Source organism: Paranoxybacillus vitaminiphilus (genome assembly GCF_003259935.1).
Taxonomy (GTDB): domain Bacteria; phylum Bacillota; class Bacilli; order Bacillales; family Anoxybacillaceae; genus Paranoxybacillus; species Paranoxybacillus vitaminiphilus.
Genome location: NZ_QLMH01000003.1, coordinates 1 through 114266 on the forward strand (window position 1 = coordinate 1; position 114266 = coordinate 114266).

125 protein-coding genes, 14 tRNA genes, 6 pseudogenes, 1 riboswitch and 1 other annotated feature (1 of these 147 running past the window's edge) are annotated in these 114266 nt (G+C 41.1%); of the genes and pseudogenes, 115 read left to right on the plus strand and 30 right to left on the minus strand.

Annotation, left to right across the window (positions count from 1 at the left end; translation table 11 throughout):
- The first annotated feature begins 17 nt into the window (after positions 1 to 17).
- The 14 genes from B0I26_RS04750 to B0I26_RS04815 all read left to right on the plus strand — a co-directional run bounded on the left by B0I26_RS04750 (position 18) and on the right by B0I26_RS04815 (position 1603).
- A tRNA-Ala gene (locus B0I26_RS04750) sits at positions 18 to 93 on the plus strand.
- A gap of 14 nt (positions 94 to 107) precedes the next feature.
- Positions 108 to 181, plus strand: a tRNA-Met gene (locus tag B0I26_RS04755).
- A gap of 8 nt (positions 182 to 189) precedes the next feature.
- Positions 190 to 266: transfer RNA gene (locus tag B0I26_RS04760), tRNA-Ile, on the plus strand.
- A 17-nt stretch (positions 267 to 283) separates the two neighbouring features.
- Positions 284 to 376, plus strand: a tRNA-Ser gene (locus tag B0I26_RS04765).
- A gap of 39 nt (positions 377 to 415) precedes the next feature.
- Positions 416 to 492, plus strand: a tRNA-Met gene (locus B0I26_RS04770).
- A gap of 15 nt (positions 493 to 507) precedes the next feature.
- Positions 508 to 583 (plus strand) — tRNA-Asp (locus B0I26_RS04775).
- 12 nt (positions 584 to 595) lie between these two features.
- A tRNA-Phe gene (locus B0I26_RS04780) sits at positions 596 to 671 on the plus strand.
- A 157-nt stretch (positions 672 to 828) separates the two neighbouring features.
- Positions 829 to 904: transfer RNA gene (locus tag B0I26_RS04785), tRNA-Thr, on the plus strand.
- Between the two features lie 6 nt (positions 905 to 910).
- A tRNA-His gene (locus B0I26_RS04790) sits at positions 911 to 986 on the plus strand.
- A gap of 9 nt (positions 987 to 995) precedes the next feature.
- Positions 996 to 1069 (plus strand) — tRNA-Gly (locus B0I26_RS04795).
- Positions 1070 to 1080: 11 nt separating this feature from the next.
- Positions 1081 to 1157 (plus strand) — tRNA-Ile (locus B0I26_RS04800).
- Between the two features lie 181 nt (positions 1158 to 1338).
- Positions 1339 to 1410 (plus strand) — tRNA-Asn (locus tag B0I26_RS04805).
- Positions 1411 to 1416: 6 nt separating this feature from the next.
- Positions 1417 to 1509, plus strand: a tRNA-Ser gene (locus B0I26_RS04810).
- 22 nt (positions 1510 to 1531) lie between these two features.
- Positions 1532 to 1603 (plus strand) — tRNA-Glu (locus tag B0I26_RS04815).
- Between the two features lie 125 nt (positions 1604 to 1728).
- On the opposite strand, the pseudogene B0I26_RS18965 reads toward B0I26_RS04815, so the two are convergent.
- Together B0I26_RS18965 and B0I26_RS04825 are read right to left on the minus strand one after the other, a co-directional pair.
- Positions 1729 to 2007, minus strand: a pseudogene (locus tag B0I26_RS18965) (transposase); the annotation flags it as partial.
- A 509-nt stretch (positions 2008 to 2516) separates the two neighbouring features.
- Entirely contained in the window at positions 2517 to 3518 is a 1002-nt protein-coding gene (locus tag B0I26_RS04825; protein ID WP_111644336.1) for a cation diffusion facilitator family transporter, read from the minus strand.
- Positions 3519 to 3749: 231 nt separating this feature from the next.
- Here B0I26_RS04825 and glgB point away from each other — a divergent pair, with 231 nt between their 5' ends.
- Genes glgB through B0I26_RS04850 form a run of 5 tightly spaced genes read left to right on the plus strand, consistent with a single transcriptional unit; the run spans position 3750 to position 11674 of the window.
- Complete coding sequence (gene glgB / locus B0I26_RS04830) at positions 3750 to 5693, plus strand: 1,4-alpha-glucan branching enzyme (protein WP_111644337.1); 1944 nt, start codon at positions 3750 to 3752, stop codon at positions 5691 to 5693.
- Entirely contained in the window at positions 5644 to 6810 is a 1167-nt protein-coding gene (locus tag B0I26_RS04835) for a glucose-1-phosphate adenylyltransferase (protein WP_111644338.1), read from the plus strand. The genes glgB and B0I26_RS04835 overlap by 50 nt, the downstream gene beginning before the upstream one ends.
- The gene (locus B0I26_RS04840; RefSeq protein WP_111644339.1) at positions 6803 to 7831 is read left to right on the plus strand and encodes a GlgC family sugar phosphate nucleotidyltransferase; all 1029 of its coding nucleotides are present in this window, start codon (positions 6803 to 6805) and stop codon (positions 7829 to 7831) included. The genes B0I26_RS04835 and B0I26_RS04840 overlap by 8 nt, the downstream gene beginning before the upstream one ends.
- Complete coding sequence (gene glgA, locus B0I26_RS04845; RefSeq protein ID WP_111644340.1) at positions 7828 to 9279, plus strand: glycogen synthase GlgA; 1452 nt, start codon at positions 7828 to 7830, stop codon at positions 9277 to 9279. Before B0I26_RS04840 ends, glgA begins: the two co-directional genes overlap by 4 nt.
- Positions 9269 to 11674: a glycogen/starch/alpha-glucan phosphorylase gene (locus B0I26_RS04850; RefSeq protein WP_111644341.1), complete on the plus strand. Its 2406-nt coding sequence runs from the start codon at positions 9269 to 9271 to the stop codon at positions 11672 to 11674. The genes glgA and B0I26_RS04850 overlap by 11 nt, the downstream gene beginning before the upstream one ends.
- A gap of 102 nt (positions 11675 to 11776) precedes the next feature.
- Here the strand turns inward: B0I26_RS04850 and B0I26_RS04855 are convergent, their stop codons facing one another.
- From B0I26_RS04855 to B0I26_RS04865, 3 genes are all read right to left on the minus strand, one after another.
- The gene (locus tag B0I26_RS04855; RefSeq protein ID WP_111644342.1) at positions 11777 to 12571 is read right to left on the minus strand and encodes a TIGR00266 family protein; all 795 of its coding nucleotides are present in this window, start codon (positions 12569 to 12571) and stop codon (positions 11777 to 11779) included.
- Between the two features lie 129 nt (positions 12572 to 12700).
- Positions 12701 to 13462: a yteA family sporulation protein gene (locus B0I26_RS04860; RefSeq protein ID WP_111644343.1), complete on the minus strand. Its 762-nt coding sequence runs from the start codon at positions 13460 to 13462 to the stop codon at positions 12701 to 12703.
- A gap of 204 nt (positions 13463 to 13666) precedes the next feature.
- On the minus strand, positions 13667 to 14605 hold the full coding sequence (locus B0I26_RS04865) for a 1,4-dihydroxy-2-naphthoate polyprenyltransferase (protein ID WP_111644344.1): 939 nt from the start codon (positions 14603 to 14605) through the stop codon (positions 13667 to 13669).
- A 269-nt stretch (positions 14606 to 14874) separates the two neighbouring features.
- Here B0I26_RS04865 and B0I26_RS04870 point away from each other — a divergent pair, with 269 nt between their 5' ends.
- The 5 genes from B0I26_RS04870 (at position 14875) to B0I26_RS04890 (ending at position 21349) form a co-directional block, all read left to right on the plus strand.
- Positions 14875 to 16254: an isochorismate synthase gene (locus B0I26_RS04870; protein ID WP_111644345.1), complete on the plus strand. Its 1380-nt coding sequence runs from the start codon at positions 14875 to 14877 to the stop codon at positions 16252 to 16254.
- Positions 16251 to 18008 (plus strand): 2-succinyl-5-enolpyruvyl-6-hydroxy-3-cyclohexene-1-carboxylic-acid synthase, encoded by a 1758-nt coding sequence (gene menD / locus B0I26_RS04875; protein ID WP_111644346.1) that lies wholly within the window; start codon positions 16251 to 16253, stop codon positions 18006 to 18008. Before B0I26_RS04870 ends, menD begins: the two co-directional genes overlap by 4 nt.
- Positions 18005 to 18805 (plus strand): 2-succinyl-6-hydroxy-2,4-cyclohexadiene-1-carboxylate synthase, encoded by an 801-nt coding sequence (menH, locus tag B0I26_RS04880; RefSeq protein WP_111644347.1) that lies wholly within the window; start codon positions 18005 to 18007, stop codon positions 18803 to 18805. Before menD ends, menH begins: the two co-directional genes overlap by 4 nt.
- A gap of 14 nt (positions 18806 to 18819) precedes the next feature.
- The gene (gene menB / locus B0I26_RS04885) at positions 18820 to 19638 is read left to right on the plus strand and encodes a 1,4-dihydroxy-2-naphthoyl-CoA synthase (RefSeq protein ID WP_111644348.1); all 819 of its coding nucleotides are present in this window, start codon (positions 18820 to 18822) and stop codon (positions 19636 to 19638) included.
- A gap of 229 nt (positions 19639 to 19867) precedes the next feature.
- Positions 19868 to 21349, plus strand: a complete 1482-nt coding sequence (locus B0I26_RS04890) for an o-succinylbenzoate--CoA ligase (RefSeq protein WP_111644349.1) — start codon at positions 19868 to 19870, stop codon at positions 21347 to 21349.
- Between the two features lie 137 nt (positions 21350 to 21486).
- Here the strand turns inward: B0I26_RS04890 and B0I26_RS04895 are convergent, their stop codons facing one another.
- Together B0I26_RS04895 and B0I26_RS04900 are read right to left on the minus strand one after the other, a co-directional pair.
- Positions 21487 to 21678, minus strand: coding sequence for a hypothetical protein (locus B0I26_RS04895; RefSeq protein ID WP_111644350.1), 192 nt, complete (start codon positions 21676 to 21678; stop codon positions 21487 to 21489).
- Positions 21679 to 21761: 83 nt separating this feature from the next.
- Entirely contained in the window at positions 21762 to 21923 is a 162-nt protein-coding gene (locus tag B0I26_RS04900; RefSeq protein WP_111644351.1) for a DUF1540 domain-containing protein, read from the minus strand.
- Positions 21924 to 22097: 174 nt separating this feature from the next.
- Between B0I26_RS04900 and B0I26_RS04905 the strand changes: the two genes are divergently transcribed.
- From B0I26_RS04905 to B0I26_RS04925, 5 genes are all read left to right on the plus strand, one after another.
- Positions 22098 to 22397 carry a DUF2325 domain-containing protein gene (locus tag B0I26_RS04905; RefSeq protein ID WP_111644352.1) on the plus strand — a complete coding sequence of 100 codons (300 nt, stop codon included), beginning with the start codon at positions 22098 to 22100 and terminating at the stop codon, positions 22395 to 22397.
- A 24-nt stretch (positions 22398 to 22421) separates the two neighbouring features.
- Entirely contained in the window at positions 22422 to 22607 is a 186-nt protein-coding gene (locus B0I26_RS04910) for a hypothetical protein (RefSeq protein WP_111644353.1), read from the plus strand.
- Entirely contained in the window at positions 22567 to 23031 is a 465-nt protein-coding gene (locus tag B0I26_RS04915) for a hypothetical protein (protein ID WP_146612795.1), read from the plus strand. The genes B0I26_RS04910 and B0I26_RS04915 overlap by 41 nt, the downstream gene beginning before the upstream one ends.
- 81 nt (positions 23032 to 23112) lie before the next feature.
- Entirely contained in the window at positions 23113 to 25194 is a 2082-nt protein-coding gene (locus B0I26_RS04920) for a hypothetical protein (RefSeq protein ID WP_111644355.1), read from the plus strand.
- A 67-nt stretch (positions 25195 to 25261) separates the two neighbouring features.
- Entirely contained in the window at positions 25262 to 27226 is a 1965-nt protein-coding gene (locus B0I26_RS04925; protein ID WP_111644356.1) for a beta-propeller fold lactonase family protein, read from the plus strand.
- Between the two features lie 49 nt (positions 27227 to 27275).
- Here the strand turns inward: B0I26_RS04925 and B0I26_RS04930 are convergent, their stop codons facing one another.
- Positions 27276 to 28316 carry a cytochrome d ubiquinol oxidase subunit II gene (locus B0I26_RS04930; protein WP_111644357.1) on the minus strand — a complete coding sequence of 347 codons (1041 nt, stop codon included), beginning with the start codon at positions 28314 to 28316 and terminating at the stop codon, positions 27276 to 27278.
- Positions 28317 to 28330: 14 nt separating this feature from the next.
- The gene (locus B0I26_RS04935; RefSeq protein WP_111644358.1) at positions 28331 to 29686 is read right to left on the minus strand and encodes a cytochrome ubiquinol oxidase subunit I; all 1356 of its coding nucleotides are present in this window, start codon (positions 29684 to 29686) and stop codon (positions 28331 to 28333) included.
- Positions 29687 to 29936: 250 nt separating this feature from the next.
- Here B0I26_RS04935 and B0I26_RS04940 point away from each other — a divergent pair, with 250 nt between their 5' ends.
- Positions 29937 to 30188, plus strand: a complete 252-nt coding sequence (locus B0I26_RS04940) for a type B 50S ribosomal protein L31 (RefSeq protein WP_111644359.1) — start codon at positions 29937 to 29939, stop codon at positions 30186 to 30188.
- A 310-nt stretch (positions 30189 to 30498) separates the two neighbouring features.
- Here B0I26_RS04940 and B0I26_RS04945 read toward each other — a convergent pair whose 3' ends face one another.
- Entirely contained in the window at positions 30499 to 31494 is a 996-nt protein-coding gene (locus B0I26_RS04945; protein ID WP_111644360.1) for a metal ABC transporter substrate-binding protein, read from the minus strand.
- Positions 31495 to 31583: 89 nt separating this feature from the next.
- A complete protein-coding gene (locus B0I26_RS04950; protein ID WP_111644361.1) occupies positions 31584 to 32768 on the minus strand; it encodes a GTP-binding protein in 1185 nt (394 codons plus the stop codon).
- 133 nt (positions 32769 to 32901) lie between these two features.
- On the opposite strand from B0I26_RS04950, the pseudogene B0I26_RS04955 reads away from it, so the two are divergent.
- A pseudogene (locus B0I26_RS04955) lies at positions 32902 to 33479 on the plus strand (beta-class carbonic anhydrase).
- A 1-nt stretch (position 33480) separates the two neighbouring features.
- Here the strand turns inward: B0I26_RS04955 and yidD are convergent.
- The gene (yidD, locus tag B0I26_RS04960) at positions 33481 to 33714 is read right to left on the minus strand and encodes a membrane protein insertion efficiency factor YidD (RefSeq protein WP_111644362.1); all 234 of its coding nucleotides are present in this window, start codon (positions 33712 to 33714) and stop codon (positions 33481 to 33483) included.
- A gap of 145 nt (positions 33715 to 33859) precedes the next feature.
- On the opposite strand from yidD, the gene B0I26_RS04965 reads away from it, so the two are divergent.
- Positions 33860 to 34333, plus strand: a complete 474-nt coding sequence (locus B0I26_RS04965; RefSeq protein ID WP_111644363.1) for an S-ribosylhomocysteine lyase — start codon at positions 33860 to 33862, stop codon at positions 34331 to 34333.
- A 58-nt stretch (positions 34334 to 34391) separates the two neighbouring features.
- On the opposite strand, the gene B0I26_RS04970 is transcribed toward B0I26_RS04965, so the two are convergent.
- Positions 34392 to 35561, minus strand: a complete 1170-nt coding sequence (locus B0I26_RS04970) for an FAD/NAD(P)-binding protein (RefSeq protein ID WP_111644364.1) — start codon at positions 35559 to 35561, stop codon at positions 34392 to 34394.
- A gap of 146 nt (positions 35562 to 35707) precedes the next feature.
- Here B0I26_RS04970 and B0I26_RS04975 point away from each other — a divergent pair, with 146 nt between their 5' ends.
- Positions 35708 to 36685: a permease gene (locus B0I26_RS04975; protein ID WP_111644365.1), complete on the plus strand. Its 978-nt coding sequence runs from the start codon at positions 35708 to 35710 to the stop codon at positions 36683 to 36685.
- Positions 36686 to 36701: 16 nt separating this feature from the next.
- Positions 36702 to 37550, plus strand: a complete 849-nt coding sequence (locus B0I26_RS04980) for a TIGR03943 family putative permease subunit (RefSeq protein ID WP_111644366.1) — start codon at positions 36702 to 36704, stop codon at positions 37548 to 37550.
- Between the two features lie 40 nt (positions 37551 to 37590).
- On the opposite strand, the gene ytzI is transcribed toward B0I26_RS04980, so the two are convergent.
- Positions 37591 to 37770, minus strand: coding sequence for a YtzI protein (gene ytzI / locus B0I26_RS04985; protein ID WP_111644367.1), 180 nt, complete (start codon positions 37768 to 37770; stop codon positions 37591 to 37593).
- Positions 37771 to 38025: 255 nt separating this feature from the next.
- Between ytzI and B0I26_RS04990 the strand changes: the two genes are divergently transcribed.
- The 6 genes from B0I26_RS04990 to ytkD all read left to right on the plus strand — a co-directional run bounded on the left by B0I26_RS04990 (position 38026) and on the right by ytkD (position 41156).
- On the plus strand, positions 38026 to 38466 hold the full coding sequence (locus B0I26_RS04990) for a Dps family protein (protein WP_111644368.1): 441 nt from the start codon (positions 38026 to 38028) through the stop codon (positions 38464 to 38466).
- A gap of 99 nt (positions 38467 to 38565) precedes the next feature.
- Positions 38566 to 38757: a polyribonucleotide nucleotidyltransferase gene (locus tag B0I26_RS04995; protein WP_111644369.1), complete on the plus strand. Its 192-nt coding sequence runs from the start codon at positions 38566 to 38568 to the stop codon at positions 38755 to 38757.
- Positions 38758 to 39123: 366 nt separating this feature from the next.
- Positions 39124 to 39591 carry an NUDIX hydrolase gene (locus tag B0I26_RS05000; protein WP_111644370.1) on the plus strand — a complete coding sequence of 156 codons (468 nt, stop codon included), beginning with the start codon at positions 39124 to 39126 and terminating at the stop codon, positions 39589 to 39591.
- Positions 39592 to 39682: 91 nt separating this feature from the next.
- Positions 39683 to 40078 (plus strand): phage holin family protein, encoded by a 396-nt coding sequence (locus B0I26_RS05005; protein ID WP_111644371.1) that lies wholly within the window; start codon positions 39683 to 39685, stop codon positions 40076 to 40078.
- Positions 40079 to 40140: 62 nt separating this feature from the next.
- On the plus strand, positions 40141 to 40482 hold the full coding sequence (locus B0I26_RS05010) for a hydrolase (RefSeq protein ID WP_181502722.1): 342 nt from the start codon (positions 40141 to 40143) through the stop codon (positions 40480 to 40482).
- A gap of 191 nt (positions 40483 to 40673) precedes the next feature.
- Positions 40674 to 41156: an RNA deprotection pyrophosphohydrolase gene (gene ytkD, locus B0I26_RS05015; protein WP_111644373.1), complete on the plus strand. Its 483-nt coding sequence runs from the start codon at positions 40674 to 40676 to the stop codon at positions 41154 to 41156.
- 84 nt (positions 41157 to 41240) lie between these two features.
- On the opposite strand, the gene B0I26_RS05020 is transcribed toward ytkD, so the two are convergent.
- The 4 genes and pseudogenes from B0I26_RS05020 to B0I26_RS05035 form a co-directional block, all read right to left on the minus strand.
- Entirely contained in the window at positions 41241 to 42056 is an 816-nt protein-coding gene (locus tag B0I26_RS05020; RefSeq protein ID WP_409991412.1) for an ABC transporter permease, read from the minus strand.
- On the minus strand, positions 42037 to 42807 hold the full coding sequence (locus tag B0I26_RS05025; protein WP_111644375.1) for an ABC transporter ATP-binding protein: 771 nt from the start codon (positions 42805 to 42807) through the stop codon (positions 42037 to 42039). Before B0I26_RS05025 ends, B0I26_RS05020 begins: the two co-directional genes overlap by 20 nt.
- Before the next feature lie 16 nt (positions 42808 to 42823).
- Positions 42824 to 43510: pseudogene (locus tag B0I26_RS05030) on the minus strand (ABC transporter substrate-binding protein); the annotation flags it as partial.
- A 17-nt stretch (positions 43511 to 43527) separates the two neighbouring features.
- Positions 43528 to 44919: a recombinase family protein gene (locus B0I26_RS05035; RefSeq protein WP_111644376.1), complete on the minus strand. Its 1392-nt coding sequence runs from the start codon at positions 44917 to 44919 to the stop codon at positions 43528 to 43530.
- An 89-nt stretch (positions 44920 to 45008) separates the two neighbouring features.
- On the opposite strand from B0I26_RS05035, the gene B0I26_RS05040 reads away from it, so the two are divergent.
- Positions 45009 to 45638, plus strand: a complete 630-nt coding sequence (locus B0I26_RS05040; protein ID WP_111644377.1) for a hypothetical protein — start codon at positions 45009 to 45011, stop codon at positions 45636 to 45638.
- Between the two features lie 51 nt (positions 45639 to 45689).
- On the opposite strand, the gene lexA is transcribed toward B0I26_RS05040, so the two are convergent.
- A complete protein-coding gene (gene lexA / locus B0I26_RS05045; protein ID WP_111644378.1) occupies positions 45690 to 46346 on the minus strand; it encodes a transcriptional repressor LexA in 657 nt (218 codons plus the stop codon).
- Between the two features lie 178 nt (positions 46347 to 46524).
- Here lexA and B0I26_RS05050 point away from each other — a divergent pair, with 178 nt between their 5' ends.
- From B0I26_RS05050 to B0I26_RS05290, 53 genes are all read left to right on the plus strand, one after another.
- Positions 46525 to 46767, plus strand: a complete 243-nt coding sequence (locus B0I26_RS05050) for a helix-turn-helix domain-containing protein (RefSeq protein WP_245934712.1) — start codon at positions 46525 to 46527, stop codon at positions 46765 to 46767.
- Positions 46768 to 46867: 100 nt separating this feature from the next.
- Positions 46868 to 47014 carry a hypothetical protein gene (locus B0I26_RS05055; protein WP_181502756.1) on the plus strand — a complete coding sequence of 49 codons (147 nt, stop codon included), beginning with the start codon at positions 46868 to 46870 and terminating at the stop codon, positions 47012 to 47014.
- Positions 47008 to 47280, plus strand: coding sequence for a hypothetical protein (locus B0I26_RS05060; protein WP_111644380.1), 273 nt, complete (start codon positions 47008 to 47010; stop codon positions 47278 to 47280). Before B0I26_RS05055 ends, B0I26_RS05060 begins: the two co-directional genes overlap by 7 nt.
- Positions 47280 to 47492 (plus strand): hypothetical protein, encoded by a 213-nt coding sequence (locus B0I26_RS05065; protein ID WP_245934721.1) that lies wholly within the window; start codon positions 47280 to 47282, stop codon positions 47490 to 47492. The genes B0I26_RS05060 and B0I26_RS05065 overlap by 1 nt, the downstream gene beginning before the upstream one ends.
- A 52-nt stretch (positions 47493 to 47544) precedes the next feature.
- The gene (locus B0I26_RS05070) at positions 47545 to 48060 is read left to right on the plus strand and encodes a hypothetical protein (RefSeq protein WP_111644382.1); all 516 of its coding nucleotides are present in this window, start codon (positions 47545 to 47547) and stop codon (positions 48058 to 48060) included.
- Complete coding sequence (locus B0I26_RS05075) at positions 48060 to 49232, plus strand: DUF2800 domain-containing protein (RefSeq protein WP_111644383.1); 1173 nt, start codon at positions 48060 to 48062, stop codon at positions 49230 to 49232. Before B0I26_RS05070 ends, B0I26_RS05075 begins: the two co-directional genes overlap by 1 nt.
- Positions 49233 to 49262: 30 nt before the next feature.
- A complete protein-coding gene (locus tag B0I26_RS05080; RefSeq protein ID WP_111644384.1) occupies positions 49263 to 49979 on the plus strand; it encodes a DUF2815 family protein in 717 nt (238 codons plus the stop codon).
- Positions 49979 to 51946 (plus strand): DNA polymerase, encoded by a 1968-nt coding sequence (locus tag B0I26_RS05085; protein WP_220084970.1) that lies wholly within the window; start codon positions 49979 to 49981, stop codon positions 51944 to 51946. Before B0I26_RS05080 ends, B0I26_RS05085 begins: the two co-directional genes overlap by 1 nt.
- On the plus strand, positions 51946 to 52542 hold the full coding sequence (locus B0I26_RS05090; RefSeq protein WP_111644386.1) for a hypothetical protein: 597 nt from the start codon (positions 51946 to 51948) through the stop codon (positions 52540 to 52542). Before B0I26_RS05085 ends, B0I26_RS05090 begins: the two co-directional genes overlap by 1 nt.
- A 14-nt stretch (positions 52543 to 52556) precedes the next feature.
- A complete protein-coding gene (locus B0I26_RS05095) occupies positions 52557 to 52979 on the plus strand; it encodes a hypothetical protein (protein ID WP_111644387.1) in 423 nt (140 codons plus the stop codon).
- The gene (locus B0I26_RS05100) at positions 52979 to 53584 is read left to right on the plus strand and encodes a sigma-70 family RNA polymerase sigma factor (protein ID WP_111644388.1); all 606 of its coding nucleotides are present in this window, start codon (positions 52979 to 52981) and stop codon (positions 53582 to 53584) included. The genes B0I26_RS05095 and B0I26_RS05100 overlap by 1 nt, the downstream gene beginning before the upstream one ends.
- Positions 53581 to 54177, plus strand: coding sequence for a sigma factor-like helix-turn-helix DNA-binding protein (locus B0I26_RS05105; RefSeq protein ID WP_111644389.1), 597 nt, complete (start codon positions 53581 to 53583; stop codon positions 54175 to 54177). Before B0I26_RS05100 ends, B0I26_RS05105 begins: the two co-directional genes overlap by 4 nt.
- A 42-nt stretch (positions 54178 to 54219) precedes the next feature.
- Positions 54220 to 54696 (plus strand): dUTP diphosphatase, encoded by a 477-nt coding sequence (locus tag B0I26_RS05110; protein ID WP_111644390.1) that lies wholly within the window; start codon positions 54220 to 54222, stop codon positions 54694 to 54696.
- Positions 54696 to 54938 (plus strand): hypothetical protein, encoded by a 243-nt coding sequence (locus B0I26_RS05115; protein ID WP_111644391.1) that lies wholly within the window; start codon positions 54696 to 54698, stop codon positions 54936 to 54938. The genes B0I26_RS05110 and B0I26_RS05115 overlap by 1 nt, the downstream gene beginning before the upstream one ends.
- A gap of 72 nt (positions 54939 to 55010) precedes the next feature.
- A complete protein-coding gene (locus tag B0I26_RS18200) occupies positions 55011 to 55175 on the plus strand; it encodes a hypothetical protein (RefSeq protein WP_181502726.1) in 165 nt (54 codons plus the stop codon).
- Positions 55176 to 55185: 10 nt separating this feature from the next.
- Entirely contained in the window at positions 55186 to 57606 is a 2421-nt protein-coding gene (locus tag B0I26_RS05120) for a virulence-associated E family protein (RefSeq protein WP_111644392.1), read from the plus strand.
- Positions 57607 to 57917: 311 nt separating this feature from the next.
- On the plus strand, positions 57918 to 58193 hold the full coding sequence (locus B0I26_RS05125) for a PDDEXK family nuclease (RefSeq protein ID WP_111644393.1): 276 nt from the start codon (positions 57918 to 57920) through the stop codon (positions 58191 to 58193).
- A gap of 12 nt (positions 58194 to 58205) precedes the next feature.
- Positions 58206 to 59582, plus strand: a complete 1377-nt coding sequence (locus B0I26_RS05130; RefSeq protein WP_111644394.1) for an SNF2-related protein — start codon at positions 58206 to 58208, stop codon at positions 59580 to 59582.
- 1 nt (position 59583) lies between these two features.
- The gene (locus B0I26_RS05135; protein WP_111644395.1) at positions 59584 to 60114 is read left to right on the plus strand and encodes a hypothetical protein; all 531 of its coding nucleotides are present in this window, start codon (positions 59584 to 59586) and stop codon (positions 60112 to 60114) included.
- A 192-nt stretch (positions 60115 to 60306) separates the two neighbouring features.
- On the plus strand, positions 60307 to 60471 hold the full coding sequence (locus tag B0I26_RS18205) for a hypothetical protein (RefSeq protein ID WP_181502728.1): 165 nt from the start codon (positions 60307 to 60309) through the stop codon (positions 60469 to 60471).
- Positions 60472 to 60619: 148 nt separating this feature from the next.
- Complete coding sequence (locus B0I26_RS18210; RefSeq protein WP_181502730.1) at positions 60620 to 60769, plus strand: hypothetical protein; 150 nt, start codon at positions 60620 to 60622, stop codon at positions 60767 to 60769.
- Positions 60770 to 60818: 49 nt separating this feature from the next.
- Entirely contained in the window at positions 60819 to 61328 is a 510-nt protein-coding gene (locus B0I26_RS05140) for a terminase small subunit (protein ID WP_111644396.1), read from the plus strand.
- Positions 61315 to 62577, plus strand: coding sequence for a PBSX family phage terminase large subunit (locus B0I26_RS05145; protein ID WP_111644397.1), 1263 nt, complete (start codon positions 61315 to 61317; stop codon positions 62575 to 62577). The genes B0I26_RS05140 and B0I26_RS05145 overlap by 14 nt, the downstream gene beginning before the upstream one ends.
- Before the next feature lie 13 nt (positions 62578 to 62590).
- Positions 62591 to 64015, plus strand: coding sequence for a phage portal protein (locus B0I26_RS05150; protein ID WP_111644398.1), 1425 nt, complete (start codon positions 62591 to 62593; stop codon positions 64013 to 64015).
- Positions 64008 to 65363: a minor capsid protein gene (locus tag B0I26_RS05155; protein ID WP_245934713.1), complete on the plus strand. Its 1356-nt coding sequence runs from the start codon at positions 64008 to 64010 to the stop codon at positions 65361 to 65363. Before B0I26_RS05150 ends, B0I26_RS05155 begins: the two co-directional genes overlap by 8 nt.
- Positions 65356 to 65640: a hypothetical protein gene (locus B0I26_RS05160; protein ID WP_055358623.1), complete on the plus strand. Its 285-nt coding sequence runs from the start codon at positions 65356 to 65358 to the stop codon at positions 65638 to 65640. The genes B0I26_RS05155 and B0I26_RS05160 overlap by 8 nt, the downstream gene beginning before the upstream one ends.
- Before the next feature lie 121 nt (positions 65641 to 65761).
- A complete protein-coding gene (locus B0I26_RS05165; RefSeq protein ID WP_111644399.1) occupies positions 65762 to 66322 on the plus strand; it encodes a phage scaffolding protein in 561 nt (186 codons plus the stop codon).
- A gap of 22 nt (positions 66323 to 66344) precedes the next feature.
- Positions 66345 to 67169, plus strand: a complete 825-nt coding sequence (locus B0I26_RS05170; RefSeq protein WP_111644400.1) for a N4-gp56 family major capsid protein — start codon at positions 66345 to 66347, stop codon at positions 67167 to 67169.
- Positions 67170 to 67182: 13 nt separating this feature from the next.
- Entirely contained in the window at positions 67183 to 67326 is a 144-nt protein-coding gene (locus tag B0I26_RS18215; protein WP_181502732.1) for a hypothetical protein, read from the plus strand.
- A gap of 2 nt (positions 67327 to 67328) precedes the next feature.
- The gene (locus tag B0I26_RS05175; protein WP_111644401.1) at positions 67329 to 67670 is read left to right on the plus strand and encodes a head-tail connector protein; all 342 of its coding nucleotides are present in this window, start codon (positions 67329 to 67331) and stop codon (positions 67668 to 67670) included.
- Position 67671: 1 nt separating this feature from the next.
- Positions 67672 to 68037, plus strand: coding sequence for a hypothetical protein (locus B0I26_RS05180; protein ID WP_111644402.1), 366 nt, complete (start codon positions 67672 to 67674; stop codon positions 68035 to 68037).
- Positions 68037 to 68435, plus strand: coding sequence for an HK97 gp10 family phage protein (locus tag B0I26_RS05185; protein WP_111644403.1), 399 nt, complete (start codon positions 68037 to 68039; stop codon positions 68433 to 68435). The genes B0I26_RS05180 and B0I26_RS05185 overlap by 1 nt, the downstream gene beginning before the upstream one ends.
- Entirely contained in the window at positions 68425 to 68832 is a 408-nt protein-coding gene (locus B0I26_RS05190) for a phage tail terminator family protein (protein ID WP_111644404.1), read from the plus strand. The genes B0I26_RS05185 and B0I26_RS05190 overlap by 11 nt, the downstream gene beginning before the upstream one ends.
- Positions 68807 to 68989: a hypothetical protein gene (locus tag B0I26_RS18220; RefSeq protein WP_245934714.1), complete on the plus strand. Its 183-nt coding sequence runs from the start codon at positions 68807 to 68809 to the stop codon at positions 68987 to 68989. Before B0I26_RS05190 ends, B0I26_RS18220 begins: the two co-directional genes overlap by 26 nt.
- Positions 68990 to 68991: 2 nt before the next feature.
- Positions 68992 to 70290, plus strand: a complete 1299-nt coding sequence (locus B0I26_RS05195; protein WP_111644405.1) for a phage tail sheath subtilisin-like domain-containing protein — start codon at positions 68992 to 68994, stop codon at positions 70288 to 70290.
- Positions 70291 to 70311: 21 nt separating this feature from the next.
- A complete protein-coding gene (locus B0I26_RS05200) occupies positions 70312 to 70776 on the plus strand; it encodes a phage tail tube protein (protein WP_111644406.1) in 465 nt (154 codons plus the stop codon).
- A 15-nt stretch (positions 70777 to 70791) separates the two neighbouring features.
- Positions 70792 to 71193, plus strand: a complete 402-nt coding sequence (locus tag B0I26_RS05205) for a phage tail assembly chaperone (RefSeq protein WP_111644407.1) — start codon at positions 70792 to 70794, stop codon at positions 71191 to 71193.
- 183 nt (positions 71194 to 71376) lie between these two features.
- A complete protein-coding gene (locus B0I26_RS05215; RefSeq protein WP_111644409.1) occupies positions 71377 to 73626 on the plus strand; it encodes a tape measure protein in 2250 nt (749 codons plus the stop codon).
- Positions 73626 to 74300: a LysM peptidoglycan-binding domain-containing protein gene (locus B0I26_RS05220; protein ID WP_111644410.1), complete on the plus strand. Its 675-nt coding sequence runs from the start codon at positions 73626 to 73628 to the stop codon at positions 74298 to 74300. Before B0I26_RS05215 ends, B0I26_RS05220 begins: the two co-directional genes overlap by 1 nt.
- A gap of 3 nt (positions 74301 to 74303) precedes the next feature.
- Positions 74304 to 75263: an XkdQ/YqbQ family protein gene (locus B0I26_RS05225; RefSeq protein ID WP_111644411.1), complete on the plus strand. Its 960-nt coding sequence runs from the start codon at positions 74304 to 74306 to the stop codon at positions 75261 to 75263.
- Positions 75263 to 75520: a DUF2577 domain-containing protein gene (locus tag B0I26_RS05230; RefSeq protein WP_111644412.1), complete on the plus strand. Its 258-nt coding sequence runs from the start codon at positions 75263 to 75265 to the stop codon at positions 75518 to 75520. Before B0I26_RS05225 ends, B0I26_RS05230 begins: the two co-directional genes overlap by 1 nt.
- Positions 75520 to 75930, plus strand: coding sequence for a DUF2634 domain-containing protein (locus B0I26_RS05235; protein WP_111644413.1), 411 nt, complete (start codon positions 75520 to 75522; stop codon positions 75928 to 75930). The genes B0I26_RS05230 and B0I26_RS05235 overlap by 1 nt, the downstream gene beginning before the upstream one ends.
- Positions 75923 to 76960 carry a baseplate J/gp47 family protein gene (locus B0I26_RS05240; RefSeq protein WP_111644414.1) on the plus strand — a complete coding sequence of 346 codons (1038 nt, stop codon included), beginning with the start codon at positions 75923 to 75925 and terminating at the stop codon, positions 76958 to 76960. The genes B0I26_RS05235 and B0I26_RS05240 overlap by 8 nt, the downstream gene beginning before the upstream one ends.
- Before the next feature lie 3 nt (positions 76961 to 76963).
- Positions 76964 to 77374, plus strand: coding sequence for a phosphoglucomutase (locus B0I26_RS05245; RefSeq protein ID WP_111644415.1), 411 nt, complete (start codon positions 76964 to 76966; stop codon positions 77372 to 77374).
- A 6-nt stretch (positions 77375 to 77380) separates the two neighbouring features.
- A complete protein-coding gene (locus B0I26_RS05250) occupies positions 77381 to 78394 on the plus strand; it encodes a DUF2793 domain-containing protein (protein WP_111644416.1) in 1014 nt (337 codons plus the stop codon).
- An 18-nt stretch (positions 78395 to 78412) separates the two neighbouring features.
- On the plus strand, positions 78413 to 78709 hold the full coding sequence (locus B0I26_RS05255; protein WP_111644417.1) for a hyaluronate lyase N-terminal domain-containing protein: 297 nt from the start codon (positions 78413 to 78415) through the stop codon (positions 78707 to 78709).
- A 3-nt stretch (positions 78710 to 78712) separates the two neighbouring features.
- On the plus strand, positions 78713 to 79327 hold the full coding sequence (locus B0I26_RS05260) for a YmfQ family protein (RefSeq protein ID WP_111644418.1): 615 nt from the start codon (positions 78713 to 78715) through the stop codon (positions 79325 to 79327).
- 5 nt (positions 79328 to 79332) lie between these two features.
- Positions 79333 to 81099, plus strand: a complete 1767-nt coding sequence (locus B0I26_RS18505; protein ID WP_245934715.1) for a tail fiber protein — start codon at positions 79333 to 79335, stop codon at positions 81097 to 81099.
- Positions 81100 to 81116: 17 nt separating this feature from the next.
- Complete coding sequence (locus B0I26_RS05270; RefSeq protein WP_111644419.1) at positions 81117 to 81446, plus strand: hypothetical protein; 330 nt, start codon at positions 81117 to 81119, stop codon at positions 81444 to 81446.
- On the plus strand, positions 81446 to 81586 hold the full coding sequence (locus tag B0I26_RS05275) for an XkdX family protein (protein WP_181502736.1): 141 nt from the start codon (positions 81446 to 81448) through the stop codon (positions 81584 to 81586). The genes B0I26_RS05270 and B0I26_RS05275 overlap by 1 nt, the downstream gene beginning before the upstream one ends.
- A 100-nt stretch (positions 81587 to 81686) precedes the next feature.
- Positions 81687 to 82091: a phage holin family protein gene (locus B0I26_RS05280; protein ID WP_111644421.1), complete on the plus strand. Its 405-nt coding sequence runs from the start codon at positions 81687 to 81689 to the stop codon at positions 82089 to 82091.
- On the plus strand, positions 82088 to 82807 hold the full coding sequence (locus B0I26_RS05285; protein WP_111644422.1) for an N-acetylmuramoyl-L-alanine amidase: 720 nt from the start codon (positions 82088 to 82090) through the stop codon (positions 82805 to 82807). Before B0I26_RS05280 ends, B0I26_RS05285 begins: the two co-directional genes overlap by 4 nt.
- Before the next feature lie 88 nt (positions 82808 to 82895).
- Positions 82896 to 83186: an AbrB/MazE/SpoVT family DNA-binding domain-containing protein gene (locus B0I26_RS05290; RefSeq protein WP_181502748.1), complete on the plus strand. Its 291-nt coding sequence runs from the start codon at positions 82896 to 82898 to the stop codon at positions 83184 to 83186.
- Positions 83187 to 83321: 135 nt separating this feature from the next.
- Here the strand turns inward: B0I26_RS05290 and B0I26_RS05295 are convergent.
- Positions 83322 to 83707 (minus strand): annotated as a pseudogene (locus tag B0I26_RS05295) (ABC transporter substrate-binding protein); the annotation flags it as partial.
- A gap of 50 nt (positions 83708 to 83757) precedes the next feature.
- Here B0I26_RS05295 and B0I26_RS05300 point away from each other — a divergent pair.
- Together B0I26_RS05300 and B0I26_RS05305 are read left to right on the plus strand one after the other, a co-directional pair.
- On the plus strand, positions 83758 to 84537 hold the full coding sequence (locus tag B0I26_RS05300; RefSeq protein ID WP_111644424.1) for an alpha/beta hydrolase family protein: 780 nt from the start codon (positions 83758 to 83760) through the stop codon (positions 84535 to 84537).
- Positions 84538 to 84586: 49 nt separating this feature from the next.
- Positions 84587 to 84829: a DUF2584 domain-containing protein gene (locus tag B0I26_RS05305; protein ID WP_111644425.1), complete on the plus strand. Its 243-nt coding sequence runs from the start codon at positions 84587 to 84589 to the stop codon at positions 84827 to 84829.
- 499 nt (positions 84830 to 85328) lie between these two features.
- On the opposite strand, the gene pckA is transcribed toward B0I26_RS05305, so the two are convergent.
- The gene (pckA, locus tag B0I26_RS05315; protein ID WP_111644427.1) at positions 85329 to 86915 is read right to left on the minus strand and encodes a phosphoenolpyruvate carboxykinase (ATP); all 1587 of its coding nucleotides are present in this window, start codon (positions 86913 to 86915) and stop codon (positions 85329 to 85331) included.
- A gap of 258 nt (positions 86916 to 87173) precedes the next feature.
- A riboswitch (SAM riboswitch) is annotated at positions 87174 to 87288 on the plus strand.
- A 188-nt stretch (positions 87289 to 87476) separates the two neighbouring features.
- Here pckA and metK point away from each other — a divergent pair.
- The gene (metK, locus tag B0I26_RS05320; protein WP_111644428.1) at positions 87477 to 88688 is read left to right on the plus strand and encodes a methionine adenosyltransferase; all 1212 of its coding nucleotides are present in this window, start codon (positions 87477 to 87479) and stop codon (positions 88686 to 88688) included.
- A gap of 137 nt (positions 88689 to 88825) precedes the next feature.
- On the opposite strand, the gene B0I26_RS05325 is transcribed toward metK, so the two are convergent.
- Together B0I26_RS05325 and B0I26_RS05330 are read right to left on the minus strand one after the other, a co-directional pair.
- A complete protein-coding gene (locus tag B0I26_RS05325) occupies positions 88826 to 89365 on the minus strand; it encodes a phosphatase PAP2 family protein (RefSeq protein ID WP_111644429.1) in 540 nt (179 codons plus the stop codon).
- A gap of 140 nt (positions 89366 to 89505) precedes the next feature.
- Positions 89506 to 90021 carry a gamma carbonic anhydrase gene (locus tag B0I26_RS05330; RefSeq protein ID WP_111644430.1) on the minus strand — a complete coding sequence of 172 codons (516 nt, stop codon included), beginning with the start codon at positions 90019 to 90021 and terminating at the stop codon, positions 89506 to 89508.
- 111 nt (positions 90022 to 90132) lie between these two features.
- Between B0I26_RS05330 and B0I26_RS05335 the strand changes: the two genes are divergently transcribed.
- Positions 90133 to 90924, plus strand: a complete 792-nt coding sequence (locus tag B0I26_RS05335; protein ID WP_111644431.1) for an alpha/beta hydrolase — start codon at positions 90133 to 90135, stop codon at positions 90922 to 90924.
- Between the two features lie 81 nt (positions 90925 to 91005).
- Positions 91006 to 92085 carry a tetraprenyl-beta-curcumene synthase family protein gene (locus B0I26_RS05340; RefSeq protein WP_111644432.1) on the plus strand — a complete coding sequence of 360 codons (1080 nt, stop codon included), beginning with the start codon at positions 91006 to 91008 and terminating at the stop codon, positions 92083 to 92085.
- Between the two features lie 320 nt (positions 92086 to 92405).
- On the opposite strand, the gene B0I26_RS05345 is transcribed toward B0I26_RS05340, so the two are convergent.
- Positions 92406 to 92624 carry a DUF1657 domain-containing protein gene (locus B0I26_RS05345; RefSeq protein ID WP_111644433.1) on the minus strand — a complete coding sequence of 73 codons (219 nt, stop codon included), beginning with the start codon at positions 92622 to 92624 and terminating at the stop codon, positions 92406 to 92408.
- A gap of 321 nt (positions 92625 to 92945) precedes the next feature.
- On the opposite strand from B0I26_RS05345, the gene B0I26_RS05350 reads away from it, so the two are divergent.
- A complete protein-coding gene (locus B0I26_RS05350) occupies positions 92946 to 93569 on the plus strand; it encodes an SGNH/GDSL hydrolase family protein (protein ID WP_111644434.1) in 624 nt (207 codons plus the stop codon).
- Positions 93570 to 93875: 306 nt separating this feature from the next.
- Complete coding sequence (locus B0I26_RS05355; RefSeq protein WP_111644435.1) at positions 93876 to 94991, plus strand: MGDG synthase family glycosyltransferase; 1116 nt, start codon at positions 93876 to 93878, stop codon at positions 94989 to 94991.
- A 92-nt stretch (positions 94992 to 95083) separates the two neighbouring features.
- Here the strand turns inward: B0I26_RS05355 and B0I26_RS05360 are convergent, their stop codons facing one another.
- A complete protein-coding gene (locus B0I26_RS05360; protein ID WP_111644436.1) occupies positions 95084 to 95968 on the minus strand; it encodes a diacylglycerol/lipid kinase family protein in 885 nt (294 codons plus the stop codon).
- A 380-nt stretch (positions 95969 to 96348) separates the two neighbouring features.
- Between B0I26_RS05360 and B0I26_RS18510 the strand changes: the two are divergent.
- Together B0I26_RS18510 and B0I26_RS05370 are read left to right on the plus strand one after the other, a co-directional pair.
- Positions 96349 to 96609, plus strand: a pseudogene (locus B0I26_RS18510) (zinc-dependent alcohol dehydrogenase); the annotation flags it as partial.
- A 38-nt stretch (positions 96610 to 96647) separates the two neighbouring features.
- Positions 96648 to 97739 (plus strand): annotated as a pseudogene (locus tag B0I26_RS05370) (class II aldolase/adducin family protein).
- A gap of 81 nt (positions 97740 to 97820) precedes the next feature.
- On the opposite strand, the gene B0I26_RS05375 reads toward B0I26_RS05370, so the two are convergent.
- Together B0I26_RS05375 and B0I26_RS05380 are read right to left on the minus strand one after the other, a co-directional pair.
- On the minus strand, positions 97821 to 98393 hold the full coding sequence (locus B0I26_RS05375) for a class I SAM-dependent methyltransferase (RefSeq protein ID WP_111644437.1): 573 nt from the start codon (positions 98391 to 98393) through the stop codon (positions 97821 to 97823).
- The gene (locus tag B0I26_RS05380) at positions 98390 to 99352 is read right to left on the minus strand and encodes a TIGR01212 family radical SAM protein (protein ID WP_111644438.1); all 963 of its coding nucleotides are present in this window, start codon (positions 99350 to 99352) and stop codon (positions 98390 to 98392) included. Before B0I26_RS05380 ends, B0I26_RS05375 begins: the two co-directional genes overlap by 4 nt.
- A 157-nt stretch (positions 99353 to 99509) precedes the next feature.
- On the opposite strand from B0I26_RS05380, the gene B0I26_RS05385 reads away from it, so the two are divergent.
- From B0I26_RS05385 to B0I26_RS05405, 5 genes are all read left to right on the plus strand, one after another.
- Positions 99510 to 99773, plus strand: a complete 264-nt coding sequence (locus B0I26_RS05385) for a YtzC family protein (protein WP_111644439.1) — start codon at positions 99510 to 99512, stop codon at positions 99771 to 99773.
- Positions 99774 to 99788: 15 nt separating this feature from the next.
- Complete coding sequence (locus B0I26_RS05390) at positions 99789 to 99953, plus strand: glycogen biosynthesis protein GlgD (RefSeq protein ID WP_111644440.1); 165 nt, start codon at positions 99789 to 99791, stop codon at positions 99951 to 99953.
- Positions 99954 to 100601: 648 nt separating this feature from the next.
- Positions 100602 to 100829, plus strand: a binding site (T-box leader).
- Positions 100830 to 100905: 76 nt separating this feature from the next.
- Entirely contained in the window at positions 100906 to 103323 is a 2418-nt protein-coding gene (gene leuS / locus B0I26_RS05395; protein ID WP_111644441.1) for a leucine--tRNA ligase, read from the plus strand.
- A gap of 63 nt (positions 103324 to 103386) precedes the next feature.
- The gene (locus tag B0I26_RS05400; protein ID WP_111644442.1) at positions 103387 to 103695 is read left to right on the plus strand and encodes a rhodanese-like domain-containing protein; all 309 of its coding nucleotides are present in this window, start codon (positions 103387 to 103389) and stop codon (positions 103693 to 103695) included.
- Positions 103696 to 103805: 110 nt separating this feature from the next.
- On the plus strand, positions 103806 to 103985 hold the full coding sequence (locus B0I26_RS05405) for a sporulation protein Cse60 (protein ID WP_111644443.1): 180 nt from the start codon (positions 103806 to 103808) through the stop codon (positions 103983 to 103985).
- A gap of 64 nt (positions 103986 to 104049) precedes the next feature.
- Here B0I26_RS05405 and B0I26_RS05410 read toward each other — a convergent pair whose 3' ends face one another.
- Positions 104050 to 105324 (minus strand): BaiN/RdsA family NAD(P)/FAD-dependent oxidoreductase, encoded by a 1275-nt coding sequence (locus tag B0I26_RS05410; RefSeq protein ID WP_111644444.1) that lies wholly within the window; start codon positions 105322 to 105324, stop codon positions 104050 to 104052.
- Positions 105325 to 105453: 129 nt separating this feature from the next.
- Between B0I26_RS05410 and B0I26_RS05415 the strand changes: the two genes are divergently transcribed.
- Positions 105454 to 107076, plus strand: coding sequence for a putative polysaccharide biosynthesis protein (locus B0I26_RS05415; RefSeq protein WP_111644445.1), 1623 nt, complete (start codon positions 105454 to 105456; stop codon positions 107074 to 107076).
- A 103-nt stretch (positions 107077 to 107179) separates the two neighbouring features.
- On the opposite strand, the gene B0I26_RS05420 is transcribed toward B0I26_RS05415, so the two are convergent.
- The gene (locus B0I26_RS05420) at positions 107180 to 107425 is read right to left on the minus strand and encodes a prefoldin domain-containing protein (RefSeq protein ID WP_111644446.1); all 246 of its coding nucleotides are present in this window, start codon (positions 107423 to 107425) and stop codon (positions 107180 to 107182) included.
- Positions 107426 to 107571: 146 nt separating this feature from the next.
- Here B0I26_RS05420 and B0I26_RS05425 point away from each other — a divergent pair, with 146 nt between their 5' ends.
- Entirely contained in the window at positions 107572 to 108264 is a 693-nt protein-coding gene (locus tag B0I26_RS05425) for a 16S rRNA pseudouridine(516) synthase (protein ID WP_409991413.1), read from the plus strand.
- A 128-nt stretch (positions 108265 to 108392) separates the two neighbouring features.
- Here B0I26_RS05425 and B0I26_RS05430 read toward each other — a convergent pair whose 3' ends face one another.
- Positions 108393 to 108614 carry a DeoR family transcriptional regulator gene (locus tag B0I26_RS05430; protein ID WP_111644448.1) on the minus strand — a complete coding sequence of 74 codons (222 nt, stop codon included), beginning with the start codon at positions 108612 to 108614 and terminating at the stop codon, positions 108393 to 108395.
- Between the two features lie 378 nt (positions 108615 to 108992).
- On the opposite strand from B0I26_RS05430, the gene pepV reads away from it, so the two are divergent.
- The 5 genes from pepV to pulA form a co-directional block, all read left to right on the plus strand.
- The gene (gene pepV, locus B0I26_RS05435; protein WP_111644449.1) at positions 108993 to 110405 is read left to right on the plus strand and encodes a dipeptidase PepV; all 1413 of its coding nucleotides are present in this window, start codon (positions 108993 to 108995) and stop codon (positions 110403 to 110405) included.
- A 192-nt stretch (positions 110406 to 110597) separates the two neighbouring features.
- Positions 110598 to 111788 (plus strand): MFS transporter, encoded by a 1191-nt coding sequence (locus B0I26_RS05440; protein WP_111644450.1) that lies wholly within the window; start codon positions 110598 to 110600, stop codon positions 111786 to 111788.
- Between the two features lie 154 nt (positions 111789 to 111942).
- The gene (thpR, locus tag B0I26_RS05445; RefSeq protein ID WP_111644649.1) at positions 111943 to 112509 is read left to right on the plus strand and encodes an RNA 2',3'-cyclic phosphodiesterase; all 567 of its coding nucleotides are present in this window, start codon (positions 111943 to 111945) and stop codon (positions 112507 to 112509) included.
- A 68-nt stretch (positions 112510 to 112577) separates the two neighbouring features.
- Positions 112578 to 113555, plus strand: coding sequence for an NERD domain-containing protein (locus B0I26_RS05450; RefSeq protein ID WP_111644451.1), 978 nt, complete (start codon positions 112578 to 112580; stop codon positions 113553 to 113555).
- A 54-nt stretch (positions 113556 to 113609) separates the two neighbouring features.
- Positions 113610 to 114266 carry the start of a type I pullulanase gene (pulA, locus tag B0I26_RS05455; RefSeq protein ID WP_111644452.1) on the plus strand. It continues 1497 nt past the right edge of the window, so 657 of the gene's 2154 nt are visible here — the first part of the coding sequence; the start codon lies at positions 113610 to 113612; the stop codon falls past the right edge of the window.

Sequence of the window (114266 nt, forward strand, 5' to 3'; positions counted from 1 at the left end):
GACCATTATAAAAATGTGGGGCCTTAGCTCAGCTGGGAGAGCGCCTGCTTTGCACGCAGGAGGTCAGCGGTTCGATCCCGCTAGGCTCCACCAAGAATAAATATTGTGGCGGCGTAGCTCAGCTGGCTAGAGCGTACGGTTCATACCCGTGAGGTCGGGGGTTCGATTCCCTCCGCCGCTACTAGATTCGGACCTTTAGCTCAGCTGGTCAGAGCAGACGGCTCATAACCGTCCGGTCGTAGGTTCGAGTCCTACAAGGTCCACCATGTTAACTATATTATGTGGAGGAGTACCCAAGTCTGGCTGAAGGGGTCGGTCTTGAAAACCGAGAGGCGTCGAAAGGCGCGCGGGGGTTCGAATCCCTCCTCCTCCGCCATGTTAATATGTATTGTAAATTGTTATAATTTTTTATTACCGCGGGGTGGAGCAGCCTGGTAGCTCGTCGGGCTCATAACCCGAAGGTCGCAGGTTCAAATCCTGCCCCCGCAACCAAATACATAATATGTTGGTCCCGTAGTGTAGTGGTTAACATGCCTGCCTGTCACGCAGGAGATCGCGGGTTCGAGTCCCGTCGGGACCGCCATTTGTTATAGCTGGCTCGGTAGCTCAGTCGGTAGAGCAAAGGACTGAAAATCCTTGTGTCGGCGGTTCGATTCCGTCCCGAGCCACCATTTATGCCGGCTTAGCTCAATTGGTAGAGCACGTCCGAATAAGCTTCTTTGAAATAGCTACAGCGCACCACTCGAGCTGCTTCTTGAATAAGCATTCTGAGAGTGGGGCGGAAAATTGTAAGTTTTATAATTAAGTTGTAGAGTAGGTTATAAATACGCCGGCTTAGCTCAATTGGTAGAGCAACTGACTTGTAATCAGTAGGTTGCGGGTTCAAGTCCTGCAGCCGGCACCATTGATGGCGGCTATGGCGAAGTGGTTAACGCACCAGATTGTGGCTCTGGCATGCGTGGGTTCGATTCCCACTAGTCGCCCCATAAAAGCGAGCGGGTGTAGTTTAGTGGTAAAACCTCAGCCTTCCAAGCTGATGTCGTGGGTTCGATTCCCATCACCCGCTCCATATAAGGCTTTGGGCCTATAGCTCAGCTGGTTAGAGCGCACGCCTGATAAGCGTGAGGTCGGTGGTTCAAGTCCACTTAGGCCCACCATATAGATATTCCGCAATAGCTCAGCGACGAGCATTGCTTCAGCGAATTTGCTACGAGTTGCCTCGACGCATCGAACTTCTTCGAGATAGCTAGTAGAGGAAGAGGCAGTGGCGATACTGAAAAATACTGAAAAATAAATTATTATACTTTTTAAAATACGAGTTTTTGTTTTGGTTATTATTCCGCAATAGCTCAGCGGTAGAGCAACCGGCTGTTAACCGGTAGGTCGTAGGTTCGAATCCTACTTGCGGAGTTATCGGGAGAAGTACCCAAGTGGCTGAAGGGGACGGTTTGCTAAACCGTTAGGTCGTGGTTTCGCGGCGCGCGGGTTCAAATCCCGCCTTCTCCGCCAGTGCGTCAGGAAATTCATATATGGCCCGTTGGTCAAGTGGTTAAGACACCGCCCTTTCACGGCGGTAACACGGGTTCGAATCCCGTACGGGTCATTTAAAAGAGGCTGTCTGATAAGTCCCAAAAAATGAGGCAAGTGGAGAAAAACTGATCGTTTTTCTCCACTTGCCTTTGTGCTTTTTCGTGTTTTCTCTGAAAGTAGCAGGCATCCGCCAGCTACTTTCAGTATGTTGTGGGCTAAAGCCACAATTCCAAACTCGACGTGTACCTTGTCGAGTCCCCGCAATGAAAATCCGTGGAACGACCGGTTGCCCTTGATGTGACCGAACACGCTTTCGACTTCTACTTTACGTCGAGAATAGATTGTGGCTCCGTTGTCACATTCAAGGGCTGCTTTTGCCTTTGCTTTCATTTCTTCATATACAGAATTGATATGTACCTGACGATTTCCTTTGGCTTTTGTACATTGAGGTTTTAGTGGGCACCCCGTACAATCTTCACATACATCATTTTGGGGTGAAACGGATTTCGACCACCACCCGGATAATATTGAAATAATTGTTCATCCGGTATCGCTTCTATCATTTCATCGATGACACGTGCGACATGGTGTTCAGGAATGAGTGCTTCTAAATCGAAGATGACTTGAACTTGACAGTGATTGTAAGGTTTGAATTTAGGGGTTACTTGTTTTTTTGAAGGAATGTTTTCTTTTTTTACCTCTAGAGGAAGGGTTAATTGCGTGTTATAATTTTCATTAGTAGTCGTATGATTACTTATAAAAAAATCGTCCTTTCTGTAGTGTTGGTAGGGGTACTTTCATTTTACAGGATAGGACGATTTTTTTGTTTGTTTTTTGATAAAAAATTCAAAAGGGGCTCCAGAAAGTCAGTTTTTATTCACTTTCTGGACAGCCCCTTTTTTGTTGGGTTTTTTCGGATTTTTTATTCTCAATTATTCACTACAAGAGCGTAAGAACCCATTTTACTTGTCGGTTACACTATTTCTTTATTTTTGCTTACTGTTCGCTGCAGCAGCGTTTCTTGTTTTTAGTGCCTCTTCTCCTTCATATGACTTGTTTTTGTACAGAAGAAACTGTTTCCCATATTCGCCGTGATTGTGAAGGGAGGCATGTTCTATTTGAATCGTCGTATGTTTAATGCCATACTTTTTTTCCAACATCTCGTTGATGGCTAAGATGATGCAGAGAGGCTGCATGTTTTCGTTAATGAAAACATGGGCAGTTAACGAATAATGATCCGATGAAATAGCCCATAGGTGCATGTCGTGTACATCCTCTACCCCTTCTACATTGCTGATATCAGCGCGGATTTCATCAAGATTGAACTGTTCTGGAACAGAATCCATTAAAATGAGATACGATTCACGAATGATTTTTGCTCCGCCTGTAAAGATGATTGTACCGATGACCATGCTAATTAACGGATCAAAGAAATAGAAATCAGTGAAATAGATGATAACAGCTGAAATAATGACGCCAATTGAGCTGAGAAGATCACCGATGAAATGCCATAATGCACTTTTTATGTTCAAGTTTTCTTCTTCTTTTGTACTTCGACTAAGGACGATTGTTAACACAAGGTTGACTACTAATCCGATCGAAGCAACGATGATCATCAGTTGAAAATCAATGTTTTCGGGATGAATGAAGCGCCGAATTCCTTCTATAAAAATTCCAATTGCAATGACGGCTAGAGCCAGACCATTTAAAAACGAGGCAATGATTTCAAAGCGTAAATACCCAAAGGTAAATGTTTTATTTGGCGGCCGTGTAGCTAGGTGGAGTGCAATCATGCTGAGACTAAGTGCCAAAACATCTGATGCCATATGGGCTGAATCAGAGAGTAAGGCAAGAGAGTTAGAAATGAGGCCGCCTATAATCTCAATAAGTGTAAAAAACAAAGTTAATATAAGTGTAATCCAAAGCGTTCTTTTTGATTTATTTTGTACTTTCACATGGGGAAGATGATGGTAATCGTAATGAATCATAATGCACCTCTTTATTTATAATAATTATAATTAAATATTTATTATAAATATATGCTAATTTTATCTAAAATGCAAATGACAATTTTATAGATATTAGAAATGATTTTCTTTCCCAATATATAAGTTATGGAATTTGTGTTGAAAAGTGTCAAAAAATATACAAATTTTTATCAAGGAATTTAACTTTGTTTGTTGAATACATATATCAATCGTGAAAAATTTTAGGAAAGGATGCGATGCTTTTTGATAGCAGCCAATCCTGCTGATTTCGAAATTCATTTGTTTCATGAAGGAACTTTTTATAAAAGTTATCAGCTGTTTGGAGCGCATATGATTCATGAGAACGGAGTGATGGGAACACGATTTTGTGTGTGGGCTCCACACGCCCAGGAAGTTCGTGTAGTTGGAAGTTTTAATGATTGGAATGGTGCCAATCATAAACTTACTAAAATAAGTGATCAAGGTGTTTGGATGCTTTTTGTGCCGGAAAATCTTGAGGGGCATCTATACAAATATGAAATCGTTACAAGAAATGGACAAGTATTATTAAAAGCGGATCCGTATGCTTTTTACTCAGAAGTTCGGCCCAATACGGCGTCGATCATATACAATCTCGCCGGATATGAATGGAATGATCGGGCGTGGCAGCGGAAAAAAAAGCAAAAAAGCGTATATCATCAGCCTTTGTTTATTTATGAAGTTCATTTAGGTTCATGGAAAAAGAAAGAAGATGGCCGTTTTTATACGTATGAAGAGTTAGCGGATGAACTGATTCCATATGTATTAGAGCACGGTTTCACTCATATTGAATTGCTGCCTGTCGTTGAACATCCGTATGACCGTTCATGGGGGTATCAAGGAACGGGATATTATTCAGCAACGAGCCGCTATGGCACACCGCATGACTTTATGGCATTTATCGACCGCTGCCATCAGGCAGGAATTGGTGTGATTTTCGATTGGGTTCCCGGACATTTTTGTAAAGATGAACACGGTTTATATATGTTTGACGGTGAGCCGACATATGAATATACCAATATGCAAGATAGAGAAAATCCTGTATGGGGAACGGCTAATTTTGATTTAGGGAAGCCCGAAGTGCGCAGTTTCCTTATTTCAAACGCGTTATTTTGGATGGAGTATTTTCATATTGATGGCTTTCGTGTTGATGCGGTAGCCAATATGTTATATTGGCCTAACAGCGATGCATTGCATAAAAATCCGTATGCTATCTCATTTTTGCAAAAGCTGAATGAAACTGTATTTGCTCATGATCCTACAATTTTGATGATTGCAGAAGACTCAACGGATTGGCCAAAAGTAACGGCTCCAACGTATGAAGGTGGAATAGGATTTAATTATAAATGGAACATGGGATGGATGAACGATATTCTTACGTATATGAAGGCCAATCCAAATGAGCGTAAATCTCTTCATCATAAAGTAACATTTTCCCTTCTATATGCTTACTCCGAGAATTTTATTTTACCATTCTCCCACGATGAAGTTGTTCATGGAAAAAAATCGCTTCTAAATAAAATGCCGGGTGATTATTGGCAAAAGTTTGCCCAACTCCGCTTGTTATATGGGTATTTAGCAACGCATCCAGGGAAAAAGTTATTGTTTATGGGCGGAGAGTTTGGGCAGTTTGATGAATGGAAAGATTTAGAGCAATTAGATTGGATGTTGTTTGATTTTGACATGCATCAAAAAATGAATGCATATGTTAAAGCGTTATTGAAATTTTATAAGCGTCAAAAATCTCTATACGAACTTGATCATTCTCGAGATGGATTTGAATGGATTGACGTCAATAATGCGGAACAAAGTATTTTCTCTTTTGTTCGCAAAGGAAAAACAGATAGTGATTTGCTTGTGGTCATTTGTAATTTTACAGATGCAGTCTATCACAACTATAAAGTTGGCGTTCCGTTGCTTACGAAGTATAAAGAAGCGTTAAACAGCGATGATGAACGTTTTGGCGGTTCCGGTCAAGTAAATAAAAAGGAGATTGCTGCTGTTGCAGAGCCGTTCCATGGAAAGCCGTATCATATCAGTCTCACGATTCCGCCGTTTGGCATAACGATTTTACGCCCAATGAGAAAACGAGGGGAGAGAAGCAAACATGCTGAAAAAGAAGTGCGTCGCCATGCTGCTCGCCGGGGGAAAAGGTAGCCGGTTAAGCTCATTAACAAAAAATCTCGCTAAACCGGCGGTACCTTTTGGAGGAAAATATCGAATTATTGATTTTACATTAAGCAACTGCACAAACTCAGGAATTGATACGGTTGGTGTGTTAACGCAGTATCAGCCGCTCGTTTTAAATTCTTATATTGGGATCGGCAGCGCATGGGATTTAGACAGAAGAAATGGGGGAGTTACTGTTCTGCCGCCTTATGCCGAGTCTTCGGAAGTAAAATGGTATACAGGAACAGCAAGCGCTATTTATCAAAATCTTAATTATATTGAGCAATATGCTCCTGAATATGTGCTCATCCTTTCCGGCGACCATATTTATAAAATGAATTATTCGAAAATGCTTGATTATCATATTGAAAAAAATGCGGACGTAACGATTTCCGTCATCGAAGTGCCGTGGTCTGAAGCAAGCCGATTTGGCATTATGAATACAAATGAAAATATGGAAATTTTACAGTTTGAAGAAAAGCCGGCAAATCCAAAAAACAACCTTGCTTCAATGGGGATTTATATTTTCAATTGGTCGATTTTAAAAGAATATTTAGAAATGGACAGCCGCAATCCGGAATCAAGCCATGATTTTGGCAAAGATGTCATTCCGCTTTTATTGGAAGAGAAAAAAAGATTAGTCGCTTATCCTTTCAGAGGATATTGGAAAGATGTCGGAACAGTCAAAAGTTTGTGGGAAGCAAATATGGATTTGTTAAAGGAAGATTGTGAACTTAATTTATTTGATCATTCATGGCGTATTTATTCCGTCAATCCAAATCAGCCGCCACAATATATTGCACATGATGCAATTGTCACGGAATCGCTGATTAACGAGGGGTGTGTCATTGAAGGAACCGTTGAACATTCCGTACTATTCCAAGGCGTCCATATCGGTAAAGGGTCTATTGTCAAAGATTCTGTAGTTATGCCAGACGCTGTCGTTGGTGAAAATGTTTATATTGAAAAAGCAATTGTTCCATCAAATATTGAGATTCCTAATGGTACCATTATTCGTCCGGAGCAGTCATTTGATGAAATTATTCTCGTTACGAAAGAGTTATTGGAAAAGCAGGAACCGGAAAGGATGAGCAGCGGTGAATAAAACGATGCTTGGTGTCATTGATGCGACCAAATATATTGATGCGCTTGAACCATTAACGATCAATCGTTGTATTGCGGCGATTCCATTTGCAGGACGTTATCGGTTAATTGATTTTGTATTATCGAATATGGTTAACTCAGGAATTGAAAGTGTGGCCATTTTTCCTAAATATCAATATCGTTCGCTAATGGACCATTTAGGTTCGGGAAAGAACTGGGATTTAAACCGGAAAAGAGACGGCCTTTTTTTCTTTCCGTCTCCAGATTTAAATATGCCTTATGACCATATTGGAGCATTTGAGCATTTTGAACAACATGTTGATTATTTTTTAAGAAGCAAGCAAAAATATGCCTTAATTTGCAACAGTTATACCGTTTGCAATATCGACTATCAAATGGTGCTCAAGCGTCATATTGAAAATGAGTGTGATATTACAGAAATACGCCATCAAGGCAAATCGCTTGAAATGTTTATTTTGGAAACTTCTCTTCTTCTTGATTTAATTATTAATCGCAATGAAACAAGGTATATGAGCATTGTTGATGTAGTTCGTGATCATCGCCATCAATTAAAAATTTGTGATTATGAATATTGTGGATATGTTGCAGTTATTGATTCGATTGACAACTATTTTGCCCATAGTATGGAATTGCTGCATCCAATGATTTGGAAACAGCTATTCGATAAGCTACGTCCTATTTATACGAAAGTAAAAGATGAACCGCCGACGAAGTATACGGGTGAAGCAGTTGTAAAAAATTCAATGATTGCGAACGGATGCATGATTGAAGGACATGTTGAAAACAGCATTATTTTCCGGGCAGTGAAAGTAGGAAAAGGAACAGTCATTAAAAACAGCATTATTATGCAAAAAAGTCAAATTGGTGAAAACTGTGAGTTAGACTGTGTCATTATTGATAAAGATGTAAAAGTGGAAAACGGTGTGACATTGCGAGGTACAGCGCGGCAGCCGTTTGTCATTCGCAAAGGAACCGTACAAGGAGCGTTGATGAATCTGTGAAAGTATTATTTGTTGTGTCAGAATGTGTTCCATTTGTCAAGTCGGGCGGATTAGCTGATGTTGCCGGGGCATTGCCGAAAGAGTTAAAGCGGCTGGGCACGGATATTCGTGTCATGCTGCCGAAGTATGGCTTTATTTCTGAACATTATCGGAAACAAATGAAAAAGATTGCCCAGCTTATTGTGAGAGTTGGCTGGCGGCGGCAATATTGCGGAATCGAAATATTAGAGCATGAAGGGGTTACCTATTATTTCGTCGACAATGAATATTATTTTAAGAGAGATTCATTATATGGACATTACGATGATGGGGAGCGTTTTGCGTATTTTTGCCGGGCGGTGTTAGATTCTCTTCCTGCCATTTCGTTTAAACCGGATCTTATTCATTGCCATGATTGGCATACGGGGATGATTCCGTTTTTATTACGAGAAGAATATAAGCAAAACTCTTTTTATGAAAGTATGAAGACCGTATTTACAATCCATAATCTCCAGTTTCAAGGAATTTTCCCAAGAGAAATTTTAGGGGACTTATTAAACTTAAGCGATCGTTATTTTACCATTGATCATCTAGAATTTTACGGGAATGTAAACTTTATGAAAGCAGCACTCGTTTCCGCTGATATGATTACGACCGTTAGTCCGACATACAAGGAAGAAATTCAAACTGAATATTATGGAGAGAGGCTTGACGGGTTATTAAGAGCAAGAAAAAACCATTTAATTGGCATTTTAAATGGCATTGATGATGAAATTTATAATCCGAAAAAAGACCCTTATATTGCTGTACCGTATGACCAGCATACGATTGTGCGCAAAGGAATTAACAAAAATGCGCTGCAACAGTATTTTGACTTTTCCAGTGAGGACGATGTGCCGGTTATAGCAATGGTTTCCCGATTAACGAAGCAAAAAGGATTGGACTTAGTGAAGTGTGTATTTCATGAAATTGTTGCAGAGAATGTACAGTTTATTGTGCTTGGCACAGGGGATTGGGAGTTCGAAAATTTCTTTCATGAAATGGCCGCTACATATCCTGACAAGGTAAAGGTGTATATCGGCTTTAATGAGGAATTAGCTCATCAAATTTATGCAGGTGCTGATCTTTTTTTAATGCCGTCACAATTTGAACCGTGCGGGTTAGGGCAGTTAATTGCCTTGCGATACGGGGCTATTCCGATTGTGCGGGAAACGGGCGGTTTAAATGATACCGTTCAAGCATTTAATGAATTCACTGGAGAAGGGAACGGATTCAGCTTTACGAATTTTAATGCCCATGACATGTTGTATACGATTCGGCGGGCGCTTGAGTTTTATCAGCAAAAAGAAGTGTGGGAGAAACTTGTCAAAGCGGCAATGAGCCGCGATTACAGCTGGGCGCAGTCCGCTTTTAAATACAATCAGCTTTATGCTGAATTAACAACTGGGAGTGGAAGTCATGTTCTCTAACAAAGAGAAATTTAAGGAGGTTTTTTCAAAAAAGCTGGAAATGATGTGTGGAAAACGGTTTGAAGAATCAACCGTGCGCGACCAATATCATACGTTAGGGAATATGATTCGAGAGTATATAAGCAATAATTGGATTCAAACAAACGAAAAGTATCGCGCTGAAAACAATAAGCAAGTGTATTATTTGTCGATTGAATTTTTGCTTGGCCGCCTTCTCGGCAGCAACCTTATTAATCTTGGGATTCGCGATGTTGTTGAAGAAGGTCTGAAAGATCTAGGGATTGATTTACGGGAAATTGAAGAGAGCGAGGCGGACGCTGGACTTGGCAATGGCGGTCTTGGCCGCCTTGCCGCTTGTTTTTTAGATTCGCTTGCCTCGTTAAATTTACCTGGGCACGGATGCGGGATACGTTACAAGCATGGATTGTTTGAGCAAAAAATTGTCGATGGTTATCAAGTGGAACTGCCGGAGCAGTGGCTGCGCAATGGAAACGTATGGGAAGTGAGAAAAGCAGATTTAGCGGTTGAGGTAAATTTTTGGGGGAAAGTCGAAGTTTCGCAGGAAAAGGGGCGTCTTACTTTCCGCCATATCGATGCGGAAAAAGTGATGGCCGTGCCTTATGATATGCCGGTGATTGGCTATGATACGAAGACAGTAAATACATTGCGGCTTTGGAGTGCAGAGCCGGCAAAGATGTTCCCAATTCATAAAAATATTATGCAGTACAAACGTGAGACTGAATCCATCTCTGAGTTTTTATATCCAGATGATACGCATGATGAAGGAAAAATATTGCGCTTAAAACAGCAATATTTTCTTGTTGCGGCCAGTCTTGGCAGCATTGTACGGACTTATCGCCATAAGTACGGACATTTATATGATTTCCATAAACATGTCGCCATTCATGTCAATGATACACATCCGGTATTAGCGATTCCAGAATTGATGCGGATTTTGCTCGATGAAGAGGGAATGAGCTGGGAAGATGCTTGGCATATTACGACGAACACGATTTCCTACACGAATCACACCACTTTATCGGAGGCGCTTGAAAAGTGGCCGGTTTATATTTTCCAGCCGTTATTGCCGCGCATTTACATGATTGTCGAAGAAATTAATGAACGTTTTTGCAGGGATTTATGGGAGCGGTATCCCGGGGATTGGAAAAGAATTGAGGAGATGGCGATTATCGCCCACGGACTCGTAAAGATGGCACACTTAGCAATTGCCGGCAGCTACAGTGTGAATGGAGTGGCAAAAATTCATACCGATATTTTAAAGCATCGAGAAATGAAATTATTTTACGAGTTTTTTCCGGAAAAATTTAATAATAAAACGAATGGGATTACCCATCGGCGTTGGCTGTTGAAGGCGAATCCAGAGCTTTCTCGGCTTATTACAAATGCGATTGGTGATGAATGGATAAAGCAGCCGGAAAAGTTGCTTGATTTAAAGCCATATGCATACGATGTTTCATTTAAGCAAAATCTCGCCGCGATTAAACAAAAAAGAAAAAAAATGCTCGCACAGCGCATTTATGAACAGACAGGCGTTGTTGTTGATGAGTCATCGATTTTTGATGTGCAAGTAAAACGACTTCATGCTTATAAGCGGCAACTATTAAACGTTTTGCATATTATGTACTTATATAACCGATTAAAAGAGGAATCAAGCTTTTCGATTTATCCGCGAACATTTATTTTTGGGGCAAAAGCATCGCCAGGCTATTATTATGCAAAGAAGATTATCAAACTCATTAATTCGCTGGCAGAAAAAGTGAATAATGATCGGCAGACAAATGAGCAGTTGAAAGTGATTTTTCTAGAAAATTATCGTGTTTCATTAGCAGAAGAAATTTTTCCGGCCGCTGATGTAAGTGAACAAATTTCTACCGCAAGCAAGGAAGCATCAGGTACAGGAAACATGAAGTTTATGATGAACGGAGCCGTTACGCTTGGAACACTTGACGGGGCGAATATTGAAATCTTGGAGCTGGTCGGAGAAGAAAATATATTTATCTTTGGGATGACTGCTGATGAAGTAATAAGTTATTACCAAAATGGCGGTTATCATGCTTATGAATACTATCATCACGATAAACGGATTAAACAAGTTGTCGACCAGTTAGTAAACGGTTTTTTTCCGAATGTATATGATCATTTTGAGCCGATTTATGATTCGCTGTTAACGCAAAATGATCAATATTTTGTATTAAGAGACTTTGCGGCTTATGTAGAGGCGCAGGAGAAGGTCGAGAAAGCTTATCAACAACGCGATAAATGGTTAGAAATGAGCGCGATTAATATTGCTCATTCTGGACATTTCTCAAGCGACCGAACGATTCGGGAATATGCAAACGATATATGGAATATAAAACCTATTTCTTGGGAATAAAGGAGCTGCCCTATAAGTGTCTAACTCCACATGTAATCCACAATATATACATTATGTTGTGGGGCTCTGACACTTTGCTTTTTAGGGCAGCTCTTTTTATCATTAATCATCGCCGTTTAGAAAATCACCAATCGTTCCAAGTATGCTTCCTTCGCCAACCGAACGGTTTCCGGTAGATGGTGCTGCCGCAATAATCCGATCAGCGAGACGGCTGAATGGGAGCGACTGCACCCAGACCGTTCCAGGTCCTGTTAATGTCGCAAAGAATAAACCCTCTCCGCCGAAAAAGGCCGTCTTAATTTTTCCGACATATTCGATGTCGTAGTTTACTTCTTTTGTCATCGCCACTAAGCAGCCTGTATCGATTCGCAGCTTTTCACCCGGCTGAAGCTCCCGTTTGTAAATTGTTCCGCCGGCATGTAAAAAGGCGAGCCCGTCTCCTTCGAGCTTTTGCATAATAAAGCCTTCCCCTCCAAAGAAACCAGTGCCGAGCTTTCGCTGAAAATCAATTCCGACAGAAACTCCTTTTGCCGCGCAAAGGAACGAGTCTTTTTGACAAATGACTTTTCCGCCAAGTTCGCTTAAATCCATCGGAATAATTTTTCCGGGATAAGGAGCCGCAAAAGAAACACGCCGTTTTCCTGACCCGTTATTCGTAAAAACAGTCATAAATAAGCTTTCGCCTGTCAAAAGACGTTTGCCGGCACCAACGAGCTTGCCAAAAAAGCCTTTACCGGAATCAGTTCCATCTCCAAAAATCGTTTCCATTTCGATGCCGTCTTCCATCATCATCATGCCGCCAGCTTCTGCAATGACGCTTTCTTGCGGATCTAATTCGATTTCAACAAACTGCATATCATCTCCATACAGTTGATAATCGATTTCATGTGCGTTCATTTATTTCACCTCTATTTAGCTTTCTGCAATGTATATATTCTCTATACGGATCGTAATCCCTTTTCGTTTCAAAAAAATTAAGAAAGACCATGGCCGCCGGTTTATGCAGCTTGATGGCCTTTGCATCAATTAATATCTTCTTTCGGCTTCTTCTGTATAAGTGTCTTTTTCATATGCAGGTAAATCGCCGATGTTGGACATGATTCCTTCTTCGTCAAGAGTTTTTTCGAATTGTTCATGCTGCATATTTGGATAAATCGTTACCTCTTTTCCGTAAATATCAACCGCAGCAAAATTTTCGAAGTCTTCTACATAACCGATATTTTCCTCTGATTCTGTATAAATATCGTTATAATGATCAACATCTTTTCCTAAGTCAGACGGTGTTTCCGATGTTCCAAAGCGGGCGACATCCTGCCATGAATCTTCAGCATCATACATGACTGCATCACGGTCATCAAAATCAAATTTACCGAAAGGAGGCATTAATACTCCTTCCTCGAGTGGACGTTGATGGGAGACAAATTGGTCAGGACTATGTTCTTTACAAAATGTTGTTGTCGGTAATGCTACCAATCGTTCATAAGGAATGTCCTTACCGCATACTTTACATGTTCCGTATGTTCTGTTTTCCATCGCTTGAAGGGCGTGTTCAATATCTTTTAATTCCTTTTCTGCAAGTTCATTTAAAGCGATATCTTTTTCCCGCTCATATAATTCCGTGCCTTCATCACCCGGATGATTATCTGCACTCGATAATTCACCGACTGCGTCGTGAGCATGGCTTCGTTCTTTACCGAAGTGATCATTAGCGATTAAACGTTCTTCTATTTCCTTTTTTTCCTTTAGCAGTCTGCTGCGGAAGGTCGATAATTGTTGTTTTGTTAACATGAGTGTCTTCTCCTTCCATGAATTAAGAATCTACATGATGTATTATTCACTGAAAACAAGAAAACATAAGCAAAAAGAAAAAGAGACCAACCATAAGTGTCTGATCTCACATGTACAATACACAGTACTTTAATGCACTCTCCCGTATTAAGTACTATATTGTAATTGTGAGATCTAAACACATTACTTTTAGGTCAATCCCTTTTAAAACCAATAACTTATCAGTAAACCAATCGTTAATAAAAAGCCGAATTGCGTATTTGTTTGCGCTGTTGCCTTCATCGCCGGCATCATTTCAATCGGTTTTGTTTTGCCGACAAATCCTTTAACCGCAACAATTGCTTTAGGCACGCTGAAAAATACAATCAGTGTCCACGGAGAAACGAGCTTTATCATGACTAAACCAATCATCCATATAAATGAAACGACAAACATACCTGCAAGAATGCGAATGGCGTTTGTACGTCCAACTAAAATAGCCAGAGTTTTTCGACCGCTTTTTTTGTCGCCGTCAAGGTCGCGAATGTTATTGGCTAACAAAATGGCTCCGACTAAAACCGCAATCGGAATGGAGACAAGTACAGGAAGCAATGTTATTTCTCCGGTTTGGATAAAGAACGAAATTAAAATGATCATAATCCCCATGAAAAAACCGGCTGCCAGTTCGCCAAACGGTGTATAGGCGATCGGGACAGGACCGCCTGTATAAAAGTACCCAGCCGCCATGCAAATCGTACCGATTAAAGCCAACCACCAGCTGCTATTGGCGCAAATATAAATGCCGAGCAGCATTGCTATGCCAAAAAAGGAAAACGCAAGCAAAAGAACGGTTTTCGGTTCAATGCCGTCGCGGACAATGGCACCGCCAATCCCGACAGATTCAGCATTATCTAATCCGCGTTTATAGTCATAATATTCGTTAAACATGTTCGTCGCCGCTTGGATTAATAAAGAAGCAATAAGCATAGCGGCAAATAGCGGAATATTGATATTTGTTACATGAATGGCCAACGCTGTACCGATAGAAACAGGAACAAAAGCAGCTGTTAATGTATGTGGTCGAAAAAGCCTCCACCAAACGCGCCAATCTCTTCTATATTTTGCTGTCGAAAGCTCAGATTGAGACCGCAATGGTGATATCATAATCATACCCCTCGCATTAGGATAAAGTAAATTTGAGCTTAAAAAAACGCTCAAAATAAGTGTAGGTAAAGGGGAAAAAGGTGTCAATCTTTTTCGGGTTTTAAATCGTGTATAAATTATTTCCTATCTATATAAAGGAATATTATAATAAAAATAAAGAGCTTTTCTCATTATTCTGGCCGTGTTGACACTGTTTTTCGAGCATTGTATCTTAAGATAGGTTATTTTTCGTTTGAAAAAAGTTTAGTACGGAAGAAAGCGGGATTACGGTGGTTACTTTATATACAAATAAAATTCAAGAACAATTGCATATGATGATGAAAATGGCAAATGCCAACACATCGTTTATTAGCGTCAATGAAAAAACGGACAGCGTAGATCCTCTTCGCTTTTTTCATTTAGGGGAAAAATTTTCGTTTGGACAACGTTTTTTTTGGTCGGATCCTGTTAATGAAGCGGTTTATGTTGGATTAGGGTGCACCTATTCAATTGAAGCTCGGCATCATGAAAACCGTTTCGCAGAAGTTGAACGGGAATGGAAGCGTTTTATTGAACAGGTGCTGTTTGACCAAAAGGGACGAGGTCCTTTATTGTTTGGCGGATTTTCTTTTGATCCATTAAAAGCAAAAACAAAACGGTGGGTAAACTTTCCTGAAGCGAAAATGATTGTTCCGATGATGTTGTTATCGAACGTGAAAGGAGAAAGCTCGATTACGATTACCATTCCAACACAAAATAACGAAGAGGAATTGCTGAGAATTGAACAGATGTTAGCTTTGTTGCAGCAAGAAACGATTGTCCCGTATAAACATAATGCAACATGTGTAAAAATGTTTGAAATAGAGAAAGATGAATGGCTGACCGCAGTGACGAAAGCAACTTCTGATATTCGCAACGGAGAACTTGGAAAAGTTGTATTAGCGCGTGAAGCACGTCTATTGTTTGATAAACGAATCAATCCGACAGTTGTATTAAAAAGGCTTCGTGAACAACAGCCGTTTAGTTATATATTTGCTTTTGAAAGCGGAAGCGATTGTTTTCTCGGGGCTTCTCCTGAACAGCTTGTCAAAAAAGACGATGATATGTGCTATTCGACATGTCTGGCTGGTTCGATTCGCAGAGGAAAGACGTTAAAAGAAGATGAAGAACTCGGCAACTGGCTGCTTCAAGATTCCAAAAACCTTCATGAACATCGGTTTGTAGTGGATATGATAAAGGAAGCGATGCTGAAGGTATGTGACGAGGTAATCATTCCAGATCAACCATCCTTATTAAAAATGAGAGATATACAACATTTGTATACACCGGTAAGAGGCTTCAGCCGGCAGCCAATTTCGCTTCTTTCCCTTGTAGAGCGGCTGCATCCTACTCCAGCTTTAGGCGGTACTCCACGGAGTAAAGCGCTTCAAAAGATTCGGGAAATTGAACCGCTTGACCGGGGCTGGTATGCCTCTCCGATCGGTTGGTTAGATGCAAATGGAAACGGCGAGTTTGCTGTAGCGATTCGTTCCGGGCTTTTGCAAGGAAATGAGGCTTCGATTTTTGCCGGTTGCGGTGTTGTTGGAGATTCGGATCCGCTCAGCGAATATGAAGAAACGAGAGTAAAGTTTAAGCCGATGCTGTCGGCGTTAGGGGGAAGCGAAAAATGAATAATGATCATTTGACATTGTATGTATCCGCTTTTGTCGATGAGTTAACAAAAGTCGGAATCACCGATGTGGTTGTCAGTCCAGGGTCACGTTCTACCCCTTTTGCGATTGTGATGGCAGAGCATCCGGACATAAAAGTTCATATGAATATTGATGAGCGGTCTGCCGCTTTTTTTGCGCTTGGAATGGCAAAGGCGAAACGAAAACCGGTTGCGCTTCTTTGCACATCGGGGACAGCTGTTGCTAACTATTTTCCTGCTGTAGTGGAAGCATATTATGCGCGTGTTCCGCTCATTGTTTTAACAGCAGATCGTCCGCATGAGCTTCGGGATGTAGGGGCACCGCAAGCAATTGACCAGTTTAATATATATGGGAAACACGCAAAATGGTTTGTGGAAATGGCATTACCTGAGGGATCGAAAGAAATGCTTCGCTATGCGCGGACAATGGCAGCAAGAGCAGCGGCAATCGCAATGACTGCTCCAGCAGGACCGGTACATTTAAACTTTCCGCTGCGCGAGCCTCTCGTTCCAAATGTAACCGAACAAACTTGGACACAAATTGAGCGGAAAGAGCCTTCTTATATTCAAGTTTCCATTGGGAAAAGAACGCTTGAACGAGAGCAGTTCCAATTCATTTACGAGCGGCTTGCTGGAATTGAAAAAGGGCTGATTATTTGCGGAGAGATCGACAAACCTCACTTTGCTGAGGCGGTCGTAAAACTTGCGGAAACACTCAACTATCCAATTCTAGCTGATCCTCTCTCTCATCTTCGCAGTGGGGCACATTCAAAGGAATATATTGTTGAAAGTTATGATGCCATTTTGAAAAACGAAACAGCGATGCGTACATTGATGCCGGAAGTGATTATTCGCTTCGGTGCCATGCCCGTTTCCAAACCGTTAACATTAATGTTAAAAAATAATACAGCAATTGAGCAAATCGTCGTTGATGGTGATGGAGGCTGGCGTGAACCGACCCTTAATGCTTCCTACATGATTCATTGTGATGAAACCGATTTTTGTAACCAATTAGTTGAATTAGCACAACCAAAAAAGAAACAAAGCGATTGGGCAAAACTATGGCAGGATGTAAATAAAATGGCTAAAACGGCATTGCTGGAAGCTGGCAAAGACGAAGAAATGTTTGAAGGAAAAGTATTTATTGAGTTAGCGCAGCTGCTCCCAGAAAAATCGATTTTATTTGTTGGAAACAGTATGCCGATTCGCGATGCAGATACGTTTTTTATGGCAACGGATAAAAATATTCGCATAATGGCAAACCGCGGTGCGAATGGAATTGATGGTGTTGTTTCGAGCGCATTAGGAGCCAGTGTGACAGGCGATCCTCTTGTGCTTGTTATTGGTGATTTGTCATTTTATCATGATTTAAACGGTCTGCTCGCGGCAAAATTACACAAATTAAATGCGACTATTATTGTCATTAATAATAATGGAGGCGGAATATTTTCATTTTTACCGCAGGCAAAACAAGAAAGGCATTTTGAATTATTATTTGGTACGCCGACGAACCTACAATTTGAACATATAGTACGTATGTATGACGGCAATTATACTAAGGCAGATACATGGAGCCAATTCCGAAAAAGTGTCGCCAGTTCTTTTTCGGCTGCAGGATTACATGTCATTGAAGTATGTACATTAAGACAGGAAAATGTCAAAAAACATCGCCGGTTATGGGAAAATGTTTCCCTGGAAATATCGGAATTTCTGGAAAAAGGGAGAAAGGCATGAAAATTGTCGTTAACGATGTTTCTTACTACGTAGAAATTTATGGAAAGGGAGAGCCGCTTCTTTTACTTCACGGTTTTACAGGAAGTGTGGAAACGTGGAAAAGTTTTATTCCTAAATGGCAAGATGATAAACAGTTAATAATGGTTGACATTATCGGACACGGGCTAACGGATTCTCCTGATGAGCACGAGCGGTACAAGATAGAACGGGCAGCTGCGGATTTAGCGGGAATTTTACAGTATTTCAACATTGAGAAAACGAATGTATTGGGATATTCAATGGGAGGGCGGCTTGCTTTAACATTTGCGATTCTTTATCCACATCGGGTAAACAAATTAATTTTAGAAAGCAGCTCTCCAGGGCTAAAGAGCGATGAGGAACGGCGTGCGCGCATAAAGAGCGATGAGGCGCTTGCTCTCGAAATTGAAACATATGGTATAAAGCATTTCGTTGAAAAGTGGGAGAATATTCCGCTATTTTCTACACAAAAAAGGCTGCCGCAAATCGTGCAGGAGCGTATTCGGACGGAGCGTTTACGGAATAATGCAAAAGGATTGGCCAATAGTTTACGCGGCATGGGAACAGGAAAACAACCATCTTGGTGGAATCGACTCTCGGAATTGAAGATGCCGACGCTGCTTATATGCGGGGAGTTAGATGAAAAATTTTGTCGGATTGCTTCGGAAATGGCGCGTTTCATGCCAAATGCGGTTGTTTCGCAAATTTCTGACAGCGGACATGCAATTCATGTGGAACAACCGGAGATTTTTGCTAAAATAGTAGATGAGTTTATATAAAGGAGGACAAGCTTGTGGCAATTGAATGGGTAGCGGAAAGACAGTATGAAGATATTTTATATGAAACATACAACGGCATTGCCAAGATTACGATTAACCGTCCGGAAGTACATAATGCGTTTCGGCCGAAAACGGTTATGGAATTGATCGATGCGTTTTCTTACGCACGTGATGATGCAAACATCGGCGTTATCATCTTAACAGGCGCAGGCGGAAAAGCGTTTTGCTCCGGCGGTGACCAAAAAGTGCGCGGTCATGGCGGTTATGTCGGTGAAGACCAAATCCCTCGTCTTAACGTATTAGACTTGCAACGCTTAATCCGCGTTATCCCAAAACCGGTCATTGCGATGGTTGCCGGATATGCGATCGGCGGCGGCCACGTTTTACACGTTGTTTGCGATTTAACGATTGCTGCGGATAACGCGATTTTCGGTCAGACAGGACCAAAAGTAGGAAGCTTTGACGGCGGATATGGCGCTGGTTATTTAGCGCGCATTGTCGGTCATAAAAAGGCGCGTGAAATCTGGTATTTATGCCGTCAATACAATGCGCAAGAAGCGCTGGAAATGGGGCTCGTGAACAAAGTGGTGCCATTAGAACAGCTGGAAGAAGAAACGGTGAAATGGGCGCAGGAAATTCTTGAGAAAAGCCCAACGGCCATCCGCTTCTTAAAAGCCGCATTTAACGCGGATACAGATGGTTTAGCGGGCATTCAGCAGCTAGCTGGAGACGCGACATTGCTTTACTATACAACAGACGAAGCGAAAGAAGGACGTGACGCGTTTAAAGAAAAGCGCAAGCCAAACTTCAAACAATTTCCGCGCTTCCCGTAAGAAAAGCGGAGGCGCCGCGATCAGCTCTCGAAGCCAAATGTTCTTCGCACGCTGAGGTGTTTACCACCTCAAGGGCGAAGGTTATTTGGCGCAAGAGAGCTAGGCGCTGGAGCTAGACAATAAGAAAAGCGGAGGCGCCGCGATTCGTTTTGTATTTCGTTACTTTCTTCATTTTTTAAGAACAGCTTGATGGTAATCATCAAGCTGTTTCTTTGTAAGGAGGGGTTCGATGCAAACATCGATGCCAAATTGGTTAATGCAGCGAGCGTTTTTAACGCCTGATCGCACCGCTGTTCAATATGATGGAGGAAAAAAGACTTTTTCTGAGCTGCACGATGCGGTTTTAAAAAGGGCGCGTCAGCTTGCCGGCTTAGGGATTTCTAAAGGCGATATTGTTGCCTTGTTAATGAAAAATAGCATTGATATGATTGAAATCATCCATGCGCTTCATTATATTGGTGCGATTGTTTTGTTGCAAAACACAAGGCTAACTTCGAGCGAATTATCCTGGCAATTGGAGGATAGCCAAGCGAAATATTTACTCGTTGATGATGAGCTGGCAGAGCGAATAAGCGATTTTTCGCATATTCGCATTGTAAAAACAAGCGAGCTTCTCTCCTTGCCGGAACAAGAATGTCGATTGCAGCAAGAATATCATTTAGATGATACGGCGACAATTATGTACACGTCGGGCACGACTGGAAAGCCGAAAGGAGTACTGCAAACGTACGGAAACCATTGGTGGAGCGCAGTTGGTTCGGCATTGAATTTAGGATTGCGGGAAACAGACTGCTGGCTTGCAGCCGTTCCGTTTTTTCATATTAGCGGACTTTCGATTTTAATGAGAAGCGTCATTTACGGAATAAGCGTGTACGTGATGCACGGATTTGACGCGAAAAAAGCGAACGATATCCTTATTCAAGGAAAAGCGACAATCATGTCCGTTGTAAGTGCGATGCTTCAGCAAATGCTTTCAGAGCTTGGCGAACGTACATATCCTGACACGTTTCGCTGCATGTTGTTGGGCGGCGGACCTGCGCCGAACCCGCTTTTAGAGGCGTGCCGTGATAAAAGAATCCCTGTCTATCAAACATACGGCATGACGGAAACAGCATCGCAAATCGTAACGCTTGCACCGGAATACAGCTTCACAAAGCTCGGTTCGGCAGGAAAACCGCTGTTTCCGGCGCAAATTCGCATTGAAAACAACGGTCAAATCGCGCGTCCGAATGAGCCGGGAGAAATTGTTGTCAAAGGGCCGAATGTTACAAAAGGATATTTAAATCGCCCGGATGCTACGGAACAAGCGTTAAAAGATGGATGGTTTTACACCGGAGATATTGGTTATATGGATGAAGAAGGATTTCTTTATGTGTTAGATCGTCGTTCCGATTTAATCATTTCAGGCGGAGAAAACATTTATCCGGCGGAAATTGAAGCCGTTCTGCTTTCGCATGAAGCGGTCGAGGAAGCGGGAGTGACAGGAATGGCCGATGAAAAGTGGGGACAAATACCTTGTGCGTTCGTGAAACTAAAAGAGGGCTGCGAAGTAACAGCAGAGGAATTAAGCGGTTTTTGTAAAGAAAGACTGGCGAAATATAAAGTGCCAAAACAGATTTATTTTGTGGAAGAGCTGCCGCGAAATGCTGCGAAAAAATTGCTGCGGCGTAAATTGGCAGAACTGATTCCAAAGAGCGGGGGGACAAAATAAAAAAATTTATATCACGTGTCTATGCAATGGCTGGATCCATTTGTGGAAATTACTTAATTAAATTACAATCCGCAAATAAACATATCGTAAACAATAAAGGGGGGTCTTAATCGATCCCCCTTTTTGAGTTTTACTCGTTATTCCATCAATCCTAATTCAATCGCGCGGTAAGCGATTAAATCTTCCACTTCTTTCGGTAAGCCGTCTAGTGTGCCAAACTCGTATTGCCACAAGTTTGTAAATGAATCAACACAGATAGGGAATGTCATTTCATTTGAACGTCTCACTTCTTCTTTAAAGGCTTTGATTAAGCTGTCTTTTTTCACCATCGCACACTGCCCTTCTTCCGATTATGATTATGTATAGTGACCCTTTGGCAACGAGAAATAAGCTGCCAAAGGATCATGACGGTTTACAATCCTGTATTAGGAATGAATGTTTTACAATCCGTTTCAGATGAGTCAGACGCCATTTTTCCAGCGTGGCTGACAACATAAATGGATTCAGCGCTGCATTTATTTCCTTGTGCCCAATATTGACAGTTTTTTACTTCACAAAGTACATCTTTTGCCATTTTTTATTCCCCTCCATTTACAAGTAAAATTCATCATTAGTTTGTGTGTTTTAAAAAAAGTTATAACGGAAATAATAAGTAATTTCATGATAATGTTTATCATTATCATTGACATAGATAATCATTCTCAATTAGAATAAAAGCAGATAACTGAAAAATGATGGAGGGAGCGACATGTCATCTTTACTCGTTGTTGGAGCGGATCATTTAGGAAATATTACAGATAAATTAATGAATTCTGGTTTCAAAGAGATTATTCATTTAGATGGCCGGAAAGTGAATATGGTTAAAAGGGAAATTCCTGAGCATATTGATATCATTTTTGTAATGACGGATTACATTAACCATAACCTTGCAAAGGTGATTAAGCAAAAAGCGAAAAATCAGGAAAAGCCGATTTATTTTGTCAAACGTTCGTGGAGTTCTATTCACCAAGTTATTCAAAAAATGGAAACAGAAAAAAAGGCGAATTAAGCGGTTATTAGCGGAGGTTTTTTCATGAAAAAGGATTTACATAATGAAATGAATAAAGAATGCTGTGAAAGTTGGAAACAAGCTGTCGAAGCAGCAGTAAAAAAGATTATCGCAAAATATTATCAAACCTCTCCTTCGCGACGGTCAGCATCCTTATTATTAAAAGCTAGTGGAACAAACGTGGAAGCGAATCGACGAAAATTTATTTGATTCATCAGCTCATTATTATATCGTACTGGCTAAAATGCTTGATCATCTTCTCCGCTTTCTTCATCCGTTGCGTGACGGAAATTGTCGGCCTTTTCTGTTATTTGAGCGAATGGAATATATATCAAAGCAGTTAAAAGCAAAAATCATTATTGACATTGACGTTGGTTACTCAGAGAACGAAGGTTATACGATTAGAAAGTTTATGCTTGACGAAGATGAACAATTTGAAAACCGTTATAAACAGGCGGCGCTCATTATTTGTAAGGAATTATTTCAAAAACTTCCGGAAAAAATTGAGTTTTATTCTTTATTAAATGGAACATGCCGCGTTGTTACGATTGCAGAACAAGATTATAAACAAGCATTACAAACGATGAGCTGGAAAAATTCCTTTTTTCTGAAACAAAAATTTCTAGTGGTATAAACATTTTATATTTACGTTTTGTAGATATTTTTTTAAAATAAATAATTGAGAATGAAAATCATTTGTGGAGAGGGGATATTTGTGAAAAATAAACCATGGAAAGTGATGACCGCAGCGGCGCTTATGTCATCATTGCTTTTAACATCAGCCTGTACGCCGAGTGAAAAATCGGCTGAGGCGGATAAAAAAGGGAAAGAATCGGCTGCGAATATAAAAGTACCGGTTATCGATTACACGTTTGATACAGCCGGCAATATGTTTGCTTATTCTGAATTTGAGCTATCCGGAGAGCCATTGGCGGAAAGCCTCGGCCTTGACTTAGACGTATTGGATGTTCGCAAACTAGACAAACCAACGAAGTTTGATTATACGGCCGGCGTTGAATCGTACGAGTACTCCGAGGAAGCGATGTATGAGGTGACAGAGAAGTCAGGTCTTGGACTTCATTTAATTCATGGTCCAGTGACGGCGGAGTTTGCGAAAAAAACAAGCAAGCCAAGTCATGAAGCGTTAGCCGAGAGATTTTATGAATTGGCTGACAGTGTCGGTTATCCGCGCGAGGAAATTTTTCGCAACATGTTTCCGACAATGATTGAATATGCAAGCGGTGATCCTCACTATGTAAAAAAAGTGGATACCGAAGTATATGCTGAGAACGATGATAAAACGTATGTGCCTGTTTATCAAGTCGATTTCCAATCATTGCGTTGGGATCGAGGTAAAATGGATAAAGTTTTAAATCCGTCCGCTTATGGTGCGGTATTTTTAAAACAAGCGTTATGGGCGGGAGACTTTTTAGGAGCATTTCACACGATAGACAAAGATGAAGAGTTGGAAGCGCAAACACCGAATGATGACAAAGACGAAAATATCGCATTAGGCGTCAGCTCCGCGGATGGCATGCAAGGGATGATTTTAACCGAGGAGATTTGGAATAAATTAAATTTTGTACGTGACCGTTTATTTTATGATGCGAAGCAACAAGCGTTAACGAAAGCAGCAGGCAGCCACTATGATCCGGCGAAAGGGCTTGTCTATTTGCCGCATAAAATTACAGTCGTCGAGAACGGTGACGAGTTGGCGCCGAATGCAAAAGAATTGATCGTAGAAGATAGTCGAAGCATGCTTCAAGATCAATGGCTTATGCTTTGGCCGGCTTCTGAATTTTATGGCATGACGGATCAACGTCCAGCCAATAAAAATCAAAATCCAGCCTTTTTAGCGGTATTTGATGGGGCGCCATATCCAAGTGCGGCGAAAGAAAATATTGATGACAATCCAGCAAACGATGTTGTTTCCAATGATCCTTATTCGGTCAATCGCGATGTTTTGCTGCAAGTATTTAAAAATATTGACACGATGCACTTCAATAATGAAGTTGGCGCTTTCGTTGAAGAACATAACGGTATAGAACAAGGGAAGAGAGTAGATACATTCCAAGCGGGATATACGATTGAAGCGTTGCGTATTTTTGAACGCGCGATCGATGGTTTGCCTGTCGGTTACGCGAGCGGTGAAGAAGCGCAAGGGCTAAATACTCCGGAAGGAAAACGCGCCCTTGAACTAATTAAGAAACAAGCAGACTTTATCATCGGACAATTAATGAGAAAAGACGGCCTTGTTGCAAACGGATTTGTGATTGGCGAAGGTCCTGACAAATCGGAGCCGACGCTGATGGCACAGCTTGGAGCGATTCGCGGTTTAACGGCTGCATTTTTAGCAACGAAAAATGAACAATACCGCGACGCGGCGAGGACAATTTATCAAGCAATGGACAAACATTTTTGGGACAAACAATTACATGTTTATAAAACGGGAAAAGATGAAATGAAATATACGCCATTTCTCGCTGGAGCGTTGTCAGGCGTATTCCGCGTCGCTATTACAAACTTAAATAATGCGGAAGGCGATCAACCGTTAAGCGCCTTGGAGCGGGAAACGATTATTTCGCGCTATGTTGATTTTTATAATAATATTATTGATGGACCGAGCTTAGAGGAAGGCATGCAGGCAAGTGAGTTTTGGGATACAGGAGATGTGTATATAAAAGGTGATCAGTCAGGCAACACCGACGGCGATCACGTGCCGCAAATTCAAGCAGGTCATGGGAAGTACGGAATTGCACCGATTTTAGTGAGCGTGGAAGTAAAGAAAAATCGTTAAAAAAGCGGCAATCATTGTGATTTGCCGCTTCTGTTTATTCAATTTTTTGAAAAGTAGGGAGCAGGAGATGAAACGGAGCCGACTTGTTGGAGTTCTTAGTTTATTTTTGTTGCTTGCAGGATGTCAGGCAGCGCCGATGTTTAAGTCAGAACAAAAAGTGACACGTGATTATGCCGTTCACAGCGACAATATCGTGATGAATAAAAAAGGAGATACGTTGTATGTTGCCAATATTGATGTCAATTCGGTGTCGATCATTGATGCAAAGACGAAAAAGAAAAAAACGGAAATACGAGTAGGTAAGGAACCGAGACAACTTACATTAAGTCCGGATGAACGATTTTTATATGTATCATGTATGTATGATAATCGTGTCGATGTCATTTCGCTGGAGAATCAAAAAGTGATCGGCCACTTAAAAACAGGGATTGAACCGTTCGGACTTGTAACAAGCCAAGACGGAACAACGCTGTATGTCGCCAATTATCGTTTGGGAACGCTGTCTGTTTTTGATTTGGCAACAGGGAAAAAGAAGAAGGAGATTCAAATTGGCGACCGTCCGCGTACGGTGACAATTACGGCGGACGGGAAAAAATTATATGTGCCGCATTATTTGGATGCGAAAATTACTGTGATTGATACGAAAAAAGATAAGGTGTTGAAAGAAATCGCGTTAGCGCCGTCACCTGATAAAGCGGACCGCAAAAAAAGCCAGGGCATTCCGAACACGCTTGAGCAGTTCGTGATTGCTCCGGATGGGAAAAAGGCCTACGTGCCGCATTTATTAACAAATATTGATACGCCGATTCATTTTGAGGAAACGGTTTTTCCGGCCATTTCCGTCATTGATCTAGAGAAAGATGAAGAGATGGTTGAAGAGCGGAAAGAGCTGTTTGAGGAGATAAATGTATTAGATGTAAAAAATGAGACAATCGTTGTGTCCAATCCATATGATATTGCTTTTCAGCCAGATGGAAGCAAAGCGTATGCGATCATGTCCGGAAGTGAAGATTTAGTTGTGTTCGATTTAGAGAGGGGCGGCAATGCAACGCAAATTTTGCGCCGAATTGAAGGAAACAATCCGCGCGGCATTGTGATTTCGCCGGACGGAAAAACGTTATTTGTTCATAATGCGATGAGCCACGATATCGCGGTGATTGATACGGGAGGAAAAAGTCCATACGCAAAAGCAAAAGCGATTAAAGGAAATATTTCATTAATTGAGAAAGATTCGTTATCACCTTTAGTGCGGGAGGGAAAAACGATTTTTTACAGCGCAAACAGCGATGAATTTGCCGCAAATATTACGGGAAACAATTGGATGAGCTGTGCTTCCTGTCATAGTGACGGTGATATGAATAAACTGACGCTTTTAACGCCGAAAGGACCGCGCAATGTCCCAAGCAATATTGTTACAACGAAAACGGGATTGTTTATGTGGGATGGCTCTCGCGATGATTTTACCGACTATATTCATACGGTGCAAAATGAAATGGGCGGAATGATGAACATCGATCCAGGGAAGCCGCTGACGCCGGAGGTGCAGCATATGTATGATGCGATACTAGCGTATTTAGATGATCCGAATTCATTTCCTGTGCCGAAAAGCCCATATCGCGCGAAAAATGGCGCTTTAACAGCAAAAGCAAAAGAAGGAGAAAAGCTGTTTAACGGAAAAGGAAATTGTTTAAGCTGCCATAGCGGGGAGTATTTTACAGACAGTATAAAGGCAACGGACGAATCAGGAAAGTTAACAACGGATAACACAAACTACCTTCATGACATTGGCACAGCCAATCCAAACGATCGTGCTTCACAAGGAGATGCGAGAGCTAACTTTACAAATCCGCGCACGCCGAAACAGTGGGATACGCCGACGTTGCGCGGCGTTTGGGCGACTGCCCCTTACTTGCATGACGGCAGCGCCAAAACAATTGAAGAAGCGATTCAGCGTCACAAAACAAAAGAAGTTTCCACTTTAACTAGTGGGGAAATTGCCGCCATCGCCGAATACGTACGCTCAATTGAATAATTAAAGTGAGCCTCTTTGGACGTTCCAAAGAGGCTTTTTGTTTTCCTGTTTATGATGGGTCGTTTTGCTGAAGATAGCGTTTGTCTTTCATAAACAGCCGCCAGAAGTAGATAAAACCAGGAAAAAGAATGACGAATCCGACTATATAGGATATAAAGAGTGCGCGAAATGTGTTTGGATGGGTAAACCCTGATTGAATGGTCACATCCGGATAAATCATGTATGGTAAATGCGCTTTTCCGTAGGCGTAGCTTGCAAAAAAATATTGAACGACAATAGCAACAACTGCTAGACGTGGTCTTCCTCTTACTGTTGTATGTTTTGTTGATGGTAAAAATAAAGCGATACCCGCGACAAAAAACATGGCAATGGAGCCAATAATCCAAGGAAAATAATTCATCATTCGTTTATAAAGCCACGCCGCTTCGTTTTGCATCGTTAACATGATGAACAATGCCATAAGTAGTGAAATGGGACCAAGAATAAGAGCATCACGGCGATAAATCTGATATGCTTCCAATTCATTGGCTGCGTTCGAGTAGTCGGCAAGCAGCAATGAAGAAAGGAACAGCGTACTCGAAATCGCAAAGCCGATAAATGCATATTCGTGCGGACTTGTGAATAACTTATCCATCCGCAGTCTCGCCACTCCGTCAACTGTTTCGATAAATCCGCCATGAGTAATGGGCAGCACGCTAATGAGCAAGGCGGGAATGATAATGCCGCTAATTCCGGAAATGTATGTAAGTGCCTTTTTGTATTCTTTGGCAATATGAGCGAAAACGAGAAACGCGCTGCGAATGGCAAGCAGAAGTAAAATAATGCTTCCCGGAATAAGAAGTACCGTTCCTAAAAGAAAGGTTGCTCCAGGAAAAAAACTAAAAAGTGCCACAACAATCGCAACAATAAAAACATTCGTTACCTCCCATGTAGGAGATAAATAGCGGTTCGCAATGTTGGTCGCTTTCGTCTTTTCCCGGTTCATATAAACCATTGACCAAAAGCCAGCGCCAAAATCCATTGTTGCCATGACGGCATAGATGAAAATAAATCCCCATAGTAAGGTAATCGCAATTAATTCATTTGTCATGTTTTATAAACTCCTTATTGCGCAAAGTTACTTGAATTGTCATTCGAATGCTTATCTAATTCATTCATGACAGGATGACGATGAAAGTAATACCTTAATACAAGAACGACAGAAATGCCCAATATAACGTAGACAATGGTAAACAAAATGAACAGCATCGCTAAATTCCCTGTTTGCGTTACGGCATCTGCTGTTTTCATCATTCGGTAAATGACCCAAGGTTGTCTTCCTGTGCAGGCAAAAATCCAGCCGAACTCAATCGCGAGCATGGAAAGCGGACCAGCGGCGATAAATCCCCACATAAGCGGACGAGGAAACGTATTTCGTTTCATGATTTTATTCCAAATAAATCCGATAATAGAGAAAAGGAGTAATAGCATACCGATGCCGACCATCGCGTTAAATAACGTATGCACAAACAATGGCGGCCACCATTCTTCAGGAAAATCGTTCAGTCCTCTTATAACCGTATCAAAGCTGTTGCCGGCAAGAAAACTGAGAAGCCAAGGGATTTCAATTGACCATTTAACCGATTGCGTTTCGCGGTCCGTATATCCGCCGATGGCAAGCGGGGCATGGGATTGGGTTTCAAACAACCCTTCCGCCGCGGCAAGCTTTTCCGGCTGATACTCGTGCAATAGCTGCGCCGATTCGTGCCCATTTAAAGCTGTCAGAAGCGAAAAAATGCCTCCCATCGTAAGCCCAAGCATTAATGCTTTGCGATGAAATTGATACACTCTTTGATTATGTTTTTCTCGCAACATTTTGTAGGCGGCAATCGAAGCGATGACAAACGCACCGGTCATAAAGGCGGAAACAACGACATGGCCAGCTGTTACAAAAAAGCTCGGATTAAAGAAGGCGGCCCAAGGGTCGACATCAACAATTTCCCCGTTTTCAATGCGAAAGCCCGCAGGTGTCCCTTCGAAAGCGTGAACGTTTGTAATTAAAATCGCTGACGCACTTGCGCCAATCGCCACAAGGGTAACGCTTAAAATCCTCATCCAAGATGAAATGCGATCAGCAGCATAGACATAAATCGACATAAATAATGCCTCAACAAAGAATGCGTATATTTCAATTTGGAAAGGAAGTGACATGACTCTTCCGATAACCTCCATAAATCCAGGCCATAAGAGAGAAAGTTGAACACCGGCAATGGTACCGGAAGGAATCGCGACGCCAAGCAAAACCGCTAAACTTTTTGTCCAACGGTTCGCCATCACTGCATAATCACGATCTTTTGTTTTTTGATAAAGCAGTTCAGCAAACAGAACCATAAGCGGAATACCAACACCTAAAGTGGCAAAAATAATATGAAAGGCCATTGTCGTTCCAAACAGGCTGCGGGCGATGACTAAATCATCCATTGATAAAACATTCCTTTCGTTTGTTTGATGACTTATCCTTATTATCCAGATTTTTTCAATAAATATTCTCAATGCCATTTAATTTACAAGCTGTATATAAAATACTTTTGCAAAGCGTATCCATTATGATTCGATGATTTTTGCATGACTGAAACGTTGACAGGTGATTTAAATTTCGTGTAGAATAAGACTGTTAGATAAATCGTAATAATTACGATTATACTTGAAGATTGAGGAGGATCACGAGAAAATGAAACCGGGTATTCACCCTCATTATCAAAAAGTTGTATTTATGGATATAAACAGCGGTTATAAATTTTTAAGCGGTTCGACAAAAACGTCCAATGAAACAATCGAGTGGGAAGACGGGAACACATATCCGCTTATCAAAGTGGAAATCAGCTCTGATACGCATCCGTTCTACACAGGCAAGCAAAAATTTGCTGAGCGCGGCGGCCGTGCAGAACGCTTTATGCAAAAATTCAATATGAAACAAAAATAATGAAAAAGCTGTTGACATTGTTTCAACAGCTTTCAATATGTATGAGACTGTTCAAAATGGAGGCATGCAATGGTTTGAGTTATATGGGGAGGGGGAAAAGGAATAACGCAAGCGATTTGTGAAGAAATTTACTCGCAAGGTGTATACAACGCAAACAAGATGTAATGGGAGATAACAAAATGCTTGTGTGGTCATTGTTTATCCAGAAAGGACATGGCTGAACAATCGGGGAATTAGCTGCATGTCGCAAGTTATTACGATAATAATGGGGGAAAAAAGAAAAAATACCAGCCTATCATGGCAGGCTGGTTTAGTGTAATGCTTTTTTCAACACTTCCAAGTTTTCTTTCATAATTGTCATATAGTCTTTGTTCTTTTGAACATCTTCATCTGTTAATGATTCTAAGTTATGAAGGCGGAGCGCCTCGGCACCAATTTCATTTTTGACGACTTCAGCTACTTTTGGAGTTACATTTTGTTCAAAGAGAATATATTGAATGCCATGTTGTTTGGCCGTTTTAATAATGTTCGCCAATTCTTTTTGCGACGGTTCGTTTGTTGGCGAAAGACCGGCAACGCTTATTTGTTCGATCCCATATCTTTCTTCCCAATAACCATATGCCGCGTGGGAAACGAGAATTTCTTTTTTAGGTGCTTCTTTCACGACTGTTTGAAATTGTTGATCTAGCTCTTCTAAATCTTTTTTCAAAGCAGCGAAGTTTTTCTCAAATGTGTCTTTTGCTTCCGGTTTTAACTCTACAAGTGCATTTTTAATATTTTCTGCAATCGTAATCGAACGCACAGGGTCTAACCAAACATGTGGGTCTTTATCGCCATGGTGATGCTCGTCTTCATGAGTTCCTTCATGTTCGTCAGCGTCTTCTGAATGGTCGTGTTCATCCTCACCTTCATCATGGTGTTTGTGAGTTGAATCGAGAAGCTCGATTCCTTTCGCGCCTTCGACTAATTTTATATCTTCATTTTTTAATGTTTTAATCGCTTGATCAACGAATCCTTCCATTCCTTCGCCAACATAAATAAAGGCATCGGCATCTGCTAATTCTTTCATCATTTTTGTTGTCGGTTCAAACGTATGCGCCTCGACTCCCGGAGGATAAACGCTTTGTACGTTCACATATTCTCCTCCGATTTTGGACGCAAAGTTTTGTAATGGATAAACAGTCGTATAAATCATTAAAGCGTCATTTGCTTTTTTTGGCTCATCGTTATTTGTTTGAGCGTTGCATCCGTACAAAAAAGCAGAGCCTGCAAGTAAAAGGGATAAAACGAATGATTTCGCTTTCATGTTAAGCTCCTTTCTATCATTATACTTTACGAAAAAACTCTTCCTTATTATATCGTAATAGTTACGATTTGTGAACTGGAATAATAGATTTATTGGGTAACGGTGAATTTAGGAAGTAAGTCTAAAAATGCTGTCCAATCTTGTTTCATTTCCTCATCTGTCAGCAAACATTTATCTAAAGACGTTTCAATCTCTTCGCGATTCATGTCAATGCCGATAAAGACGAGTTCCGTCATGCGATCGCCATATGTTTCATCCCACTTAGCGAGCAACTCAGGGTCTTCTTTAAGGATTTGCTGACGTTCTTCTTCCGGATAAACAGCGATCCATTCACCGGCTCCTTGCATCATAATGGATGTTCCCGCCTGCGATAAAAGACCGCACATGTCATTTCTTGAGGCGAGCCAGAAAAAGCCTTTGGCACGAACAACTTCAATCGGCCAATTTTCAAGCCAATTCATGAAACGTTCTGGATGGAACGGACGTCTTCTGCGGTAAACAAACGAAGAAATACCGTATTCTTCTGTTTCTGGAGTATGTTCTTCGTTCAATTCTTTAATCCAGCCTGCAGCTTGGCTTGCTTTTTCAAAGTCGAATAAATGGGTGTTTAAAATTTCGTCTAATGGCACTTGACCAAATGTCGTTTGGATAATTTTTGCTTCCGGGTTTAACTTTTTTAATACTCCTTCAAGTTCTTTTGCATCTTCAGGGCTTATAAGGTCAACTTTATTGAGTAAAATCACATTGGCAAATTCGATTTGATCAATCAGCAAGTCTACTACTTCACGTGTATCCGTTTCGTCAACAGCTTGTTTTCGGTCAAGCAAGCTCTCACCCGAGGCAAAATCAACCCAAAAGCGATTCGCGTCAACAACTGTTACCATCGTATCCAAGCGGCATTTTTTTGTTAGGTCAATTCCTAGCTCTTCGTCAATGTATGTAAATGTTTGCGCTACTGGAATTGGCTCACTAATTCCTGAAGATTCGATGACAATGTAATCAATCCCGCCGGCATCAACTAATTTTTCTACTTCTTTCATTAAATCTTCACGCAATGTACAGCAGATGCAGCCATTTTGAATTTGAACAAGCTTTTCTTCGGTGCGGGAAAAACCGCCTTGCTTAATGAGTTCTGCATCAATGTTTACTTCGCTCATATCGTTAACAATGACAGCGATTTTCTTTCCTTCACGGTTATGCAAAATATGATTCAAAAGGGTTGTTTTTCCCGAGCCTAAATAACCGCTTAATACAGTAATCGGAATTTTGTTCATCTTAGTTTGCTCCTCTCTTTTATATAAATCGTAAACATTACGATTTAACATTGTTAATCATACAAGAAAAGTAGGAAAAGAGCAACTGTTATGCTATATTATTTTCAAAACGTGTTTTAGGGGGAGACTTGTCATGAATTTGTTAACGGAAATTCTTGAGTATAATAAAAAGTTTGTTGAAAATAAAGAATATGAAAAGTATCAGACAACAAAATATCCTAATAAAAAGTTAGTCATTTTGACGTGCATGGATACAAGACTGGTTGAACTATTGCCGCATGCAATGAACGTAAAGAATGGAGATGTGAAAATTGTTAAAACAGCAGGAGCTATTCTTTCTCATCCATTTGGGAGTATTATGAGAAGTTTGCTTGTTGCGGTTTATGAACTAAAGGCAGATGAAATTTGTGTCATTGGTCACTATGATTGCGGCATGGGGGCCATCAAGGCGGAAGCGATCATGGAGAAAATGGTCGCAAGAGGCATTCCTAAAGAGAGACTTGAGACGTTAAAGTATTCAGGTATCGATCTTGAAAACTGGCTGAAGGGCTTTGACTCTGTGGAAGAGAGTGTAAAACATAGCGTAAATATGTTGAAAAATCATCCGTTGTTGCCTGCGAATATTCCTGTACACGGTCTTATTTACACGGTCTTATTATCGATCCGCATACAGGAAAATTAGATTTAGTCGTTAATGGCTACGAACAATAGTTTATTTTTGTTTTTCTACTTTTTCCGGAACAGGATCAAATCCGCCGGGATGAAATGGATGGCATTTTAAAATGCGCTTGATTGTTAACCATCCTCCTTTCATGGCGCCAAACCGTTTTACCGCTTCAAGTCCGTAGTGCGAGCAAGTCGGATAAAAACGGCATGTTGGCGGCTTTAACGGGGAAATGAATATTTGATAAAAGCGTATGAGCCCAATGAATATTTTTTTTAGCATGTATACCCCACCTGCTATTATCGTATAATTTAACTGTATCATAGATAGAAAAAGCTGTCATGTTTGTTCATTTTGATTAAGTTGATGAAAAAAATCGGATTTCAATGTATGATAATAAGTAGAAAATTTATTTAGGAGTGATTATATGCCTTCAGTAGAAAGCTTTGAACTAGACCATTGCGCTGTAAAAGCACCATATGTGAGACATTGCGGCGTTCATAAAGTCGGCAGCGACGGTGTTGTCAATAAATTTGATATTCGTTTTTGCCAGCCAAATAAACAAGCGATGAAGCCGGATGCGATTCATACGCTTGAGCATTTGCTTGCGTTCAATATTCGCAAACATGCGGAAAAATATGACCATTTTGATATTATTGATATTTCGCCAATGGGCTGCCAAACGGGCTATTATTTAGTTGTCAGCGGCTCTCCTACAGTAGACGAAATTATCGATTTGCTTGAAGAGACAATGAAAGATGCTTTGAATGCAACAGAAGTTCCGGCTGCAACGGAAAGACAATGCGGCCAGGCGAAGCTTCATGACTTAGAAGGTGCTAAACGTTTAATGCGTTTCTGGTTAGAACAGGATAAAGAAGAATTAAAGAAAGTATTTGGATAAAAACAATGCCGTTATCCATAAGGGATAACGGCATTGTTTTTACTACAGTCGTTCTATGTTAAACGCTGTTAGCGATAATTTTCGCCGCTTGTCTTGCGCCGGAAATATTTCGTGAAATAGGCCCGATTTCTAATTCCGCTAGCGCTCCGGCAACATATAAGTTCGGAGCCCACTCTAATGTTTCCGTCACGATTGGATAGCCGCATTCCGCACATTTTAGTTTTTCTTCCCGGATAAGCGGCATAAGCCACTCGCTTTGCGGCAGTTTTGTTTCAAACCCTGTTGCTAAAATGATAAATGAGGAGGAAAATACACCGTTCTGTTCGAGACGGAGAACCATTTCTTTATTGTGTATAATCGCTGATTGGATATGATCGTTTATTATTTTTATTTTTCCGCTTCTTTCTAAATGAATCATTCGATAGTACAGTTCTCGCGGAATAGAACCTTTATGTCTGGCGTTTATAATCATTGTCCTTCTTCGTTTATAATCTTTTACCATACGATAAGGTTTTTGGTTACGAGGTCCTAACCAAGCAGGATCGCTGTCAAAGTCATGAATTCGGAATGGATGGCGCTTAATCATCGAAACTTTGCCGGGATACAGTTCTCCAAGTTTAATGGCAAGATGAACAGCGGTAATACCGCCACCGATAATCGTGATGTCGTTTCGTAATGACTCAAGGTTCGGCAAATCACGGTCAAATACATGATAAATAGCGCCACCTTCTTGTTTTAGATGATGTGCCCATTCCGGCCAGAAATGCTGCTCGCTTACTCCGAACGCTAACACAACACGTTTAGCGCTGAGCGTTTCTCCTTTTTCTGTTGTTACCACCCATTCGTTCCCGTTTCTTTTTAATCCTGTAGCTCTTCCTTGATGCCAAGCCTTTTCTAATGCAATTTCCGCTAGCACATGCTGACAATGTTCTTGGAAAATTTCAAGAGACGGTCGTTTATACGGACCATAAAACGCTTCTGTTTTGGCGATCTGTTGTTGCTTCACAAACGATTGCAGACTAAAAGGGTCGACGTCAATATGATGAACGGAAGGAGAACGTAAAAATGGCATAGAAATAATGGATGTGCAATGTGTCCAATTCGCTAACGGAACCTCATACGGATCAAGAACGCGAAGGTTTGCTATATTTGCTTTCCCGGTTTTGATGAGGAAGGTAGCGATCGTTGTTCCTTGAATTCCTCCGCCAATAATAAGCCATTCAAGCAATTTTCGCACTCCTTTTTTATTTTTTAGTCATATTTTTTCGGACAACCTATATATATGATAATAGGAAACATTACGATTTACATATAAATTTTTATGAAACTCTTGCGAAAAACACAAGGGAGAACTTGTTTAATGGGGGAGAGAGTATGAAAAGAGCCATTTCTAATGACTTTTTTGCGTTTCTTCTTTTATTGTTGTTTTTGTATTTGTTCTTTTTTTACGAGATGCACAAAATAACATTTACGTTGCCAAAAGAATGGGCCATTGTGAACACGATGTTTTTGGGCATTATTTTAGAAGCGATTCCGTTTATTTTAATCGGCGTGTTTGTTTCTGCCTTTATTCAAACGTTTATTTCAGAAGATACACTGCGGCGCTTGATCCCGAAAAATCCATATGTTGCGATTGTCTTTGCCGCTTTTTTCGGTATCGTTTTCCCGGTCTGTGAATGTGCGATTATACCGATTGTGAGGCGGCTGATTAGGAAAGGAATGCCGCCCGCGGTCGGCATGACTTTTTTAATGAGTGCGCCGATTTTAAATCCGGTTGTTTTTGCTTCCACTTATTATGCGTTTCAAGCAAAAAATCAAATGGCTTTTGCCCGGATGGGTCTTGCTTTTTTAGTAGCTGTTTTGGTTGGAATGATTTTGTACCGCATGTTTAAACAAAAAAATCCCTTAAAAACAAAAATCTCTTCAACGCATGAGCATGTTCATACGGAAAATAAATGGAAGGCGACATTATACCATGCAAGCGACGAATTTTTTGATACCGGAAAATATTTATTAATTGGGGCGTTTTTAGCGAGTTTAGTGCAAACATTTCTAAACCGAAACGTGCTTCTGCAAATCGGAACGGATGAACTTGTTTCACCTTTCATTATGATGGGATTTGCTTATGTGTTATCTCTCTGCTCGGAGGCAGATGCATTCGTTGCCGCATCGTTTGGAAACACCTTTTCCGCAGGAGCGGTTTTGGCATTTCTTATTTACGGTCCGATGCTTGACTTAAAAAATACGTTGATGCTGTTCGCCTATTTCCGAAAAAGATTTGTGATTGGTTTTATATTGGTTCTTACATGTGTTGTTTACTTTGTCGTTTTGTTATATCAAACATTGTTCTAAAGGGAGAGGAAGGAAGATGAGCGGTAATCTCTTTTTACGCGGCGTTATTTTACTAGGATTTGCATTATTGATGTTTAAATTCATCGTTACGGGGCAAATTCAGCAGCTGATTGCACCAAAGATGCTGCCATTTCTTTATTTTGCTATGATTACGTTGTTTATGCTAAGCATTATACAAATTTGGCGAAGCGACAACAAACATATGGTTTGCTGCGGCTGTGGACATCATAAAAGTAATGCCCGATTTCAATCGTTTGTTGTTTATGTGATCTTTGTGTTTCCAGTTCTCGCAGGGTTCACTTTTTCTAATCACGTATTGGATAGCTCTGTTGCTGCCAAGCGCGGTATACAGCTCGGGGGAATGGCGGGCTCAGGAACAGCATCTGATAATGAAGAGGAGTTTTTTTCTCAGCTGTTTGGTAATCAAATAGAAGAAGTTCCGATGGAAAAAGGAGAAAAAGTAGATAAAAACCAGCTCGGAAAAGCGCTGTTAGCAGCGGATAAAGTAGTTTTTACACGGGAAAACTATTTAGCAGCTTTAGAAATTGTTCATAACAATGCGGAGAATTTTATTGGAAAAGAAGTGGAACTTACAGGATTTGTATACCGTGAGCCTGACTTTGCAAAAGAAAAAGCTGTCATTGCCAGATTTGGAATTTCCTGCTGTGTCGCTGATGCCTCCGTCTATGGGATGCTTGTTAGTGGGAAGCACTTGAAATCGATTGTCAACGATGAATGGGTGAAGGTAATAGGCGTAATCAAGCAAACAAATTATAAAGGAAATGTGTTTCCATGTATCGAAATTAAGGAAATAAACAAAATACAGCAGCCGAACGAACCGTACATTTATGAAGATTTATTGTAGAAAGATGAAAAAGGATGGCTTTCGTGAAGAGAGACATCCTTTATTTATTGTGTGATTTGTCGTTATTTTCTTGAGTATTATCGTTTTTGTTTTGCAAATGAGGGTTGTTGTCGAGCGAATCAATCGTATGTTTGTATTTGTAAGCTTTTGATGTTGTTGCTACACTTAAAACGAGAACAATAAGGACAATAATAATGGATATGATTAAAATAGTGAACATTGTTCAGCGTGTCTCCTTTTCGCTAGTAATAATAGTTTATTTTAACATTTTCCACGAAAAAGTTGTCCCATAATTTATAAAACATATAAATTGAGCTTATGATCATTTTTTTGTAGAATATAAGAGTAATGGTAATTATAGGTTTTTAATGGTGTTATAATAATGGATAGTAGTAAAAGCATGTTTTTCATGAGATTGGGGAATATAATTTTATCCATATTTATTTTGTGAAAAAACTAGCAGGAGGAGATGGCTATGGTAAAACAATTAACGGAAATCGTGAATAAGCAAATTGCAAACTGGAGTGTTTTGTACATTAAGCTTCATAATTATCATTGGTTTGTTAAAGGTCCGCAGTTTTTTACATTGCATACGAAATTTGAAGAGTTGTACAATGAGGCTTCCTTACATATTGATGAGTTAGCGGAACGCCTTCTTGCCCTTGGCGGTGCTCCAGTGGCGACAATGAAGGAATGTTTGGAAGTAGCTTCGGTGAAAGAGGCGACAGGTCAGGAAACAGCCGAGGAAATGGTCGGTGCGATCGTGACCGATTTTGAAACAATGATTAGCGAACTTAAAGAAGGCATGAAAATTGCCGAAGAAGTCGGCGATGAAACAACAGGAGACATGCTTTTAGGCATCCATCAAAGCTTAGAAAAGCATGTTTGGATGTTAAAGTCATTTCTTGGAAAATAATTGAGCGAAAAACCACTTTCGTAACATTCGTTGCGGGGTGGTTTTTTGCTCTTCTCGGCAGAAATAAATGGTAAAATGAAAGTGGAAGGAGGGGAAACGATGAATATTAGTTCGATGATGGCAAAACAAGTTTCCGAGTTGCAACATACGTTAAATTTAAGTTTGCTTAAAAATCAAATGGCGACTCAGGCTGCACAAGCAACAGTGATGCTTGAGGATTTTGCGAAAGCACAGCATACCGCACAGGCACCGCATCCAACGTTGGGAAAACAACTTGATATTCGGGTATAAATAAAAAAAGCTGTCTCATAATCGGCTGGCCTCACGCACCATTCATAATAGCTGTACTGATTAGCGTAACGTACGATATATGATGGGTGTGGGGGCTGACACTTTGCTTGAGACAGCCTTTTTATTAATTATTATTGTTGATTTACCTTTAAACTGAAAGACATTCACAAATTACCTTTCCTATTCATTGTTTAAATGAACCTCTCCCACCTACACTTCGCTTAGTGGTGGAAGACTTCTCGGTGAACATGTTAAATATCAACACGGGTATTTAACATAACCTCTATTTTTTTATAAACATAATCAATGTTAAAATAAAAAAATATGGAATTTTAAAAAATAACCAAAGAGAATAGGGGAATTGCAGTGGATGTCGTGTTTCGAGTAAATCAGTCTGTTTTCAATTATCGCGTTGCAGGAGTTTGGATTGAAAATGGTCACGTTCTTTTACATAAAATGGTTGGAGATGAACATTGGTCTCTTCCTGGTGGCAGGGTGAGAATGATGGAAGATTCAAAAACAAGTCTTAAACGTGAAATCTCTGAGGAGCTAGGCATTCAAGTCAACGTAAATCAATTACTTTGGATCGTTGAAAACTTTTTTGAATATAATAGAGAGAACTATCATGAACTAGGGTTGTACTACAAGGTGACTGCGGAAAATGGCGCCTCGTATTTTCAAGAAGGTGATTTCAACGGAACAGAGGGGAAGCAGCTCATTTTTAGATGGGTTCCTCTAAATCAGTTTGAGAAAATTACATTATATCCGTTGTTTCTAAGAAAAAAATTAAAAAATTTACCTCGCTCTACGCAATATATCATCGCTAAGCAGTAAAGATAAAATTTTTTCAAAATGTCCATAACTCCTTATCCCTGTTCTTCATACAATAAATAACGCACGTAATTAAAAGAAATGAGGAGTTGTTATGGACAAACAGCCAATCGTTTTAGCCCTTTCCATTATTGGCTCATTCACTTCATTTTTGCTCGGTGGTTGGGATTCATTAATCATTATTTTAGTTTGTTTAGTCATCATTGATTATATGACCGGAGTGATCGCAAGTGCTTTAGAAGGAAAGTTATCAAGTCAAGTTGGTTTTCGTGGCATCGCCAAGAAAGTGCTCATTTTTATCATGGTTGCCGTTTCGTATTTGCTCGATGTAGTGATTGGTTGGGACAACCATCTTCTTCGCGATATGACGATTTTTTTCTACTTAGTGAATGAGTTCATTTCCATAGTAGAAAATGCCTCGCGCACTGGAATACCGATTCCGGAATTTCTCATTAAAGCAATTGAAATGTTGAAAGACCGTTCTAAATAACTTCGGGAGCATAATTTTACTCTGTTCACCCACACTAATTATAAGCGCTATGAATAAAGGAGATGAAACGAGTGGCTGAACAGAAAAAAACGTATTACGTATCGATGGCACATGGTGAAATTTCTCAAGTAAAAACGGCTTCGCCATGGGATTTTAAAATTGAAGCAACCGATGAAGAAATTATTCGATTAAGGGAATACTTTGACCAAAATTATGCAACCGATATCCAAAACTTTTTTCGCGCTCATGTCCCATATATTCAATATCATTACGATCGCGAAAATGATGCGTATGATGAAACGTTGAAAAAAATTTATCAACTTATTTACCGGCTCGGCGATGAAGAAGCAAAGGCGCATATTCGTTCAATTGGATTTGTAAATGAGGAAAATGAACAGCAATAGGTCACCTTATTAGGTGGCTTGTTTTATTTATCATAAGACGGAGGTTGACTCAAAAGTAAAGTGTCAGTTCCCACAAATGAACTTATATTGTGGAATGCGCGTGAGATGGTCAGCCTCAGTAGTTCAATTATGTTGCAAATATGTTAAGATGTTATTAATAGAAGACCAAAATAGATGGGGTTTGATTATACATGCTTGTTTTTCAAGATTATTATCAAAACCAGGTTTACTTATCATTTGCGGACCATCCGTTTTCGAAAGAACCAAAACACGTATGGACTATTTGCCGCTATCATCATCAATGGCTTTTAACGAACCATTGCCGCCGCGGGCTTGAATTTCCCGGTGGTAAAGTGGAAGAGGGAGAAACGCCGGAACAAGCCGCCATCCGCGAAATTCGTGAAGAAACAGGCGGTGTTGTCGATCAGCTCATTTATCTTGGTCAATATAAAGTAGAAGGTAAAGGGCAGACGATTATCAAAAATATTTACTATGCCAATGTAAAAGAATTGATCAAACAGCATAGTTATCTTGAAACGAACGGACCTGTGTTATTGGAGCAATTGCCGGCTCATATCGCTGCTGACCGCCGCTTTAGTTTTATTATGAAAGATGGGGTTTTAGAACATAGTCTTCAAGAAATAAAAAAGAAGAGGCTGATCGAAAGGGTTTGATTTCACGAACAATCTACCATATATCTGCAATTACCTGATATATGGTGATTGTGGAGTGACACTTGGCTTTAGATCAGCCTCCTTTTATCGATTTTTGATTAATTTTTTTTCCATGTAGCTGACAACTTGATACATCACTGTTGCAAATGCGGCAATCAACAGCAAACTTAAAAGCACAAGTGTAAAGTTAAACACTTGAAATCCGTAAATAATCATATATCCTAACCCTTGTTTGGAAACAAGAAATTCACCGACAATCACTCCAACCCATGATAAGCCGACGTTAACTTTTAAAGTCGAAATAATGGTTGGAAACGAGGCGGGTAAAACGGCTTCAATAAAACATTGCCAACGGTTGGCACCAAATGTTTTTAACACTTTAATATAATTTGTATCCACTCCTTTAAACGTGGTGTAAACAACGATGGTTGTAATAATAATGGAAATGATCGCTCCCATAGCGATGATGGAAGTAAATCCCGGACCGAGAGCGACAATTAAAATCGGGCCAAGCGCCACTTTTGGCATCGCATTTAACACGACTAAGTAGGGATCAGCCACTTTTGACAATCGCGGAAACCACCAAAGAGCGGCTGCTAGCATAGTACCTAACAATGTACCAAGAAAAAAACCGAGCAATGTTTCAAACAAGGTCACACCGATATGAGAGAGAAGTGAACCGTCTGCAAGTTTCGCGATAAATAGCTCCCATATGTTTGAAGGAGAGCTGAATAGTAGCGGGTCAATCCATTGTTGTTTACTTGCGATTTCCCATAGAAGGAAAAAAATAAAGAAAATAAGCAATTGGATAAAGCGGACAAAACGCTTTTCTTTTTGTAATGAAACTAAATATTGTTCATGAAGGAGTTGAATGTGATGGTCAATCCGTTTCAAGTTGATCAAGCTCCTTCCAGATAGATTGAAACAACTCAGAAAATCTAGGGTGTTGTCGTGCGGCAAGTGGTGAAAGTGAGCGAAGTTCTTCAGGGATGATAAATGTGTGCACAAGTTTTCCTGGTCTAGCAGCGAATAAAAAAATTCGATCGCTCATTGCAATCGCTTCGCCGATATCATGTGTCACAAGCAGCGCGGTTTTATGGTAGTCTTTTAAAGTTTTCCAAACTAGTTCTTCCAGTTTTAATTTTGTTTGATAATCAAGGGCGGAAAATGGTTCGTCAAGCAAGAGAATTTTCGGATTTGTTGCCAGTGTTCGGACTAAAGCAGCCCGTTGCCGCATTCCGCCTGACAATTGGTGAGGGTAATATTTTTCCACCCCTTTTAATCCAATCTCAGAAAGCAAGTTCAGCGCTTTTTGTTTTGCTTCATTTGTATCGATTCCCATAATTTTTAGCCCGAGGGAAATGTTTTCTTCAATCGTTTTCCAAGGAAAGAGATAATCTTGCTGAAGCATATAACCGACAGATGGGTTCATTGAATCAATTTTGCTTCCTTCTAAAAGAACCGTTCCCTCTGTTGGCTTAATTAAAGCAGCAATGATTGAAAGCAGCGTCGTTTTACCGCAGCCGCTCGGACCGAGGAAGGAAACGAATTCTCCCTCCTGAATCATAAACGATATATTTTCTAGGGCGGTAACAGCTGATTGACGTGTAAAATAGGTGTGCGAAACGTGATCAATGACTAAGAAGTTCATTTGATTTTCACCCACATTAATCATCGATTGCTTTTTTAGCGAACGATGTGTTTACAAGTGTTTTATGCTCGATGCGTTTTGGTAATTCTCCGGCTTCATCCATAATATCTTGCAAATGGTTCCATTCTTCTTCGTCAAGAATTGGTTCAGAGGCGTATGTGCCTTGATTTTTGTATCGTTCCGCGACTTTCTCGATCAATTGAAGATCTGTGTCTTCGAAATAAGGGTGAATCGACTTGGCGATTTCAGCGGCGCTGTGAGTTTCCACCCATTTTTGGGCTTTATAAAGGGCACGTGTAAATTTTTCAATTTCTTCAGCGTTTTCCTTTATAAAGCTTTGTTTTGCCATAAACGTTGTATATGGAACATGCCCGGATTGTGTGCCGAAAGAAGCAACAATATAGCCTTTTCCTTCTTGTTCAAAAATGCTTGCCGTTGGTTCAAACAATTGCACGTAATCACCCGTTCCGCTCGCAAATGCATTAGCGATATTAGCAAAGTCAATATTTTGAATTAAATTTAAATCTTTATGCGGGTCGATTCCGTGCTTTTTCAAGACGAATTCGCCAACCATTTGTGGCATGCCGCCTTTTCGCTGGCCTAAAAAAGTGCTTCCTTTTAGCTGCTCCCAAGAAAAGTTATCGACTTTTTTCCGCGACACTAAAAAGGTGCCGTCTGTTTGTGTTAACTGCCTAACATTAACTCTTATACAGGTTAAGGTCACTTTAGGGTGTAATCAAGAGTAATTTTCTTGAGTTTCCCTTTTTCCCTGTATATCACGATCTTTTCAAAAATGCTAAAGAGCAGTTCTTTTTTAGTGAAATCGTTCGCTTGTTCAAATTGCTGTTTAAAATCTGACATTTGGCTTAATCGATTATATTTTTCGTCAACTGATTCCTTATCTTCAATTTCAAATTCATTCAATACTTCATAGATCTCTTTTTCTTTGCTGTTTAGTTCATTAATTCTTGCAAACAAATCATCTTTAGGAATAGGGTTATCTTCATCCATATACAAATCGTACCATTTTTCTTTTTGTCTTTTTATTTTCTCCAACTCTTTTGTTAAAGAAGAAATATCGATTGTTTCTGTTTCTTCAAATTGATGAGAAAACTTGGAAATGAAATAATCTTTGGATGTGATCAATTGCTGAACCTCAGTAATTAGCGCCTCTAAAATATTTTTCTCATGTGTAATCCTGTTGCATTTTAAACAACGATAGTACGTTTTTTGATCGCGTTTATCATAAAAACCTTGCATTTTATGTTCGTTACAATTACCACAATGTAAAAGACCAGTTAAAATGAACTTGCCAACCCTTTTTCTATCTACAGCTCTTTTGTCTTTTGCTTTTTGAGCTTTTCTGAATAAAGTTTCACTGATAATAGGAGGATGATTGTTTGGTATCACTTTATCTCCCCATCTATACGTGCCGATATAGATATCATTGGTTAAAATATCACGTATTGAAATATGATTCCATTCTTTTGCAATTCGTGGTTTGATTCCTAAATTATTTAGTCGATCTGCAATACTTCTATATCCAAACCCATCACAGTATAATTGATAAATCATACGGACTGTATTTGCTTCATCTTCAATAATTGTACAATTAAAATCTTTATCAAATTTATACCCATATGGAGAATGTCCACCAGGCTTCTTTCCTTCATCAATCATTTGCTCGATACCAAATTTCACGCGCTCGGCAAGATTTTCGCGTTCCCATTGAGCTAATGCAGCAACAAGAGTGATGAATAGTCTCCCCATTGCAGTGCTCGTGTCATATACCTCAGTTGCAGAACGGAATGCCACATTGTATTTTTCAAACGTCTGAAGTAATAGATACAAATCTAAAACTGATCTGGTTAATCGATCCAATCGATAAACCAGTATAATATCTATATTCCCTTTTTTTATGTCTTTCAGCAGTTGTTTCATTTGCGGTCTTTCTAAATCTTTCGCGGACCAGCCTTCTTCTATATATTCATGAACAATTTCCCATCCCTGGCTTTCGCAAAACGCACGTAGTCGTTCTTTTTGAGCAGGGATGGAAAATCCTTCTTTCGCTTGTTCATCTGTACTGACCCTTACGTAAATGGCTACTTTCATTTGTTGCCCTCCTATGAAAATGATAGAAAAATAGTTAATAAGCCCCTATAATAAAAGAGTAAAAGCTGCAAAACATAGGGGGATCTTGTATGAGCGGTTTAAAGAAATTCGTTAAAATCATGTGGGTTGTCGTTCTAACTCTTATGATCTCATTCACAGTTCTAGCTCTAATTTTTGGTAGAGAAGATGCAACATCAACTGAACCTAAACTCTCGCCCGAACAACAAATGGTGAAAGAGGCAGATGATTTCATCGTTAAACACAAGCAGCTAGATATCAAAACGTTTGAAAAAGAAATTGTTCCGTTCCTAAACAAAACTCTTTCTGTTAAAGGTGAGTTTTATTTAGAAAAATCGAGTAACTACGCAGGTAGTTTTATCGCCACCTTTGATAATCTGGAAATTGAAAAAATGAATTTTGAGGCGGTGACAAAAGACGGTTATAAATTCACCTATTTTATGCACCGATTCGCTGCCCATTTTAAGCTGCCGATTATCGCCAGCTCATTTAATGTGGTTGATACGAACGCAGTGCCAAATCAACAGGTGTTGTACTCCTTTGGTGTAGACGTAGCCAAGAAAGCACCTGCAGGAGCGTTTGATAAATCGCCCCTTTCTTTAGAAAAGTTTATTGATTTTATGGATAAAAATGCAAACCAAGCCATTGATGCGAACGGGAAAACAGATTATAAATTGCGCTGCGTGTTCCGCGCTAGCTAAAAAAGAGCAACATAACGAGTTGCTCTTTTCTTATTAAATTAATTTTTAGCGCTAAAAATTTAATACTACTTTTTTCAGTTTTCCGATAATGCGAATGTCCTTCATATTGTTTTTCTGCAGCACGATGGGTGGGTATTTCGGATTCTCACTCTGTAGAATGACAGTTCCGTTTGTTTTATAGACCCTTTTCAAAACAGCATCCCCTTCAATAAGTACTGCTGCAATCTCCCCGTTTTCTACATCATCTTGTTGACGAATAAGTAATAAATCTCCATCCATAATACGCGCACCGATCATAGAATCGCCTTTGGCACGCAAAAAGAAATATTCACCGCCATTTAACCAACTTGAGGGAACATCCTCATAACCCTCGATTTCTTGATATGCAAGTATGCCGTCTCCACAACTAATCGCCCCAACAATAGGAAGTTTGGTGAATTTGAGAGCAGCAGATTTTCTTTTTAAATCCCCGGTCGATTCCATATTAAAGCTAGGATCAATATCTGATTTTTTCACGTTAAACGCTTTGGCTAGCTTTTCAACATTGCCCGGGTTAATTAAAGTTTTGCAATTGATATAGTCAGATAAAGTACTTTTAGAAATACCTGATACCTCGCTAGTTTTTAACTGTGTCCAACCTCTTTCTTTCATTAAGCGTTTGATGTTTTCAGATATAGTTTGTTTAAGCGGTAAATCCCTGTCAATCAACTATCACACCTCCTCTCTATCCATTCTATCCCATATGATATCCGAAAATATGCGGAAAGTAAATATTTTTTCCGAAAAAACTCGAAAAATACCGCATAAAAATTATTTTTTTTCCGAGAAAAATCGGTTGACATTCCGAAAAAACTCGGATAATATATAACCAAGCAGAAAAAAGGAGGTGAAAATATTGCAGATTACTTTACGGGCGGCGAGAGTAAATGCAGGGTTAACACTAGTTGAAGCTTCTAAATTATTTGGTATTAATAAGGATACATTAGCCAAATATGAACGGGATTCTTCGAATGTGCCTAGAAAATTCTTTATCAAAATTGAAGAAGTTTATGGGGTGCCAGTGGACAATATTTTTTTTGGTAAAGAATCCGAATTTTTTCGGAAGAACAATCGCGCGCGAACAGCCTAAAAGGTAAATAGTACAAGAACGAGGTGATAATTTGTCAGTAATTCATAATGTTGTACACAGCAGCCTTTTGCATACATCTCCTATAAAGGAGATGGTCACCATGAAAAAACAACCAGAAGTAATCGTACGATGCGTAGGGGCAAGGAAAGAGCCGTCAAAAGAAGCTTTAGATCGTTTTATAGAAATTTACGTAAGGATGGTAAAAGAAAACCAAAAGAAATTGAAGGAAGTTGACCGCAAATGCTAGGCGATCATATCAAACGCACAACGCGTGAAATTGACGCATTTCTTGAGCAGTACACACTCGGCACACTCATCGTCGACGGTGACACCGTTTCACTTGAGACGAAGCAGGGCGAAATCGTGCTGGATGAAACATACATCATCGAAGTGTTCGACGGTGAGAAGTATCACCCGATCACGTATGACCAAGCACGAAATACGATGTCTCGCGACGGCTGGCCACTCTACGCAGGGTTGGAAGCGAGGGTGAAAGAAGGTGAGCAACATTGATGGTCGGTGAAATGCTTCAGTATACGAATCGTTTGAAAGAAATCGTGGGTTGCAACTGCCCGGACCAAGTGAAAAATGTTCGGTTGGCCAATCTCATGACGGATTTGGAAAGCGCCTATGGGATTCCAGCTACACGCGATGAACAATTTGAAAAACAGAAGCCTTTTGTTATGCAACTTTACCGCGCTGTATCAGAAGCGCGAAGCATTTGAGAAAATAAACCGTTTATTTCATTTTAACTCATTCATGTAGGAGGGTGAAAGTATGAATATCACAATTGAAATTAAAGCGCCGGAACTCGCGGCATCTATTTTAGCTCTAGCAAGTGCGTTGGACCGTAGAACAGGGAGTATTGCAAAAGCAACCGAAGTACTTGAAAATGCTAAAGCTTCTTCACCTACAGCACCAGCATCTCCAATTGGAAATACAACTCAATTAACACCGGCGCAACAAGCGACTGTACAACAATCCGTACCAACAGCAGTACCTACAGCTGCACCAACAACACCAGTGCAACAACCAGCACAGCAGCCTACACAACAAGCTGAACAACTAGTGCAACAGCCAGTACAACAAGCACCGCAACCGGTGCCGACTTCAGCACCGAGCTACACGCTAGATCAACTAGCAGTAGCCGCAACACAGCTTGTCGATGCCGGTAGACGTGAAGAACTAGTTCAACTGCTTTCCTCTTTTGGTGTACAAGCTTTGACCGCACTTCCAAAAGAGCAATACGGTGCTTTTGCAACGAAATTGCGTGAAATGGGGGCAAAAATCTAATGGCAGCTATCGCGCATGCTGAACGAGAACACGCACTCCTGTCGGCCAGCGCCGCCCATCGCTGGCTGGCTTGCACGCCAAGTGTTCGACTCGAGGAACAATTCCCGGATACCACGTCGCCATATGCCCAGGAAGGGACATTAGCCCATGAAATTGCTGAACTCAAATTACGAAAATATTTCATTGAACCTATGAGCCAACGTTCTTTCTCTGCGAAACTGAACAAATTCAAAAAGCACGAATTGTTCCAGGAAGAAATGCTGAAACATACCGACACCTACCTTGAATATCTGAAAGAGATTACGCTCGCTTTTCCATCTAAACCGTATGTAGCCGTAGAAAAAAGAGTGGATTACAGTGCCTATGCGCCTGGCGGGTTCGGTACTTGTGACTGCATCATCATTCACGGTGAACATCTGTATGTCACCGATTTTAAGTATGGTAAAGGCGTTCCTGTGAGTGCTGAAAACAATCCGCAGATGAAACTGTACGCTCTTGGTGCTTATTTGGAATACAGTTTGCTATATCCTATTCAGCATGTTCACTTAACCATTGTGCAGCCGAGATTAGACAGCATTTCGGAATGGTCTCTTTCTATCGACGAGTTGTTGGCTTGGGGCGAAGAAATTAAGCCGATTGCACAAAAAGCGTTCAACGGTGAGGGGGATTTTGTTCCAGGAGAACATTGCAAATTCTGTCGTGCCAAAGCGCAATGCCGAGCAAGAGCTGATCAATATACAGCTCTCGAGGACTTCAAGTTGATGAAACCACCTCTTATCAGCAATGAGGAGGTAGGGGCTATTTTAGAAAAGGCGCAACACATTGAAGCATGGGTGAAGGACTTAAAAGAATACGCTCTTGCTGAATGTTTGAAAGGCAATGAGATTCCTGGATGGAAAGCGGTAGAGGGAAGAAGTACACGGCAATTTGCCGATTTAGATAAAGCATTTGAGCATCTTAAACAAAATGGTATCGATGAAGCAATGCTTTATGAACGTGTACCTTTAACTGTTGCCAAAATTGAAAAAGTGCTTAAGAAAGCAGAGTTTACTAGATTGCTAGAAGAGCCTGGTTTTGTTGTAAAAACACCTGGTAAACCTGCTCTCGTTCCAATCTCGGACAAACGTGAAGCAATTACTGCTGCACCTGATGCGGCAGATGATTTTCAATAAAACACTAAAACGAAAGGGAGAAGTGATAGTATGGCAAATCAAAATCCAACTCGTGTTGTAACTGGAGAAGTCCGTTTCTCTTACGTCAATCTATTAAAACCGCGTGAAAATCAGTTCGGAGGAGAGCCGAAATATAGCGTCACAATTCTTCTTCCAAAGTCTGATGTTATGACAAAGCAAAAAATCGATGCAGCCATTCAAGCAGCCAAAGAAATTGGTAAGCAAAAATGCTGGAGTGGGGTCATTCCTCCAGTTGTGGCCATCCCAATCTATGATGGGGACGGTGTGCGTCCATCAGATGGCATGCCGTTCGGTGAAGAGTGCAAAGGACATTGGGTGTTCACGGCAACATCGAAAGTGGACCAACCGCCAAAAATCGTGGACATTCATTTGAATCCGATCATGGATCCAACTGAAATTTATTCCGGTATGTATGGCCGCATTGCCGTCAATTTTGCACCATACAACCAAGCAGGGAAAAAAGGCATTGGCTGCTACATCAGTACCAACGTGCAGAAAACGCGCGACGGTGAGCCGTTAGGGGCAGCTGCACCAGCTGCGGAAGATGATTTCGGGGGACCTGCACCACAACCAAATGTTCAAGCTCAAATGCCGTACGGTATGCAACAACCGGCACAACCGTATCAACAAGTTCCGCCAAGTTATGCACCGGGATATCAACAACAACCACAACAATATGATCCTATTACAGGACAACCTATTAACGGTGGAGTGTACGGAATATGATCCGTACACTCAACATCGACATCGAGACGTATTCATCCGTAGACATTCAAAAATCGGGGCTCTACAAATATGTTCAGAGCCCTGACTTTGAAATCCTACTCTTTGCCTATTCAGTCAATGGTGGCGAAACGAAAGTTATTGACCTGGCACAAGGCGAGCAAATACCAATGGATATCATTACTGCACTTGGCGATCCGAAGGTCACTAAGCACGCTTACAATGCAGCTTTTGAATGGTACTGTTTGAGTAAATTTTTTCATACGCCACTCGAGCAGTGGCGTTGCACGATGATTCATGGTCTGTATTGCGGATACACAGCTGGACTGGATGCGACAGCAAAAGCTTTAGGACTGCCACAGGAAAAGCAAAAAATGTCCATTGGCTCATCCCTGATTAAGTTGTTTTGCACACCAACCACTCCAAACAAAAAGAACGGAGGGCGAACGAGAACACTTCCACACCATGAACCAGAGAAGTGGGACCTTTTCAAAGAATACTGCCGGCAAGACGTCGAAGTGGAAAAAGAGATTGAAAGAAGACTATCAAATTTCCCAGTTCCTCATCATGAACAGAAGATGTGGGAGTTGGATCAGTTTATCAACGTTTATGGCGTGAAAATCGATCAACAAATGGTAGATGGAGCTCTTTATATAGATCAGTTAGCCACAACTCAATTGATGGAAGAAGCCGTATCCATTACGGGGCTAGACAACCCGAACAGTGCTCAACAGGTGATGAAATGGTTATCCGGTCAAGGTGTGAATGTGGACAACCTTCAAAAAGAAACCGTATCAAAACTCATCAAGGAAACAACCGGCAATGTCAAAAGAGTGCTGGAAATACGTCAAGAGTTGGCCAAAACAAGTGTAAAGAAGTACCAAGCAATGAAAGAGGCAGTTTGTGAGGATGGACGAGTAAGAGGGCTTCTCCAATTTTATGGAGCCAACAGAACTGGTCGATGGGCAGGCAGACTTGTCCAAGTGCAAAACCTTCCTCGGAACTATCTTGAAACCCTGTCTCATGCTAGAGAATTGGTGAGACAAAAGAAATATGAAGCTCTGAAACTCATCTACGGAAATGTTCCCGATACACTTTCACAACTCATACGAACAGCGTTCGTTCCGAGTGAAGGAAACATCTTTGTCATCTGCGATTTTAGCGCAATCGAAGCGAGAGTCATTGCATGGCTAGCCGGTGAACAATGGCGGCTAGACGTGTTTAATACACACGGCAAAATTTATGAAGCTTCGGCTTCCCAAATGTTTGGTGTCCCGATTGAACTCATTAAAAAGGGCAATCCAGAGTACGAGTTGCGACAAAAAGGAAAAGTGGCCGAACTTGCATTAGGTTACCAGGGCGGGTCTGGCGCGTTAATCTCAATGGGCGCTTTAGATATGGGACTAACGGAAGAAGAACTTCCGGACATTGTGCGGCGCTGGCGGGCTTCGAACAAACGCATTGTTGATTTATGGTACAGCTTAGAGAATGCAGCGCTTTCCGTCATGAGAACGGGGCAGCCGGCAGGGGTAAAAGGATTAATTCTTGCAAGAGAAAGTGACATCATCAACGGTTTAGACTTCTTAACAATCACCTTGCCAAGTGGACGGAAATTATTCTACGCCAAACCGTTTTTGGCAGAAAACGAATTTGGGAAAGAAGCTTTGTATTATTATGGCTTGAACCAAACCTCTAAGAAATGGGAAAGAATCTCTACGTATGGCGGGAAACTCGTGGAAAACGTGGTGCAAGCCATATCAAGGGATTGCTTGGCCGAAAGCTTGAAACGTCTAAGCCTAGCAGGCTATCAAACTGTCATGCATATTCACGACGAAGTCGTGTTAGAAGTTCCAAAAGAGAAAGCAGACCTGGACCGAATCGCCGCGATAATGGGCGCGCCGATTGAATGGGCGCCAGGTCTACCGTTAAAAGCTGAAGGTTTTATTTCAGAATTCTACAGAAAGGACTGATGCAAATGCTCGCATACGAAACATTCATGAAACACGCTGCTAAAGTAACGAAAAGCATCAAAGAAAGCGTCAAAGAGAAAAATCCAGCTTTGATTGGGGTAAAACACTTTGCCAACGGCGATGCGGTTGTAAGTGATGCAATTCGCATTTACCTGGCGAAGAGGATACATGATCGTACTGATGAAGCGATTATCACGCCGGACGGAAAGAAAGTTAAAACGGCATATCCAGATATTTCACGGTTTTTCAGAGAAGATGAACCTGGACAAGAAGTAAAGCTTGATTTGCCAGAAATTTTAACAGCTACAGACATTATATATTCAGTCGGACGTTTGGCGAAAGAGCTTGTTATTTGTGAACTAAAAGAGGATCATATTCGTTTTGTTTCGCATGAACTAAAAATCTTTTACTCATTACCAATCTTTCAATTTAATGTGTATATGAACGTTGAATATTTGCTCGATGCTCTAAAACTAATCAAAGCTAGTAATTCTAAAACAGTTGTTTTGAAATTTTATGACCGTCTCAAACCCTTACGAATTGAGAATGAAGATGGTTCATTACTCATTCTTATATTACCGATTCGGATGTATTAAAGGAGGTGCTCTCATTGAAAATCATAAGCGGTAACTTTGAAAATTTAAAGTCAGAAATGAAACTGCACCTTGAAAATGTCAAAAGAAAAATAAAAATCTATGAATCAGAACGAAAACGGAAAAAGTATTTGAACGAATACGAACAAAAGAAATTGCAAGAATTATATAACCTAAAACGGATTTATACGCCGACAAATGTTTTACCGGTAAAAATTAACGGCACGAATCTGGTGATTGATTTTAAAATCTATCAATCTTTTATGAAAAAGATTCAACCTTTTACATTTCAAATTATAACATCGTCTAATCGATTATGTATCGAATACCAAACCGACACTCATTCTAAAGGTTGTTTAGAACTGTATGATTTATCCTCTTTCTTTTCCAACTTTCAAAACATTCCCGTTGGAGGGATAGACAGAAAGGAGCGCTTATAATGTCTGACTTAAAAGACATTATACTGCGAAAAGGTAGTATTCAAACAATGTCTTTTGAACAAGTTTTTCAGCGCTATCAAAACTTACTTAAAAAGAAAGCTTATTCTTGGTCTACTACTTATAGATATGAATTTGATGAATTGTTCCAAGTTGCTTCAATCGCTTTATGGCAAGCATATAGAAAATACGACTCTTCTAAATATCCAATCCCTTTTGGTGCACTTGCTGTCAAATATATTGATTACTCTCTATTAGCTTATCACAATAAACACAAACCTAAATTTGATCGGGAAACTTCCCAAATTAAATCCATAATGAGTCTCCATCAGCTTGTCATAGACAAAGATGGGGAGGGAACGGAGCTTATGGAACTAATTGGGCAAGAAGAAACGTTCACAGAGGAAACCGTTGACCGAATTGTAATTGATAGCTTGTTTAAGAAATTCTCTAATCAGCAGAGACAAGATATTTTAGATTACATCAACGGTCATAAATTTAAGGAAATGGCTGAATCAAAAGGAGTTTCGAGCCAGGTCGTTTCATCAAGAATTCGAAGCTCTTTCTTAAAATTCCGTACCATGTATATAAAGGAGATGCTCTCATGAGGGGATCCACTTGGACAGAAGAAGAGAAAGAGTTTTTAGCAAATAACTGGCACAAAGGCCGTGAATATTGTGCAAAAAAACTAAATCGCACCGTGACCGCAGTAAACGTTAAAGCTAAACGTATGGGATTAGGTGGGTGTATAAAAAACTCCCACTTCTTAACTGCACAAAATGTTGCTGATTTGCTCGGGGTGGATATTAAACGCGTCTTAAATTGGGTTCAAAAAGGTCTTCTTCGTTTTAGTCTTGCGAAAGCGAAACGAAAAATTTATTTAATAGAGCTCGAAGAGTTGGAAAGGTTTTTAAAAGAAAACCTAGATTTATGGGATAGTAGAAAAATGAAAGGTTCCTTATGGATTAATGACCCTGATTGGCTTGTACAAAAGAGAAAATCTGACCGTTCCAGACCTGCCAACGAGGGTAAGAAATGGACGCCAGAGGAAGACAAAAAAGCTATCTCTCTTTTTAAAACAGGAGATTACACTTACGCACAAATTGGTGAATTGTTAGGTCGTAGTGGTAATTCGGTAGAAAGACGAATAAGCCGACTGGACGTTTGGGGAACAGGAGAGTTCATCAGGGATAAGCGATGACTGGAACAACTATTTTACAGGTGTGAAAGGAGCGAATAAACAGTGAACCTTCAAAAATTGTTTGAGTTGCAGCGCCATTTGGATGAACGGATTATTCGTGAAAAAGGTCTCGGAGAAGAAGAGTTGATACCTAAAAAAATAATGGCCTTTCTCATAGAGTTGGGTGAACTGGCCAACGAATTACCGGAAATCTTTAAATTTTGGAGCAATAAGAAAAACAATTACGAAAAAGCACTGGTTGAATATGTTGACGGTTTACATTTTCTTCTGTCTATCGGACTAGAGCAAGGCGTTCTATATCAATGTATGACTATTCATCCGATTAAGCAAGCAACAGTATTCGAACAGTTTGCTGCAATATATCTTTATGCTAGCGCTTATTGGGCACATGGTTATAGTCGTTTGTTTAATGCTTACATTGGACTTGGTGAGATGCTCGGTTTCACCTGGGAGCAGATTGAGAAAGCCTATATGCAGAAGAATACGGTGAATCACCAGCGCCAGGAGAGTGGGTATTGATGAGCCTGCGACGCAAAATCAAACGTGAGAGGGAGGAAACAGCTTCTCCCTTTCGCCTAGAGATCATGACTGCATGGAATCGTGGATTTGACGCAGGAGCCAAGCGACAAAATGAATTGGATACAAAAATTATATTGGAGTGGCTTGGAAAATTGGAAGAAATCCCGGGAATTGGGTCAAAGATGGCATGGAGAATCCGGGAGCATTATTTGGAGTTCATGAAGGGGAAGAGAGAGGAATAAAACAAACGATGATACGTAGTACGAAGATGATATGTAATTGGCAAATCTCATACAGGAAAGAGAGGGAAGGCAATGCTCAAACCGATTACTCAAGAACAAAAATTATGGTACTCCATTGGATATTTAAAGGCTCGAGTGGAATGTTTATCAGAAAAACACGGAATCTCGAAAGAAGCCGTGTTTGATATGCTAGTCCAAGAACTCAAGAAGCAGTCTCCAAACAGTAAAAAGAACTAGGTGATCCTTTATGCAATACGACAGACAAATCACAATATCAGCTGCAGGGAATCGAAAAGCCACGCAATGGCCAGCTCAAACGCTGTATTGGTCAGAGATGGTGGACAGGCTCCGTACAGCCGTACGAGGTACGGAAACCCTGGCGGAATACCTCAAATTACCCAAACGTGAACAGGATGAATTGAAAGACGTCGGTGGGTTTGTTGGCGGGAAACTGGCCAACAATCGCCGAAAAGCCAATCACGTCATCGGCAGGGACTTGATCACGTTGGATATGGATAACATTCCTGCCGGTGGCACGAATGACGTGTTACGTCGTCTTGAAGGGCTCGGCTGCGCGTATGCGGTGTACAGCACCCGTAAACATGAAGAAGCAAAACCGCGTTTACGGGTGATTGTCCCGTTGAACCGAACAGCCACAGCCGATGAATATGAGCCGTTGGCAAGAAAACTAGCTTCTATCATTGGTATTCAGTTCATGGACCCAACCACATTTCAAGCGCATCGACTCATGTATTGGCCATCTTGTTGTGCAGATAGTCAATATGTATTCCAGTACGCAGACAAGCCATTTCTTGATGTAGACGGGTTGCTCTCGTTATACAACGATTGGCGGAATATCGACGAATGGCCGCAAGTGCCGGGAGATGAATCCAAACATGTTCGGCTGGCGGCCAAGCAAGGCAATCCTCTTGAAAAATCAGGCGTCGTCGGGGCGTTTTGCCGCCAGTACAACATCCATCAAGCGATTGAAAAGTTTCTCCCTGGCGTTTATGAGCCGGTTGACAGCGATATGAACAGATACACCTATGTTGCCGGTTCAACCGTCGGCGGTGCTGTTGTGTATGAAAATGGACTGTTTCTTTATTCCCACCACGCCACCGACCCTTGCAGTGGTCGGTTAGTCAACGCCTTTGACCTAGTCCGTTTGCACAAGTTTGGCGATCTTGATGACGAAGTGAAACCGGATACCCCGACCAATCGCTTGCCTTCGTTTACGGAGATGTGCGCGTTTGCCTTGAACGATGCGGGCGTGGCGGCCATCATCAACCAGGAACGGTATGAAAGAGCTTTAGAGGATTTTGGGAAAACGGATGAACATGTTCCAGCGAAAGAAAACGACCTGAACTGGATTAGAAAGCTCAAAATTAGTCCAACTACAGGCCAACCGTTGAAAACGATTGAAAACATTCTGATCGCAATGGAAGGGGATCCTCAACTAAAAGGGAAAATACGGTTGGATACGTTTTCTGATACGATTGTCGGAATAGCCCCGTTTCCATGGGCGCCAAGGGAAGATGAAACAGGGATGTTCCGGTGGACCGGCAAGGATGATTCCGGGCTGGCCATATATATTGAAAAAATACTAGGCTTTCAGTCGCGCGAAAAGCTCGAACATGCTTTGAATCAATGTGCTTCTAAGAACCGATTTAATCCTGTGGTGGACTATTTAAACAGCTTAAAATGGGATGGGGTTAAACGATTAGATACTTTATTTATTGATTACTTAGGGGCGGCTGATACGCCTTATACAAGGGCTGTTACACGTAAATCTTTTGTTGCTGCAGTCGCAAGAGCGATGACGCCAGGCATTAAATATGACACCATGCCCGTTTTAACCGGCGCGCAAGGATTAGGAAAAACGACTCTCATTCAAAAAATGGGGAAATCTTGGTTTTCCAACAGTATTGAGACCTTTGAAGGAAAAGAAGCCGTGGAGTTGCTGCAAGGGGTCTGGATTGTAGAGATTGGAGAAATGAGCGCTTATAACAAGTCGGATTTGAATGTGATTAAAGGCTTCTTAAGCCGGACGGAGGATCAATACCGGGCGGCTTATGCAAGAAAAGCTGAAAAACACCCGAGACGCTGCGTGTTTTTTGGAACTAGCAACCGATATGACTATTTAAAGGATTCGACCGGCGGTAGACGTTTTTGGCCAGTTGATGTAGGCATACAAAAACCAACTAAAAATGTTTTCACCGACTTAGATGGGGAAGTGGATCAGTTGTGGGCAGAAGCCGTGATGTATTGGCGGCTGGGCGAGTCGCTGATTCTAAGTGGCGAACTTGAGGAAGAAGCGAAAAGACAACAGGAAGGACATGCTGAGCAGGATCCAAGAGAAGGCATGATTCGAGAATTCGTGGAACGAAAAGTGCCAGTTGATTGGCAGAAACGAGATATCGGGTCAAGAAGACTCTACTGGTCATCGGAATTCGGCAAGATTGAAACCGAAACAGTGGAACGAGATCGAATCTGCGCAGCCGAGATATGGGTAGAATGCTTGGGTGGAGAAATTCGCAATATGAAACGATCTGATACAATGGCCATCAACGATATACTAGACAAAATCGAAGGGTGGCAAAAGCAGAAAAATCCTTATCGATACGGGCCTTACGGATTAATAAAAGGTGGATATATCCGCACGAAATAAGAACGTGCGTTTGTATACTTTCTTAGTATACTTTGACTTGTTTTGTATACTTACCAAAAAAAGGTAACGTATACCTTGTATACTTTGAAAAAATGAGAAAGTATACAAGAAAGTATACGCCCAATTCCTTGATACAGCTATTTTTATTATATTTTGTATACTTTGTATACCTTATATAAAAGAAAATAAAAAAATAGAGGATTTAGAGAAATTAGGAGCGTGTTTATACTGCCTAACGCCCTATTTTTACACTATATATGCGCATATGGAAACAAAGTAGACAAAGTAGACAAGCAAGGAGGCATTGGTCGGTGAGAGAAAAAGAGATTGAAGAATATCTACGCAAACGAGTGAAGGAACACGGGGGCATTGCCTACAAATTCGAATCGCCAGGGAATGCAGGAGTGCCTGACCGCATTGTCGTTTTTCCGGGCGGCCGTATCATCTTTGTTGAGTTGAAAGCGCCAAGGAAAAAGCCGACAAAGTTGCAACTGGCGCAGCATCGAAAACTAACAAATTTGGGATGTACGGTTTTAGTCATAGACAGCAAAGAACAAGTAGATGAATTCATCAAGTGTTACGGATAGAGGTGTTGGAGAATGAAGTTTATACCGCACGCATACCAGCGATACTGTATCAATCGACTACTAAACACGCCCGCGCTCGGCTTGTTTTTGGATATGGGCCTTGGCAAGACGGTTATTACGTTAACCGCCATCAATGATCTAAAATACAATCGATTTGCGGTCAACAAAGTGCTAGTCATCGCACCGAAGAAGGTAGCCGAAAGCACGTGGGACCGAGAAGCGAAAAAGTGGGATCACTTGCAGTTGTTGCGTTTTTCCGTTTGCTTGGGATCTGAAAACAAACGGATCCGGGCACTGAACACACCAGCCGATATCTACGTCATCAACCGGGAGAACGTGCCTTGGTTAGTCGAGTATTATCGGAATCAGTGGCCGTTTGATATGGTCGTCGTCGATGAGTTTTCGTCTTTCAAGAACCATCAATCCAAGCGATTCAAAGCGTTGAAGTGGGTACGGCCCCACATCAAACGGATGGTGGGACTGACCGGGACGCCGGCGCCAAACGGGTTGTTGGATCTTTGGGCGCAAGTGTACCTGCTGGATGGCGGACAACGGCTGGGAAAAACCATCACCGGATTCCGGGAACGGTATTTCGAGCCGGACCAACGGAATCGCGATCGAGTATTTACATATGCACCGAAAACCGGGGCCGACCAAGCGATTCAAAATCTCATCGGTGATATTTGCGTCAGTATGAAAGCAGAAGACTATTTAGAATTGCCGGATATCATCTACAATACAGTGCCGGTCAAGTTAGACAGTAAAGCCAAAAAAGCCTATAACAAGTTGGAAACTGAAATGCTTCTTCAAGTGGATGGCGCCACGATTGACGCCGGATCCGCCGCGGTTCTTACAAACAAGTTACTGCAGCTGTGCAACGGCGCCGTCTATGACGAAGATCGAAACATCGTCAATATCCATGACTGCAAGATTGAAGCGTTTATGGAGTTGATTGAAGGATTGAATGGGAAACCTGCCTTGGTGTTTTACAATTTTCAACACGACAAAGATCGTTTGATAAAAGCTTTGGCCAAAACAGGTTTAAGGGTAAGAGAGCTAAAGACACCGCAAGACGAAACAGATTGGAATAACAGACAGATTGATATTTTACTAGCCCACCCAGCAAGCACGGCATACGGACTAAACTTGCAGCAAGGAGGAAATCACGTCATTTGGTTTGGACTTAATTGGAGTTTGGAACTCTATCAGCAAGCAAACAAACGTCTTCACCGGCAAGGACAAACTGAAAAAGTCATCGTTCACCATTTAGTGGTTGAAGGGGGAGTGGATGAAGACGTGGTAGCTGCTTTATCAGATAAATCAAGCACACAAGAACGTTTGTTGCAAGCGTTGAAAGCGAGAATTGAAAAGGTGCAGGAGGGTGCATGACGTGAAACTAAGTGAAAAGCAAATAGAGACGATTTCGAAAATCGCCGCACAAGCAGTTTTAGAACATCTTGAAAAAGAAAGACAAAAACAAGAAAAAGAGAAACGTGATCGTCGTTTACGAAATACAAAATTGCTTTTAAGAAACTACCGAAATTTTAAACGTCATTGCGAATCAATCCCTCAAGAGCTGAAAAATTTAGACGAGCATTTGCAGTTGGACGAGTGGGGGAAAGAGGAACTAGCGATTGAATCGATCAAACGCAGTAAAGAACGAACGATGGCGATGGTGAAGTTCATCGATAAAATGTTGGCAGTTTATAAAGTGATGTGTGATTTGTCTGAAAAAGAAGAAGACAAGCGAAGTTATCAAACAATATATCTTTTGTACATTTCCGATAAAAAATTTACAGCAGCCGAAATTGCGACATGTCATAAAACTGACATTCGAACGGTTTATCGAGATGTAGAACGAGCGTGCAAAGCCTTGTCAACACTGATATTTGGAGTTGATAGTATCAGATTCTATGAATGACAGTTCGTGTCAAAAAGACGTCATTTACAGGTCTATAGGACAGTGCTATGATGATAGTGTGACAAAGTTTATAATCAGCTAATTAGGATGAAAGCAATCCGAATCGGATTGCTTTTTTATTTATTATTTCCTCCCATTTCGAGTGTCCGGCTTTGAGTCGGACACTTATTTTATCGCATTGGGGTGATCGGGATGTTTAAGTTATACGAACAATTATCTAACGATGAAATTCAAAAACTAAAGAAAATAAATCATACAAAAAAGACGGAGAAAATGAGCAAACGAGATTGGTTAGAAATTATGGGAGTCAATCGCCCGAAATATAAACGTGTTCGTGGGGCGATTAGGAGGAAGTAATTTATCGGTATTTTTGATGACTTCGTCATCAAAAATACTACACACGCATCGTTTTTTCCTTCAAAGAATTTTGTCTTGTTTTGTCGAACGGATGATGTAGGAAAATGATTCCTTTTGTCTAATTAAGTAGGTGAAAGGAGGCTTTTGTATGGAATTAGAATTAAAGAGAATAGGTCAACTAATCGCACCATGGGGAGGTACCCGTACATCCGTTGAGTTTTTCAGAAAATACCGCGAAGCATTTGAGAAAGTAGAATCTAAAGTTCATAGCTTAGAAAGTTTTGAGATATCTAAGTAAAGCATCTCTTCGGAGGTGCTTTTTTATTTGGAGGCAGGTGAGAATGTAGATGCGAAAGTTGACAGAAAAGCAAAAACGGTTTGTAGAGGAGTATTTAATTGATTTAAATGGAACACAGGCTGCGATTCGTGCTGGCTATAGTCCGAAAACCGCAGCTGAACAAGCTTCACGATTGTTAAAAAACGTTAAGGTTCGCGCGTATATAGACGAACGCATGGCGGAGCTTTCAAAGCGGACAGGTGTTAATCAAGAGCGTGTTTTGCGAGAATTGGCCCGTATCGCATTTGTGAACGCTCCAGACCTTATTGATATGACAAATGCAACCATTCGTGAAGACGCTACGATTGATGATACAGCTACAATCGCAAGTGTAAAAGTAAAAATCATTCCGACAGAAAATGGCCAAGGGGTGGAAAGGGAAATTCGGTTAGCCGATAAAATCCGAGCACTTGATTTGCTTGGAAAACGATTTGCAATGTGGACCGAACGCCAACAAATCGACGCAAATTTTGGCATCCAAATCATCGATGACATTGGTGGGATAGATGAAGCAGATTAGACTTTCTGAAATCTTCACGCCGACATTCCAAAAGGTCTGGGCGCTTGTGAAAGAACAGTGTTACTTGCGTTATGTTATGAAAGGTGGGCGTGGGAGCGCAAAGTCTACGCACATCGCCATGATGGTGTTGCTACTTATTATGAGATTCCCAGTTACGGCGTTAGTTGTTCGGCGTGTGGGGAACACGCTGGCGGATTCGGTACTGGAACAGTTGAAAGAAGCGATGGAGATATTAGGTGTGACCGAGTATTTTCAGGTTACAGTCAATCCGATGCGGATTACTTATCTACCGAGAGGAAACCGTATTTTGTTTCGTGGCGCCGATGATCCACAAAAAATCAAATCGATTAAAGCATCGAAGTTCCCACTGGCAATCATGTGGATTGAGGAGCTGGCCGAGTTTAAGACGGAAGAAGAAGTGTCCGTCATCGAAAAATCGGTGTTACGCGGACAGCTGCCGCCAGGAATACGTTATACGTTTTTTTACAGTTACAACCCGCCGAAACGGAAACAGTCTTGGGTCAATCAAAAGTATGAAACGCAATTTGTCCCTGAAAATACTTTTGTCCACCATTCAACGTATCTGGACAACCCGTTTTTGTCAAAGGATTTCATCGAAGAGGCGGAGCATACGAAACGAACGAATGAAATGAAATATAGACATGAATATCTTGGTGAACCAATTGGTAGTGGTGTGGTGCCGTTTGATAATTTGGTGTTTCGAACGATTACAGACGGTGAAATTAAACGATTTGATAACATCCGCCAGGGAATTGACTGGGGTTATGGTGTGGATCCGTTTGCGTTTGTGCGTTGGCACTATGATAAAACACGGCGAACGATTTATGCGATTGATGAAATATATGGTGTGAAGCTGTCGAATCGTGAAGCAGCCGAAAAAATCAAAGCAAAAAACTATCATCTCGAACCGATTATTGCGGACAGTGCCGAACCAAAGTCGGTGGATGAGATGAAGAAAGAGCACGGCATTCCGCGAATTAAAGGCGCTAAGAAGGGGGCGGGAAGCGTGGAATACGGCGAGAAGTGGCTTGATGACTTAGAAGCGATTATCATTGATCCGAAGCGCACTCCAAACATTGCGAGGGAGTTTGAATCGATCGATTACCAAGTTGACGCAGACGGCAATCCAAAACCAAAGCTGGAGGATAAAAATAACCATACGATCGATGCCACACGGTATGCGTTTGAAGATGATATGAAACGGCCATCCGTATCAATCTTGAAATAGAGGAGGTGATCGCGTGCTAATAGAAGATTTATTTCGAGCACCTTGGCATGAGCGAGCATTGGCGGAGTTGGCCAAAGGAATGATGACGGATGAACAGCTTTTGGCGGCTGTGGTTAAAGACTGGGAAACCAGCGAACAGCGACAGCTTATGTTGCTTGGCGAGCGATATTATCGTACAAAAATGGATATCGAGAAGAAGAATCAAGACATTACGTGGCGCTCGAATCAAAAGCTGGCGCATGATTTCGTGAAGAAGCTCGTAAATCAGAAAGTCGGATACTTGCTTTCAAAGGAGCCGACGATTGCGACAGAAAACAAAGACTATCGCAAAATCATGCAAGATATGTTTGATAAGCGTTTGCTCAAAGTGATTAAAAATCTCGGCAAAGAAGCGATCAATAAGGGGATCGCTTTTTTGTATGTGTACATCGACGAGCAAGGCGAGCTGGCGTTTAAAAAGATTCCGAGCGAGCAAATTATTCCGTTTTGGAAGGATAACGATCACGAGGAGATTGCGTCGTTTATTCGTGTGTATGAAGAAGTAGTGTACACGAACACGCAAAAGCAAAAACAAAAGAAAGTTGAGTATCACCATCCAAAAGGGATCAAATACTATGTGCTGGAAGCTGACACACTCGTTCCAGATGTGTTGGCCGGCGTAGAAACCAATTTTCATTTTACGATCGATGATCAACCATATTTGTGGGAGCGTATTCCACTCATTCCATTTAAGTATAACGAAGAAGAGCAGCCACTCATTGATTGTATCAAGTCATTGATTGACGATTACAATTTGCAAGCATCGGTAAACGCGGACTTGTTGGCAGATATTCCGAATTTCATCTACAAGCTTGTGAATTACGGCGGCGTTGACTTACAAGAATTTCTAAACGATTTGAACCGATATCGGGCGGTAAAGTTAGATGAAAACGGAGATGTAGGTAAGCTACAAGCTGATTTACAAACAGATGCAGTGGAAAAAGAGCTGCTTCGAATCCGCAAAGCTATTTATGAATTCGGTCGCGGTGTCGATACCCAGGATGAAAACTTAGGCAACGCAAGTGGCGTGGCGTTGCGATACCGGTACTCGGATTTAGATATGGACTGCAATATTCTCGAAACCGAATTCCAGTCCAGCCTTGAGCAATTGATTTGGTTCATCGACCAATACTTGCTTATGACCGGAAAAGGCGATTTCACGAACGAACCGATTCAAATCATTTTCAACCGCGACATCATCATCAACGAGTCAGAAGTGATCGCCAATTGCCAGGCGTCGGTTGGCATTCTTGACGATCAGACGATTCGTGAAAATCATCCGTGGTACACGGAGCAAGTGGAAGAACGATTGAAGAAGCAGCAGGAAGAGGAGCGAATGTATAACGGCTATCAAGGAGCGTTTCGGCAGCAAGCGAAGGATGGGAACATGAATGAGTAGCCGGGAGTATTGGGCGCAGCGTGCCGCGCAAAGAGAACAGGAAGCGCAGTTGATTGCCGACAAATACCTGGCGCAGATGCAGCAACGATTGAAGGAAGCACAGCGCGATATTTTGCAGCAGATTGAAGCATTTTACGCAAGGTATGCGAGAGATAACAAAATTTCATTGTATGAGGCTAAAAAGATTTTAACGTCTCAAGAAATCGAAGAATTTAAGAAAGTCGATTTGGTCCGATTTCGCGCCATGGCCCTCGAGGGAAATCCACAGTATGAAAATTTGTTAAACGCCATTAGTTATCGCGTTCGAATTTCTCGTTTAGAACTGCTTCATGCGCAAATCGAAATGATCATGCTGGATTTATACGGTGGAAAAAACGGGTTGCAACACTACACGTATACCGGTTTGGTCGATGTATATCACAACTCGTACTATCATTTCATGTACGACTTTGCGATGGCTGGTATACCTGCAAATGTTCAAATACTCGACGACAGCACGATGCGCGAAGTGATGTCCTATAACTGGAGTGGCAAAGAGTTTTCGGAACGAATTTGGGGACATGAGCAAGAAACAATGCAACAAATTCGAAAGTCGCTCGAACAAAGCTTCATCATCGGCCGGTCCATCGATCGGACGGCCAAAGAAATTGTGAGAGTGACGGATGTGGCATACTCGCGTGCTGAAGCGCTAGTGCGAACAGAAGCAAGCTTCTTTCATAACTTGGCGGCGCACAACAGCTATCGTGATGCGGGAATGGAGAAATATGAGATTTTGGCCACGCTCGATATGCGAACATCGGATATTTGTAGATACCAAGACGGCAAGGTTTATAACGTGAAAGATTACAAACCAGGAACAAATGCACCACCGTTTCATGTACGCTGCCGAACGACGACGATTCCGTATTTTGATGAATCGGAATACACACATGGCGAAAAACGTCAGTCGATGAATGGGTTGGTGGATTCCGTTTCGTATGATGAGTGGTATAATAGACACATCAAAGGGAATACACTGGAGATAAGGAATCCTGGACAGTACTCCAAGCAATATCTTCAAAAAATGAATGATACCTTTAAATATTTTAAAAATGAAGGATTTTCCTTTAAAGAACATGCTGTGAATCGTGTGCTGGGTCAAAAACAAAGCAAAGGAAAAAGAAAATTTACAAAAGAAGATGTTTTAGATGTGCTTAAGACAGGAAAAAGATATCATCAAGCAGAGGGAGATAAAACGGTTTATTTTAAAGACGGCATTGCGGTAATACAAGCTAATGATACCGGTGAGATCGTTAGTATTGTTGCTCGTTCAAAACCAAAAGAAGACTGGAGGGAAATCGATGGATGATTTATTGAGGTGTGTTGAAGATTATCTTGAAGGGGATTTGCCGCCAGAGCAATTTTCTTATGATTTTCCTGCTATGTATGCCTCATATTTCGATAATGCAGATTTAGATGAAAAGTATATCGATGCGTTTGATGATATTTCGGAAGCATGCAGTTGGTACGAACCAGATCCGATTCATAGGCAAGACTATAGTGACTACATTGGAGAAGAAGAGTTGAAACAAGTTGTGCAAGAAAAATATCAAGTGATTAAGAATTTGCTAGATAAAAGCACCTAACCAAACAAAACGGTTATGTGCTTTTTTATTTCCTCTCGTCTTTTTACTATTTGTAGACGTTAAAGAACAAAAGGGTTCGTGGCCGTAACCACGTAAAAAAACGTAGCCAGGAGGAATGGAAATGAAACGCGAATTTCTTGAAAGTTTGGGGTTGGAGAAAGAAACCATTGACAAAATCATGGCCGAGCATGGGAAGTCCGTTGAAGCTCACAAGACAAAAGTCGATGAGTTGAAAGCCAACCTTGATGATATGAAAAAGCAGCTTGAGCAGCGCGACAACGACTTAAAACAGCTAAAAAAGCAAGCTGAGGGAAATGAAGAGCTACAAACGAAGCTTGCGGAATTAGAGAAGCGATATAAAGACGAGAAGGCAGCATATGAGGCAAAAATCAAAGAAACGCAACTCAACAGCGCGATTAAACTCGCGATCAACGGAAAAGTGCATGACGCCGATTTAGTTGCTTCGCTTCTCGATAAAAATGCAATTGAATTAGACGAAAACGGCAACATCAAAAAAGGACTGGATGAGCAGTTAAAGACACTGCAAGAAACCAAGTCCTTTTTATTTGTGCCTGAAGACAGCAACCAACCAAAAATTACAGGTATCAAGCCGGCTGAGGGGAGCCCGAGCGCTGGTAATGAACCAGAAGATCCATTTTTAGCAGGATTTAATTCTATTTAAAACAAACAGGAGGTTGTGAACTATGCCAATTAACTACGCTGAAAAGTATGCACCGTATGTTGATGAACGTTTTAAAAAGCAATCTCTTTCGGAGGGGGCCATCAACCAAGATTTAGAATGGGTCGGAGTTGAAACAGTCAAAGTGTTCTCGGTTCCAACGGTGCCGATGCAAGATTATACACCAACAGGAACCAATCGTTATGGCACGCCGGCCGAATTGGAAAACAGCGTGCAAGAAATGAAAGTGACGCGCGACCGTTCCTTCACATTCACAATTGATAACAAATCAAAACAAGATACGATGGGTGTCATGGAAGCAGGCAAGGCACTTGCTCGTCAGATTGATGAGGTTGTTGTTCCAGAAGTGGACATCTATCGTTTTGCAGTCATCTGTGCAAATGCTGGGAATACAGCTGTGGCATCGATCACAAAAGATAACGCATATGAAGCATTCTTAGATGCAACAACAACACTTACTGACTTAAAAGTGCCGTTGGTTGGCCGTGTGGCCTACATTGGTCCGAATTTCTACAAGCAAATTCGTTTGGACCCTTCATTTATCAAAGCGTCTGATTTAGCGCAAACAGCATTGATGAAAGGGCAAGTTGGGGAAATTGACGGCATCCCTTTAATTACAGTACCTTCTTCTTACTTGCCAGCTAACGTGGAATTCTTTATTACGCATCCAATGGCTACGGTGGCGCCTATTAAACTAACAGATTACGTTACACATGAAAATCCACCAGGCATTAATGGTACGCTTGTTGAAGGCCGAATCCGTTATGATGCGTTTGTGTTCGAAAACAAAAAGAACGCCATTTACGTACACCAAAAGCCAGTAGTGTAAGGAGTGAGCGATTTTGAAAAAGTTTAAAAATGGAAGTAAAATTTTAATCGCAAACAACGATGTTCAAGAAGCTGCCTTTAAAAAAGCCGGATATGAAGAAGTGGAAGAAAAGCCGGAAAAAGGGACGAAGAAACCGACGGAGAAGGCAGCTGAATAACGATGACAGTCCTTGATATTGTCAAAACCAAGCTGGACAATCCACCGTCTGATGATCGCTTGCTCTTGTATATTGAAGAAGTGGGGCAAGCGATTAAAAATTTCTGTAATCGCGATGATATCCCGGACGAACTGAAGTATGTACATGCCAACATGGTTGTCGATATGATTCGTTTGGAACGCAAAAATGATCCCGATTCATCGCAAGTGGTAAAGTCCATTAAAGAAGGTGATGTACAAGTGGCGTTTGATACGGCTGAAAAAAGTCAAGGAGAGAAAGCGACAGAAGCAATCTTAAATACGTATCAAACGCAGCTGTATCGCTTTCGCAAAATGAGGTGGTAGCATGTTGGTTCGGGATATTTTTTTAAAAGCAAAATCGGCGGTAGAATTCATGTACGATAAAACAGCCGAAATTCGACGTTATGAAGAATATCAAAAGCTAAACGGCGCGGATGGAATGGATTGGGTGACAAAGCACCAAGGAGTGCCTTGTCGCCTTTCCACTGTTGGAATGCAAACATTCAACAACACGGTTCAAGATGAAGTGAATGCGATTCAGTATTATGTCAAACTATTCATGTCAAGCGAATTTGATGTGCGAGCTGGAGATGAGTTTATTGTAGATGGAGTAAAATATGAGTCTGCAAAAGAGCCATTTGTGTATGTAACCCATCAAGAGGTGTTATTAATTCGAAAGGGTTATGCATAATGGGTTATGAATTCAGCGAAGTGCGGTTATTGAAGCAGCGTTTAGTGGAGCTCAATAAAATCGCTCACCAAGTGCAAATGAAAGTCGCTCAACGTATTGCACAGTTGGCCATCCGAAAGGTAAAAAAGCTAACGCCAGTTGATACAGGGAATCTGAGAAACAATTGGAAATATTATGTGCTGAGCAAAGGAGATACGTATTACATTCACATTTACAATCAAACGGAATATGCTTCTTTTGTCGAAAATGGACATCGAATTGTCATCGCCGGGCAAACCGTCGGCTGGGTAGAAGGACGGTTCATGTTGAAACTCACGATGAATGACATACAAAAAATCGCCCCGAACATGTGGAAACGGGAGATCGAAAAGGAGATGAGGCGGATCTTTGGAGATTAAAGCACTCATCATTCAACAGATTAAACAAGTGTTTGGAAATGTTAGAGTATACGACGAGAAAATTAAGCAGGGGCTTCAAACTCCTGCTTTTCTTGTACGTATGATTCAGTCTGAACAAGAACGGAAAATCAAAGGACAAGTGTGGCGGACGTATTCATGGAATGTTGTATATTTTCCACAATCGACCGAAGTGGATAGTGAATGCGATGACGTGTTTGAAACGTTTCAAACGGAATTCCAATATATCGCCAACAAGTATCATGTGCATCGATTAGAAGGGGTAAAACAAGACGATGCACTTGTAATCACATTCGATGTGTCTATACGCCTGCAAGAAGTGACGGACGAAACGAAGATGCAAACGTTAGGAGGTGTTTGGATTGGCCAAACAAACTGAAAAACAAGTGCGATATGGAAAATCGGCTTTTCTTCATGCACCGGAATATGCAAAAAACCGTTTGTTGCTTGAAGTTCTTTTAGATGATACGAAAACGTACACGAAAGAAGAAGTGGATTCCCTCTTAAATGAATGGAAAAAGAAGGAGGTTAAGTAATAATGGCCGGTGGCACATGGAAAACACAAAACAAAATTCGTCCTGGTGCTTATATCAACTTTGAAACGAATAGCCTAAACACAACGGTGCCGGATGCCAATGAAGTAGTGGCTATTCCTTTAAAACTAGACTGGGGCGAAACGAGGAAATTTGTGAAGGTTACACCTAACACGAAGTTTAAAGAAGTGCTTGGGAAAGATTTAAGCAGCATTGTTCCAGTTCGTGAAGCGTTCAAAGCGACTGGCCAAGTGCTGATTTTTAATTTGAACAGTGAAGGAACGAAAGCAACAGCAACCGGTGGAGGATTAACGGCTACAGCCAAATACGCTGGATTGGACGGTAATAAAATTTCTGTCGTCGTTACGGTGAATTTAGATGGGACCGCAACGGTGAAAACATACTTTGACGGGGCTGTCGTTGATACGCAAACGGTGGCGGATATCGCGGAACTGCAGCCAAATGCGTTTGTTGCATTCAGTGGGCAACTGCCGATATCCGATGTCACGTTGACGCTAGCTGGCGGAACAACAGGAACGACAACGAATGATGCGTATGCTGAATTTGCGGCAGGTCTTGATACACAAGATTTCAAGGTGGTCGCTGTTGGTACGGACGATTCAACAGTGAAAGCGCTGCTGGCGCTCAAAGTAAAAGAATGGCGTGAGAATTACGGCAAAAACGTTACGCTCGTCACCAACAATTACAATGCTGCCGATCATGAAGGTGTGGTTTCCGTTCTCAACGGTGTTACGCTTGAAGGAAATGAGCAGCTATCGGCAAAAGAAGCGCTGTATTGGTATGCGGCGGCCTATGCGAGCGCTGGAACAAATTCGCTTACCTATACCGAATATCCGGGCGCGGTAGATTGCGAGCGTAAAACACACGAGGAAATCGAACAGGCGTTGAAAGATGGCCACATCGTCTATACATTCAATCGCGATGCGGTCGTTGTAGAACAAGACATTAATACGTTCCGTTCATTTACGCCAACAAAAAATCAAGATTTTCGCAAAAACAAAATTGTCCGCGAAATGGATATCGTTTCAGACAATACGCAGTATATCTATTCCAAATATTTCATCGGGAAGGTAAACAATAACGACGATGGTCGTAACCTGTTCAAAAAAGAAATTATGAAAACAGTGCTGGATCCACTGGTACGTGTCGGTGCTTTGGAGCCTTACAATCCAGATGAAATCGTCATTCAGCAAGGCGATGAAAAGGACGCTGTGCTGGTGAACATGGGTCTAAAATTCGTCGATGCGATGGAAAAACTCTACATGACCGTTGCATGTAAGTAGAGATAACCGGAGGTGATGAATATGCCACGCGTGATGGAGTCAAAAGACGCCATTTCTTCGAAAGAAGGGATGTTATATATCACGATTGATGGGAAGTCTTATGAATTTGCTGAAATCATCAAATTCGATGCAACCATTGAGTATATCAAAGCTGAGGTAAAGCGTGTGGGAGCGCGGATGAATGGAAGTAAAATTGTTGGTGCGAACGGCAAGGGAAATATGACGTATTACTATCATCGTCCAGAAATTCGTGCTATGGCATTAGAATATTTGAAAAGTGGAAAATCACCGATGTTTGATGCCATGTTGGTGAACGCAGATATTACAAGCGCGGCTGGAAAACAGACAGCTGTCATTAAAAATATTGTGCCAGATAGCACGTTGATTGCAAAGTTGGATGGGGATTCAGACGATGTACTGAAAGATGAAGTCTCATTCACATTTGACGATTTCAATTTGTTGGATCAATTCAAAACCATTAGCTAAGGAGGAGTTGGTTGTATGAGCAAGTTTAAAGCCTTTTTAAAAGGGAACGTGAAACCGTGCGAAAATGTTTCACTAAAACTGGACCGTTTCGAAGAGCCTATCATGCTCCGACCGTTGACTGCCGGTGAAGCCGATGCCATTAACGAACGCTGCTTTAAGTTTCGCCCAGGCAAAGGCGGCAAAATGGAACGAGTATTTGATGTCGTGAAGTACAATCGTGAAATTTGTGTAGCGTCGATCGTTTATCCTGATTTGAACGATCGCGAACTACAGGAGTCCTACGGAGTGTTAGGAGCGGACAAGCTCTTTTCTGAAATGTTCCTTTTGGGAGAAGCCAATCAGATCCTTGAAAAAGTCACTGAAATTTCAGGACTGGATAAGACGATGGACGAGGAGATTGAAGAAGCAAAAAACTAATTGAAGAAGGTGGAGAGGCGTTCTACGCGCATGTGGCTCTCCACCGTTTTCATTGGCGTCCGCATGAGTTTTTAGAAATGGACCGAAAAGAAAAAGCGTTTGTGATTGCAAGCATTCAATTAGAACTGAAGAAAGAAAAAGAGGAACATGATCGCATTAAAAGTAAAATAAGGGGGTGAGCGAATGGCTGGGGTTCAAACAACGTTAGCGCTAAACGATAAATTGACAGGACCGTTAATGAAAATGATTCGCGCGATGGATGCAACCATTCGCGTCATGGAAAAGATGGATGCAACCGCGAATCAATTGGATACAAAAGGGTTAGTAAAAGCGCGTAAAGCGATTACGAACGCATCGGCTGATTTAGAACGCTTGATTGTAGCTTCCAAACAGGCGGATAACTCTTTAACACCACTCCAGTCGAAGTTTACCAGTTTGCCTCCTCCAATCGGTCGAGCAACAGGTGCTGTTAAAGAGTTTTTTGGCGCATTTTTATTATCGACAGCAGCTTTTGCCGCCTTACAAGGGATTCAAACAGGAATTCAGTCATTCGTTCAATCATCAGACGCTTATGTTTCTACATCTGCACGTTTAGCTAACATCAATGACGGTTTGCAAACACAAGCAGAACTGCAAGAAAAAGTGTATCAAGCAGCTCAAAAAAGCCGGAGTGGCTATATCGATATGGCCAATTCCGTTTCTAAATTAGGATTGTTGGCAGAAGATGCGTTTAAAAACAATGATGAAATCATCCGATTTTCTGAATTGATGGGCAAGGCCTTCACTGTGTCGGGTGCATCTACTTTCGAACGGCAAGCGGGTATGTATCAGCTCACGCAAGCGATGGCAGCAGGAAAACTACAAGGCGATGAGTTTCGTTCCATCATGGAAAATGCGCCGTTGCTTGCAGAAGCAATTGCTGATTTCACCGGCAAAACAAAAGGTGAATTAAAGGAAATGTCAGCAGACGGAACGATTACGGCTGATATCATCAAAGCCGCACTCTTTAATGCGGCAGATGAAATTGAAAAGAAATTCAAAAACATGCCGTTAACATTTGGCGACGCCATGACCATGTTTAAAAACTGGGCATTTCGTGCATTTGAACCTCTGTTCATTCGGTTCAACCAGTTCGTGAACTCAGATGCGTTTGCGGTCATGGCGGAGCATGCCATGTTTTTTGTTAAAGTCTTTATTGCAGGGATGGACTTCGTCTTCGACACGCTTGAGTTTTTATACCGAGTGATCGGGGCAGTTGGTCGGTTTTTTGAAGAAAATTGGGCGTGGGTTGCGCCTATTCTGATTGTGATTGGATCGATTTTAGCTGGGATTGGTCTCATTTTACTCGGCCTTGCGGCGAAATGGTTGATAGTGCGAACAGCTACCCTCATGGCAGCAGCCGCAAAATGGGTATACGATGCAGCTATGCTTAGCTCCCCAGCCACGTGGGTATTGCTGGGGATTATTGCACTACTCGCTTTGGTCATTTACGCGACGGTAGCTTGGGCAGACCAAACGGCTGCGGTCATCGGGTTTATCACTGGATTGTTTGCGGCGCTAGGAGCTTTTATTTGGAATAATGTTTTAAATATATGGAATTTATTTGCGGCTTTGGCAGAGTTTTTGATTAATGTATTCATCGACCCGACATACGCAGTTAAGAAGTTATTTTATGACTTAGCGAAAATGGTCATTGATAATATGGCAGCGTTAGCTGGTTCTTTTGATAGTGCTGCAAATGCGCTGGCTCGAGCATTTGTTGCCGGAGCAAATATCGCAATTAGCGCAGTTAACGGCTTAATCAAAGTACTTAACAAAATACCAGGCGTAAACATTAGTACAGTTGGTAAATTAAGCGCTGGGTCGGTAAGCAATATCTCAAGTGGATTGAGAAACTTTGCTGCAAATCTCAAAGCTCCTACAAGTAGCAGAAATGTAGTCAGTATTCCGCGAATGAACTTAATGAGCATTCCTAATGCGTTTGCTGCAGGAAATGCAGCTGGTGCTAATGTCAGTAAGAGTGTGTCCAATAAACTGGCAGGGGTGCTGGATAAAGCGAAAAGTCTAATTCCTAACGGGAAAACAGATAATCCATTCAAGCAGCTGCCCTCTCAAACTCTTGGAAATCAAATCGCTAACAGTCCGGGGATGACCAATCCACTTGGAGATGAAAAAAACAAGAACCCTACTGGTGGGAAGCTCGATAAAATTGGGAAAATTGACGACGAGATTAATATTGCGGAAGAGGATCTGCAGGTATTCAAAGAGTTAGCAACGATCAAGTCCATTCAAAATTTCATCACCTTGACGCCGACGGTTCAAGTGCAAACCGGTGATATTCGGAATGAAGTGGACGTCAACAAACTCATTAGAAAATTCGAAGAAAGCATGGTCAACGAAATTGCGAGATCGGCTGAAGGAGTGTACTCGTGATGGAGCGAGCTATCTATTTTTCTATCAACGATCGTGAAATGTTTCGGTTGCCGATCAACCCCGAAAAAGTGAATGTGAAAACAGAAGGAGACGGGGAGGAGTTTACAATCGCATCGCTGGGGCGCGTAAACGTTCCGAAACACATGAAACTTGAAAGCTTCTCCCTTGAATCGTTTTTCCCTGCTCAACCCTCCCATTATTCGGGAACAACGTTTAAACAACCGAAATATTATATTGACTTGATTAAGAAGTGGATGGCAAATAGGCAACCGGTTCGCTACATCTATGTGAATGGTTCGTTTACGATCAACGAATTAGTCACGATCGAAAGATTTGAGTATGATGAATCGTTCGGTAGCGAGGATGTGAATTTTTCGCTTGAACTGAAAAAATACGTGCCATTCAGTCCGAAGAAAATGAAAGTAGTCAAACCGAAAACGACAACAGCGCCACCGCAAGTCGTGAAGAACACCCCGACGCGGCAAAACACGAAACCTAAACCGACAACATACACTCTGAAAAAAGGGGACAGTTTATGGAAGGTGGCGCAATATTACACAGGGAAGGGAAGCAACTATCCAGAACTGCAAAAATTAAACGGGATTAAAGACAGCCAATTGCGTAAACTTCCAATTGGTCTGGTGCTGAAGATTCCTCCGAGTTGGGTGAAATAAATAGTGGAAGTATTGATTGATAATCGTGATGGTACAGTGTGGGACATGCCGGTTTCAAGTGTTCAATGGAAAACAAATCGGATTGGCAAAGCAGGAACATTAGATGCGAAGTTAGTGCTAGAGGATCCAACGAAATTCCCGATTAATAGCGGAGCAGTGATTCGTGTAACAGATGGATCATACAAGATTTTCTACGGCTATGTGTTTGAAACAAGCTTTAATGCTAGTAGTGATTTCAGTGTGAAAGCATACGATCAGCTGCGATATCTCATGTACAATGACACGTTTGTGTTTTCTGCTACTACTGCCACGGCCGGTATAAAGAAAATTGCTGCCGATGCAGGATTAAAAATCGGAACGTTTGAAGAAACAGGATATAAAGTACCGGCAATGGTAGAAGACAATAAAAAAGCGTTGGATGTGGTATCAAAGTTTTTAGATTCTACCTTAATCGCAACCAATCGAAATTATGTGCTTTTTGATAATTTTGGCTCATTGGAATTACGAAATATCAATAACATGGCTATTCGAGCAGACGACTTCTATATTGGAGAAGAGAGTCTGCTTTTTGATTTTGACTATAAGAAATCGATTGACGATGAAACATACAATCGCATCAAATTGGTGCAGGATAACAAGGATACGGGCAAACGGGAAGTTTATATTGCTCAAGACAGTGCGAATATCGCTAAGTGGGGTAGACTTCAAGAATTCCGGAAAGTCGATGAGAAAATGAATGCGGCACAAATCAAGGATTTGTTAGACAAGCTGATTAAATTGCGGAATCGGGAGACGAAAACGCTAAAACTCAACTGCCTCGGTCATTGGAAAGTGCGCGCAGGATGTTTTGTATATATATATTTGAAGAAAATTGGCATCAAACAATATTTTCTCGTCGATGAATGCACGCATACCTGGGAAGGTGGCGTACACACGATGTCACTAGAATTGAAGGTGATCTGATGAGTTTAGTAGATTTGATTAAAACTGTTGCTGTGAAATCTGTGGAAGCGACAAATCCGGTTAATGTTTTGTTTGGCACAGTTGTATCCGAAAGCCCTCTTGAGATTCAAATACATCAAAAGTTGAGACTGACGGAAGATTTTTTAGTGATCACGGAACGTGTAGATCAGGCGAATGTAAGAAGGGGAGATAGAGTGGTTTTGCTGCGTGTGCAGGGCGGTCAGCAATTCATTGTTTTGGATAAGGTGGTGAAGTGATGGTTCTGCCTTCTGGAGATATTTTGCTCGAAGATTTGGAAGTGAACGATGCCTCTACTTTGCCTAGTAAAACTTATCGCTTGGACTTTGAAAACGGGCGATGTGCGGGGATGATTGATGGGCTAGAAGCTATCAAACAATCCATCTTCAAAATGCTAAGTACTGAACGTTTTAAACATCTAATTTATAGCGATGACTACGGCTTCGAAAACTTAACAGGGAAGGAAAGGCTTTTTGTCCAGGCGGAATTGCCACGAAGAATTGAAGAAGCCGTTCTACAGGATACGCGCGTCCTATCAGTTGAAGATATGAACATCCAATTCCAAGGAGATTCGGCTATCGCCTCATTCGTGTGTCAAACTGTATACGGAAAAATAGAAATGTCCAAGGAGGTGAACGGCATTGTTTGAGCATCAAACGTTTGAGGCTATTTTGCAAAGAATGCTCGACCAAGTGCCTGATGATGTTGATAAACAAGAAGGTTCCATCATTTATGACGCATTGGCGCCTGCTGCGATGGAATTGGCACAGATGTATACGGAGTTGGATGTTATTTTGCGTTTGGCGTTTGGTGAAACATCGACAGGTGAATATCTCAAACGTCGTGCAGCCGATTTTGGTGTTTACAAAAAAGAAGCCACATCTGCAATTCGAAAAGGTATATTTACTGACGAAAATGCGTCACCGTTCAACGTACCAATCGGAAGCCGATTTAGGCTTAATGATATGGTCTATGTAGCTACTGAAAAAATAGTAGATGGTCAGTTTCGTATGCGGGCAGAAACTGCAGGTAGTGTAGGGAATCAGGAATTTGGAAATCTGCTCCCGGTAGAACCAATTGAAGGGTTGGGAACGGCGATATTATCGGATGTTCTCATTCCTGGCGAGGATGAAGAGAGTGATGATTCACTTCGAAAACGATTTTTGCAAAAAGTACGAGAGCCTGGCACTAGTGGGAATGCAAATGATTATAAGCGATGGGCGACAGAAGTTGTTGGTGTTGGTGCGGCAAAAGTAACGCCTCTTTGGAATGGACCGGGTACTATAAAAGTAACGATTGTTAACAATGATATGCAGCCGGCAGCTAATGAATTAGTAGCACAAGTGAGTGAATATATCGAACAAGTGAGACCAATCGGAGCAACGGTGACAGTTGTTTCCGCAACAGGAAAGCCCATCGATGTTTCCGCAACCGTTGTTCTTGCGTCAGGATATACATTACAAGACGTACAAGATGTATTTGCCCAACAGTGTCGCAAATACCTGCAGGAAACAGCTTTTTCAACAACCTACGTTAGCTATGCGAAAATCGGAACTCTCCTGTTAAACACGCCAGGCGTAATCGACTACAGCGAGTTGACACTGAACGGCGGCACAGCTAATGTTGCGCTTCAAGATGACGAGGTGCCTGTTCTTGGTTCGGTTGTATTGGGGGTGTAGTGGTTGGCGTACCCGGAGAAAATTGACCAATTTCCAATCAAACTGAATAAAAAGCCCGACGGCAATCGGTATGCGATTGAAGAAGAAGTTGTTCCTGTCGATGGCGTGTATGAAGGGGAATTGCGCCATGACAACGTTGTGAAAGACACAGTCCGTGTGTATACAGGATCAAAAATGACAGGGAATCGCATCGACCAATTCGTTTTGTCGGTTCCGTCCGAACGCCCATGGCGCATGTCGATCAAAATTTTTGCGGATGTTCCGAAACTGTATGTTTCATACGAGACGCCCGGCGATACGGTCGAAGCTGATGACGTGAATGCTTTGCAGGATGCTATCACAGCCACACAAACGGAATTGGAGCGATACAAAGCCGAGGGGATTATCGACGGCGGAACATTTGTAAGGGGGTAAAAGAATATGCCGCAAACCATACGGATTAAACGAGGAACCAAGGCACAACTGGATGCATACGGTCCTTTGCAGCAAGGAGAAATGGGATTTTGTACAGACACAAAAGAAGTGTATATCGGAGATGGGACGCAAAACACATTTGTCGGCCGTGCCATGTCTGGGACTCTGGCGAATCGCCCGAATGCTTCGGCGGCTGGACGATTTTATTTTGCCACGGATGATGGGTATCTGTATTTGGATTCGGGAACGGCATGGCAACGAATCAGCGTGAAAAACCTCACCGACTTGAACGGAACCGTTGACGACATTGCAGATGGGACGAACTATGCAAAAGTGAAAAAGACTGATGTGACGAACGGTAGTGTCAATAAGGTTTCGGATGGCACAAAGACGGCCACGGCTGCCCAAATCCGAGACCATATCGACAATGCGACAATCCATCGCCAAATCAACGATTCCGGAACCGGCCCGACAGACCTTTGGAGCGCACAAAAAATCAGGAATGAGATTGAACTTGCGAAGCGCAACATTGAGCCGCAAGCGAGCGTGAAAAACCGCACCACTACAACGCCGCCAACTACACCGGCAGTCGGCGATCGATACATTATCCCATCTGGAGCGACAGGAGCATGGTCGGGACAGACGAACAAGATCGCGGAATGGAACGGTTCCACATGGGGTTTATACACGCCGCAAATCGGTTGGACGTGCTATGTAGATGATGAACAAAAGATTTATAGCTGGAACGGTACGGCATGGGTGCGAACCGGTGGCGCGCTGCAAACCATCACCGCCGGCAATGGTCTTACCGGCGGCGGTCAAGCGGATACAGTCACCCTGCACGTTGGGGCTGGAAACGGAATCAATGTTTTAGCTGATTCAATCGAAGTGAAGGCGTATCGAGGAATAACGGTCAATGCAAACGGTGTTGCGGCAAATATTGATGGTAGCAGCATTGTCTACGATTCAGCGAATGGAAACCGGCTCATGGTGGCGGTTGTCGATGGAGGAACGTTCTAAGGTTAGGGGTGACGGCCAATGCCAAGAAATGTACTCATCAAAGTTCGTCGAGGATTGGAGACCCAGCTTCCTACGCTTGATGTAGGAGAGCTCGGATACTGCACGGACACAAAAAAACTTTATATCGGAACAGCTGCCGGAAATCAGCTTCTACTTGCTGCTCAATCCGTTGGAGACATGCTCAAATCTATATACGACACGGATAATGATGGGGCAGTAGATCAAGCAGAAAACGCTGATACCGTGGACGGAAAACATGCAGCGGATTTCATGCCCAAAGGTCCAATCACCTGGAATCAACTGAAAGGGGTGTGATGAATGTACGGTCAAACTTTATATGGTACGACTCTTTTTGGAACAGATAATCAAGAAAATTCATTGCCATCCCAATCAGTTGACTTGTTTCAGTACCTTCCAGATTATTATCGTGTTATTCGAGAGTTTCAACAAATCATGAGTACAAAGGGAGAAGAACTCGGACAGCTTTTGTCTGAGATTAATAATCTGCCAAATCAGTTTTCCATTGATACAGCGACATGGGGATTGTCTTTTTGGGAGTCCGAACTTGGTCTTACTATTGACTCAACAAAGCCGATTGAGTGGCGCCGGGAACGGCTTAAGGCTAAACTTCGTGGAGCGGGAACTACAACAAAACAAATGATCATTGATGCAGCTGCAGCATTCAGTGGCGGCGAAGTGGATGTCATCGAATATCCGGCTGAGTACCGGTTTGAGGTGAAATTCATCGGTGTGAAGGGAATTCCGCCAAATATGGCGGGGTTTATTGAAATGCTCGAGCAGATCAAGCCTGCTCATTTGGCGTACAGCTTTAGGTACACATATACGGTGTGGGATGCAGTTAAAAATCTCACATGGAATCAAGCTCAAAATAAGACGTGGAACGAACTCAAAGTATACGATGAAGGAGTGTGAGAAAGATGCAGCTTACAGGGAACTTAGGTTTGAAAAAACCCGAAGGAACAGACGTCGTCAACATCGATGACCTGAATCAAAACTTTGATATTTTGGACGTTGAAGTAGTGAAAGTCGCTTCTCCTACCCAAAACGGACGAATGTCTGCGGCGGATAAAGCGAAGCTCGATGGTATTGAGGCTGGGGCGCAACGAAATACTATCACAAGTGTAAATGGGAAAATAGGAGCCGTTTCCCTCAGCGCTGCCGATGTCGGAGCAAGTCCGACAGGACATACACATACATTCGCAGAGATCACAAGCAAACCGACAACGCTGTCTGGGTATGGAATCACAGACGCTATTCCAGCGAGCCAAAAAGGGGCAGCCAATGGTGTTGCCACGCTTGACGGAAGCACGAAAGTTCCGGTTTCACAATTACCAACGGCAAGCACAAGCGCGGCGGGGATTGTTCAATTAGATGACTCTGTTTCAAGCACAAGTACAACGAAATCGGCGACAGCAAACGCGGTCAAACAGGTCAACGACGCTCTTGCTGCGCATTCGGCTGATACTGCGGCACATGGTATCGGGGATAAATCAGCTTTATTGACAAACAACAAAAGTACTCTCGTTGCAGCAATCAATGAACTTTTTACATCTGTCAGTAATGGAAAAAACCAAATCGCTGCCGCCATTACTGACAAGGGCGTTAGCGCAAGCGGCAGCGATACATTTGGTAGTTTAGCTAGTAAAATACAATCTATTACTTCGATACCAAACGAATTCAAAACAGGTGCATTTAAAACTAATTGGATATGCTCAAATATTTATACAGTTTTTGCAGATAGCAGTTACGATATAAGTGAATTATATATTTCACCTAATAAACGTTATATTCTTATGGTCGGTAAAGATATTGGTGGTGATAGCTTCAGAGCTGTAATATACGATACTGTTTTACAAGATATTGTATCGACTTTATCAACAACACTTACTGATTTGTGTGATTATGGTACAGGTATAGCAGATGATGGAACATGGATAATTGCTTATTCTAATAAAGTAAGAATTTACTCACTTGATGGAACTTATGCAGAAATAAGTATGTCTCCTACAGCATATGATATCCGATCTGCTAGTTTAAGTCCGAACGGTCAATATATTGCTATTATTTCTGAACGTGTATATCTAAGCGGTACTATTAATCCATATAAATATTATGTTGCATTATTTAAGAGATCATCAGGAAAAAACTACTATCAAATGGCGTCTTATACATCAGAGTGGCCTACTGCTATTTACAGTGCTGGTAGTATTTGTGTTAATAATTCAGGACGCTTATATTTTTCGGTAGATTATTATATGAATACTATGTCTAACACTGGCAGTGTAAGCAGTGGTATTATTGATAATTCTTTTAATACAGCTCAATCTTTTAAAGCAGATTTGAATACCGATAGAGTATTTTTAATAGGTAGAAATGGAACAAAAAAAATTGGTGGATTGTCAACTAGCTCTTATACAATATCATGGGAATATGCTTTTTCAACCAATGATACAGTATGTGGATTAACTGTGGATGGCGATTATGTATATGTTGCTGTGTATAATACTACTAAGAGAATAATGAAATTTAATAAATCAACAGGAACGCTTGTTGAAACAATTGTTTTTGATGACACTAGTGTTATTCCTATTTATTATGCACAACATGTTGAAAATGGTTTATTTATGATTATGTCAAATGAAAGCCCTGATTATGGACGAGCACAATTAGCTCAAAAATTATAGAAGAAAAGGTGGTCTATATGAAAGTGTTTTATAACGGTAAAATCGAAAATGGAATTATGACAGTAGAATTAACTCATTACTCACCTGACATGTTAGACGATGAAACGAAAAACAACGGAATTATTCTAGAATTTGTAAACGAAGAGCCAACCCCTGAATTTATTGAGGGGAAGCTTCCGATTAAAAAAATTAATGTGATTACAAAAGAATTATTTTATGATTATGTGGATTATATTAAACCAAAAACTGAAACAGAAATTATGCAAGAAAAAATTACTGAATTAGAAATATTAACAGGAAATTTAATGTTAGAGATTGCTACATTGAAAGCAGGAGGTGTTTCCTGATGTGGTTTAATACAATTAAACGATTCTATGATAACGGTCATCCATCCTATACGAATGAAAGTTTGAAAATCTTTGTGAAAACAGGCATGATCACAGCAGAACAATACGAAGAAATCACAGGTGAACCTTATACAGCGTAGGTTCTTTTTTATTGCGTTTTTGGACGATAATACGCAACAGTAAATAACACCTAGTAAGGTGTATTTTTTATGTCTTTTTTACAGAAAGAGAGGTTAAGTGATGGAACGATTCGAGGTTGTTTACAAAACCGGCGCAGCTGTAATCGGGGCTGTCGTCGGTTTTCTTTTTGGTGGATGGTCAAAAGTATTGATTTTGCTTATAACGTTAGTTGTCATTGATTATGCCACTGGATTTTTAGCAGGTGCAGTAGAGAGAAAGCTTTCAAGCAAAGTGGGCTTTCGTGGAATTGCTAAAAAAATCATGATTTTCGTCATGGTTGCGGTTGGACATCTCGTTGATACAGCGATTGGGACAAATCACATGTTTAGGGATGCGGCTATCTTTTTCTATTGCGCAAATGAGCTGGTATCTATTCTCGAAAATGCGGGGAGGATGGGACTGCCGGTTCCAGATAGACTACAACAAACCGTTGATATCTTGAAAGGAAGGGGGGAGAAAAAATGAAGATTGTTATTGACTTCGGCCATGGTGGTAGCGACCCTGGCGCGGTGGCGAATGGCTTGAGGGAAAAAGACTTAACGATGAAGATCGGTTTGATGATTGGCGACATGCTTTCTGACTATGAAGGTGTAGAAGTCATCTATACTCGTAGCGATGACCGTTACTTATCATTAGAAGAACGAGCAGCAATTGCAAATAAAGCTGGAGCAGACTTTTTCTTATCTATTCATATCAACGCAGGGGGCGGCACAGGCTTCGAAAGCTATATTCACAACGGCAACGTCAGTACAAAAACAATTGCGTATCAAAACGTGATTCATGCGGAAATCATGAAAGCTATTGGCAACGTCAAAGACAGAGGAAAGAAACGCGCAAACTATGCTGTTCTTCGTGAAACGAAGATGCCGGCGCTTCTGACAGAAAATCTATTCATCGACAACGCAAGTGATGCGACAAAATTGAAATCACAAGAATTCATTTTGAAAATCGCAAGTGGCCATGTGGAAGGTATCGTGAAAGCGTTCGGGTTGAAGAAGAAAAAGGAGGCAGTGAAGATGCCAGAACAAGCAAAAACGCAATACGACAAAGAAGTCGATGCAGCGTTTGAATTTTTGAAGCAACACGGGGTTGTGGCGCAAGATCGTCGTAATGAACCAGTGACACGTGCTCAAATGTTTTTGATGTTGCATCGATTTGCGAAAAATGTGTTGAAGAAATAGTTCCCCCTGCCGTTTGGCGGGGGATTTTTTTGTTTTTTGTAATTTTTTATATTAAAATGTAAAATATAGTAAAAAGAGATTGGGGGATATACCAATGAAATCAACAGGGGTTGTTCGTAAACTTGACGAGTTAGGTCGCATTGTTATTCCTATTGAATTACGCCGTACTTTAGGTATCGCTGAAAAAGACCCATTAGAAATTTTTGTTGATGATGAACTTATTATTTTAAAGAAATATAAACCAAATATGGCATGTCAAGTAACTGGCGAAGTTTCTGATAACAATCTTCGGCTTGCAGGTGGTAAAATTATTTTAAGTCGTGAGGGTGCGGAGCAATTGTTAAAAGAGATTGAGCAATGTTTATTAAATGTTAAGTAGCCTACAGCCTACTCCTTTGAGTAGGCTTTTTGTTCATAAAAAAGAAGGCGGAGTGATCCGCCTTATTGTTTTTCGTTTATGGTTAGAGTATTATCGTTGAGAAGGAGCAATCAAGGTATTATAAACCTGTTTGAAAGTTAACTTTACATGAGCAAAGTTAATGACAGGATCATTCGTCCCTTGGCTATAAACATAAATCGAGGTTTCCGAACCGACTAAAGCGATATCCGCTCCTCCTGATAACAGGGCTGTCATCGTTTTGTCGCCGCCCCAGGTTGTTTTTAAATCAATTTTTAACCCTTCCTCTTCAAAAAAGCCTTCAGATAGGGCAACATATTGTGGGGCGTAAAAAATCGAATGAGTTACTTCGGCGACACGCAATGTTTTTAGTTCTTCTTTTTGGCTGCAGGCAGTGATAGGAATCATGAGGAGAAGAGCGAGAGCGAACATCATAAAAAACTTTAACGATTTTTTCATAGCGGTATACCTCCTAATAAAAAATGAAAAACGAAGTCTACCATATCGTATGCATGGAGTGAAAATGTGTGAATGCCCAGAAAGGAGAGGAAAGATGGACGGAACGATTGTCGAAAAGCAGCGGTTTCCTTCGCCTAATCCGCATATTGACGTATATCTTGTTACATATATGTGCCAAGGCTTAAAAATTAAAGGGTTTTTGGCCGAACCGAAAGCATTCGGTATGTACGATGGGTTTCTCTATTTGCGCGGCGGCATTAAAAATGTCGGGCAAGTGCGTCTGGCGCGGATTACACAGTTTGCTGCAGAAGGTTTTGTTGTGATGGCGCCGTTTTACCGCGGCAATCAAGGCGGCGAAGGAAACGAGGATTTTGCCGGGGAAGACCGTTATGATGCATTGGCAAGTTTTAAAGTGTTGGAACATCATAAGAAAGTAAATAAAGAGCGAATTCATGTGTTTGGTTTTTCGCGCGGTGGAGCCATGGCGCTGCATACAGCGATTCTTGAACCGAAAGTACGTTCTGTTGTCGTCTGGGGCGGCGTGTCGGATATGGAGTTAACGTATTGGGAACGGCTCGATTTGCGCAGAATGATGAAACGAGTGATTGGCGGGACTCCTTCTAAATATCCAGAAAGATATAAGTGGCGCACACCGCTATACGAAGCAGAGCGGATTCAAGCGCCTGTGTTAATTATTCATGGAGAGAAAGACGAGAACGTGTCGGTGGAACATGCATATCGCTTAGAAAAACGTTTGCAAGAGTTAAATAAATGTGTTACAGCCTGGTATTTTCCTAAATTCACTCATTATTTTCCGCCAAAAGAAAATCGTGAAACAGTGAAAAGGCTTACAGAATGGATGAAAAGTCAATAAAAATCGTGATAGTATGTATACAGAAAAAAAGTGAAAGAGAGGGATTTTTATGGGAATGCCGTTGGAGTTTAATACATTAATTGTTACAAAAGGGAAAGAACAGCGGGTGGAGGAGAATACGTTTATTCTTGAAAAGGAAGGGTACCGGATTTATCCAATCAATATTCCGATTGAAGTAAGAAGAACGCTCCAAAGTGAAGCGAGCGGCCAAGCGGTAGTGCGAAAAATTGTGCTGGAAAATAATAAAACGGTTATTACGTATGAGTTAATCTCTTTAAATTCAATCAATTAGGACCGGATTTTAATAAATAAAAAAGCAGTTCCAATGATGGGGATCGGAACTGCTTTTTTATTAAGTTTACATGGCTGCTTCCACTTTTCTAGATGTCTAGCTCGGCTCGCAGTCGCTCGAGACATTTCGAATCCACACTGCGGCGGCAACAGCCTCCTCGGTGGCTTCGAAATGCTGGTCGCGACTAGGCGCTCGCCTCCGCTTTTCTTGATGTCTAGCTCGGCTCGCAGTCGCTCGAGACATTTCGAATCCACACTGCGGCGGCAACAGCCTCCTCGGTGGCTTCGAAATGCTGGTCGCGACTAGGCGCTCGCCTCCGCTTTTCTTGATGTCTAGCTCGGCTCGCAACGTGTCAACTGCTTGAATCAGCATCTTCGCGGACATGCGCCGAGTAATCGCAGGCGCAGCTTCCGGAAAATAACCTTCCTCCGTCGAAATGCAAGCATTTCTCGTCGGAAGAACATTTTCCTTCGGCGTTAAGCGCTCGCCTCCGCTTTTCTTATGCAATTGGTCCGCCTAGTTTTTCGATTTCCGGAGCAACGTTAGCGAATTTTTTGAAGTTTGCACGGAATTTGGCCGCAAGTTCCTTTGCTTTCGCTTCATATAAGTCTTTGTCTGCCCATGTATTTTTTGGCTGTAATACTTCATCTGGCACTCCAGGAACATGTAACGGAATTTCAAGGCCGAAAATAGGGTCTTTTACCGTTTCAACATTATTTAATTCGCCTTCAACAGCTGCCTGTACCATCGCACGTGTATATTGCAATTTTATGCGGCTGCCGACGCCGTACTCTCCACCTGTCCAACCAGTGTTTACTAAAAATACTTGCACATTGTGTTCATCGATTTTCTTGCCGAGCATTTCAGCGTAGCGTGTAGCCGGAAGCGGCAGGAACGGTGAACCGAAGCAAGTAGAAAACGTTGCCTGAGGTGAAGTAATGCCGCGTTCTGTTCCTGCTAGTTTGCTTGTGTAGCCGCTTAAGAAGTGATACATTGCTTGTTCTTTTGTCAATTTGCTGATTGGCGGCAATACGCCGAATGCGTCAGCTGTAAGGAAAATAATTGTGCTTGGATGGCCGGCAATGCTTGGGTCGACAATGTTATCCATCGCTTGGATTGGATATGCTGCACGCGTGTTTTCTGTTAATGTTGCATCGTCATAGTCGGCTATTCTCGTTTGCTCGTCTACAATCACGTTTTCTAATACAGAACCGAAGCGAATGGCATCAAAAATTTGCGGTTCTTTTTCACGTGAAAGATTGATACATTTCGCATAGCAGCCGCCTTCGATGTTGAACACACCCGAATTGGACCAGCCATGTTCGTCGTCACCAATCAAGCGGCGGTTCGGGTCAGCTGAAAGCGTAGTTTTTCCTGTTCCGGAAAGTCCGAAGAATAAAGCGACATCGCCCTCTTGTCCAACGTTTGCGGAACAGTGCATTGGCAAAATACCTTGTTCTGGAAGCATATAGTTCATAACGGAGAAGATGGATTTTTTCATTTCGCCGGCATATTCTGTTCCGCCAATCAATACGGTACGGCGCTCAAAAGAAATAATGATAAATGTTTCTGATTTTGTACCATCCACAGCAGGATCAGCTTTAAAGTTTGGAACGGAGATAACGGTAAATTCCGCTTCATGTGTTTGTAACTCTTCTTCTGTTGGGCGAATAAACAACTGATGCGCGAACAAGTTATGCCATGCAAACTCGTTTACGACTTGAATCGGCATGCGATATCTTTTATCCGCCCCTGCAAAACCTTTGAATACAAAAATTTCATCTTTACTCATTAAATAATCAATTACTTTATTATAAAGTTTGTCAAATACTTCTTCAGAAATCGGCTGATTTACTGCGCCCCAATCGATTTTATCTTTCACGGAAGATTCTTCTACTATGAATTTGTCTTTTGGGGATCTTCCGGTATATTTTCCAGTTGTTGCGCGAAGTGCGCCGGTAGAAGTAAGAATTCCTTCTTTGCGTTCAAGTGCTTTTTCTACTAATTGTGGTACCGATAAGTTATGAAGTGTGTTAGGCTGTTGCAGCAATGCGGCTAATTTATTTGTCACATCAACAGTGTTCATCTACAAAACCTACCTTCTTGTGATTTGTTTTAAAAATAGTATAACACATTTATTTTATTAGTCCATACTATTTATGGTGATTTTTATTTTTTATTTTACATTTATTTTCTCATTTCAGCCTGATAAAAATATGAAATTTTGTTAAAACATGATCTTCTTTAATTTTTTATTATGAGGAAAAAATCTCTATAAAAAAATTTGTCTAATTTTGTTGACTTTTTTTATATGATTACGTTATGATATCGTATTGAACGGATACTCTTATCCCGAGTTGGTGGAGGGACAGGCCCGATGAAACCCAGCAACCGTCACAGCATTATATATGTGAAATGGTGCTAACCTGTGGCAAGGCAGCGTCCTTGAACGATAAGAGTGAAAGGCGTGAAATGAAGGCAATTACCTTTCCTCGAAGTTGAAGGAAAGGTTTTTTATATGCTCATTTTTGGCTAAACAGTTAGCATTTTAACAAATAATAATAGGGAATGAGTACCGTGTCACCATAAAAGGACTGTCAATCGCCTTCGCTGATGCATTAAATGAATAAAAAGGAGGATAATTAGTATGTCAACAAAACGCCGTCTATTTACTTCTGAGTCCGTAACGGAAGGTCATCCTGATAAAATTTGTGACCAAATTTCTGATGCGATTTTAGATGCGATTTTAGCGAAAGACCCTAATGCCCGCGTTGCTTGCGAAACGAGCGTAACAACAGGTTTAGTGTTAGTAAGCGGCGAAATTACAACATCTACTTATGTGGATATTCCTAAAATTGTCCGCGATACGATCCGTGAAATCGGTTATACTCGCGCGAAATACGGTTTTGATGCAGATACTTGCGCTGTTTTAACTTCTATTGATGAGCAATCACCAGATATCGCAATGGGGGTTGACAAAGCGCTCGAAGCTCGCGAAGGTCAGATGACTGACGAGGAAATCGAAGCGATTGGGGCTGGCGACCAAGGTTTAATGTTTGGCTTTGCGTGCAATGAAACAAAAGAGCTTATGCCGCTGCCTATTTCTTTAGCTCATAAACTTGCCCGCCGTTTAGCAGAAGTGCGTAAAGAGGATATTCTTCCTTATTTACGTCCGGATGGAAAAACACAAGTAACAGTTGAATACGATGAAAACGGCAAGCCAGTCCGCATCGATACCATTGTTGTTTCTACGCAGCATCATCCAGAAATTACACAAGATCAAATTGTGCGCAATATTAAAGAACATGTGATTCAACCAGTTGTACCAGCGGAATTAATCGATGAAAATACAAAATATTTCATCAACCCGACAGGACGCTTTGTTATCGGTGGTCCACAAGGTGACGCTGGTTTAACAGGCCGCAAAATTATCGTTGATACTTACGGTGGTTATGCTCGTCACGGCGGTGGAGCGTTCTCAGGGAAAGACCCTACAAAAGTTGACCGTTCTGCTGCGTATGCGGCACGTTATGTGGCGAAGAACATCGTTGCGGCAGGACTTGCAGATAAATGTGAAGTACAATTAGCGTACGCAATCGGTGTAGCAAAACCAGTTTCCATTTCTATTGACACATTTGGCACAGGAAAAGTATCAGAAGATGTATTGATTGAAGTTGTTCGTAACAACTTTGACCTTCGTCCAGCTGGCATTATTAAAATGCTAGATTTACGTCGTCCAATTTATAAGCAAACAGCTGCTTACGGTCACTTCGGCCGCACAGATATTGACCTTCCGTGGGAACGCACAGACAAAGCGGAGACGTTAAAAGAACAAGCATTTGCTTTAGCGAAAAAATAAGTTTTTGAAAGAGGCTGACTAAAAAGCGAAGTGTCAGACCACTCACGTCACCATACATCGTGAATGGTGCGTGAGGTTGGACACTTATCGGTCAGCCTCTTTCGTTTTTAACATTCCCCCATGTAGGTGGGAGAGGTTCATAATAAGGAATGTATGCTGTTAAAAGATAAAATACCAATCATTGTTCCAAGCAGGCAACCCGCAAGGACATCAGACGGATAATGCAGTCCTAAATAAATTCTTGAAAGAGCGACACTAATGGCAAGGGGTAGAAGCAAAAAAGATAAGTGTGGAAAGGCTAACAAAAATGGGACTACCACTGAGAATACAGCTGTTGTATGTCCGGATGGAAAGGAATGGTCTTTCAACGGGTTTTGTAATACTTTTGTTTCATCTAATATTAAATATGGTCTTTGACGAGGATAGAGGCGTTTCATGATGGCAACAGGGATATGACTCAGCGTTAAGGCACAAGCGCTTGCAACAGCGGTCATGCGCCAAGCTTGAGGGAATAGAAATATACCTAATATTACTGTTAAAATCGAAAAAACCGCCCCGCCAATATGGGTAATATAACGGAAATAGAGATTTAAAAACTTGCGATCAAAATGACGGTTGATACTGCGGAAAATGCGACATTCTAAATCGTAAACATGATTCAGAAATTTTGTCATCATTGCTCATACTCCTTTTTAGAAAATACTCATTTATATAGTAAAACAATAATGTTTAGATAATACGAATTTACTGTAAAAATTGTAAGCGGTTTGTTTAACAAAAAAACCACGCTTCATTAATGAGCGCGGTTTTTGTATGATTATTTTTGCTGCAATGATTTATAATATTGCCCTTTCTCCGCATATTCGCGGCATACCCGTTCCATTTCACGTTTATCTTCTTCTGTTAGTTCGCGAATGACTTTGGCTGGACGGCCAAAAGCAAGTGTATATGGGGGGATTTTTTTTCCTTGAGGAACGAGACTGCCGGCACCAATAAATGCACCTTCGCCAATTTCTGCTCCGTCTAAAATAATCGAACCCATACCGATTAATGCATTTTTTCTAATAATGGAACTGTGTAAAATCACTTGATGACCGACAGTTACATCGTCTTCAATAATAAGTGGATGATTTGGACTTTGGTGTAAAACCGAGTTATCTTGAATATTGACGCGGTTGCCGATGATGGTTGGCGCCACATCGCCGCGAATCACCGTATTAAACCAAATGCTTGTTTCTTCACCGATTGTGACATCGCCAGTGATGGTGACATAATCGGCAATAAAGGCGGAATCAGCAATTTTCGGGTATTTACCTTTGTAAGGATAAATCATCGTTTCCTTTCCTTTCCTTTCGTTATAATTGACCGATTATATTTTAATTTTAATATAATTTTACAAATTTTTCGGCGATTCGTAAAGTTAATATTTAGGAGGAGATTCGTTATGTGGAAATGGGAAGCGGACAATGCAAAAGGAACCGTTGTCATTGTTCACGGTGCTGCTGAGCATCACGGACGTTACAAGTGGCTAATTGAAATGTGGCGTTCAAATGGATATCACGTTGTGATGGGAGATTTACCGGGGCAAGGAACAAAGACAAGGCGAAAACGAGGACATATTGAATCATTTGACGAATATATAAATGAAGCTGCTGATTGGGTAGAGGCGGCTAAAGCATTTCATTTGCCGATTTTCCTTCTTGGGCATAGTATGGGAGGGCTTGTCGTTATTCGAACATTGCAAGAAAAACGATTGCCTGTTAAAGGGGTCATTCTTTCCTCTCCATGTTTAGGGTTAGTCACTTATCCATCCAAATCGCTTGATTTACTTTCAAGGGTGTTAAATTATATAATGCCATCCATGTTATTCGATTCCGGTTTATCGGTTGAATTGGCGACGAGAAATAAAGAAGTTCATGAAATGGATAAAAATGATTCACTATACGTAACAAAAGTATCGGTTCGCTGGTATCGTGAGCTCATCAAAGCAATGCAGCTAGCTTATCGAAATATTGACAGATTTCCTGATATTCCGTTGTTGCTCATGCAAGGTGGAGACGATAAAATTGTTGATAAAGCCGTTGTAAAAGAATGGTTTGACCAGCTGCCAATAACAGAAAAAGTATACAAAGAGTGGAACAAACTGTACCATGAAATTTTTAACGAACCGGAACGTGATCATGTGTTTTTGTATGCAAAAACATTTTTAGATACACAGTTGCAATTGCATCGATAAAAGTTTCTTTAAAAGATGCGGTGTAACGCCTATAGAACAAAAACTGAAGTTATTGCACCAAACGTAGCTGAGGTGAGCTTTTTGAGAATCCCTACCCATCCGATTAGTTTAATGAAAAAAGTATATCTCGATGTATTTCCGATTGTACATCGCGAGTTAGCATACTGGAAGCAAAAAGCCGAAGTCATTCCTGATGCGGAACTGCGGAAACAGGCGCTGGCAAGCATTCACACAAAAGCATTTCACTGTGAAGGGGGAGCGATTCTTTCCATATTGGCAGAAGCGGATATGGAGGAATGCATTCGTTTTATCGTCGCTTATCAAACGATTAGCGATTATCTTGATAACTTATGCGATCGAAGTACGTCGCTAGACCCTCTCGATTTCCGCGCTCTCCATGACTCAATGCCGGACGCTTTATGCATAGACGCGAAAGTAACAAATTATTATCGGTATCGCCAAGAACAAGATGATGGCGGCTACCTTCACGAGCTTGTACAAACATGCCAAGATGTATTAAAAAAAGTAAAGCATTATGAAAAAATTGTGCCATTTTTGCAGGAGTTAGCTAGTTATTATTGTGATTTACAGGTACATAAACACGTGAAAGTGGACGAGCGTGTACAGCGGCTTGAACAATGGTTTCGCCAATATAAAGATCATCTTCCGCCGATGGAATGGTATGAGTTTTCCGCATGTTCCGGCTCTACGCTAGGTATTTTCTGTTTAGTGGCCTATGCTTTTACTGAAAAGTTTGATGAAGAAATGGCATTAAAAGTACGCAACGGTTATTTTCCATATATTCAAGGATTACATATTTTGCTCGATTATTTCATTGATCAAGAGGAAGACCGGTTAGGCGGAGATTTAAACTTTTGTTTCTATTATCCGCATCATTCTTCGTTGCTGGAGCGATTGCGCCATTTTATTGAAGAAGCGGATAAACATACCGCTGGATTGCCAAATGAACAATTCCATCGCCTTATTAACCGCGGTTTGCTAGGTGTATATTTATCTGATGAAAAAGTACAGCAACAAAAGGAGGTAAAGAAACTAGCCAAGCAGCTAATTAAATATGGCGGGCAAATTTCTTACTTCTTCTACTTAAACGGTCGGGTGTATCGGACGTGGCAGAAAATTTATCAACTGTTTGCAAAATAAAAAGGGGCTGACCCCATAAGTGTCTGACCTCACGCGTATTTCACAATATAGTTCATTTATCTAATGTGATGTCCTACATATTGTGTTGCGGGGTCTGACACTTGGCTTTTAGGTCAGCCTCTTTTTGATTGTCGTCGTTTATAATTAGCTTCCTCATTTATTAAGTAATATTCAAACAATATCGTTCAACAATAGAAGTTGAAAAAGCGTCCAAAATCGCAAAGTTAAAGGGTAGTCTCGAACATTGGACAAATCGTGAAGTGAAAAAAATGAATTCTTACTTACACTAAAGTTGAAATTTTATTTCATTTATTGCTTTGTTATTGCTGTGGTTGATTTTGATTATACTGTGGTTCTTCTTGCAGAATTTGTTGCATACGTTGATTCACTTGATCAATGATTTGTTGAGTTTGTTGTGCCGCTTGCTGATACATTTGTTTTGATTGCTGGTTATCAGTTTGCAGAGCAAACGTTTCAAAACTTGCCTGGGCGCTTTTTAAACCTGCTAAAGTTTGTTGAACTTGAGTTCCAACTGTCATTGATTGTTTCCTCCTTGTAATAGTACACATCCATTAAATTGGACTTAAATTTAAGAAATTATAACAGGTAATAATTTAAAAATATAAAGGGAAGATGGAATCATTCCGTCAACATACTTTGGCTATTATTCCCCCATTATCTAATCTCTGAACACATCATAAACTCCGTGTATCTGTAACATACTTTACTTAATCTAATAAAACGAGGGGAAAATAATCATGAAGAAAGTGATTTAAAAACGATAAATAAAAAAATAAATAATGAACATAATGTAAAAAGTCAGTACTAACTCTCTTTTTTGTGTGCAAAAGGAGGTAAATATGGAAAATCGAGTTTTTTATATTGCCCTAGGAGATTCCCTCACTGCCGGAGTAGGTGCTTCTGCACATGAACGGTCATTTGCGGCTAGTTTTTTTCAATCGATAAAACAAACGAAAGAGTGCCGATACATGAATTTTGGTAAGTCAGGGAGAAGCAGCGGGGAATTGCTGCAATTTCTTACTGATTCTCAAATCCGCGACTTATTGAAGAGGGCTACCCATATTACGATTACAACAGGTGGAATCGATTTGATTCGTGCTTATGAGAATAACGTTCATTTATTAGGATACATTAGTACGATCCAAACGTTAAAACAAAATTTACAACATATATTACACACTATAACTGAAACAAACCGAAATACTCATATATTCCTGATGGGGCTTTATAATCCTGGTACCCCGGATCATAAATTATATCAACTGGCCAATCAATTCATTCAAAGGATAAACCAAGTTTATGAAGAGACAGCAAAGGATTTTAATGTACATGCCATTAACCCTATTGATTCTTTTTTAAACAAACCTTACCTATTGGCAGACGAAGTTCATCCTAATGATTTAGGATACAAGGTCATAGCCGATTTGTTTCTAAGTAAACAAAAGTTGTCAGTTTCTACGTAATTATCTAGTGTAAGCTGCCTTTAACGAAGCATTTAGTGAATTCACAATAGGATTCTCAGTACAAAAAACTGTATTGTACTAAAAATGACGGACCTGTCCAGTATATCCTGTAGTACTTTCTTCAATCATATTATGTGTTGCACATTTCAGAACTTAACTGGTTTCCTTTAGAGTCTCTAATAAGAAAGTCAATAACACTTTATTAGCACTTGACCAATTGTTTGGCTATTTGCTCATAAAGTGTCCAGCGAATGTGGTGCTATTATCAGCAAAATAGCAAAGATGATTTAGTAAGGGGGGTCATTCGTGAGTAAGAAAGTATTAATCCTATCAGAAGCCGTTGGCAGTGGTCATACAAAAGCTGCGGAAGCGTTGATGCAAGGAGTTTCTTATCTTGCTCCTTCCATCCAAACGAAAATTTTAGAGGCAGGGCAAACACTCCATCCTCTTTCCGCAAGGCTGTTGTTTAATACTTATCTTAAAATAATCGTCCGCTCTCCTTCATTGTGGGGAAAAATGTATCGCTATAAACAAACCGAGCCTCTTTCTAATTGGAAAAAATTTATCATTTATCAACTATTTCACCGACAAATTGAAGTTCTTCTTCATGAGGAAAACCCTCACCTTATTATTTGCACTCATCCATTTACCAGCTCATCTGTAGCCAGACTAAAGAGGATGGGTTATAGGTTTACTCTTTGCTCGGTGATCACTGATTTTCATGTTCATGGGGCATGGGTTCATCGAGAGGTAGATGTATATTTCGTATCGAGTGAGGATACGTATCATCAATTAATCAATATGGGAATTCCAAAAAAACGCATTGTAGTAACGGGCTTGCCAATAAGGTCGAATTTTTGGATAAAGAAAAACAAACAGGAAATGCGGAAAAAATTAAAATTAAAAAATATTCCTACTGTCATCATCATGGGAGGAGGATTAGGATTAGGCGGAATCCAGCCAATTGCCCATGCTCTTTTAAAATGGAAAGAAAAAATTCAGGTCATCATATGTACTGGATTCAACAAAACACTAAAAACCGCATTGTTAAGAGATGAAATGTTCGATCATCCTCATTTTCATATTTTAGGGTTCGTGAACCACATTGACGAGTGGATGGAAGCGGCTGATGTACTTATTACAAAACCGGGCGGATTGACCTGTTTTGAAGCATTATCAAAGGGGCTGCCTATGTATATATATCAACCAATCCCTGGTCATGAAGAAAAAAATTGTGATTTTTTAATCAATAACCATTTGGCGATAAAAATGGATGATCCAAATCATATTGATCGTTTGATCGCAAGTCTGCTTTTTTCGCCGCAAGATCTGCAGTTTTTGCATAATAAGATAAAGGAATTTCAACAAAAAATAGACCCATTGGCAAGTGCCAAATTTATTGTTAACGAGCTTATTCTATGATGCCGTTCACTCATTTGGTGGTAAAATTCATGAATGCTTAACCTATTTCCAAAAGAAGCCCGCACTTCAAGCGAAGTTAAGTGGCGGGCAGCTCACATGATCAGTAACGTATCTTTTTGAATCGTCACATTCACCGGGGTTTTCGTAAGGACTTCGCCATCGCTTTGTACAATCATCGGCCATTCGGAGGTAACTTCTACTTCTTTTCCTTTGAGTATGGTAACACCGGGATGAAAAACATGCTTCCCTTTATACGCCTTTGGAAAAGTGCGTAACAGCTCCCATTTTGTTATGTTGTGTACGATACAAATATCGAAAAGTCCATCATTATAACAAGCATCCGGACATATTTTAATCCCTCCGCCGTAATTCGGAATATTGGCAATGGCAATTAACCATACATTGAAAAAAGCCAGTGTCTTCCCGTCAATCTTTAATTGAATGTGGACAGGATGGTAGTTTAATAAAGCATGCAAGACACTAAGTCCATATGAAAGGCCGCCTAATCTAATAAAATTCAACCAATTTTTATATTTGGAAGTATTGTTTACCTCGGCGACTTTGCCGTCAAAGCCGATCCCCGTTACAGTAATGCAGTACTTTTCGCCAATTTTTCCAACATCCATTTTTCTTGGCTTTCCCATTAAAATACGTTCCAATGCCTTTTTATAGTCCATTGGTATATTAAGAGCCTTTGCCAAATCATTTCCCGATCCTGCAGGGATAATACCCAAAGGTATATTTGAACCGATTAATCCGTTAGCAACATCATGGATTGTACCATCTCCGCCTAAGGCAACAACGGCATAACATTGTTCAGAAGCAGCTTCCTTAGCGATTTCTACGGCATGTTTTGGACGTTCTGTAAAACGCATTTGATAATTTAACTGTTTCTCTTGAAGCAACTTCTCAACCTTTTTCCAAACTTTTAGTCCGTTTCCGTTTCCCGAGATTTTATTGACGATAAAATAATACATATCGATCTTTCCTTTTTGTTAGAGATAATAAAAGTTTTACAGGATATGTGAAAATTGTTTATATAGGTAAAAAAGATCATTCCATAACTAGATTTAATTCCATTCATTTTACCATTTTAACGTCTGTTTTTAAAATACCAATGACTTCAATTCGGGAAACGAAACATAAAAAGATTTTTGACACTCATCTCATACTTGTATAGAACATGCTTCTTCCCCCATTACCTTATAAGAAAAACGTTGTTTTATGTATATTTTTTACTCTGGTTAACAAAAATATTCCATATCAGGGGGGGAAATGAATTCCATTCAATTTGAATACAGTGTACCGCGGTATGTCTTAAGTAAAATGATGGGTAAAGTTTCAAAATCTTTTTATTGGAATCATTGACGGTGTCGATTGGACAACCGTTTGGCTTAATGAGCTGCATATTAAAGGAAGCTTTGCGTACAGTACGGATGAATATCAAGGAAAGAAGATGAGAACGCTGCAAATTGCCATTGAATTAATGAGTAATGAAAAGGTGGATTTATCTCCATTGGTCACACATCGTTTTCCTTTGGAAAATTATCGTGCTGCCTTACAAACGGTTGTTAACAAAGGAAAAGGTTCAACGATGAAAGTGGTATTCGAACCTTAAATCAATACCTTAATAACACTAGCTTGGAGGGAAACATTGTGAGAACTTTTACCATTAGCGGAAACAAGCAAACTCCTTTTTTAAATTGGCTTGCAGAAGGAATAAAAGAGGAGTTTTTATCAAGAGGTTATACGTTTTATTAAGTTCCTGAAGAAAATATTAAACTTGTGTTTCATTTTATCGATCCTGAAAAACCACGGCCATATCGGAGGAAGGCTCAGGCAACGTTTATCGTTTCTGTTATGGAAACATCGGAAAAATCGGAAAATATTCATAAATCAGCCTATCCATATTTAGTCAGGTCTTTAGCGAATCATTTGATGTATATCTTACATCATGATGATGAAACAACGGATATTTATTTTCTTACACCTGAACAAGGGTTTTACAAATTGACGTATCGAAAAGGAGAAGAAGAAACATTTTTCAAACGTATTTATGAAAGGTTAGAACCGCTGGCCGCTTCGCAGTTAGTAATTAACAATGATTTTTATGATGATCTTCCAGAAGAGATGTGGAACGGCGATGAGATTACGAAATCATTAAGCGAATCAGGAAAAAAGCTTGACCGTATGAATTTACTTCCTGCTCCATTTCCATTAGAGGAATATCTCACCCCTCGTGATATGCGTCATCTGAAAAAGCTTTACGGAATAGGAGGACTGAGCTATGGAAATCTCAGTGCCAGACGGGACGGTCACAGCTTTTGGATGAGTGCAAGCGGAATTAACAAGGCAGATATGAAAACGGTTGGCGAAGATTTTCTTCTAATAAGGGGATATGATCCAGATAAAAATGCCATAAAAGTAAGCGTTCCTCCGAATATAACCCCAAAAAGGGCATCTGTTGATGCGATTGAACATTGGATGATTTATAAAGAACACCCGGAGGTAGGAGCGATTGTACATATTCATGCTTGGATAGACGGCATAAGGGCTACAGAGATTAATTATCCATGTGGAACGATTGAACTTGCAAAAACAGTAGCAGAGCTTGTCAGAAATTCGGAGGAGCCTTCTCGAGCGATTATAGGCCTTAAAAACCATGGCTTAACCATAACTGGTACGGATTTAAATGACATCTTTGAACGCATCGAAGGTAAAATTATTCCTCAAGTGCCGATGTCTTAACATGAATGAACAAACTTCATTTTCGTATTGCCAAATGAGTTGATCAACAGAAAAACCTTTTGCCGAAAAAGCAAAAGGTTTTTATCTTTTTTCAATCGCCACGATAAACGGCGGATGGTTAATTTGGTTAATAAATTCGTAACGGAGAACATGGGCTTTTTGTTGATCTAATGTTTGGACGTATTCAAGCAATGCATCACGTTCCACAGCACCTTCAGGATGTCCGTGATAAATAACAAGCACGATAATTCCTTCAGGAGCCATGATTTCTAACAGTTGTTCAACGGCGCGAATCGTTGAATCCGGTTTGGTGACAATTTGTTTGTCGCCGCCTGGCAAATAACCGAGATTAAAAATCGCCCCTGTAATTTTGCCGTGGTATTGCTCGGGAATTTTTTCAATGAGCTGATCATGGCTTGCGTGAAATAATGTGACTTGCTCTAATGCGTCATGCTCTCGCAGGCGATTTGTCGTATTTTCAATGGCTTGCGCTTGAATGTCGAAGCCGAACACATGCCCTGTTTTTCCGACGCGTTCCGCTAAATAAAGCGTATCATGTCCGTTTCCCACTGTTGCGTCAACGGCGATGTCGCCTGTTTGAACGGCTAAATCCATCAGAGTGCGGGCAAAAGGCAGAATGCGTGCTAGCTTCACTGTTTCATCACTTCTTTTTTGTAATATTTTCCTTGGTAACTGTTGCGGCGTTTTAATTCCGCATCAATTGCGTTTAGCACTTCCCACTTGTTTACGCTCCACATCGGTCCGATCATTAAATCGATTGGTCCGTCGCCGGTAATGCGGTGAACGATCATTTCCGGCGGGAGAATTTCCAGTTGATCGCATACAAGATGGACGTATTCGTCAAATGATAAAAATTGCAATAATCCTTTTTCATATTGTTTGACCATCGGTGTTCCTTTTAAAAGATGCAATAAATGGATTTTAATGCCTTGTACATCAAGATTGGCGACCGTTCTTGCCGTCTCCATCATCATATCATAGTCTTCAAGCGGCAGGCCGTTAATAATGTGCGAGCATACGCGAATGCCATGTTTACGAAGTTTATTCACACCTTCAACATAACATTCAAAATCATGGGCGCGATTAATAAGCAAAGCTGTTCGCTCATGTACGGTTTGCAGCCCAAGTTCGACCCATAAATATGTCCGTTCATTTAATTCCGCCAAATACTCAACGACGTCATCCGGAAGGCAATCCGGCCGGGTAGCGATAGATAAGCCGACAACTCCTTCAAGGTTGAGGACAGTTTCATATTTTTCGCGCAGAACATCAACGGGTGCGTGTGTATTGGTGAACGCTTGAAAGTAAGCGATATATTTGCCGTCTTTCCATTTTTCATGCATTTTTTCCTTAATTTTATTGAATTGTGTCACTAAATCATCGGCGCGGTCGCCGGCAAAATCGCCCGAACCTGCGGCACTGCAAAACGTACAGCCGCCGTAAGCAACCGTTCCATCGCGATTCGGGCAGTCAAATCCGCCGTCAAGGGCAACCTTAAATACTTTATGTCCGAATGTTTGGCGCAAGTGATAGTTCCATGTATGATAACGTTTATCGTCATTTGTATACGGAAATGGGTTGGACTGTGTCAAAACAGCTCCCTCCTTAAATGGCAAATAGTATCATTCCAGCATTGTAGCACGATTTATGAGAAAAATCGACATTTGCCAATCATTAACGTCATAACCGAAAAACGAAATGCACACATTAAATGGTGAGAAAGACTATTTTTTCATTGGAGGGAAGCATATGGCGACGCGGCAGTCAGTGGATGAGTTTTTACAACGTTGTGAAGATGTGATTCGCTACGCCAAGGACCAATATACAGAAGCGAAAAAACAAGAACATTACAACGATACCGAATATACAAAAGCGCAACAAATGCTGGAAGAAGCGAATAATGAGCTTGCCCATTTAGCATTAAGCTGCAATGCCCAGCAGCGTGAACAACTGCATCGCATGCGCCTGCAGATGCAACAATTGCAAAATGAAATGGTTTTATTAAACCATTAATAAGGAGAGAAAACAATGAAGAAACGTTCTAAGCAAAACAATCCGGAACAAAAAACAAGAAACGGCATCAATAATAACGATATCGAGTTAGGTAAAGATTTTGATCCGGTTAAACAAGCGAAAAAAGTGTATGAACAAACAGGCGGACAGCCGCAAAAATCGAAACAGCATGTTGAATAGCAATATAAAAAGAGTTTGCCGCGCTTACGGCAAGCTCTTTTTTGTTAAAAATCGTAAAACTTACAACTTTAACGGCATTGATTGCACTCGACTTTTTTCACGATTGGCCGCATTATGCGATATATGTGTTCTGTAAAAAAAGAAAGTGGAATAAATGGATTTGGATTGAGTTACTCCGAAGCATTATGAAGATGTTTAGAAAGTTTGTGTTATTTTCGTTTTAGCTATAATTTCTTCCATAACTAACTATATGCAGAAGCGAACTGTTTTCCCTTACGTTTAAACTCTTGAACAAAGAAAGGCTTTTCTGGAAATGCCAACGTACCGGTGAGAGAAAATTTAATAATAAACTGACAAGACTTAGTGTTTAGCTTTACACATTCATATCATTCGTCTTCTTTTTGGAATTATGATGGTTTTAAAGTGTTAACGTATATTCCCTAAAATATTTTGTGTTGATGAATTTTTTACTAAACGTAACGATCTAAACAAATATTCATATAATAACATTCAAAAATCACCGCATAGGCTTATTTGTTTTATGATAATGGCTGGAAAGCAAATAAATAGTGCTAGTGCATTTTTTCTCCCCTCTACTTGCAACAAACCGACAAATTTTTTAAAATAATGACTATAAAAAAATATTGGGAAATAACGGTGAAAAGGAGTAGTAGTGAACAAAACGGAATGCAGAGAGTTGACGGCCGGTGCAAGTCAACCGAAGTTTGTTCACGAACTCGCCTTTGAGTTGCGAACGTAAACGGCCCAGCGCCTAGTAATGTTCGCCGTGAATCTGCGTTAAGGATTTGAGTGAGTACACGCTTTTGTGTGCTAAATAGGGTGGTACCGCGGGAATTTCAACCTCTCGTCCCTTTTTAGGGAGAGAGGTTTTTTCATTACCCTTTTTGTTAACAATGATCCAAATAGAAAGAGACAGATAGGAGGAAAGAAAATGAGCTTCAATCACCGTGAAGTTGAAAAGAAGTGGCAAAAGTATTGGGAAGAAAATAAAACATTTAAGACGGTCGAAGATGACAGCAAGCGCAAATTTTATGTGCTTGATATGTTCCCTTATCCGTCCGGCGCGGGACTTCATGTTGGGCATCCGGAAGGGTATACCGCAACTGACATTTTAGCGCGCATGAAGCGCATGCAAGGGTATAATGTTCTTCATCCGATGGGATGGGACGCGTTCGGTTTACCTGCTGAGCAATATGCGTTAGATACAGGGAACGACCCGGCTGAATTTACGGAGAAAAACATCAATAATTTCCGTCGCCAAATTAAATCATTAGGTTTCTCGTATGACTGGGATCGTGAAATAAACACAACCGATCCGAACTATTACAAATGGACACAATGGATTTTCTTAAAGTTGTATGAAAAAGGATTAGCTTACATCGATGAAGTGCCTGTGAACTGGTGTCCGGCGTTAGGAACGGTGCTTGCGAATGAAGAAGTGATTGATGGTAAAAGTGAACGCGGCGGCCATCCGGTGATCCGCAAGCCGATGAAACAATGGATGCTTCGCATTACGGCGTATGCGGACCGCTTGCTTGAAGATTTAGAAGAGTTGGATTGGCCGGAAAGCATTAAAGAAATGCAGCGCAACTGGATCGGCCGTTCAGAAGGGGCGAATATTCACTTTGCCATTGACGGTCATGATGAGACGTTTACAGTATTTACGACTCGTCCTGATACATTGTTTGGGGCGACTTATACCGTACTCGCTCCTGAGCATCCGCTTGTGGAAAAAATTACGACGCCTGAGCAAAAAGCGGCAGTCGAAGCTTATTTACAGCAAATCCAAAGCAAAAGCGACCTTGAGCGCACGGATTTGGCAAAAGAAAAAACAGGCGTATTTACTGGCGCTTATGCGATTCATCCAGTCAATGGCGAAAAATTGCCAATTTGGATTGCCGATTATGTATTAATGAGCTACGGTACCGGAGCTATTATGGCTGTTCCTGCTCACGATGAACGCGACTACGAATTTGCGAAAAAATTTAACTTGCCAATCAAAGAAGTCGTTGCCGGCGGCGATATTTTGAAAGAAGCGTACACCGGTGACGGTGAGCATATCAACTCTGACTTCTTAAACGGTTTAAACAAAGAAGAAGCGATTAAGAAAATGCTTGAATGGCTCGAAGCAAACGGCAAAGGGGAAAAGAAAGTATCGTACCGTCTTCGCGACTGGTTATTCAGCCGTCAACGTTATTGGGGCGAGCCAATTCCAATCATTCATTGGGAAGACGGCACAATGACACCGGTGCCTGAGGAAGAACTTCCGTTACTCCTTCCGAAAACGGATCAAATTAAACCATCCGGCACAGGCGAGTCTCCGCTTGCGAACATTGAAGATTGGGTAAATGTTGTCGATCCGAAAACAGGTAAAAAAGGACGCCGTGAGACAAACACAATGCCGCAATGGGCGGGAAGCTGCTGGTATTATTTACGTTATATTGACCCGCACAATCCTGACCAGCTTGCCGACCCTGAGAAATTGAAAAAATGGCTTCCGGTTGACGTTTATATCGGCGGTGCAGAACATGCCGTACTTCACTTATTATATGCCCGCTTCTGGCATAAATTCTTATACGACATCGGTGTTGTCCCGACGAAAGAGCCGTTCCAAAAATTATTTAACCAAGGCATGATTCTTGGTGAAAATAATGAGAAAATGAGTAAATCAAAAGGAAATGTTGTCAATCCGGATGATATTATCGAGAGCCATGGCGCGGATACATTGCGTCTATACGAAATGTTCATGGGACCACTTGAAGCATCGATTGCCTGGTCAACAAAAGGTTTAGATGGGGCACGCCGTTTCTTGGACCGCGTATGGCGTTTATTCGTTGAAGAGAACGGCAGCCTTAATCCAAAAATCGTTGATAATCCTGAAACGGACACGTTAGAGCGCGTATATCATCAAACAGTGAAAAAGGTAACAGAAGACTATGAAGCGCTTCGCTTCAACACCGCCATTTCCCAATTGATGGTGTTTATTAACGAAGCATATAAAGCCCCTGTTTTGCCGAAAGCATACATGGAAGGCTTCGTAAAGCTATTGTCGCCAGTTTGCCCGCATATCGCTGAAGAGTTATGGGAAAAACTTGGCCATGACAATACAATCGCATACGAAGCGTGGCCTGCCTATGATGAGGCAAAACTAGTAGACGATGAGGTTGAAATTGTTGTACAAGTAAATGGCAAGGTGCGCGCGAAATTGCATGTGCCGGCTGATGCTTCGAAAGAGCAGCTTGAGCAAATCGCAATGGAAGATGCGAAAATTAAAGAACAAATCGAAGGAAAAACAGTGCGCAAAGTCATTGCCGTTCCAGGAAAACTGGTGAATATTGTAGCGAATTAACGTAAAAAAGTCCCTCACGATGATGAGTGGGGGACAATATATAGAAAGGGGATTTCATCATTCATGGAAGAAATCAAAGAAATTACAGCCGAAGAGCTAAGAGTGAAACTGGAAAACGGGGAAAAATTAAATTTAATCGATGTCCGCGAGGATGAAGAAGTAGCGCACGGCATGATTCCAGGGGCAAAGCATATTAAAATGGGCGAGATTCCGAATCGTCTAGACGAATTCAGCAAAGATGAAGAATACATTTTCATCTGTCGTTCTGGTAATCGCAGCGGAACCGTTTGCCGCTATTTGCAGGACATGGGCTACAAAGTGTGCAACATGGTCGGCGGCATGCTTGCATGGGATGGAGAAGTAACGAAATAGCGAAAAGCAACGAGGCGATCTCATCATGCTGAGACGCCTCTTTATTATTTTATTTCGGATGCAGGAACTTTTTAATATGAGTATACAGAAAGCAGGGGAGAGAGGAAGCCGTGTATAAGGTAAAATTGTTTGATAAAGAGCATGAAAAAGATTTGGAAAGTGCAGTAAATCAATTTCTGGCAGGATTGAACGAGGGACAACTGATTGACATTAAATATGAAGTGGCAGCCATGGAGTCGGAAGGAGAACAAGTTTATTGTTTTTCAGCGATGGTCATTTATCGCGATTGACTTAATAAATACAAAAAGGGCTGCTTCCTATCTGAATTATAAAAAGGAAGCTCCCCCTTTTTTGTCAACCTTTTTCATTTAATGCGCTCTTTGCTGCGCTCATTCCGGCAAGCCTTCCGGTGACGAGCGCCGCGGTAATATTGTAACCGCCTGTATAGCCGTGAATATCTAAAATTTCTCCGCAAAAATAAAGTCCCTTCATGAGCTTTGACGACATTTCTTTCGGGTGAATTTCTTTGACAGATACGCCTCCCCCGGTGACAAACGCTTTTTCAAGCGGCAGCGTGCCATGGACATCGAATTGAAATTGTTTACAGTCACGCACGAATGCGCGCACTTTTTCGTTTGAGATCGTACTTGCGGTTGTTTGCGGATCGATATCATTTTTTTCTAATAAAAATAGTAAATATCGTTCCGGCAGTAATCCTTTTAGTACGTTTTTTACCGCTTTTTTTGGCTCTGCTTTTAATAATTTCACAATCTCTTGGAAAATTTCTTCCGCATTTTTATCGGGCATCGCATCAATGCTCATCGTCACTGCATTCGTTTTCGCTTTTTTTAACTCTTTCACAACAAATTGGCTGCAACGAAGCGCCGCCGGGCCGGAGATGCCAAAATGAGTAAAAATCATATCCATTCGGTGCGTAATAACCGTTTTTCCTTTTTGGTTGAGTACGCTTAACGCTACATCGCGCAAGGAAAGGCCTTGCAAGACTCGCTCTTTAATGAATCGTTCCTCTGAAGTAATCGGTACTTCTGTTGGAAATAACTCTGTAATCGTATGTCCTGCTTTTTCTGCCCAAGCGTAACCGTCACCGGTTGAGCCGGTTTGGGGAACCGATTTGCCGCCAACAGCGACAACAACGCTTTTAGCAGCGATAAATTCCCCTGTTTTTAACGTAATGCCGATTGTTTTGCCGTTTTCGTACTCTACATCGGCGACGGGGGTATTGATGCGAATATGAACGTTTCGTTTTTTCAGTTCCTTCACAAGCGCGTCAACGACGGATTGCGCGCTGTCCGTCACCGGAAACATGCGGCCGTGGTCTTCTTCTTTCAGACGAATGCCAAGACGTTCGAAAAAGCGGATAATGTCTTCATTGTTGAATACGGAAAACGCGCTGTATAAAAAGCGGCCGTTTCCCGGGATATGTTTTACAAGCTCATCGACAGGCAGTCTGTTTGTCACATTGCAGCGCCCGCCGCCGGAAATCGCCAGCTTGCGTCCGAGCTTGTCCCCTTTATCGATAAGCAATACTTTTGCCCCTTGCTCTCCGGCCGCAATCGCCGCCATTAATCCAGAAGGGCCGCCGCCGACGACAATCACATCATACTTCATATTATCTTCACCAACCTTTCAATCGCTTTCCATTATAAATGAATGAAGAAAGTTTCTCGACTTAAACGGGAATATGATAAAATACTATAGTTACGATTTGAAAAGCTTTCGTGCTAAGGAAGGGATATTATGTCATCGTCGAATTTACTGCGCGGAACGCTCATTTTAACCATTGGTGTTATGCTGTCCCGCTTGCTCGGATTAATTTATGTATTTCCGTTTGAAGCGCTTGTAGGCGATCGCGGCGGTGCACTGTACGGTTACGGTTATGTGCCATATACGATTTTTATCAGCATTGCGACAATGGGGGTTCCGCTTGCTGTTTCTAAATTTGTGTCTAAATATAATGCATTAGGGGAATACCGCGTTGGCAGAAGACTGTTTCAATCAGGCTTGCTGCTAATGTCATTCACTGGCTTTTTGTCATTCGCTATATTATATACGATTGCGCCGATGATTGCACCATTGGTGATTAGCGACGGCGGAAATGGAAATACAGTCGAAGATGTAACGACAGTCATCCGCGCTGTTAGTTTTGCCCTTTTGCTCGTCCCGCTCATGAGCTTGATTCGCGGTTTTTTCCAAGGGCACGAATCAATGGGACCTACGGCCATTTCGCAGGTCATTGAGCAGCTTGTTCGCATCATCTTTTTGCTTGGAAGTTGTTATGTCGTGCTGAAAGTGTTAGACGGCTCTTTAGTAACAGCGATCAGTTTGTCTACATTTGCCGCATTTATCGGGGCGTTAGGCGGTTTAGGTGTATTAATTTGGTATTGGTTCAAACGAAAAGAGGCTCTTGACGAATTGTTACAAAAAGATAAGGGACAGCTTCAACCATCGCTTTCGGATATGTATAAAGAGTTGATTATGTATGCTGCACCGTTTGTTTTTACCGGCTTGGCGATGCCTCTTTTTCAATTAATTGACCTGTTTACATTTAACCGGGCGATGGCAAGCATTGGACTCGCTGCTGTTTCTGAGAAGGCTTATGCGATTTTTAATATATGGGTGCAAAAATTAATTATTATTCCTGTTACGCTGGCGACATCCTTTAGTTTAACGTTAATTCCAGCGATTACAAAATCATATATCGAACGCAACCGGAAGCTATTAAGAAAACAGCTTAATCAAACGTTCCAAGTAATGTTATTTTTAACATTGCCGGCAGTGGCTGGCATGGCATTATTAGCCGAACCGGTATATACGACCTTTTACGGCTACGATAAACTTGGGAGCGAAGTGTTGCGATGGTATGCACCGGCAGCGATTTTCTTTGCGCTCTTTTCCGTTACCTCTGCGATATTGCAAGGAATTAACAAACAACGCTTCACTGTTATTGGCTTAACAATCGGATTGTTTGTAAAACTCATTTTTAACTATTATTTCATTACAAAATTTGCGACAATCGGGGCTGTTTTGGCGACTACTCTTGGTTATTTCGTATCGGTGGCATTCAATTTATGGATCATTAAAAAGTATGCAAAATACCGTTATCGCCTCGTTTTTCGCCGAACTTTATTAATGGGAATTTTTACGGCGATCATGTGCATCGTAGTAAGTGTTGTTGTCGCTTTATTGGAGATTGCGTTGCATTATAACGGCGGCAAGTTTGATTCGATTGTCCTCGTTTTTATTGGTGCGCTTGTTGGAGCAGCTGCTTATTTTTATATGAGCTATCGCTCCGAACTGCTTATATATTTGTTCGGCGATCGCTTTGCATTTTTAAGAAAGAAAAAAAGGGCCGACCCATAAGTGCCTGACCTCACACGCATCTCACAAATATATCGTTCATTTGTCCTATATACCGTGTTGTGGGGCTCTGACATTTTAGCTTTTGGGTCAGCTTCCTTACACATTAAAAACCGTCTGAAAAAGGGAAACCAAGTTGACGCTCTACTCGTTGAAGACGGCGGTTTAAACGGTTTAAGCGTTCTGTATGACGCTGTAATGTTCTTTCGATTTGATTGAGACGTTGTTCGATGTTTCCAGGAAAGCCTGGATAGCCAGGGGTTCCAGGGGTTCCAAGGGTTCCTGGATAACCACCAGGAAAACCACCAGGGTAGCCTGGAATGCCAGTAGGTTGTTGCTGACGATAATCCATGTTTGAAAACTCCTCTCTGTTGTTTCTTCTTAAGCAGTGTATGTAATAGTGATAAAAGCGGACTAGACGAATGCCTAAAAAAACAAAAAATTCACGAAAGGATGGGGTGAACATTGAGTTTACGGATTGATAAGCTGCTAGCCAATATGGGCTATGGAACGCGCAAAGAAGTGAAAAAGTTGCTAAAGTCAGGCGTTGTAAAAGTAGATGATGTCATTGTGAAGGATCCGAAGATGCAGGTGAACCCCGATGAACAGGTTGTAACGGTATGGGGAGAAGAAGTTCAATATAAAGAATTTATATATTTAATGATGAACAAACCGCCTGGAGTCATCTCAGCTACCGAAGATGTCGTGCAGGAAACGGTTATTGATTTGCTTGAAGAAGAGGACAAAATTTTTGCGCCGTTTCCGGTTGGACGATTGGACAAGGATACGGAAGGATTATTGTTACTGACAACTGACGGGCAACTTGCCCATCAGTTGTTGTCACCGAAAAAACATGTTCCGAAAACGTATTTTGCTGTCATTGATGGTGAGGTCACAGAAGCGGATGTTGCGGCGTTTCGTCAAGGGATTGTTCTTGATGACGGCTATAAAACAAAACCAGCCGAGCTTGTTATTTTAAAATCGGGGATTCGCTCTGATGTAGAAGTGACGATTACAGAAGGGAAATTTCATCAAGTAAAACGAATGTTTCAAGCTGTAGGGAAACGTGTCGTCTATTTAAAGAGAATTCAAATGGGACCGCTTTCGCTTGATGAGTCGCTTGCACTTGGCGAGTATCGCGAATTAACGGATGAAGAAGTGGCATTATTAAAAAGCTTTCAGCAAACGTAACGAAAAAAATGGAACCTTCACAACAGGTTCCTTTTTATATCAATATTCATTGTTTACTGTTTGGCATATTGAGGCTAACAGCTTGGAGTGTTGAATAACCTCTCACCTTTCTCTCTAGAGAATCCCAATTAAGAGGACATTTTCACCTTCTTATTGGTTGTTGTCCATTTGCCCTTGCTTGGGCTGCGAACTAGGTCGTTATATGCTAACACGTTCAAATCTCGTTGAATCGTTCTTGGGGTGATGCCAAATTCATCAACGAGTTCCTGCGTTGTTACTGTTCCACGTTCATTGATGAACATGTAAACAGATTTAATACGCGTTAGCATCCGATGAGTTGAAGGTTTCAAAAGACCACTCCCTATCATTCGTAATCCGCATGGCGCAACACACTTCAACCTAGATGAGAGATTATTTCTTAAGATGTCTCTTTTACTATCATTTTACACGAGCATAAGCGAAAAATGCCACAATTGTTGTGTAATTAACAAAACATTCGTATATTTCCACCATTTTCTTATGCTAGTGTAAAAATGATACTTACATTATAACAAAAATAAAGAATAATTTTACAACTTTTCTTGCTTTTTTATTGAAAAATGTGTGAATCATTTTAGAAATTTGTTAACGAAATGCCGGTTGTTCATACACGCTGCTTCATTATTTTGACATTTTTAGGTTTTGTATGATACGTTGTCAGGGAAGAACGTTGAAGGAAGGGATTCGCCATGAACATTAATTGGATGGAAGAAGTATTAAAACGAAAAGAAGAGCTTATTCGTGATACACAGCAATTTTTACGCATTAAAAGCGTGCTTGACGAAGCAAGTGCTACAAAAGAAGCTCCGCTCGGACAAGGGGTATACGAGGCGCTTCAATATTTGCTTCGCCGCGGCGAAGCAGAAGGTTTTACGGCGAAAAATGTGGACGGTTTGGCAGGGCATTTAGAGTTTGGACAAGGGGAAGAACTGGTTGGGGTTTTATGCCATGTCGATGTTGTTCCGCCTGGAGACGGATGGACAAGTGATCCTTTTTCTGCAGAAATTCGCGATGGGAAAATTTATGCCCGCGGAGCCATTGATGATAAAGGACCGACCATGGCCGCTTTTTATGCGATGAAAATTGTGAAGGAACTAGGATTGCCATTAAAGAAACGGGTGCGGATGATTATTGGCACGGACGAGGAAAGCAATTGGCGCTGTGTGGACCATTATTTTAAACACGAGGAAATGCCGACGATGGGGTTTGCACCGGATGCGGATTTTCCAATCATTTATGCCGAAAAAGGCATTGCTGATTTTGATTTGTGTCAGAAACCTGTCGAGACAAATGAAAATGGCGATATTCAATTGCAATCGTTCCAATCCGGGCTTCGCTATAACATGGTTCCAGATTTTGCTGAAGCGGTATTGTTAGTGAAAAATGGACAAAGTAATGAAATTAAGCAGTATTTTGAACAGTTTCTTCACACGAACGGCCTAAACGGTCAGGCGGCTGTCAATGATAAAACAGTCACATTGCGGCTTGAAGGAGTTTCCGCTCACGGTGCGGAGCCGAACAACGGAAAAAACGCCGGACTTTTTATGGCGAGTTTTTTAGCTCGAGTATCATTGGATAAAAATGCCCAAGCATTTATTCGTTTCGTTAATGATTATTTTGTCGGAGATTCGCGCGGGGGTGCGCTTGGGGTTGCTTATTCTGATGATATTACCGGTGATTTAACGATTAACGTCGGTATTTTATCCTATCGTCAAGAAACGGGCGGAAAGTTAGGGGTAAATTTGCGTTACCCGGTAACGAACGATATGGAACAAACGAAGAAAACGATTGAACAAGTTTGTGAAAAATGCGGATTTACGCTTGAAAACTTCAGCGGTCTCAAGGCGCATCATATTGACAAAAACCATGTTCTTGTCAAGACGCTGCAACGTGTGTATGAGGAACAAACCGGCGAAAAAGCGTTTTTAATTTCCATCGGCGGTGCGACGTATGCCCGTTCATTAAACGCTGGTGTTGCCTTTGGGCCGCAGTTTCCGGGAAGACCGGATGTCGCTCACCAAAAGGATGAATATATTATGATCGAAGATTTATTAAAAGCGACGGCCATTTATGCCCAAGCGATTTACGAGCTTGCGAAATGATTTTCTTTCCAATATATGTTACATAGTATATAGTGTTATATAGAGAGAGAGGCTGTCTCAAAAACTAGGCTCCTCAACCACAATATATGGGCACCGGAAGGAAAAAGCCCTAAATATTGTTATGGTTCGAGGAAGTCAAAACCTTATGAGACAGCCTTATTTTCATGAATGAAAGAATGTGGGGGAAACATCATGGATTTTGTGTTAAAACGCGGAGAACGACAAAGTAAGTGGACATTTCAACTGTTTTATTTTTTAACATTTTTTGCTTTCGGCTCATTATTTCCGCTATTGTCGGTTTATTTGAAAGAGACGGTAGGACTATCAGGGACAGAAATTGGTACAATTATGTCGATTAGCCCAATTGTAATGATTTTTGTTCAGCCGTTTTGGGGAATGATTAGTGATTATACACAAAGGCCGGTTGCTGTTTTAACGATTACATTAATTGGGACAGCGTTGTTCGGAATTGTTTATTCGTTCGTCGAGCAATACGTATGGTTTCTCGTTGTTTCCGCTTTATTAGCATTTACTCAAAGCGCGATTGTTCCGCTTTCGGACAGTATCACCCTTAATTATGTGCAAAAGTCAAAAGGAAATTATGGCGCGATTCGCCTCTGGGGAGCAATTGGCTTTGCTGTTTCGGTGCTTGTCGGCGGCTGGCTTTCAGAGAAGTTTTTTATTGACATGATTTTTTATTTGTTTACTTTTATTTTATGCTTAGCTGCACTGTTTGCTTGGAAGCTGCCGCGTGAGAACCAAACGATGAGCGTGCGGATTTTTGCAGGAATGGCTCAATTAATTAAGGTGCCGAAGTTTTTATTATTTTTATTAACGACGTTTCTTGTGTTTGGGCCGATTTATGCAAACAATTTTTATTTTGGTGTATTTATAAAGGAAATCGGCGGTACGTTAACAGGAGTAGGCATTGCTTTTTTATTGGCGGCGGGAAGTGAAGCACCGTTTATGAAAGTAGCAGACTCATTTATTCGCCGCTATGGTATGGTGCCGATTTTATTATTTGCTGCTTCGATTTCGGCATGCCGCTGGCTGTTTTATTTTTTTGAACCGCCGTTAATACTTGTTTATGCGACAACAATTGCCCAAGGTTTTTCCGTTGGCCTGTTCATTCCCGCTGCCTTGCAATATGTTCGCGATATAGCCCCTGACGGTGTGCGCGCTACAGCCGTTTCTCTTTATTCGGCAGTTGGCAACGGATTAGGAAGTTGGTTTTGCACGTTTGTCGGCGGCTATATTCTCGAACAGTGGCCTGCCGGACATGTATATTTATTCTTTAGCATTTTAACGTTTATCGGTTTGCTGATTTTATTTGCCATTATGACGTTAGATAGAAGAAAAAAAGCTGTTGCTCATCATCATTGATTTCTTGGAAGAGCAAATAATTTATAAATAGGATGTTGTGTCTATTATAAAGAGAAATTTGTCTTGATTTTTATTACAAAAATTTGAAGGGAATATGAAATTTGATAAAATTATGAAACAATCATGTTCGTTTAAAAAGAAAGGGGCAAGGGATGTGAGAAAAAATCATTATTTTATCGCTGTACCGATTCCGACAGAAATTAGCGAGCGGCTTGTCCAGCTGCAAGCTGAGCTGAAGGAATTATTTCCGTTTCGCAGCTGGGTACATAAACAAGATTATCATATTACACTCGCCTTTTTAGGGGAGGCCTCCTCTATCCAATTGGAGCAAGTGAAGCAGGCAATGGAACGAATCGCCAAGTCGCACGATTCGTTCATGCTTACATTGGATACAATCAGTACGTTTGGTAATCGCTCGGCACCGAGAATTTTATGGCAAGGGGTGAAGGAAGAGCCGAAATTGCGTGAACTTCGAGATGATGTTTATTACGCTTGTATCGATATCGGCTTTTCGTTAGATCAACGTCCGTTTGCTCCTCATATTACAATGGCGCGCAAATGGCAAGGAGAGACAGAGTTTGCATTGGGAAAAATAAGGGCGATAACCGCAGGCAAAGTGGAAAATGTTTCATTTCTTGCAGATCGCATTGTATTGTATCAAACTCATTTAGAGAGAGTGCCAAAATATGAGCCGTTGTTCATATGTCCGCTTTTGCAATAACAGTGGAGTATTCGTGAAAGATTGATTATATTATAAAGATAGAATGCTCTTATTTTGGAGGTTGTTTGGTGGGACAATTAATTAAGCTGCAAGATTACATTTCACGGTATGAACAAGATATTTATCGTTATCCGGGCAAATTTATTCGTCTAAAGAAGGCACAATGGGAAAAAGTAAAATACGCATGGGAAAATGAGATGCTCGATGCTCTTTATTCAGCTGAAGAGCAAATGCAGGAGTCAGAGGAATGGTTAGAGGAGAAACAATCGTTCTTTTCAACGGTGAAAAATTGGTTCAGGCGCTCCTCTCAACCAGAAGAAAGGGAGAACGAAGATGCAGACGAGAATAGCGGAGAAGCTCCTTTTTCCTTTTCCTTTACGACTGAACCACATACGCTAGCCGATTTAAAAGCCTTGTTTCTTGAAAAACTATTCCATCTGCAGCTTCAGTGGGCGAGCTCTACATTAAGGGATGCATCGATCATCGATAAAAAATATTACTATGATGAAAATTTAAAATATTTTTTACAAAGATTTCCTGATACATATTTATGTTTATATAAACCTGTATTTCGCTTGAAAAATGCTCCGGTTGAATTAGAAGTGATTTTATTGAGCCCGATTATGACGTGGTGCATCACTTTTGCCGAAGGGAAAGAGGATAATATTATTATCGGTTCTCACGAACGCTTTTGGACAGAATTAACGAATGGCAAAGAGAAAAAAATCGTCAATCCGCTCATTGCCTTGAATCGAACAGAAAATATTATCAAAAAAATTTATCAAGCACATCATATACAATTCCCGATAAAAAAGGTGATTTTAAACCGAAATGGATATTTAGACTATAAATATGCTCCGCAAGATATTCAATTGATTGACAAGCGCAATTATGAACAATGGTTTTCTTCATTAAGAAACTTGACCTCTCCGTTAAAACACATTCAGCTGAAAGCCGCTTCGGCATTGCTGCGTTATTGTCAAAGTCAATATAGCGAACGTTTAGAATGGCAGGAGATGGATGAAGATGAAGAACAAGGGGGCTGACACTTTCTTTTAGGTCAGTCCCATCAATCTATGTTCTTAGGAGGTGAGGGTTACTTGTTGCAAGTGAAGCGAACATTTGAAGCGTATTTAGACGAAATGAATCTGATTACCATTTTAATTCCAAAATCGTATTTTCAAGGGTTGGTCAGTGCATTTACGTTACAGAATGAACGTGGTGAAAAACGAGATTTACCGATTCAGCGAAAAATTGATTTGCCTGCTTTTTTGAAATACGAATGCCGCTTTGATTTTCCGATTGAAATTGGCGGGCGATATATCATTTATGAGGAGCACGGAGCATTTACTGATTTGCAAATTGGCGCCGTCACTCGCACAACAGAATTTGATAACCGCTATTACTATGATGGTGACGACCTTGGAATTACGTATCGCGAACATGAGACGATATTTAAACTTTGGGCTCCGACGGCAACCGAAGTAAAGCTGAAATTATGGAGAGAAAAAGAAGACGTACAAATGATACAGATGGTGCGTCATGAGAAAGGCATTTGGACTATTTCAGTTGCGGAGAATTTGGAAGGGTATTATTATACATATCTTGTATGTGTGAATCTCGTCTGGCGTGAAGCGGTTGACCCATATGCTGTAGCCGTTTCCGTGAATGGTGAGTATGGTGTAATTGTTGATTTAGCAAAGACAAGATGGTCCAAACCAGCTTTGCCTCCATTATCTTCGCCGACAGATGCGATT

Bases quoted from the DNA above. Each gene is read 5' to 3' on its own strand.
- B0I26_RS05070 (WP_111644382.1), top strand. From the start codon at position 47,545: ATGAATATCACAATTGAAATTAAAGCGCCGGAACTCGCGGCATCTATT.
- B0I26_RS05195 (WP_111644405.1), top strand. From the start codon at position 68,992: ATGGCCGGTGGCACATGGAAAACACAAAACAAAATTCGTCCTGGTGCT.
- B0I26_RS05160 (WP_055358623.1), top strand. From the start codon at position 65,356: ATGGATGATTTATTGAGGTGTGTTGAAGATTATCTTGAAGGGGATTTG.
- B0I26_RS05285 (WP_111644422.1), top strand. From the start codon at position 82,088: ATGAAGATTGTTATTGACTTCGGCCATGGTGGTAGCGACCCTGGCGCG.
- B0I26_RS05165 (WP_111644399.1), top strand. From the start codon at position 65,762: ATGAAACGCGAATTTCTTGAAAGTTTGGGGTTGGAGAAAGAAACCATT.
- B0I26_RS04895 (WP_111644350.1), bottom strand. From the start codon at position 21,678: ATGGTGAAAAAAGACAGCTTAATCAAAGCCTTTAAAGAAGAAGTGAGA.
- B0I26_RS04865 (WP_111644344.1), bottom strand. From the start codon at position 14,605: ATGATATCACCATTGCGGTCTCAATCTGAGCTTTCGACAGCAAAATAT.
- B0I26_RS04835 (WP_111644338.1), top strand. From the start codon at position 5,644: ATGCTGAAAAAGAAGTGCGTCGCCATGCTGCTCGCCGGGGGAAAAGGT.
- B0I26_RS04855 (WP_111644342.1), bottom strand. From the start codon at position 12,571: ATGAACGCACATGAAATCGATTATCAACTGTATGGAGATGATATGCAG.
- B0I26_RS05025 (WP_111644375.1), bottom strand. From the start codon at position 42,807: ATGAACTTCTTAGTCATTGATCACGTTTCGCACACCTATTTTACACGT.
- B0I26_RS05235 (WP_111644413.1), top strand. From the start codon at position 75,520: ATGGTTCTGCCTTCTGGAGATATTTTGCTCGAAGATTTGGAAGTGAAC.
- B0I26_RS04905 (WP_111644352.1), top strand. From the start codon at position 22,098: ATGTCATCTTTACTCGTTGTTGGAGCGGATCATTTAGGAAATATTACA.
- B0I26_RS05170 (WP_111644400.1), top strand. From the start codon at position 66,345: ATGCCAATTAACTACGCTGAAAAGTATGCACCGTATGTTGATGAACGT.
- B0I26_RS05415 (WP_111644445.1), top strand. From the start codon at position 105,454: ATGTCATCGTCGAATTTACTGCGCGGAACGCTCATTTTAACCATTGGT.
- B0I26_RS05335 (WP_111644431.1), top strand. From the start codon at position 90,133: ATGTGGAAATGGGAAGCGGACAATGCAAAAGGAACCGTTGTCATTGTT.
- ytzI (WP_111644367.1), bottom strand. From the start codon at position 37,770: ATGTTCACTATTTTAATCATATCCATTATTATTGTCCTTATTGTTCTC.
- B0I26_RS05260 (WP_111644418.1), top strand. From the start codon at position 78,713: ATGTACGGTCAAACTTTATATGGTACGACTCTTTTTGGAACAGATAAT.
- B0I26_RS05120 (WP_111644392.1), top strand. From the start codon at position 55,186: ATGCAATACGACAGACAAATCACAATATCAGCTGCAGGGAATCGAAAA.
- B0I26_RS05345 (WP_111644433.1), bottom strand. From the start codon at position 92,624: ATGACAGTTGGAACTCAAGTTCAACAAACTTTAGCAGGTTTAAAAAGC.
- B0I26_RS18210 (WP_181502730.1), top strand. From the start codon at position 60,620: ATGGAATTAGAATTAAAGAGAATAGGTCAACTAATCGCACCATGGGGA.
- B0I26_RS04980 (WP_111644366.1), top strand. From the start codon at position 36,702: ATGAGCGGTAATCTCTTTTTACGCGGCGTTATTTTACTAGGATTTGCA.
- B0I26_RS04850 (WP_111644341.1), top strand. From the start codon at position 9,269: ATGTTCTCTAACAAAGAGAAATTTAAGGAGGTTTTTTCAAAAAAGCTG.
- B0I26_RS18505 (WP_245934715.1), top strand. From the start codon at position 79,333: ATGCAGCTTACAGGGAACTTAGGTTTGAAAAAACCCGAAGGAACAGAC.
- B0I26_RS05440 (WP_111644450.1), top strand. From the start codon at position 110,598: ATGGATTTTGTGTTAAAACGCGGAGAACGACAAAGTAAGTGGACATTT.
- B0I26_RS04890 (WP_111644349.1), top strand. From the start codon at position 19,868: ATGCAAACATCGATGCCAAATTGGTTAATGCAGCGAGCGTTTTTAACG.
- leuS (WP_111644441.1), top strand. From the start codon at position 100,906: ATGAGCTTCAATCACCGTGAAGTTGAAAAGAAGTGGCAAAAGTATTGG.
- B0I26_RS05275 (WP_181502736.1), top strand. From the start codon at position 81,446: ATGTGGTTTAATACAATTAAACGATTCTATGATAACGGTCATCCATCC.
- B0I26_RS05230 (WP_111644412.1), top strand. From the start codon at position 75,263: ATGAGTTTAGTAGATTTGATTAAAACTGTTGCTGTGAAATCTGTGGAA.
- B0I26_RS05105 (WP_111644389.1), top strand. From the start codon at position 53,581: ATGAGGGGATCCACTTGGACAGAAGAAGAGAAAGAGTTTTTAGCAAAT.
- B0I26_RS04925 (WP_111644356.1), top strand. From the start codon at position 25,262: ATGAAACGGAGCCGACTTGTTGGAGTTCTTAGTTTATTTTTGTTGCTT.
- glgB (WP_111644337.1), top strand. From the start codon at position 3,750: ATGCGATGCTTTTTGATAGCAGCCAATCCTGCTGATTTCGAAATTCAT.
- B0I26_RS05040 (WP_111644377.1), top strand. From the start codon at position 45,009: ATGAGCGGTTTAAAGAAATTCGTTAAAATCATGTGGGTTGTCGTTCTA.
- menD (WP_111644346.1), top strand. From the start codon at position 16,251: ATGAATAATGATCATTTGACATTGTATGTATCCGCTTTTGTCGATGAG.
- B0I26_RS04950 (WP_111644361.1), bottom strand. From the start codon at position 32,768: ATGAACAAAATTCCGATTACTGTATTAAGCGGTTATTTAGGCTCGGGA.
- B0I26_RS05200 (WP_111644406.1), top strand. From the start codon at position 70,312: ATGCCACGCGTGATGGAGTCAAAAGACGCCATTTCTTCGAAAGAAGGG.
- B0I26_RS05280 (WP_111644421.1), top strand. From the start codon at position 81,687: ATGGAACGATTCGAGGTTGTTTACAAAACCGGCGCAGCTGTAATCGGG.
- B0I26_RS04825 (WP_111644336.1), bottom strand. From the start codon at position 3,518: ATGATTCATTACGATTACCATCATCTTCCCCATGTGAAAGTACAAAAT.
- B0I26_RS05180 (WP_111644402.1), top strand. From the start codon at position 67,672: ATGTTGGTTCGGGATATTTTTTTAAAAGCAAAATCGGCGGTAGAATTC.
- B0I26_RS05010 (WP_181502722.1), top strand. From the start codon at position 40,141: ATGAAACGAGTGGCTGAACAGAAAAAAACGTATTACGTATCGATGGCA.
- B0I26_RS05215 (WP_111644409.1), top strand. From the start codon at position 71,377: ATGGCTGGGGTTCAAACAACGTTAGCGCTAAACGATAAATTGACAGGA.
- B0I26_RS05385 (WP_111644439.1), top strand. From the start codon at position 99,510: ATGGCGACGCGGCAGTCAGTGGATGAGTTTTTACAACGTTGTGAAGAT.
- B0I26_RS04995 (WP_111644369.1), top strand. From the start codon at position 38,566: ATGAATATTAGTTCGATGATGGCAAAACAAGTTTCCGAGTTGCAACAT.
- B0I26_RS05130 (WP_111644394.1), top strand. From the start codon at position 58,206: ATGAAGTTTATACCGCACGCATACCAGCGATACTGTATCAATCGACTA.
- B0I26_RS04990 (WP_111644368.1), top strand. From the start codon at position 38,026: ATGGTAAAACAATTAACGGAAATCGTGAATAAGCAAATTGCAAACTGG.
- B0I26_RS04940 (WP_111644359.1), top strand. From the start codon at position 29,937: ATGAAACCGGGTATTCACCCTCATTATCAAAAAGTTGTATTTATGGAT.
- B0I26_RS05330 (WP_111644430.1), bottom strand. From the start codon at position 90,021: ATGATTTATCCTTACAAAGGTAAATACCCGAAAATTGCTGATTCCGCC.
- pepV (WP_111644449.1), top strand. From the start codon at position 108,993: ATGAACATTAATTGGATGGAAGAAGTATTAAAACGAAAAGAAGAGCTT.
- B0I26_RS04965 (WP_111644363.1), top strand. From the start codon at position 33,860: ATGCCTTCAGTAGAAAGCTTTGAACTAGACCATTGCGCTGTAAAAGCA.
- B0I26_RS05090 (WP_111644386.1), top strand. From the start codon at position 51,946: ATGCAAATGCTCGCATACGAAACATTCATGAAACACGCTGCTAAAGTA.
- B0I26_RS05145 (WP_111644397.1), top strand. From the start codon at position 61,315: ATGAAGCAGATTAGACTTTCTGAAATCTTCACGCCGACATTCCAAAAG.
- B0I26_RS04975 (WP_111644365.1), top strand. From the start codon at position 35,708: ATGAAAAGAGCCATTTCTAATGACTTTTTTGCGTTTCTTCTTTTATTG.
- B0I26_RS05305 (WP_111644425.1), top strand. From the start codon at position 84,587: ATGGGAATGCCGTTGGAGTTTAATACATTAATTGTTACAAAAGGGAAA.
- metK (WP_111644428.1), top strand. From the start codon at position 87,477: ATGTCAACAAAACGCCGTCTATTTACTTCTGAGTCCGTAACGGAAGGT.
- B0I26_RS05155 (WP_245934713.1), top strand. From the start codon at position 64,008: ATGAGTAGCCGGGAGTATTGGGCGCAGCGTGCCGCGCAAAGAGAACAG.
- B0I26_RS05255 (WP_111644417.1), top strand. From the start codon at position 78,413: ATGCCAAGAAATGTACTCATCAAAGTTCGTCGAGGATTGGAGACCCAG.
- B0I26_RS04860 (WP_111644343.1), bottom strand. From the start codon at position 13,462: ATGTTAACAAAACAACAATTATCGACCTTCCGCAGCAGACTGCTAAAG.
- yidD (WP_111644362.1), bottom strand. From the start codon at position 33,714: ATGCTAAAAAAAATATTCATTGGGCTCATACGCTTTTATCAAATATTC.
- B0I26_RS04935 (WP_111644358.1), bottom strand. From the start codon at position 29,686: ATGGATGATTTAGTCATCGCCCGCAGCCTGTTTGGAACGACAATGGCC.
- B0I26_RS05100 (WP_111644388.1), top strand. From the start codon at position 52,979: ATGTCTGACTTAAAAGACATTATACTGCGAAAAGGTAGTATTCAAACA.
- B0I26_RS05060 (WP_111644380.1), top strand. From the start codon at position 47,008: ATGCTAGGCGATCATATCAAACGCACAACGCGTGAAATTGACGCATTT.
- B0I26_RS18205 (WP_181502728.1), top strand. From the start codon at position 60,307: ATGTTTAAGTTATACGAACAATTATCTAACGATGAAATTCAAAAACTA.
- B0I26_RS05065 (WP_245934721.1), top strand. From the start codon at position 47,280: ATGGTCGGTGAAATGCTTCAGTATACGAATCGTTTGAAAGAAATCGTG.
- B0I26_RS18200 (WP_181502726.1), top strand. From the start codon at position 55,011: ATGCTCAAACCGATTACTCAAGAACAAAAATTATGGTACTCCATTGGA.
- B0I26_RS05390 (WP_111644440.1), top strand. From the start codon at position 99,789: ATGAAGAAACGTTCTAAGCAAAACAATCCGGAACAAAAAACAAGAAAC.
- B0I26_RS05400 (WP_111644442.1), top strand. From the start codon at position 103,387: ATGGAAGAAATCAAAGAAATTACAGCCGAAGAGCTAAGAGTGAAACTG.
- B0I26_RS05300 (WP_111644424.1), top strand. From the start codon at position 83,758: ATGGACGGAACGATTGTCGAAAAGCAGCGGTTTCCTTCGCCTAATCCG.
- B0I26_RS05425 (WP_409991413.1), top strand. From the start codon at position 107,572: ATGGGCTATGGAACGCGCAAAGAAGTGAAAAAGTTGCTAAAGTCAGGC.
- B0I26_RS05220 (WP_111644410.1), top strand. From the start codon at position 73,626: ATGGAGCGAGCTATCTATTTTTCTATCAACGATCGTGAAATGTTTCGG.
- B0I26_RS04930 (WP_111644357.1), bottom strand. From the start codon at position 28,316: ATGACAAATGAATTAATTGCGATTACCTTACTATGGGGATTTATTTTC.
- B0I26_RS05270 (WP_111644419.1), top strand. From the start codon at position 81,117: ATGAAAGTGTTTTATAACGGTAAAATCGAAAATGGAATTATGACAGTA.
- B0I26_RS05055 (WP_181502756.1), top strand. From the start codon at position 46,868: ATGAAAAAACAACCAGAAGTAATCGTACGATGCGTAGGGGCAAGGAAA.
- B0I26_RS04945 (WP_111644360.1), bottom strand. From the start codon at position 31,494: ATGAAAGCGAAATCATTCGTTTTATCCCTTTTACTTGCAGGCTCTGCT.
- B0I26_RS05080 (WP_111644384.1), top strand. From the start codon at position 49,263: ATGGCAAATCAAAATCCAACTCGTGTTGTAACTGGAGAAGTCCGTTTC.
- B0I26_RS05185 (WP_111644403.1), top strand. From the start codon at position 68,037: ATGGGTTATGAATTCAGCGAAGTGCGGTTATTGAAGCAGCGTTTAGTG.
- B0I26_RS05175 (WP_111644401.1), top strand. From the start codon at position 67,329: ATGACAGTCCTTGATATTGTCAAAACCAAGCTGGACAATCCACCGTCT.
- B0I26_RS05140 (WP_111644396.1), top strand. From the start codon at position 60,819: ATGCGAAAGTTGACAGAAAAGCAAAAACGGTTTGTAGAGGAGTATTTA.
- B0I26_RS05325 (WP_111644429.1), bottom strand. From the start codon at position 89,365: ATGATGACAAAATTTCTGAATCATGTTTACGATTTAGAATGTCGCATT.
- menH (WP_111644347.1), top strand. From the start codon at position 18,005: ATGAAAATTGTCGTTAACGATGTTTCTTACTACGTAGAAATTTATGGA.
- B0I26_RS05360 (WP_111644436.1), bottom strand. From the start codon at position 95,968: ATGTATTATTTTATCGTCAATAAAATCTCGGGAAACGGAAACGGACTA.
- B0I26_RS05205 (WP_111644407.1), top strand. From the start codon at position 70,792: ATGAGCAAGTTTAAAGCCTTTTTAAAAGGGAACGTGAAACCGTGCGAA.
- B0I26_RS05005 (WP_111644371.1), top strand. From the start codon at position 39,683: ATGGACAAACAGCCAATCGTTTTAGCCCTTTCCATTATTGGCTCATTC.
- B0I26_RS05115 (WP_111644391.1), top strand. From the start codon at position 54,696: ATGAGCCTGCGACGCAAAATCAAACGTGAGAGGGAGGAAACAGCTTCT.
- B0I26_RS04900 (WP_111644351.1), bottom strand. From the start codon at position 21,923: ATGGCAAAAGATGTACTTTGTGAAGTAAAAAACTGTCAATATTGGGCA.
- B0I26_RS05075 (WP_111644383.1), top strand. From the start codon at position 48,060: ATGGCAGCTATCGCGCATGCTGAACGAGAACACGCACTCCTGTCGGCC.
- pckA (WP_111644427.1), bottom strand. From the start codon at position 86,915: ATGAACACTGTTGATGTGACAAATAAATTAGCCGCATTGCTGCAACAG.
- B0I26_RS05035 (WP_111644376.1), bottom strand. From the start codon at position 44,919: ATGAAAGTAGCCATTTACGTAAGGGTCAGTACAGATGAACAAGCGAAA.
- ytkD (WP_111644373.1), top strand. From the start codon at position 40,674: ATGCTTGTTTTTCAAGATTATTATCAAAACCAGGTTTACTTATCATTT.
- B0I26_RS05420 (WP_111644446.1), bottom strand. From the start codon at position 107,425: ATGGATTATCGTCAGCAACAACCTACTGGCATTCCAGGCTACCCTGGT.
- B0I26_RS05350 (WP_111644434.1), top strand. From the start codon at position 92,946: ATGGAAAATCGAGTTTTTTATATTGCCCTAGGAGATTCCCTCACTGCC.
- B0I26_RS05250 (WP_111644416.1), top strand. From the start codon at position 77,381: ATGCCGCAAACCATACGGATTAAACGAGGAACCAAGGCACAACTGGAT.
- B0I26_RS04910 (WP_111644353.1), top strand. From the start codon at position 22,422: ATGAAAAAGGATTTACATAATGAAATGAATAAAGAATGCTGTGAAAGT.
- B0I26_RS05410 (WP_111644444.1), bottom strand. From the start codon at position 105,324: ATGAAGTATGATGTGATTGTCGTCGGCGGCGGCCCTTCTGGATTAATG.